General features: G+C 64.1%; 90 protein-coding genes and 2 pseudogenes. 73 read left to right on the forward strand and 19 right to left on the reverse strand.

Annotated features, from left to right (window positions below; all coding sequences use genetic code 11):
• Window positions 1-94 precede the first annotated feature (94 nt).
• A protein-coding gene (locus tag UP06_RS39735; protein WP_156162900.1) for an IS630 family transposase occupies window positions 95-1,043 on the forward strand; the annotation gives its coding sequence in 2 pieces (ribosomal slippage) (window positions 95-430 and window positions 432-1,043; 948 coding nt in all).
• 6 nt (window positions 1,044-1,049) lie between these two features.
• Here UP06_RS39735 and UP06_RS11240 read toward each other — a convergent pair.
• Window positions 1,050-1,946 (reverse strand): LysR family transcriptional regulator, encoded by an 897-nt coding sequence (locus UP06_RS11240; RefSeq protein WP_045002636.1) that lies wholly within the window; start codon window positions 1,944-1,946, stop codon window positions 1,050-1,052.
• A gap of 268 nt (window positions 1,947-2,214) precedes the next feature.
• Here UP06_RS11240 and UP06_RS11245 point away from each other — a divergent pair, with 268 nt between their 5' ends.
• Together UP06_RS11245 and UP06_RS11250 are read left to right on the forward strand one after the other, a co-directional pair.
• A complete protein-coding gene (locus UP06_RS11245; RefSeq protein WP_045002637.1) occupies window positions 2,215-2,949 on the forward strand; it encodes an SDR family NAD(P)-dependent oxidoreductase in 735 nt (244 codons plus the stop codon).
• Between the two features lie 41 nt (window positions 2,950-2,990).
• Complete coding sequence (locus UP06_RS11250) at window positions 2,991-3,584, forward strand: NADPH-dependent F420 reductase (protein ID WP_045002638.1); 594 nt, start codon at window positions 2,991-2,993, stop codon at window positions 3,582-3,584.
• A gap of 225 nt (window positions 3,585-3,809) precedes the next feature.
• Here UP06_RS11250 and UP06_RS11255 read toward each other — a convergent pair whose 3' ends face one another.
• Together UP06_RS11255 and UP06_RS11260 are read right to left on the reverse strand one after the other, a co-directional pair.
• On the reverse strand, window positions 3,810-5,234 hold the full coding sequence (locus UP06_RS11255) for a methyl-accepting chemotaxis protein (RefSeq protein ID WP_045002640.1): 1,425 nt from the start codon (window positions 5,232-5,234) through the stop codon (window positions 3,810-3,812).
• Between the two features lie 106 nt (window positions 5,235-5,340).
• Window positions 5,341-7,086, reverse strand: a complete 1,746-nt coding sequence (locus UP06_RS11260; RefSeq protein ID WP_045002641.1) for a methyl-accepting chemotaxis protein — start codon at window positions 7,084-7,086, stop codon at window positions 5,341-5,343.
• 203 nt (window positions 7,087-7,289) lie between these two features.
• On the opposite strand from UP06_RS11260, the gene UP06_RS11265 reads away from it, so the two are divergent.
• The 8 genes from UP06_RS11265 (at window position 7,290) to UP06_RS11295 (ending at window position 12,611) form a co-directional block, all read left to right on the forward strand.
• Window positions 7,290-8,036 (forward strand): YebC/PmpR family DNA-binding transcriptional regulator, encoded by a 747-nt coding sequence (locus UP06_RS11265; protein WP_045002642.1) that lies wholly within the window; start codon window positions 7,290-7,292, stop codon window positions 8,034-8,036.
• Window positions 8,037-8,107: 71 nt separating this feature from the next.
• Window positions 8,108-8,635, forward strand: coding sequence for a crossover junction endodeoxyribonuclease RuvC (gene ruvC / locus UP06_RS11270; protein WP_045002643.1), 528 nt, complete (start codon window positions 8,108-8,110; stop codon window positions 8,633-8,635).
• Window positions 8,632-9,249, forward strand: coding sequence for a Holliday junction branch migration protein RuvA (ruvA, locus tag UP06_RS11275; protein WP_045002644.1), 618 nt, complete (start codon window positions 8,632-8,634; stop codon window positions 9,247-9,249). The genes ruvC and ruvA overlap by 4 nt, the downstream gene beginning before the upstream one ends.
• The gene (gene ruvB, locus UP06_RS11280) at window positions 9,246-10,304 is read left to right on the forward strand and encodes a Holliday junction branch migration DNA helicase RuvB (RefSeq protein ID WP_045002645.1); all 1,059 of its coding nucleotides are present in this window, start codon (window positions 9,246-9,248) and stop codon (window positions 10,302-10,304) included. Before ruvA ends, ruvB begins: the two co-directional genes overlap by 4 nt.
• Before the next feature lie 130 nt (window positions 10,305-10,434).
• Entirely contained in the window at window positions 10,435-11,352 is a 918-nt protein-coding gene (locus UP06_RS11285) for a metallophosphoesterase (RefSeq protein ID WP_045002646.1), read from the forward strand.
• Window positions 11,353-11,408: 56 nt separating this feature from the next.
• Entirely contained in the window at window positions 11,409-11,597 is a 189-nt protein-coding gene (locus tag UP06_RS39740) for a type II toxin-antitoxin system VapB family antitoxin (RefSeq protein ID WP_082081348.1), read from the forward strand.
• A 63-nt stretch (window positions 11,598-11,660) separates the two neighbouring features.
• Window positions 11,661-12,065: a tol-pal system-associated acyl-CoA thioesterase gene (gene ybgC / locus UP06_RS11290; RefSeq protein WP_045002800.1), complete on the forward strand. Its 405-nt coding sequence runs from the start codon at window positions 11,661-11,663 to the stop codon at window positions 12,063-12,065.
• 78 nt (window positions 12,066-12,143) lie between these two features.
• Window positions 12,144-12,611 carry a nuclear transport factor 2 family protein gene (locus UP06_RS11295; RefSeq protein ID WP_045002647.1) on the forward strand — a complete coding sequence of 156 codons (468 nt, stop codon included), beginning with the start codon at window positions 12,144-12,146 and terminating at the stop codon, window positions 12,609-12,611.
• A 294-nt stretch (window positions 12,612-12,905) separates the two neighbouring features.
• Here UP06_RS11295 and UP06_RS11300 read toward each other — a convergent pair whose 3' ends face one another.
• On the reverse strand, window positions 12,906-13,619 hold the full coding sequence (locus tag UP06_RS11300) for a type 1 glutamine amidotransferase (protein WP_045002648.1): 714 nt from the start codon (window positions 13,617-13,619) through the stop codon (window positions 12,906-12,908).
• A gap of 10 nt (window positions 13,620-13,629) precedes the next feature.
• Window positions 13,630-14,553 (reverse strand): LysR family transcriptional regulator, encoded by a 924-nt coding sequence (locus tag UP06_RS11305; RefSeq protein ID WP_045002649.1) that lies wholly within the window; start codon window positions 14,551-14,553, stop codon window positions 13,630-13,632.
• Between the two features lie 151 nt (window positions 14,554-14,704).
• Here UP06_RS11305 and UP06_RS11310 point away from each other — a divergent pair, with 151 nt between their 5' ends.
• Genes UP06_RS11310 through UP06_RS11350 form a run of 9 tightly spaced genes read left to right on the forward strand, consistent with a single transcriptional unit; the run spans window position 14,705 to window position 23,490 of the window.
• Window positions 14,705-15,661, forward strand: a complete 957-nt coding sequence (locus UP06_RS11310) for an N-carbamoyl-D-amino-acid hydrolase (RefSeq protein ID WP_082081372.1) — start codon at window positions 14,705-14,707, stop codon at window positions 15,659-15,661.
• A 48-nt stretch (window positions 15,662-15,709) separates the two neighbouring features.
• On the forward strand, window positions 15,710-16,537 hold the full coding sequence (locus UP06_RS11315; protein ID WP_045002651.1) for an ABC transporter substrate-binding protein: 828 nt from the start codon (window positions 15,710-15,712) through the stop codon (window positions 16,535-16,537).
• Window positions 16,534-17,391, forward strand: a complete 858-nt coding sequence (locus tag UP06_RS11320) for an amino acid ABC transporter permease (protein WP_045002652.1) — start codon at window positions 16,534-16,536, stop codon at window positions 17,389-17,391. The genes UP06_RS11315 and UP06_RS11320 overlap by 4 nt, the downstream gene beginning before the upstream one ends.
• Complete coding sequence (locus tag UP06_RS11325) at window positions 17,388-18,152, forward strand: amino acid ABC transporter ATP-binding protein (RefSeq protein WP_045002653.1); 765 nt, start codon at window positions 17,388-17,390, stop codon at window positions 18,150-18,152. Before UP06_RS11320 ends, UP06_RS11325 begins: the two co-directional genes overlap by 4 nt.
• 15 nt (window positions 18,153-18,167) lie before the next feature.
• Window positions 18,168-18,983, forward strand: a complete 816-nt coding sequence (locus UP06_RS11330; RefSeq protein WP_045002654.1) for an ABC transporter substrate-binding protein — start codon at window positions 18,168-18,170, stop codon at window positions 18,981-18,983.
• A complete protein-coding gene (locus tag UP06_RS11335) occupies window positions 18,970-19,854 on the forward strand; it encodes a polysaccharide deacetylase family protein (RefSeq protein ID WP_045002655.1) in 885 nt (294 codons plus the stop codon). The genes UP06_RS11330 and UP06_RS11335 overlap by 14 nt, the downstream gene beginning before the upstream one ends.
• Before the next feature lie 8 nt (window positions 19,855-19,862).
• Window positions 19,863-20,513: an aspartate/glutamate racemase family protein gene (locus tag UP06_RS11340; RefSeq protein WP_045002656.1), complete on the forward strand. Its 651-nt coding sequence runs from the start codon at window positions 19,863-19,865 to the stop codon at window positions 20,511-20,513.
• 23 nt (window positions 20,514-20,536) lie between these two features.
• Window positions 20,537-22,120, forward strand: a complete 1,584-nt coding sequence (locus tag UP06_RS11345; protein WP_045002657.1) for an ABC transporter substrate-binding protein — start codon at window positions 20,537-20,539, stop codon at window positions 22,118-22,120.
• Window positions 22,117-23,490, forward strand: coding sequence for an amidohydrolase family protein (locus UP06_RS11350; RefSeq protein ID WP_045002658.1), 1,374 nt, complete (start codon window positions 22,117-22,119; stop codon window positions 23,488-23,490). The genes UP06_RS11345 and UP06_RS11350 overlap by 4 nt, the downstream gene beginning before the upstream one ends.
• Here UP06_RS11350 and UP06_RS40725 read toward each other — a convergent pair.
• Window positions 23,480-23,644: pseudogene (locus UP06_RS40725) on the reverse strand (transcriptional regulator); the annotation flags it as partial. The gene UP06_RS11350 and the pseudogene UP06_RS40725 overlap by 11 nt on opposite strands.
• A gap of 136 nt (window positions 23,645-23,780) precedes the next feature.
• Between UP06_RS40725 and UP06_RS11355 the strand changes: the two are divergent.
• The 4 genes from UP06_RS11355 (at window position 23,781) to UP06_RS11370 (ending at window position 27,219) form a co-directional block, all read left to right on the forward strand.
• The gene (locus UP06_RS11355) at window positions 23,781-24,260 is read left to right on the forward strand and encodes a MarR family winged helix-turn-helix transcriptional regulator (protein ID WP_045002659.1); all 480 of its coding nucleotides are present in this window, start codon (window positions 23,781-23,783) and stop codon (window positions 24,258-24,260) included.
• 390 nt (window positions 24,261-24,650) lie between these two features.
• Window positions 24,651-25,679, forward strand: coding sequence for an ABC transporter substrate-binding protein (locus tag UP06_RS11360; protein ID WP_050031601.1), 1,029 nt, complete (start codon window positions 24,651-24,653; stop codon window positions 25,677-25,679).
• Window positions 25,676-26,458 (forward strand): ABC transporter ATP-binding protein, encoded by a 783-nt coding sequence (locus tag UP06_RS11365; RefSeq protein WP_045002660.1) that lies wholly within the window; start codon window positions 25,676-25,678, stop codon window positions 26,456-26,458. The genes UP06_RS11360 and UP06_RS11365 overlap by 4 nt, the downstream gene beginning before the upstream one ends.
• Window positions 26,455-27,219 (forward strand): ABC transporter permease, encoded by a 765-nt coding sequence (locus UP06_RS11370; RefSeq protein ID WP_045002661.1) that lies wholly within the window; start codon window positions 26,455-26,457, stop codon window positions 27,217-27,219. Before UP06_RS11365 ends, UP06_RS11370 begins: the two co-directional genes overlap by 4 nt.
• A 92-nt stretch (window positions 27,220-27,311) precedes the next feature.
• Here the strand turns inward: UP06_RS11370 and UP06_RS11375 are convergent, their stop codons facing one another.
• Entirely contained in the window at window positions 27,312-28,229 is a 918-nt protein-coding gene (locus UP06_RS11375) for a LysR substrate-binding domain-containing protein (protein WP_045002662.1), read from the reverse strand.
• A gap of 273 nt (window positions 28,230-28,502) precedes the next feature.
• Here UP06_RS11375 and UP06_RS11380 point away from each other — a divergent pair, with 273 nt between their 5' ends.
• The 9 genes from UP06_RS11380 to UP06_RS11420 are packed head-to-tail and all read left to right on the forward strand — an operon-like array spanning window position 28,503 to window position 36,648.
• Window positions 28,503-29,537, forward strand: coding sequence for an ABC transporter substrate-binding protein (locus UP06_RS11380; protein WP_045002663.1), 1,035 nt, complete (start codon window positions 28,503-28,505; stop codon window positions 29,535-29,537).
• Between the two features lie 28 nt (window positions 29,538-29,565).
• Window positions 29,566-30,603 (forward strand): ABC transporter ATP-binding protein, encoded by a 1,038-nt coding sequence (locus tag UP06_RS11385; protein WP_045002664.1) that lies wholly within the window; start codon window positions 29,566-29,568, stop codon window positions 30,601-30,603.
• Entirely contained in the window at window positions 30,600-31,475 is an 876-nt protein-coding gene (locus tag UP06_RS11390) for an ABC transporter permease (RefSeq protein ID WP_045002665.1), read from the forward strand. Before UP06_RS11385 ends, UP06_RS11390 begins: the two co-directional genes overlap by 4 nt.
• Window positions 31,472-32,278, forward strand: coding sequence for an ABC transporter permease (locus UP06_RS11395; protein ID WP_045002666.1), 807 nt, complete (start codon window positions 31,472-31,474; stop codon window positions 32,276-32,278). Before UP06_RS11390 ends, UP06_RS11395 begins: the two co-directional genes overlap by 4 nt.
• Before the next feature lie 8 nt (window positions 32,279-32,286).
• A complete protein-coding gene (locus UP06_RS11400; RefSeq protein ID WP_045002667.1) occupies window positions 32,287-33,423 on the forward strand; it encodes an NAD(P)/FAD-dependent oxidoreductase in 1,137 nt (378 codons plus the stop codon).
• Between the two features lie 32 nt (window positions 33,424-33,455).
• Window positions 33,456-33,752, forward strand: a complete 297-nt coding sequence (locus tag UP06_RS11405; protein ID WP_045002668.1) for a (2Fe-2S)-binding protein — start codon at window positions 33,456-33,458, stop codon at window positions 33,750-33,752.
• Entirely contained in the window at window positions 33,749-35,167 is a 1,419-nt protein-coding gene (locus tag UP06_RS11410) for an FAD/NAD(P)-dependent oxidoreductase (protein WP_045002669.1), read from the forward strand. The genes UP06_RS11405 and UP06_RS11410 overlap by 4 nt, the downstream gene beginning before the upstream one ends.
• On the forward strand, window positions 35,164-36,285 hold the full coding sequence (locus tag UP06_RS11415; protein WP_045002670.1) for an NAD(P)/FAD-dependent oxidoreductase: 1,122 nt from the start codon (window positions 35,164-35,166) through the stop codon (window positions 36,283-36,285). Before UP06_RS11410 ends, UP06_RS11415 begins: the two co-directional genes overlap by 4 nt.
• Window positions 36,286-36,300: 15 nt before the next feature.
• Complete coding sequence (locus tag UP06_RS11420; protein ID WP_045002671.1) at window positions 36,301-36,648, forward strand: RidA family protein; 348 nt, start codon at window positions 36,301-36,303, stop codon at window positions 36,646-36,648.
• A gap of 5 nt (window positions 36,649-36,653) precedes the next feature.
• Here UP06_RS11420 and UP06_RS11425 read toward each other — a convergent pair whose 3' ends face one another.
• Window positions 36,654-37,577 carry a LysR family transcriptional regulator gene (locus tag UP06_RS11425; protein ID WP_045002672.1) on the reverse strand — a complete coding sequence of 308 codons (924 nt, stop codon included), beginning with the start codon at window positions 37,575-37,577 and terminating at the stop codon, window positions 36,654-36,656.
• Between the two features lie 119 nt (window positions 37,578-37,696).
• Between UP06_RS11425 and UP06_RS11430 the strand changes: the two genes are divergently transcribed.
• The 4 genes from UP06_RS11430 (at window position 37,697) to UP06_RS11445 (ending at window position 41,654) form a co-directional block, all read left to right on the forward strand.
• Window positions 37,697-39,055 carry an MFS transporter gene (locus UP06_RS11430; protein WP_045002673.1) on the forward strand — a complete coding sequence of 453 codons (1,359 nt, stop codon included), beginning with the start codon at window positions 37,697-37,699 and terminating at the stop codon, window positions 39,053-39,055.
• Entirely contained in the window at window positions 39,052-39,555 is a 504-nt protein-coding gene (locus UP06_RS11435; protein WP_045002674.1) for a GAF domain-containing protein, read from the forward strand. The genes UP06_RS11430 and UP06_RS11435 overlap by 4 nt, the downstream gene beginning before the upstream one ends.
• 12 nt (window positions 39,556-39,567) lie before the next feature.
• Window positions 39,568-40,815, forward strand: a complete 1,248-nt coding sequence (locus tag UP06_RS11440) for a metal-dependent hydrolase family protein (protein WP_045002675.1) — start codon at window positions 39,568-39,570, stop codon at window positions 40,813-40,815.
• Window positions 40,816-40,934: 119 nt separating this feature from the next.
• Window positions 40,935-41,654, forward strand: coding sequence for a hypothetical protein (locus UP06_RS11445; protein ID WP_045002677.1), 720 nt, complete (start codon window positions 40,935-40,937; stop codon window positions 41,652-41,654).
• Here the strand turns inward: UP06_RS11445 and UP06_RS11450 are convergent.
• Window positions 41,644-42,486: a tetratricopeptide repeat protein gene (locus tag UP06_RS11450; RefSeq protein ID WP_245305453.1), complete on the reverse strand. Its 843-nt coding sequence runs from the start codon at window positions 42,484-42,486 to the stop codon at window positions 41,644-41,646. The genes UP06_RS11445 and UP06_RS11450 overlap by 11 nt on opposite strands.
• A gap of 221 nt (window positions 42,487-42,707) precedes the next feature.
• On the opposite strand from UP06_RS11450, the gene UP06_RS11455 reads away from it, so the two are divergent.
• A complete protein-coding gene (locus tag UP06_RS11455) occupies window positions 42,708-44,321 on the forward strand; it encodes an ABC-F family ATP-binding cassette domain-containing protein (RefSeq protein WP_045002678.1) in 1,614 nt (537 codons plus the stop codon).
• 91 nt (window positions 44,322-44,412) lie between these two features.
• Window positions 44,413-45,153: an SDR family oxidoreductase gene (locus UP06_RS11460; protein WP_045002679.1), complete on the forward strand. Its 741-nt coding sequence runs from the start codon at window positions 44,413-44,415 to the stop codon at window positions 45,151-45,153.
• Window positions 45,154-45,348: 195 nt separating this feature from the next.
• Here UP06_RS11460 and UP06_RS11465 read toward each other — a convergent pair whose 3' ends face one another.
• Complete coding sequence (locus UP06_RS11465) at window positions 45,349-46,680, reverse strand: dicarboxylate/amino acid:cation symporter (RefSeq protein WP_045002680.1); 1,332 nt, start codon at window positions 46,678-46,680, stop codon at window positions 45,349-45,351.
• A gap of 140 nt (window positions 46,681-46,820) precedes the next feature.
• Between UP06_RS11465 and UP06_RS11470 the strand changes: the two genes are divergently transcribed.
• A complete protein-coding gene (locus UP06_RS11470) occupies window positions 46,821-48,173 on the forward strand; it encodes a solute carrier family 23 protein (RefSeq protein ID WP_045002681.1) in 1,353 nt (450 codons plus the stop codon).
• Between the two features lie 54 nt (window positions 48,174-48,227).
• Entirely contained in the window at window positions 48,228-49,064 is an 837-nt protein-coding gene (locus UP06_RS11475) for an SDR family oxidoreductase (RefSeq protein ID WP_045002682.1), read from the forward strand.
• Window positions 49,065-49,112: 48 nt separating this feature from the next.
• Here the strand turns inward: UP06_RS11475 and UP06_RS11480 are convergent, their stop codons facing one another.
• Window positions 49,113-49,373 (reverse strand): DUF1488 family protein, encoded by a 261-nt coding sequence (locus UP06_RS11480; RefSeq protein WP_045002683.1) that lies wholly within the window; start codon window positions 49,371-49,373, stop codon window positions 49,113-49,115.
• 402 nt (window positions 49,374-49,775) lie between these two features.
• Here UP06_RS11480 and UP06_RS11485 point away from each other — a divergent pair, with 402 nt between their 5' ends.
• From UP06_RS11485 to UP06_RS11525, 9 genes are all read left to right on the forward strand, one after another.
• Entirely contained in the window at window positions 49,776-50,111 is a 336-nt protein-coding gene (locus tag UP06_RS11485) for a hypothetical protein (RefSeq protein WP_156162914.1), read from the forward strand.
• Window positions 50,112-50,122: 11 nt separating this feature from the next.
• A complete protein-coding gene (locus tag UP06_RS11490; protein WP_045002685.1) occupies window positions 50,123-50,902 on the forward strand; it encodes a sensor histidine kinase in 780 nt (259 codons plus the stop codon).
• Window positions 50,903-50,952: 50 nt separating this feature from the next.
• Window positions 50,953-51,357, forward strand: coding sequence for a hypothetical protein (locus UP06_RS11495; RefSeq protein ID WP_045002686.1), 405 nt, complete (start codon window positions 50,953-50,955; stop codon window positions 51,355-51,357).
• A 216-nt stretch (window positions 51,358-51,573) separates the two neighbouring features.
• The gene (locus UP06_RS11500; RefSeq protein ID WP_045002687.1) at window positions 51,574-52,188 is read left to right on the forward strand and encodes a hypothetical protein; all 615 of its coding nucleotides are present in this window, start codon (window positions 51,574-51,576) and stop codon (window positions 52,186-52,188) included.
• Complete coding sequence (locus UP06_RS11505) at window positions 52,185-52,988, forward strand: YadA-like family protein (protein ID WP_156162915.1); 804 nt, start codon at window positions 52,185-52,187, stop codon at window positions 52,986-52,988. The genes UP06_RS11500 and UP06_RS11505 overlap by 4 nt, the downstream gene beginning before the upstream one ends.
• 16 nt (window positions 52,989-53,004) lie before the next feature.
• On the forward strand, window positions 53,005-53,580 hold the full coding sequence (locus UP06_RS11510; protein ID WP_045002689.1) for a hypothetical protein: 576 nt from the start codon (window positions 53,005-53,007) through the stop codon (window positions 53,578-53,580).
• A gap of 138 nt (window positions 53,581-53,718) precedes the next feature.
• Window positions 53,719-54,540 (forward strand): NAD-dependent protein deacetylase, encoded by an 822-nt coding sequence (locus UP06_RS11515; RefSeq protein WP_045002690.1) that lies wholly within the window; start codon window positions 53,719-53,721, stop codon window positions 54,538-54,540.
• 122 nt (window positions 54,541-54,662) lie between these two features.
• Window positions 54,663-56,747: a hydantoinase/oxoprolinase family protein gene (locus UP06_RS11520; protein WP_045002691.1), complete on the forward strand. Its 2,085-nt coding sequence runs from the start codon at window positions 54,663-54,665 to the stop codon at window positions 56,745-56,747.
• 2 nt (window positions 56,748-56,749) lie between these two features.
• On the forward strand, window positions 56,750-58,408 hold the full coding sequence (locus UP06_RS11525) for a hydantoinase B/oxoprolinase family protein (protein ID WP_045002692.1): 1,659 nt from the start codon (window positions 56,750-56,752) through the stop codon (window positions 58,406-58,408).
• A 62-nt stretch (window positions 58,409-58,470) separates the two neighbouring features.
• On the opposite strand, the gene UP06_RS11530 is transcribed toward UP06_RS11525, so the two are convergent.
• On the reverse strand, window positions 58,471-59,115 hold the full coding sequence (locus tag UP06_RS11530; protein WP_045002693.1) for a glutathione binding-like protein: 645 nt from the start codon (window positions 59,113-59,115) through the stop codon (window positions 58,471-58,473).
• Between the two features lie 113 nt (window positions 59,116-59,228).
• Here UP06_RS11530 and UP06_RS11535 point away from each other — a divergent pair, with 113 nt between their 5' ends.
• Window positions 59,229-59,921 (forward strand): TetR/AcrR family transcriptional regulator, encoded by a 693-nt coding sequence (locus UP06_RS11535; protein WP_045002694.1) that lies wholly within the window; start codon window positions 59,229-59,231, stop codon window positions 59,919-59,921.
• Window positions 59,922-60,038: 117 nt separating this feature from the next.
• Here UP06_RS11535 and UP06_RS11540 read toward each other — a convergent pair whose 3' ends face one another.
• Both UP06_RS11540 and UP06_RS11545 read right to left on the reverse strand, forming a co-directional pair.
• The gene (locus UP06_RS11540) at window positions 60,039-62,006 is read right to left on the reverse strand and encodes a methyl-accepting chemotaxis protein (RefSeq protein WP_045002695.1); all 1,968 of its coding nucleotides are present in this window, start codon (window positions 62,004-62,006) and stop codon (window positions 60,039-60,041) included.
• Between the two features lie 279 nt (window positions 62,007-62,285).
• Window positions 62,286-63,251: a 2-hydroxyacid dehydrogenase gene (locus tag UP06_RS11545; protein ID WP_045002696.1), complete on the reverse strand. Its 966-nt coding sequence runs from the start codon at window positions 63,249-63,251 to the stop codon at window positions 62,286-62,288.
• A gap of 144 nt (window positions 63,252-63,395) precedes the next feature.
• Between UP06_RS11545 and UP06_RS11550 the strand changes: the two genes are divergently transcribed.
• The 4 genes from UP06_RS11550 (at window position 63,396) to UP06_RS11565 (ending at window position 66,159) form a co-directional block, all read left to right on the forward strand.
• Window positions 63,396-63,764 (forward strand): YciI family protein, encoded by a 369-nt coding sequence (locus tag UP06_RS11550; RefSeq protein WP_045002697.1) that lies wholly within the window; start codon window positions 63,396-63,398, stop codon window positions 63,762-63,764.
• On the forward strand, window positions 63,761-65,062 hold the full coding sequence (locus UP06_RS11555) for an RNA polymerase sigma factor (protein ID WP_045002698.1): 1,302 nt from the start codon (window positions 63,761-63,763) through the stop codon (window positions 65,060-65,062). Before UP06_RS11550 ends, UP06_RS11555 begins: the two co-directional genes overlap by 4 nt.
• 106 nt (window positions 65,063-65,168) lie before the next feature.
• The gene (locus UP06_RS11560; RefSeq protein WP_045002699.1) at window positions 65,169-65,705 is read left to right on the forward strand and encodes an SRPBCC family protein; all 537 of its coding nucleotides are present in this window, start codon (window positions 65,169-65,171) and stop codon (window positions 65,703-65,705) included.
• Between the two features lie 40 nt (window positions 65,706-65,745).
• Window positions 65,746-66,159: a VOC family protein gene (locus tag UP06_RS11565; protein ID WP_045002700.1), complete on the forward strand. Its 414-nt coding sequence runs from the start codon at window positions 65,746-65,748 to the stop codon at window positions 66,157-66,159.
• A 377-nt stretch (window positions 66,160-66,536) separates the two neighbouring features.
• Here UP06_RS11565 and UP06_RS11570 read toward each other — a convergent pair whose 3' ends face one another.
• From UP06_RS11570 to UP06_RS11585, 4 genes are all read right to left on the reverse strand, one after another.
• Window positions 66,537-66,716 carry a hypothetical protein gene (locus tag UP06_RS11570; RefSeq protein WP_156162916.1) on the reverse strand — a complete coding sequence of 60 codons (180 nt, stop codon included), beginning with the start codon at window positions 66,714-66,716 and terminating at the stop codon, window positions 66,537-66,539.
• A gap of 116 nt (window positions 66,717-66,832) precedes the next feature.
• Window positions 66,833-67,216 carry a hypothetical protein gene (locus UP06_RS11575; protein ID WP_045002702.1) on the reverse strand — a complete coding sequence of 128 codons (384 nt, stop codon included), beginning with the start codon at window positions 67,214-67,216 and terminating at the stop codon, window positions 66,833-66,835.
• A 218-nt stretch (window positions 67,217-67,434) separates the two neighbouring features.
• Window positions 67,435-67,866 (reverse strand): hypothetical protein, encoded by a 432-nt coding sequence (locus UP06_RS11580; protein WP_045002703.1) that lies wholly within the window; start codon window positions 67,864-67,866, stop codon window positions 67,435-67,437.
• Between the two features lie 127 nt (window positions 67,867-67,993).
• A complete protein-coding gene (locus UP06_RS11585) occupies window positions 67,994-68,782 on the reverse strand; it encodes an SDR family NAD(P)-dependent oxidoreductase (RefSeq protein ID WP_045002704.1) in 789 nt (262 codons plus the stop codon).
• A 93-nt stretch (window positions 68,783-68,875) separates the two neighbouring features.
• On the opposite strand from UP06_RS11585, the gene UP06_RS11590 reads away from it, so the two are divergent.
• Window positions 68,876-69,253 (forward strand): cupin domain-containing protein, encoded by a 378-nt coding sequence (locus UP06_RS11590; RefSeq protein WP_045002705.1) that lies wholly within the window; start codon window positions 68,876-68,878, stop codon window positions 69,251-69,253.
• A 181-nt stretch (window positions 69,254-69,434) separates the two neighbouring features.
• On the opposite strand, the gene UP06_RS11595 is transcribed toward UP06_RS11590, so the two are convergent.
• Window positions 69,435-71,102, reverse strand: coding sequence for a methyl-accepting chemotaxis protein (locus tag UP06_RS11595; protein ID WP_045002706.1), 1,668 nt, complete (start codon window positions 71,100-71,102; stop codon window positions 69,435-69,437).
• A 348-nt stretch (window positions 71,103-71,450) separates the two neighbouring features.
• Here UP06_RS11595 and UP06_RS11600 point away from each other — a divergent pair, with 348 nt between their 5' ends.
• From UP06_RS11600 to UP06_RS42000, 17 genes and pseudogenes are all read left to right on the forward strand, one after another.
• Entirely contained in the window at window positions 71,451-71,816 is a 366-nt protein-coding gene (locus tag UP06_RS11600; protein WP_045002707.1) for a nuclear transport factor 2 family protein, read from the forward strand.
• Between the two features lie 113 nt (window positions 71,817-71,929).
• Window positions 71,930-72,337 (forward strand): YciI family protein, encoded by a 408-nt coding sequence (locus tag UP06_RS11605; RefSeq protein WP_045002708.1) that lies wholly within the window; start codon window positions 71,930-71,932, stop codon window positions 72,335-72,337.
• 57 nt (window positions 72,338-72,394) lie between these two features.
• Entirely contained in the window at window positions 72,395-72,757 is a 363-nt protein-coding gene (locus UP06_RS11610; protein ID WP_045002709.1) for a YciI family protein, read from the forward strand.
• 97 nt (window positions 72,758-72,854) lie between these two features.
• Entirely contained in the window at window positions 72,855-73,595 is a 741-nt protein-coding gene (locus tag UP06_RS11615; RefSeq protein ID WP_045002710.1) for a TetR/AcrR family transcriptional regulator, read from the forward strand.
• A gap of 120 nt (window positions 73,596-73,715) precedes the next feature.
• Complete coding sequence (locus UP06_RS11620) at window positions 73,716-74,201, forward strand: DUF2852 domain-containing protein (RefSeq protein WP_045002711.1); 486 nt, start codon at window positions 73,716-73,718, stop codon at window positions 74,199-74,201.
• Between the two features lie 237 nt (window positions 74,202-74,438).
• Window positions 74,439-75,203 carry a serine acetyltransferase domain-containing protein gene (locus UP06_RS11625; protein WP_045002712.1) on the forward strand — a complete coding sequence of 255 codons (765 nt, stop codon included), beginning with the start codon at window positions 74,439-74,441 and terminating at the stop codon, window positions 75,201-75,203.
• A 43-nt stretch (window positions 75,204-75,246) separates the two neighbouring features.
• Complete coding sequence (locus UP06_RS11630; protein ID WP_045002713.1) at window positions 75,247-75,957, forward strand: SDR family NAD(P)-dependent oxidoreductase; 711 nt, start codon at window positions 75,247-75,249, stop codon at window positions 75,955-75,957.
• Window positions 75,958-76,048: 91 nt separating this feature from the next.
• On the forward strand, window positions 76,049-76,300 hold the full coding sequence (locus UP06_RS11635; RefSeq protein WP_045002714.1) for a type II toxin-antitoxin system ParD family antitoxin: 252 nt from the start codon (window positions 76,049-76,051) through the stop codon (window positions 76,298-76,300).
• A gap of 1 nt (window position 76,301) precedes the next feature.
• Window positions 76,302-76,604: a type II toxin-antitoxin system RelE/ParE family toxin gene (locus UP06_RS11640; protein ID WP_045002715.1), complete on the forward strand. Its 303-nt coding sequence runs from the start codon at window positions 76,302-76,304 to the stop codon at window positions 76,602-76,604.
• A gap of 400 nt (window positions 76,605-77,004) precedes the next feature.
• On the forward strand, window positions 77,005-77,721 hold the full coding sequence (gene tolQ / locus UP06_RS11645; protein WP_045002716.1) for a protein TolQ: 717 nt from the start codon (window positions 77,005-77,007) through the stop codon (window positions 77,719-77,721).
• A gap of 43 nt (window positions 77,722-77,764) precedes the next feature.
• Window positions 77,765-78,217 carry a protein TolR gene (gene tolR, locus UP06_RS11650; RefSeq protein ID WP_045002717.1) on the forward strand — a complete coding sequence of 151 codons (453 nt, stop codon included), beginning with the start codon at window positions 77,765-77,767 and terminating at the stop codon, window positions 78,215-78,217.
• 4 nt (window positions 78,218-78,221) lie between these two features.
• Entirely contained in the window at window positions 78,222-79,178 is a 957-nt protein-coding gene (gene tolA, locus UP06_RS11655; RefSeq protein WP_045002719.1) for a cell envelope integrity protein TolA, read from the forward strand.
• Between the two features lie 41 nt (window positions 79,179-79,219).
• Window positions 79,220-80,569, forward strand: a complete 1,350-nt coding sequence (gene tolB / locus UP06_RS11660) for a Tol-Pal system beta propeller repeat protein TolB (RefSeq protein WP_045002804.1) — start codon at window positions 79,220-79,222, stop codon at window positions 80,567-80,569.
• A 240-nt stretch (window positions 80,570-80,809) separates the two neighbouring features.
• Window positions 80,810-83,140, forward strand: a complete 2,331-nt coding sequence (locus tag UP06_RS11665; RefSeq protein WP_045002720.1) for a putative bifunctional diguanylate cyclase/phosphodiesterase — start codon at window positions 80,810-80,812, stop codon at window positions 83,138-83,140.
• 182 nt (window positions 83,141-83,322) lie between these two features.
• Window positions 83,323-84,048: an N-acyl amino acid synthase FeeM domain-containing protein gene (locus UP06_RS11670; protein WP_045002721.1), complete on the forward strand. Its 726-nt coding sequence runs from the start codon at window positions 83,323-83,325 to the stop codon at window positions 84,046-84,048.
• Between the two features lie 295 nt (window positions 84,049-84,343).
• Window positions 84,344-84,832, forward strand: a complete 489-nt coding sequence (gene pal, locus UP06_RS11675; RefSeq protein WP_045002722.1) for a peptidoglycan-associated lipoprotein Pal — start codon at window positions 84,344-84,346, stop codon at window positions 84,830-84,832.
• A gap of 187 nt (window positions 84,833-85,019) precedes the next feature.
• Window positions 85,020-85,514 (forward strand): annotated as a pseudogene (locus UP06_RS42000) (tol-pal system protein YbgF); the annotation flags it as partial.

Consider the following 85,514-nt stretch of genomic DNA (forward strand, 5'->3'; position numbering starts at 1 on the left):
TTAGAGCGTTTCCTTGATTAATTGAATCGAGAGGGATTCCTTCAGAGGTCGGTTTATGATTCAAGATGCTGGCTGGATTGGAGGCCAGCATCAGATGGTCCGACCTCTTTCGAATGATCTTCGGGTCAGGGCGGTGGCGGCAGTCGAGGCCGGAGATAGCTGCCGGGCGGTGGCGAGCCGTTTTGGGGTTGCGGTGTCGTCGGTCGTGAAGTGGTGCCAGCGCCAGCGCGCGACCGGCTCAGTGGCACCGGGCAAGATGGGCGGTCATCGCAAGCCGGTTTTGGAGCCGCATCGGGCATTCATCGTCGAGCGGCTCAAGCAGACGCCGCATCTGACGCTGCACCAGTTGAAGGACGAACTCGTCGCGCAAGGCATCAAGGTCTCGCACAACGCGGTGTGGATGTTTCTGCGGCGCGAAGGCCTGCGGTTTAAAAAAAACACTGTTCGCCCTTGAGCAGGGCCGAACTGACGTGGCGCGCCGGCGGCAGCGCTGGCATGGCTTCCAGGCTCGCCTTGACCCGCAGCGGCTGGTGTTCATCGACGAGACCTGGATCAAGACCAACATGGCTCCGCTGCGTGGCTGGGGGCCAAAAGGCGAGCGGTTGCGGGGCTTCGCGCCGCACGGCCATTGGCGCACCATGACCTTCCTGGGTGCGTTACGCTGCGATCGGCTCGCCGCCCCTTGCGTGTTCGACGGTCCGATCAACGGCGACAGCTTCCGCGCCTATGTCGAGCATCAGCTCGTCCCGGTGCTGAAGCGAGGCGACATCGTCGTCATGGACAATCTGGGAAGCCACAAATCCGCAGCGGTGCGCCGCCTCATTGCCGACGCCGGCGCAAGGCTCTGGTATCTGCCGCCATACTCGCCCGACCTCAACCCGATCGAGCAGGCGTTCGCCAAGATCAAGCACTGCATGCGTGTCGCACAAAAACGCACCGTCGAAGAGACATGGCGTCATATCGGCCATCTCGTCGGCACCTTCAATCCCCGCGAATGCAGCAACTACTTCGCTAATGCAGGATACGCTTCAATCAAAATGTGAAACGCTCTAGTCGCGCGATACGGACAGCCCCGCGAGAAGCGGCGCGTACGCGGCGAGCCTGCGGGATACGAACTCCGTGAAGAGCCGCACGCGCTTTGTCTTGCGTGTCTCGCCCTGTGTGAGAAGCCAGAGCGTTCCGTACATGTGCAGGTCGGTGCCCGGCACCCTCACCAGCAGGGGGTCGGCATCGCCGACGAAGCACGGCAGTGTCGTGATCCCGAGCCCTTGCCGTACAGCGACGATCTGTGCCCCGGCGTCCGTGGTCCTGAATGGAACCCCCGTGATGCGAACCTCACCCTCGCTCGCCCAATCCGGAATCCCATGAATGCTGATGACGATCCACCGGATGGGATCAGGCGCGCCTGCACGCCACGCGGCTAGTCGATCCCTGGACATGTAGACGCCGCCGAACAGCTCCGGCCCCTTCAGGCCGTGAAGATTGAGCGGCAGGGTCTTGCGGTCGTAGACGACGCGGATCGCGACGTCGGCCTCCCGGTTGGTCAGATTTGCCAGCTCGCCGAACGACAGGATGTCCATCTCGATGTCCGGATGCAGACGCGCGAAATCGGCGAAGTCCGGCATGAGCAGGTGTGTCGCAAGCGGCGGTGCTAGCGTCACCCGCAGACGCCCGCGCACGCTCTGATCACGCCCGAAGACGCGTGTCTCCAGCAGGTGCGACGACGCTTCCATCTGGTCCGCGAACTCGAGGACCTCCTCGCCCGCAGCCGTCAGGCGATAGCCCGACGGCAGCTTTTCGAACATGTGGACCCCGAGGCGTTCCTCAAGCTGGGCGATGCGTCGCAGCACGGTCGCGTGGTTCACACCGAGGCGCTCGGCGGCAGCCCGCACCGAGCCCCCGCGCGCGACGGCAAGAAAATAGCGAACGTCATCCCAGTCGATCATGGTGCAATCCTGCACCGTGCGGTGCGCCTTCCAAAGCCCGCATCTAGCACATCGAACAGCAGTACCGGCGGTCATCATAGCCTATGCCGACAAGCGCGGCCCAATTCCGAACGGCGGACACCGATCATCGCGGCTGGCGTCAGTCACCCATCCGGTTCGATTTCGCACCACCGATGTGCGCGCTTCCGCACTCAACGCCTGACGCCGGCAGACCCATCTCGAGGCTCTCGGGGGCAGATGCTGTCCCGACACCACGAAAGGAGAAGTCATGGGAAAGCTTGAAGGTAAGGTTGCTGTCGTCACGGGTGGATCGAGCGGCATGGCGCTGGCGAGCGCCAAGCGGTTCGTAGAAAAAGGCGCCTATGTCTTCATCACGGGCCGGAGGCAGGAGGCGCTCGACGAGGCCGTCAAGCTGATTGGCCGGAACGTGACCGGCGTGCGCGGTGACGCGGCCAATCTCGACGACCTCGACCGCCTGTTCGATACGGTCAAGCGGGTAAAGGGCAGGATCGACGTCCTGTACGCGAGCGCCGGCATGGGCGAAGCCGTCCCACTGGGCGAGATTACCGAGCAGCATTTCGATGCGACCTTCGGCCTGAATACGCGCGGCACGCTGTTCACGGTTCAGAAGGCGTTGCCGCTGTTTGGCGATGGCGGATCGATCTTCATGACCGGGTCGGTCGCTTCGGTGAAGGGTTTTCCTGGTTACGGCGTGTACGCGGCGAGCAAGGCGGCGTTGCGCTCATTCGCACGCACGTGGCTCAACGAACTGAAGGGCCGGAATATCCGGGTGAACGTGCTGAGCCCGGGGCCGATCGCCACGCCGATGCAGGACCAGGTTCTCACCGAGGAGGCGAAGCGGATGTTCGAATCCCTGATCCCGCGGGGAACGATGGGTCGTCCTGAGGAAATTGCGGCGGTCGCGCTGTTTCTTGCGTCAGACGATTCCAGCTTCGTGAATGGGGTGGAGTTGTCTGTCGACGGCGGCTTCTCGGCCATCTGAACGGCCGGAAAATCAATATCAACACGGATCGGAGAAATATCATGAGCTACGCAATTGTAGGATTCGGCAAGATAGGCCAGGCCCTCGCCCACGCCTTCGCCCGTAAGAACATCGGCGTGACCGTCGCGAGCCGCCGGCCGCCCGAGGTATTGGCGCCACAGGCTCGGGCGATTGGACCCACGGTCGTCGCCAGGTCGCTGCGGGATGCACTTGAGGCCGACACGATCATCCTCGCGGTCCCGTTCGGGGAACATCGCGAGGTTGCGAAGTCCCTGTCGAGTTGGAGAGGCAAGACGATCATCGACGCGACCAACGGGTTCGGAGAAGAGCTGGACGGTCTTCTGTCCTCCGCCGTCGTCGCGAAGGCGTTCACCGGTGCCAAGCTCGTGAAGGGTTTCAATCACCTGGGTGCGGCCAAACTGGCTGCCGATCCGATCGTCGAGGGCGGCCACCGCGTCGTCTTCCTGTCGAGCGACGACGACGACGCGACCGCTCCCGTGGCGGCCTTGGCCAAGCAACTCGGGTTCGCACCCGTCAAGCTCGGAAAGCTCAACGAGGGTGGCGCGCTGGTGCACGCACGCGGCCGCACTTGGGGCCAGCTGATCTTCCAGGACCTGTTCAAGAAGGAGCAGTAATGGATTTACTGCCTACTGTCAGAGGTGCTGCTTGCCCGGGCCCGTCCATGAGAATCCACGCGGGCTGAGTCATAACGCCTCCGTGGGGGCGCTAAGCGAGTCTCATCCCATCAGGTGCTAAGCTATTGATTCCGCACGCGCCGGCTACTGTGCATGGGGTTGTTTCTACGTTTTTTGATTCAGGGAGGCCAGAGCCCCGTCGCCTGATCCGCGTCGCTGCGGTCGTCAGCCCTGCCGGAACCCCATCCGGAAGGCGCCCCAGTGCTTGCCGCGGACCAGGATCGGCGACGACAAATCCTTCATCAGCACGAATTGCCCGCCGCCCATGTCGCGGCGATAGGTTTGCAGCAGGAAGGGCTTTGTGTTCGCCGCGACCTTCTGCACCGTGCGATCGGTGAACAGGCGGCGGTTGCGGCAGTTGGCGTTATTCCAGACCGGGTCCTTGCCCTGCGGCAGGCGATAGTTCGGATTGTGCGTCGGCAGATAGCCGCCCTTGGCCCAGGCGACGCAGAACACGATACGGGGATCGGATTTCTGAATCGGGTCCTGGATCGCGGGCAGCACGCGGTCAGTGAATTCGACGTAGCTAGTGAGGTATTGCTTGGGATCGGTGCCCGCGATCTCCCGATAGGTCTCGTCCATGAGCTGATTGAGTGTGATCTCGCCGCGGTCGACCGCAGCCTCGAACTCGGCAGAGATCCGCTTTGCGGTATCGACGACTACGCGGATCAGCGGTGCGTCCGAGGTCTCCACGCCGCTGTCGGCGATCAGCGCGATCAGGCCTTCGGAGGTGTCGAGCAGTTTTGTCACCCGCTGATCGGCGTTCTTGAGATCGCGCGAGGAGAGGTCGACGCCCTTGGCGAGCTCGTTGAGCTCAGAGATGACCGTGTCGCAATGGCCGAGATTGGAGGTCGCGGCGCGCGTGACGCTGTCGATCTCGGCTTCCACCGAGGCAAAGCCCTGCTGCACGCGCGAGATGATGCCGGAGATCTGCTGGGCGCCTTCGCCGGCGGTCTTCGCGCGCTGTGAGGCGTCGCTGCTCTCGCCGATCAGGCCTTCGATCTGGCCGTCGAGATCGCGCACCGTGTCGGAGATCTGGTGTGTGGCCTGGCGGGTGGCTTCCGCGAGGTTTTTGACCTCGCTTGCGACCACCGCAAAACCGCGGCCGGCATTGCCGGCGCGGGCCGCTTCGATGGTGGCGTTGAGCGCGAGCAGGTTGGTTTGCTTGGCGATCGCCTCGATCGAGCCGGACACCTTTGCGACCTGGGCCAGCGCTGAGCCGACCGCGCTGAGTCGCGCTTCGATCCGCTCCACCGCTGCGACGAGCTCGGCGATGTGGTTGACCGCCGCGTCGACTGCGTTGCGTGACTGGGCGATCTCGCCGACGGCGGCCGACGTGGTCGACTGCACTGCCTGCGAGGCATTGGCGATGTCGTGGTTGGCGGAGACCATGGTCTCCGCCGTCTCCTGAAGGTGATGGAACCGCTCCGACTGGCTCACGACGCGGTTTGCGACCTCCTGGACGTTGCCGGCGATGTCGGCAAGCTCGACGCCGAGACCGCCGATGCGGTCGGCGAGCTGGTCGATCAGGCGTTCGGCCAGCGTCCGGTTCGATCCGGTGTCCATGACTGCAAGCTGCGCGAGGGACATGCTTGGGCTTTCTCCAGTCAGAGCCGTTCGCCGGCTCTCCGCGGCATTCCCATTCCAATTCCAACGTTGAAGGTGATTCGCGCCCGGCGTCTTGCCTGAGCGTGCACTACAGCTTGTAAGCCGTGCGGAATCCGCCCCAGTGCCGGCCCTGCACGCGGATCGGGATGTCGATCTCGCGCATCATCACCGTATTGCCGTTGCCCATGTCGCGCGCATAGCTCTGGATGAGATACGAGCGCAGGTTGCGCGCGGCGGCCAACCCCGCCGGATCGTTGAAGATGCGGCGATTGCGGCAGTTCGCCGTGTTCCAGGCAGCGTCGCCCGGCCGCTGCGGATGCGAATAGATCTTGTTGTGCACCGGCAGGAAGCCGTTGCGGTCGACCATGGCGCAGAACGCCAGGCGCGGCTCCTTGACGAGAAAGGCTTCCTGGAAGGGCGACAATGTGCGGTCTGCCCAGTCCAGATATTTGGTGCGGTATTGCTGCGGATTGGTGCCGGCGATTTCCGCGTAGTCGGTGTCGAAGAGGTCGTCGATCCGGACCTCGCCGCGCGCAACCGCCTGCTCGAAGAGCTTGGTGAGTGCGTTGCCCGCCTCCATGGCGCGGGTGACGAGCTCGGTGTTCTCTTCGTGGATCGACCAGAGCTTGTCTTCGACCTTCTCGCGTAGCTCGGCGTTGGGGCTGACGAATTGCGTGCGGGCGCCGGTCTTGGACTGCTCGATCACGCGCAGGCGGCAGGCGCCGACGCCTTCGAGGGTGCCGTCGATGATCGTCTGCGGCGCGAGCCGGCCAGCGTCCGCGCCGCCGATCAGCACGCCGTCCATCGCGATCTCGTAGACGGGTAACACGCCGCGCGTGGTTTCGAGCTTGAGATGGCAGGGCAGCCGCTCAGTCTTGCGGCGATCGTCGTGCTCGCTCTGCTTGAGCAGCACCGCGCAGCGCGATTTCAGCTTCTGCGCGAAAGTCGTCACCGCCTTGCCGGCGCTGGCGACGTCCTCGCCATGGGTTTCGGCGGCCTTGGTCGCGGCGTCGATCTCGGCGGCGCTCTCGCCGACCGAGATGATGAATTGCGATGCGCTCGCCGCGTTGCCGGAGACCTCGCTGGTGGTGGCGTTCTGTTCGGCCACCGCGCCGTTGACCGTGTCGAACACCGGGCGGATCGCCTCGATCGCCTGCGAGATGCGGTGCACGGCATCGGCTGAGCCTGCGGCATCGCGCTGGAGCGCGTCGATCTTTCTGGATATCTCTTCCGTCGCGCCCTGGGTCTGCACCGCGAGCGCCTTGACCTCCGTGGCAACCACCGCAAAGCCCCTGCCGGCGGCACCCGCGCGCGCGGCTTCGATGGTGGAGTTGAGCGCGAGCAGCGTGGTCTGCCGCGCGATCTGGGCGATCAGATTGACGACATTGCCGATCGCGGCCGAGGACTCGCGGAGGCGGTCGACATTGGCGCGGGCTTCCTGCGCCGCGGCGCTGGCCTCATCGGCGAGCTTGCCGGCCTCGCGAACCTGCGCGCCGATCCCTTGCGCCGATTGGGTGAACTTGTCGGCGGCATAGGCAAAGGTCGAAGCGTTCGACTGTGCCGCATTGGTCCGCCCGGTCAGCGCGTCGGTGCGGTTGCGAATGTCCGCAAGCGTCGCCGCGGTCGCTTCGGCGCCACCGGCCACCGAATTGGCGGCGCGCTCGAGCTGGCGGATCATGGCGCCGAGCTCGAGTTCCAGCAGTTCCAGGATTTCCCGGGCCGAATCGCCATCAGTGGCCGCGGCGGGCTCGGAATTGGCCGCCGGCGCAGCCAGCGGGGCCGGCGCAGGTGCAGCCATATCCGGCTGACGCTTCCGAAATAATGCGAACGCCATCAGGTCACTCTTGTCGGGAGACGGGTGGACGCTATTTTCGCAGGCCGGAATGAAATCAGGGTTAACGATGCCTGACTTCTGGGCACGGGCCACTACGGTATTACCTTAAAGTCGTAGAGCCTCTTTCATTCCGGTGGCTTGGCGGCCTATAAGGCCGCGCTTCCCACTCTCACCTTGGCTGACGATTCCTTAACGAGACCCGCATGGCCGGACATTCCCAATTCAAGAACATCATGCACCGCAAGGGGCGGCAGGATGCCCAGAAGTCGAAGCTGTTCGGCAAGCTGGCGCGGGAAATCACTGTCGCCGCCAAGCTCGGCACGCCCGATCCCAACATGAACCCGCGCCTGCGCGCGGCCATCATCGCGGCGCGCCAGGAGAATATGCCGAAGGACAATATCGAGCGCGCGGTCAAGAAGGCGCTCGGCAGTGATGGTGAGAACTATGACGAGATCCGCTACGAGGGCTATGGCCCGGGCGGCGTCGCCGTCATCGTCGAGGCCCTGACCGACAACCGAAACCGCGCCGCCTCCGACATCCGCTCCTTCTTCACCAAGTCGGGCGGCAATCTCGGCGAAACCGGCTCGGTCTCCTTCATGTTCGACCGCACCGGCATCGTCGAATACGACCGCAGCGTCGCCTCCGACGATGCGATGCTTGATGCCGGCATCGAAGCAGGCGCGGATGACGTCATCTCTGGCGAAGGCGGCCACGAGATCTACGCCTCGACCGAGAGCTATCGCGACGTCGCCAGGGCGCTGGAGGCCAAATTCGGCGAGCCGCGCAAGGCCGCGCTGATCTGGAAGCCGCAGAACACGGTCGCGGTCGACGACGAGACCGGCGAGAAGCTGCTCAAGCTGATGGACCTGCTCAACGAGCACGACGACGTCCAGCACGTCTACGCCAATTTCGAGGTGTCGGACGCGCTGATGGCGAAGATGGGCGGGTAGGGGCCCACTTCCCCTGTTACTTCCGTTCTGTTTCTGTTTCCCCCGCCACAGTCAGCCGCTATCACTGGCCCATGACTGCGCTTCCGATTCGTGGCCCCGTTCGCATCATCGGCATCGACCCCGGCTTGCGCCGCACTGGCTGGGGCGTGATCGAGTCCGACGGCAACCGTTTGATCTACGTCGCCTGCGGTTCGGTGGAACCGCCGGACGACCTGCCGCTTGCAAGCCGGCTGCTCGCTATCCATGAAGGGCTCGCGGCCATCTTGTCCGACCACAAGCCGATGGAAGCCGCGGTCGAGCAGACCTTCGTCAACAAGGATGGCGTAGCGACGCTGAAGCTCGGCCAGGCCCGCGGCGTCGCCATGTTGGCGCCTGCGATGTTCGGCATCACGGTCGCTGAATACGCGCCGAACCAGGTCAAGAAGACGGTGGTCGGCGCCGGCCACGCCGACAAGCAACAGATCGCCATGATGCTGAAAATCCTGCTGCCCAAGGCCGATCCCCCGTCAGCCGACGCCGCCGACGCACTCGCTATCGCCATTACCCATGCCCATCACCGCCAGAGCACCGCGCTGCGGCTGAAGGTGGTCGGCATATGATCGGCAAGCTCAAGGGCCTGATCGATTCCTACGGCGAGGATTACGTCCTGCTCGACGTCGGCGGGGTCGGCTATCAGGTGCATTGCTCGGCGCGTACGCTCCAGCATCTGCCGGCGCCCGGCGAGGCCGCTGTGCTGTCGATCGAGACTTACGTCCGCGAGGATCAAATAAAACTGTTCGGCTTCCGCTCCGACCAGGAGCGCGAATGGTTTCGCCTGCTCCAGACCGTGCAGGGCGTCGGCGCCAAGGTCGCGCTGGCAGTGCTCGGCACGCTGGCGCCGACCGATCTCGCCAATGCCATCGCGCTGCGCGACAAGAACGCGGTGGCGCGCACGCCCGGCGTCGGCCCGAAGGTTGCCGAGCGCATCGTCACCGAATTGAAGGACAAGGCGCCGGCCTTTGCCAATGTGGACCCCGCCGCCGTGCATCTCGCCGGCGCCGTCGACGACCAGCGCGCGCCGCGCCCCGTCGCGGACGCGATCTCCGCGCTGGTCAATCTCGGCTACGGCCAGCCGCAAGCGGCCGCCGCCATCGCATCGGCATCGCGCAGTGCCGGTGAGAACGCCGAAACCGCGCAGCTCATTCGCCTCGGCCTGAAGGAGCTCGCGAAGTGAGTGACCCCAAGGCCAATCGCATGGTCACGCCCGAGCGCCGCAGCGACGATGTCGGCGACACCGCGCTGCGGCCGCAATCGCTGTCCGATTTCGTCGGGCAGCAACAGGCGCGCAAGAACCTTTCGATCTTCATCGAGGCGGCGCGTAAGCGCGGCGAGGCGCTGGATCACGTGCTGTTCGTCGGCCCGCCCGGCCTCGGCAAAACCACGCTGGCGCAGATCGTGGCCAAGGAGCTCGGCGTCGGTTTTCGCGCGACATCAGGTCCGGTGATCGCCAAGGCCGGCGATCTTGCCGCGCTGTTGACCAATCTCGAAGAGCGCGACGTGCTCTTCATCGACGAGATCCATCGCCTCAGCCCGGCGGTTGAAGAGGTGCTCTATCCCGCGATGGAGGATTTTCAGCTCGACCTTATCATCGGCGAGGGCCCGGCGGCGCGCTCGGTGAAAATCGAGCTGTCGAAATTCACCCTCGTTGGCGCGACTACGCGCGCCGGCCTGCTGACCAATCCCTTGCGCGATCGCTTCGGCATTCCGATCCGGCTCAACTTCTATACAATTGAGGAGCTGGAGAGCATCGTCACCCGCGGTGCGCGCGTGCTCAATGTCGGCATGAGCGCAGATGGCGCCAACGAAATTGCGCGCCGCGCCCGCGGCACGCCGCGCATCGCCGGCCGCCTTCTGCGCCGCGTGCGCGATTTTGCCTCCGCCGCCGACGCCACATCGATCGACCGCAAGATCGCCGATCATGCGCTGAGTGCGCTTGAGGTCGACGCCGCCGGCCTCGACGCCATGGATCGCCGCTATCTCACGACCATTGCGATGAACTATGGCGGTGGCCCGGTCGGCGTCGAGACGATGGCCGCCGCGCTGTCCGAGCCGCGCGATGCGATCGAGGACATCATCGAGCCGTATCTGATCCAGTGCGGTTATCTCCAGCGCACCCCGCGCGGCCGCCTGCTCACCTCGCACGCCTTCCGCCATCTCGGTATCGCGGAGCCCTCACGCGATGCGGCGTCACAGTTCGGCCTGTTCGGGACGGACGAGAGCGACGACTGATCTGCGCGACTGCAGAGCATGCCGATTGTCATGAACTTCCGGTAACCTCCATGCAGGCGGTCTGCACAAGCGCACCCCAATTCCGCTCCAATCCGGCCGCATCAAGGAAGCGCATCACGATCGGACTTCCATGATCAATCGACGTCATCTCATCCGTTCCATCGGTGGTCTCTCCGCCCTCGGCGTCTCGACCGCGGCTTACGGCGTCGGCGTCGAGCCGGTGCTGCGGCTTCGCGTCACCCGCTATCATCCGACGCCGCGGCAATGGCCGGCGGATTTTCCGCTGAAGATCGCCGTGGTCGCCGACATTCATGCCTGCGATCCCTGGATGTCGCTGGAGCGGATCGAGGCCATCGTCGACCGCACCAATGCGCTCAACGCCGATCTCATCGTGCTGCTCGGCGACTATGTCGCCGGTCATCACCATGTCACGCGCATCATCCCGGCCGATGAATGGGCAAGGGTGTTGGCTGGCCTCAAAGCGCCACTCGGCGTCCACGCCGTCATGGGCAATCATGATTATTGGGACGACAAAGTCGTGCAGCGCGCCGGGCACGGGCCGACGGTTGCGCATCGCGCGCTGGAGGCGGCCGGGATTCCCGTCTACGAGAACGACGCCGTGCGCCTCACCAAAGATGGCCGCTCCTTCTGGCTCGCCGGCCTCGGCGATCAGCTCGCCTATATGCCGGCGCAACGCTACGGTCGCGCGTTGCGCTTCGGTGCCGACGATCTCAACGCGACGCTCGCAAAAATCACCGACGATGCGCCGATCATCCTGCTCGCGCATGAACCCAACATCGCGCCGCGCGTCCCCGCGCGCGTCGCGCTGCAATTGTCCGGCCATACCCATGGCGGTCAGGTCCGTCTGCTCGGCTGGTCCCCGGCCGTCCCACCGCAGCACGGGATCCGGCTCGCTTATGGTCATGTCCGGCTGAAATGCGACGTCATCATCTCCGGCGGCCTCGGTTGCAGCATCGTCCCGGTCCGCGTCGGCGTGCCGCCCGAGATCGTCGAGGTGACGTTGGGGCGGAGGCCGGTGGTGTCCTGATGACGGGGCGTGAAAACTACATCAGATGATGCTACATCTGATGTAGAGGAGCGCTCATGATAGCTACGATTTCAATTGACGATGAGCTTTTCGCAAAGGCACGACAGTTTGTCGGCGGTGTAGAGACATCTGCCGTTGTCGAGCAGGCATTGAGGGCGTTCGTTCAGATGGAGGTCGCACGTCGTCTTGCTCGTGCAGGAGGGACCCAGTCTGATGCTCATGCGTCGCCACGACGCCGTCCCTGATGTTCTGTGGGTAGTAGCTTGATGTCCCATCTCGACGGCGAGATCCGCGACGGCCGCCATCACATGCAGGTCCGCGTCTACTACGAGGACACGGATTTTTCCGGTATCGTCTATCACGCCAATTATCTGCGCTTCATGGAGCGCGGGCGGACCAATCATTTGCGGCTGATGGGCGCCGAGCAGCAGGCGTTGTTCGAGCAGCCGGCGACGGAAGACACTGGGTTCGCCTTCGTGGTGCGCTCGATGCACCTGGACTTCCTCAAGCCTGCGCGGATGGACGACGTGCTCGATGTCGTGACCTGGCCGATCGCGGTGAAGGGCGCTTCCATCATGCTGGCGCAGGAGGTGCGGCGTAGCGAGGACGTGCTGGTGAAGGCCGAGGTGCGTGTCGCCTTCATCAGCGGCGGTCGCGCCCAGCCGATCCCGAAGTCGATCCGTACGCTGATGAAGGCTGATCTGATTTCGTGATCGCCCGATAGGCGGTAGCCTATCGACTCCGCCGCTCGCGGCGATAGATTTGCGGCCCCGCCAACCGATGAGGCCACCATGTCGCGCCCGCCGCTTCCGCCCTTCACCCGAGAGACCGCCGCGCAAAAGGCCCGCATGGCCGAGGATGCCTGGAACTCGCGCGATCCGGTGCGCGTCTCGCTCGCCTATACCGAGGACAGCCGCTGGCGCAACCGCTCGGAAGTTTTTCAGGGCCGCGAAGCCATCGTCGCATTCCTCACCCGCAAATGGGCGAAGGAGCAGGAGTACCGGCTGATCAAGGACCTCTGGGGCTTCGACGGCAACCGCATCGCGGTGCGCTTCCAGTACGAGTGGCACGATGCGTCTGGCCAGTGGTATCGCTCCTACGGCAACGAGCAGTGGGAGTTCGACGAGCACGGCTTGATGAAGCGGAGAGAGGCGTCGATCAACGATATTGCGATCGCGGAGAAGGATCGCCGGTTTCACTGGCCGGCACCGGGACCGCGTCCGGCGGATGTGGTGGGGTTGGGAAGCGAGCCGTTCTGATTACCTAATCGCCCCCATTGCTCTTGCCTTTTTCTTTTGGGAAGTCCTCCCAAAACCACATGCCGCCTAACGCCGTCACGAAGCCTGCAGCCATTAGCATCCAGCCCTTCCATCGAAGTGCGAAGAATAGAAGATAGACTAGAGCTCCCAGCCCTACGATAGTTAGGGCGAGTGCAAACATCAGGCTTATCGCGCGACGAATTGGGCTCATTCTCCATCCAGCCTAAAGCGCCCAGAGGGGTATTTATGCCCTTTGTCTTCTCCCTCTAGGATAGAAGACAAAGTAGTGCGCGACTAAAGTACCCTGCGCCTTGCGAGAAATCTTGTAATCGCTCCACCCAGCTTCGCGTTGTCCAGCGGCTGCGCCAGCGAATCCCTTGCCGTTGCCACGACATCATCCGGCGCCTTGCCGTCGCGCAGCTCGCAGCATACCTGCGCAAACTCCACATCGAACTCCGGATGCGGCTGCACCGACAGCGTGGTGCCGTTGGCGTAGAGCAGGCCGGCATGCGGGGTGAAGTCGGACGAGAGGATCGTCTGCGCGTCGCGCGGGGCTTCGATCACCTGGTCCTGATGCGAGCAGGCGATGGCGACCGCTTCGCCGTCGAGGACTCCGTTCTCCTCCGCCACGCGATAGACGTGGCGGCCGATGCCCCAGCCCTTCTCCGACTTGCGCACGGTGCCGCCCAGCGCCTGTGCGATTAGTTGATGGCCGAAGCAGACGCCGACCATCGGCGTGCTGTTCGCGTGTGCCGTGCGGACGAAATCTTCCAGCGGCGCGATCCAGTCGAGCCCGTCATAGACGCCGGCGGCCGCGCCGGTGATCAGGATGGCTTCGACCTTGTCCGGATCGGGAAGTGCATCGCCATTCGGGATGCTGACGATCTCGACTTCGGCTGACGGATCCTCGGCGTGGACCATGCGTTCAAACATGTCCGGGAACGAGCCGTGTCGCTCGCGATATTTTTGCGGGACTTTTCCCGTCTCGATGATGGTGATGCGTGCCATGTGCGCCAGCTCAGTCGCTGCCTGCCCTGTGTTCGTGTGGTGCTGCGCGCTCCAGCAGCGCGCTCTCCTTGCGCACCTCGCTGAGAAAGGCCTTTGCCAGGCGCGACAACGGTTCGGCTTCCGACCATAGCATGTAGGCGACTGCGCGCGTCGTCGGCGCGAATGGCCGGACGACAAGGCCGTGGCCGCCGTTCTGGCGCGGCGAGTAGGGATCGACGACCGCCGCGCCGACGCCTGCCGACGCGAGCACGCAGGCCGTGTTGCAGTAGCGCACCTCGACGGTCGGCTGGAACGGCGCGCCGGCGCGGGCAAAACTGTCGCGCACGGCCTCGCCGAGCCGCGTACCGCGCTCGAGCCCGATGAAGGGCATGCCGGACAAGTCCGCGGCCGAGATCACCGGTCTGTCGGCGAGCGGATGCTGCGGCGGCAGCACGCAGACCATCTCGCCAGTGTGCACCACCTCATGCGCGATGCCGGGATGATGCGTCAGCCCGAGCGCGAAGCCAAGCTCGGCAACGTGGCTGAGCACGCCCTCGATGATGCCCTCATAGCGCCGCACGTCGAAGAACACCCGCGTCTCCGGCCGGCGGCGCAGGAAGCTGGACAGCGCGGCAGGAATGATGCTGTAGGCGAGCGGCGGCGTCGCCACGATCGCGAGATGCCCGGAGCGGTTCTCGCGCAGATCGCGCACACGGTTCTCGAGTTTGGCGTGCAGCGCGAAGATCGCCTCGCTCTCCTTGTAGAGCGCCATGGCTTCCGCAGTCGGAAACAGCCGGTTGTTGACGCGCTCGAACAGCGCAAAACCCGCCTGAGCCTCCATCGTCTTCAGGGCGTTGCTGACCGCGGGCTGCGACAGCGCCAGTTCGTCCGCCGCCGCCACCGTGGTGCGATGGCGGATGACGGCACGCAGGATCTCGAGCTGGCGCAGGTTCATATCACTGCCGATTATACTCTAGGCCAAAACATCATAGCACGATGAATTGCTTTTGCAGCCCTGCTTGCGCCTAATGCTTTCGGATTTGCACGCTGGATCAAAGGGTTCGATCGCCCATTGAGGCGGCAGCGCGCACATATTGGAGGCAATCTTGGTTCGTGTCCTTCGCGCCGCCGCAGCCCAGATGGGGCCGACGCAAAAAGCCGATACGCGCGCGCATACGCTGAAACGGATGCTCGACATGCTTGAGGAAGCGGCCGGCCGCGGCGCCAGCCTCGTGGTGTTTCCCGAGCTCGCCTTCACCACTTTCTTTCCGCGCTGGCTGCTCGAAGGCGACGCGCTGGACGAGTATTTCGAGCACGGCATGCCCAATCCGGCGGTGGCCAAGTTGTTCGATCGCGCGCGGGCGCTGCGCGTCGGCTTCTATGTCGGCTATGCCGAGCAAACCGCGGATGGCCGCCGCTACAATTGCGCGATCCTGGTCGATCGCGACGGCGAGATCCTCGGCCGTTATCGCAAGGTGCATCTGCCGGGCTCGGTGGAGCCGCGCATCGGTGCGCGCTACCAGCAGCTCGAGAAGCGCTACTTCGAATATGGTGATCTCGGCTTCCCTGCCTTCCGCGCCGGCTCGGCCTGGGCCCACGCGATCATGGGCATGATGATCTGCAACGATCGCCGCTGGCCGGAATCCTGGCGCGTGCTCGGCCTGCAAGGCGTCGAGCTCGTCTGCATCGGCTACAATTCCGCGGCTTACGATCCCAACGGCGGCGTCACGGAAGACGCCTCCTTGCGCACCTTCCATTCGACGCTGGTGACGCAGGCCAACGCCTACATGAACGCGACCTGGGCGATTTCGGTGGCCAAGGCCGGCGACGAGGATGGCTCCGGGCTGATCGGCGGCTCCTGTATCGTCGATCCGAATGGCTGTATCGTTGCGCAAGCTGCGACGCTGACCGACGAGGTGATCGTCGCCGACATCGATCTCGACCTCTGCCGCCAGGGCAAGGACAAGATGTTCAACTTCGCCGCCCATCGGCGGCCCGAGCAATACAGGGTGATCACCGAGCGCGCCGGCGTCATCGAGCCGGCCGTTCTCGACGCGGACTGAGTAAATGGCACGGCGCTGGCAAGGATCGGTAAAGGCAAAGGAGCTGACATGACACGCCTCTCGCTTTCTCTCGGTCTTGCCGCGCTGGCGGCGATCGCCTCCGCGCGAGCCGCCGAACTCCCGGCCGAGATCAAACAGGCCGGCACGCTGCGGCTCACGGTCAATGCGACCTACGCGCCGATGGAATATCGCGATCCCGCGACCAGCGAACTGGTCGGGCTCGACATTGACCTCGCAAACGAGCTCGCCAAGCGGCTCGGTGGCCTCAAGATCGTCTGGAGCGAGACGCCGTTTGCCGAGCTGATCCCCTCGCTCCAGACCAAGCGCGCCGATTTCATCCTCTCCGGCATTTCCGATCGCGCGTCGCGGCGTGAGACCGCTGATTTCGTCGACTATCTGACCACGGGCCCGCAGTTCTTCGTGATGGCCGAGAGCGAGGCGAAAGCCGCCACCGATATCTGCGGCAAAAAGGTCGGCACCACGCGCAGCACCAGTTTCCCGGTCGAGATCGAGAAGTGGAGCAAGCAAAATTGCGAGGCGGCCGGCAAGCCGGCGATCCAGTACGTGCCGGGGGAGAACTCGATCGACGTTCGCAACCAGCTCAAGCAGGGCCGCATCGACGCCGCCGTGCAAGGCAGCGAGACCCTGCCCTATGCGCAAACGCAGGAGCCCGGCAAATACCGCGTCGTCGGCGAGTCCTTCGCCAAAGGCTATCAGGGCATCATGTTCCGCAAGGATGATGCGGCGCTCCGCGAGGTCGTCACGGAGAAGCTCACCGCCATGATCGCCGATGGCTCCTACAAGGCCGTTCTCGACAAATGGGGTCTCGGCGCGAATGCGGTCGCGCAACCCATGCTGAACGCAGCGCCGCAATGAAGCCAGCGCCGGCGCTCGCTGAGGGTTTTCCCGATCTGTCGAGGATGCGGATCGCGCGCGAGCCGCACTGGTTTCGTTGGCTCAGCGCGGCCCTGATCGTGCTCGTGCTGGCGGCGATCGGTCGCGCATTTGCGGGCGGTCAGATCGAATGGTCCTATGTCAGCCGCTTCCTGACCGCAAAGGTGATCATCGAGGGCATCGTCAACACTATGGTGATGGCGGTGCTGGCGATGGCGTTCGGCATCTTCCTCGGCGTCGTCGTTGCGATCATGCGGCTGTCGCCCAATCCGGTGCTGAAGACGGTCGCCGCCGGCTACACTTGGCTGTTTCGCGGCACGCCGCTGATCCTGCAATTGCTGTTGTGGTTCAACCTCGCGCTGGTGTTTCCGACCATTGGCATTCCCGGCCTGTGGAGCGCGCGCGCCGTTGACGTCATGACGCCATTCCTGGCTGCGCTGCTCGGGCTCGGCATCAACCAGGGTGCCTACACGTCGGAAGTGGTGCGCGCCGGCATGCTGTCGGTCGACATGGGACAATATGAGGCGGCGCAGGCGATCGGCATGGGACGGCTGCGCGCGCTGCGCCGGATCATCCTGCCGCAGGCGATGCGCGTAGTGATCCCGCCGCTCGGCAACGAGTTCATCGGCATGGTCAAGGCGACTTCGCTCGCGAGCGTCATCCAGTATCCGGAAGTGCTGCACAACGCCGAAAACATCTATTACGCTAACTCCCGCGTGATCGAGCTGCTGATTGTTGCCGGGCTCTGGTACCTGCTCGTCGTCTCGATCCTGACCCCACTCCAGATGCTGCTCGAACGCCGCTTCGCGCGTGGTACATTGCAGTTCGCCCGATGACAAAACCCCTCGTCGCGATCCGCTCCGTCAGCAAAAATTTTGGAGAGTTCCAGGCTCTCAAAAGTGTCTCGCTCGACGTCTGGCCCGGCGAGGTGATGTGTCTGATCGGCGCCTCCGGTTCGGGCAAGACCACTCTGCTCCGCTGCATCAACCAGCTCACCGCGATCGATGCGGGCGGCATCTGGCTTGACGGCGAGCTTCTGGGCGTGCGCGAGCAGGGTGGGCGGCTCTATCGCCTCAGCGAGCGGGAGATCGGGCGGCAGCGGCTGAAGACGGGCATGGTGTTCCAGCGCTTCAACCTGTTTCCGCACAAGACCGCGCTGGAGAATATCACCGAAGGTCCGCTTCAGGTGCAGGGCCGCAAGTCCGACGAAGTACGCGCCGAGGCCGTTGAGCTGCTTCGTCGCGTCGGGCTGTCGGCGAAGGCCGACTCGTATCCCGCGCAGCTGTCTGGCGGCCAGCAGCAGCGCGTGGCGATTGCCCGCGCGCTCGCAATGAAACCGATGCTGATGCTGTTCGACGAGCCGACCAGCGCGCTCGATCCGGAACTCGTCGGCGAGGTGCTTGCCGTGATGAAGGAGCTGGCAAAGAGCGGTATGACTATGATGGTGGTGACGCACGAGCTCGGCTTTGCGCGGGAGGTCGCGGACCGCGTCGTTTACATGGACCAGGGCGCGATCGTCGAGCAGGGCCGCGCCACGGACGTGTTGGGCGCCCCGCGCGAGGAGCGCACCAAGGCATTTCTTTCGGCTGTGATCTGATATGGGGGCGTGTTGATGAAGAGAGTTTTGGTTGCGGCGGCGGTGTTCGGCGCTATGACCGTTTCGGCTGTAGCGATCGAGCTGCCGCCGGAGATCGCCAAGCGCGGCAGCATCAAGATCGCGCTGGTGCCGAACTATCCGCCGATGGAGTTCCGCGACCCCGCCACCAATGCGCTGTCCGGCTTCGACATCGATCTCGGCGAGGCGATCGGCCGCAAGCTCGGCGTCAAGATCGAATGGCAGGAGACCAGCTTCGACCAGTTCATGCCGTCGATCTCGACCGGCCGTGTCGATGCGATCCTGTCGGGCTTTACGGACTACGCGAGCCGGCATGACACGGCGAGCTTTGTCGACTATCTCAAAAGCGGTCCGAACTTCTTCGTGCAGCAGTCGCGCGCGGCCGAGTTCAAGGACCTGGCCGCGCTCTGCGGCAAGAAGGTCGGCGCCAGCCGCCGCACCAAGTTTCCGGCCGAGATCGCGACCTGGAGCGAGAAGAACTGCGGCAGCGCTCCGATCGTCTTCGTCGGCACCGACGGCTCGGCCGATGCCCGCACCCAGCTCAAGCAGGGCCGCATCGACGCCGCCGTGCAGGGCAACGAGACGCTGCCTTACATCATGGATCTCGAACCCGGCGCCTATGCGCCGGTCGGCACGCCGATCTCGCAGCAATTCACCGGCATCGCGCTGCCGGTCAAGGAAAAGGCGCTTGCGCAGGCCATGCTCGAAGCTGTCGACGCGCTGATTGCCGACGGCAGTTATCGGACCCTGCTCGCCAAGTGGAAACTGAGCGACAACTCAATAGAGAAGGCAACCATCAATGCTGGACAGTAAGGCACTCCAGAGCATTCCGCTCGTTCCGGCCAACACTGCGGATCCTGCGCCGGAATACCCGTGGCCGAAGCCGTACAATTCCGCGATGTTCCTCTCCTTCGATGTCGACGCGGAGAGCGCCTGGACCAGTAAGGACGCCGTGCATGCGCAGCGGCTGATCACCATGAGCTATGGCGGCTATGAGGCGCGCGTCGGCACGCCGAAGCTTTTGGAGCTGCTCGACCAGCTCGATCTCAAGGCGACGTTCTTCGTCACGGGATGGTCGGTCGACGCGCATCCGGCTATGGCCGAATCCATCCTCAAGGCCGGCCACGAGATCGGCCATCACGGCTATCACCATCTCCTGCCCGATCCCGACGACCCCTGGATCGAGGAGGAGCTGGAGCGCGGTTTCGAGGCGCTGAAGCGCCGGCTCGGTGTCAGGCCGACAGGCTACCGCGCGCCCTACGGCGAGTTCACCGAGGAGCTGCGTGTAGCACTCGTGCGTCACGGCATCGTTTACACCTCTTCGTTCCGCGACGATGTGCGGCCCTATCGCCATCGCCTCGCCGACGGCAAGCCCGGTACGATCGAGCTGCCGGTGACGGCGAGCTATGACGACTGGATGCACGGGCTCTCGGCGCGCTTCAGCCCGCGCTCGATCTTCCCCAAGGAGCATGTGCTGTCGATCTGGAAGGACGAGCTCGACGAAACCCGGGACTGGGGTGCGATGGTGACGACGGTGCTGCATCCGCAATGCAGCGGCCGTCCGATGCGGCTGCGTCTGCTGCGCGAGTTCCTGACCTACGCAAAGTCGTGCCCGGATGTGTGGATCACGACCGGCGAGAAGATCGCGGCCAACTTCCTGCGCCACGAGGCCGGTAACCGCTAGGCAACGCCATGACCCGCATCCTCGTCATCAATCCCAACTCTTCGGCCTCTGTGACGGCGGCGATCGACGACGCGGTCGCGCCACTGCGGATCGCCGGCGGCCCGGAGATCGAGGTGGTCGGTCTGGCCGAAGGCCCGCCCGGCATCAGCTCGCAGCGTGATGCCGACAGCGTGGTCATGCCGCTGGTCAACCGCGTGTCGCGCGACAATGCGGATGCGTTCGTGCTGGCCTGTTTCAGCGATCCTGGTCTACATGCGGTGCGCGAGGCGGCTGGCGGGCGTCCGGTGCTGGGCATCGCCGAATGCGGCATCTTTCGCGCGCTGATGCTCGGCGAACGGTTCGGTGTCATCGCGCTGTCGCCGTCGAGCATCCGCCGCCAGCAGCGCATGGCGCGGGTGATGGGCGTCGACAGCCGCTACGCCGGAAGCTGGTCGGTTGGCGCGAGCGCGGCGGAGACGGCAGGAGCCGACATTCGTGGCCGGTTGATCGAAGCCGGCCGCGCGCTGGTCACACAATGCCGCGCCGATGTCGTGGTGATGGGCTGCGCCGGTATGGCGTCGCATCGCGCGGCGATCGCGGAGGCGATCGGCGTCCCCGTGGTCGAGCCGGCGCAGCAGGCGGTGGCGGCTGCGATCGGTGCCGTCTTGTTGAACACGTAAGATACCTTCAGGAGCCTCTTGTAATGCCTATCTCCCGCCGCTCGCTCCTCAAGGCTGCCGCCGCGGTGCCGGCGCTTTCGCTGCCGGGCATCGTACGCGCTGAGTCTCAATCCACACTGCGATTCATCCCCGTCATCGATCTCGCCTTCGTCGATCCGATCTATTCGACCGCGCAGGTGTCGCGAAACCATGGCTTCATGGTCTACGACACGCTCTACGGCATGAGCTCCTCGCTCCAGGTCTCGCCGCAGATGCTGTCGGGCCACGTCATCTCCGGTGACGGCCTTCAATGGGACCTCAGCCTGCGCGATGGCCTGTTCTGGCACGACGGCGAGCGCGTACTCGCGCGGGACTGCGTTGCCAGCATCCGCCGCTGGGCGGCGCGCGACGGCTTTGGCGGCGAGCTGATGGAGGCGACCGACGAGCTCTCGGCGGCCGACGACCGCACCATCCGTTTCCGTCTCAAGCGTCCGTTCCCGCTGCTGCCGCAGGCGCTCGGCAAAGCGGCGATCAATGCCTGCTTCATGATGCCGGAGCGGCTGGCGAGCCAGGATCCGTTCAAGCCGCTGACCGAAGTGATCGGCAGCGGCCCGTTTCGCTATCTCGCCGACGAGCGCGTGCAGGGCGCGCGCAACGCCTATGCCAAGTTTGAGCGCTATCAGCCGCGCAGCGACGGCAAGCCGGATTGGACGGCCGGGCCGAAGATCGTGCATTACGACCGCGTGGTCTGGACCACCACGCCCGATGCCGGCACCGGCGTCGCCGCGCTCCAGACCGGCGAACAGGACTGGCAGGAGACCACGCCGCACGATCTGCTTCCCGTCATCAAGGCCGCTGGCGACATCGAGACGCGCATCCTCGATCCCCGAGGTTACGCCTGCATGCTGCGCCTCAATCACCTTCAGCCGCCGTTCGACAATCCCGCCATGCGTCGCGCGCTGTTGGGTGCGATCGACCAGTCTTCGTTCATGACGGCGGTTGCCGGCACCGATCCGGCGTTCCAGGTGTCGCCGATCGGATTCTTTGCACCGGGAACGCCGATGGCGAGCGAGGTCGGCCTCGACGTGTTCCGTGGGCCGCGCGACTACGCCAAGGTGAAGGCTGACCTGAAGGCCGCCGGATACAATGGCGAGAAGATCGTGGTGCTCGTCCCGACCAACTCGCTGGCGCAAAAGCCGCTCGGCGAGATCGCGGTCGACTCCTTGCGCAAAGCCGGCATGAACGTCGAATATGCCGGGCTCGATTTCGCCGTGGTGTTGCAGCGCCAGCTCAAGAAAGATCCGATCGGGCAGGGCGGCTGGAACGCGGCCGTCGGCAATTGGCAGGGCATCGACTGGCTCAATCCCGCCGGCAACACCAACATCCGCGGCGAAGGCAAGGTCGCCGGCTGGTATACGAGCGAGAAGATGGGCGGCCTGCGCAGCCAGTGGCTGGCTGCCTCCGAGCTTGCCGAGCAGCAGCGCATCTGCCGCGAGATCCAGGCCCTGGCGTTCGAGGAAATCCCCTATATTCCGATCGGCCTGTACAAGCAGCCGACCGCCTATCGCAAAGCCATCACCGGCATTCTCGACGGCACCGCCGTCTTCTGGAACGTACGCCCCGCATGAGCACCACAGCAATTTTCGGCAGCTATGTGCTGTCACGAAAGGACGGCGCGCAGGATGTGTTGCGCGACCATTGGGTCCTGGTCGAAGGCAAGAAGATCGCCGCGGTCACGCGCAGCAAGCCAAGTGCGGACCAGGTGTACGATCGCCCCGGCCGCTTCGTCCTCCCGGGCCTGCTGAACCTGCACAATCATTGCTTCTCTGAGGCGGTCGCGCGCAGCCACAGCGAGGACGGCAACGGCCGCAAGAACAACCAGAGCATCGTCTACACGGTGCTGCTGCCGCTGACCAAGCGCGGCGCTGACATCTTGTCGGCGGAGGAGCGCATGGCGGTCGCGCGTCTCGGCGTCCTCCAGCTACTCAAGGGCGGCGCCACCACGGTGATGGAACCGTTCCGCAATTCGATTCCGGAGATGTTCGACGCGGCGGAAGAGATGGGCATCCGGTTCTACGGCGCGCCCTATCTGTTCTCGACGTCGGATGCCAAGGCCGGCGCCGACGGCGTTGTGCAGTATTCCGGCGATGATGGTACCGCCGACATGGCGACGTGGGACGCGCTTTACCAGCGCTGGAACAATCGCGGCGACGGCCGCATCGGCCTCGCAATGAGCCCGCACGCCACCGACACCTGCGGCCCAGATCTGCTGAAGGCCTGCGCCACGCGGGCGCGCGAGCTTGGCGTGCCCATCACGACGCATATGGCGCAGAGCCGGGCCGAGGTCGAGACCATCGGCAAGCGCTATGGCGGCCGTACCCCGGCGCAATATCTGGACTGGCTCGGCCTGCTTGCGCCGGACCTGATGGCGGCGCACTGCATGTTCAGCAGTGACGACGATCTCAAGCTGATGGCCGCGCGCGGCATGACCGTGCTGAACTGCCCGCGCGTCTTCGCGCGCGCCGGCGTTACCGCGGCCTTCAGCCGGTTTGCGGAGCACGGCGTGCGCACCGTGGTCGGCACCGATGGCTACAACATGGATTTGCTCGGCGAGCTCAATGCGGCCTCGCTGATCTCCAAGGTCACCTCAGCGCGCGCCGATGTTGCGAACTCGCCAGAGCTGATCGAGGCGAACACGGCGGTCGCCGCCGACGTCATCAAGCGGCCGGACCTCGGCCGCATCGAGCCGGGCGCGACCGCCGATCTCACCGTCGTCGACCTCACCCATCCGCATCTCCAGCCGCTGTTCGACCCGCGCCGCGCGCTGATCGCGCTCGCCAATCGCGCCAATATCGATCAGGTCATGGTCGACGGCCGCGTGCTGGTCGATGCCGGCCGCTATCTCGGCGCGGATGAGACGGCGATCACGGCAGCAGGCGCCGCCGCGATCGGCAAGATCTGGGATCTGCCGGAGGCGCAGGCGGCGTTCAACGGCTAAGAGACGGCAGATCGTCGAACTCGGCGAGCGACTTGCGCATGGTCTCCACCAGATCCAGCGCCACCGGCGAGGGACTACGCTGTGCCGGAAAGACCGCGGAGAATTCGAAGTCGATGCGCGGCAGGAAGCGGCGCACAACGACGCTCCGCGTCGATTGTTTGGATGTGACAGCATGTCCTGATGTGCCGTATACCGTACCGAACAAGGGCATCCGCCGATTGGAGCGGGCTCTTCGTCGGCCGGTCATTGAAATCGATGTGAGTATGACGCAACGGACCAAATCCACCCCAATGAGCGCAAGAGTCAGGTCGGGTAGGTCGTCCGTAGAAGATGACCGGCCATACAACTTCAAGGAGCAGGTGGGCCATCTGCTTCGAAGAAATTACCAGAGGCACCTCGCCATATTTCAGGCCGCCGCCGCCGATAGGCAACTGACGTCGGTACAATTCGTGACACTTTGCGCGATTTCGGACTATGGGCCGAGTTCCCAAGCCCAGTTGGTGAACTCCACTGCTATCGATCAGGCCACGATCAGGGGCATCATCAGCAGATTGGTCGAGCGTAAGCTGATCAAGCTTTCCGCAGACCCTTCAGACAAGCGCAAGGTCGTCGCATCCCTGACTGGTCACGGCAGGCAGCTCCTCCAGGAAATGATCCCGAGCGCTCGAGAGATTACGGTTGAAACCGTCGCTCCGCTAAATCCCGCCGAGCGCGAGGCTCTCATGTTTCTCTTGAGAAAATTGATCGAGGGCGAGGACGGCGGCAACTGATCAGCTCCATCTGCGGGAACGTTCCCACGAGAAGATTCGGTCACCCGCTTACGATCGGATAGGGCGCCGACCGGGAGGCTCACCTGGATGCTGGAGGTTCACGCGCTGAATTTCCCGCTTCGGAGCCACGGCCATCTTCTAGCCGCTCACCTCACAGTTAGATATACAGTGCATACGCTGTAAATGATCTTGATGTGGGAGAGAAATCAACGGACATACATTCGCTACCTCCGAATTTTTGTGTTGTGATCATTATATGGTCAGTCGACGCACATAACTTGACCTTGCTACAATAGCGTACACACTTGAAAATCCGTCTGTCAGACTGACGGCTCTTTGTTGTTCAATTCGTATCGTGATCGTTCTGAAACAATCGGCAGGGGGTACGGCATGGCCAGGATCGATATCTCAAGGCGGGCATTTTCCGCCGGCGTGCTCTCTGCAGGAGTTTTGCAGGCTGTTCCCGCCTTCGCGCAAGCTGAGACACTCAAGGTTAGGCTGGATTGGACTCCCTGGGGCGTTCACGGAGCCATCCATCTCGCCCAGGCAAAGGGCTGGTTGGCCGGTGCCGGACTGAACGTCGATGTGCAGGACGGCAATGGCTCTGCCGCAACAGTTCAATTCGTCGGCGGCAGCAGCGAGTTCGACCTCGGGCATGCGTCGCTTGCCACCATGATGGTGGCGCGAAGCAAGGGGCTTTCCGTGAGGGCTGCTGCGGTGTTTGCCCGACAGGGCGATATCGGTTGCTTCGTTCCGAAGACCAGCGGCATCGCGGGTCCGGCGGACCTCAAAGGCAAGAAGATCATCTATACAGCGGGTGCGCTCGAGGCACCGTTCATCGATACATTCCTGGCGGCGGGTGGGCTCAAGAAGGGCGACGTCGAACTTGTCGCGGTGAGCGCGGCCAGCAAGGCGTCGACCTACGCGTCCGGTCAGGCCGACGCGGCGCTGTCCACAATTCCGTTCTTTCTGGCGGCGGTGGCCGATGCCCGCCCGTCCAATGCGATACGGTTCGCCGACTACAAGCTGGAAATGCCCGGCTACGGCCTTTTGGCGCAGGAGTCGACACTGACGGGCCCCAAGCGCGATGCGGTCTCCAAATATTGCAGCATTGTCGCGGCGACCTGGAAATACATCTATGACGGGCATCAGGAAGAGGCGGTCGAGGCCATCATCTCTCAGCGCCCGCAAGCACGGCTGGATCGGAAGGTCCTCCGCGGGCAGATTGACTCGCTTCAGGGCTTCCTGGATACGGCGGCCGGGAAGACCCTCCCCTTCGGCGTCATAACGGTTGTCGATTGGGACATCGCGGTGCGAACCCTGTCCGCCGCAGGCCTCGTCGCACCGGAAAGCAAAGGCTCGGATTACGTCGAACTCGGCCTGGTGAAACCCATCGAACTGCAGGCGGCGCGTCTGTGACCGCAGTCAGCGCCCGCGCTCTGCACAAGATCTACGAAGGACAACGCGGCGTTCTGGCGCTGGACAATGTGTCGCTGGAGATTCCCGAGGGACAGTTCACCAGCATCCTGGGGCCGAGCGGGTGCGGCAAGAGCACGTTCCTGAGGTGCATTGCAGGGCTGGAGGAGATCAGCGACGGCTCGTTGCACGTTCGGGGCAAGGAGGTAAACGGGCCACCGGACAATATCGGCATGGTCTTCCAACGAGATGCCTTGCTCGATTGGAGGACGATCGAGCGCAATATCATGCTGCCGATCGAGTTCGCAAAGAAGTCCACGCAGGCTGCGGCGCCTTCGATGGCAAAATTGTTGAAACTGACGGGTCTTGCCGATTTCGGCGATCGCTATCCAAGGGAGTTGTCGGGAGGAATGCGCCAACGTGCGGCTATTTGCCGGGCGTTGATCGACTCGCCGGCTCTCCTCTTGATGGACGAACCATTTGGCGCACTTGACGCGTTGACGCGCGATCAGATGAACGTCGAGTTGCAGAGGATATGGCTCGAGATCCGCAATACCGTGATTTTCGTTACCCACGGCATTTCAGAGTCGGTGTTTCTCGCAGATAAAGTGGCGGTATTCTCACCCCGGCCGGGACGCATTTTGGAAGTCATCGATATCGATCTGCCGCGCCCTCGCAAGCTCGCGATTCGCGAATCGGCTGAGTTCGGGGCCTATACCCAGCACATCCGTCGATTGTTCGAGGGCATGGGTCTCATCGACGAAAGCGCAGAAGTGGAATGACGAGGAACAGCCACGCCCTTCGTTCCCTTGTCATGGGCCTAATTTCGTTCGGCGTACTGCTGCTGCTATGGGAGGCTGCCGTAAAGGGCTTCAACGTACGCCCGATCATCATGCCGGCCCCGTCGAGCATTTTCCGGGAACTCTGGGGAGATCTGCCGTGGTATCTGGCCAATGCCGGGTACACGCTTTTGACCACCTTGGTCGGCTTCGTTCTATCGGTGGTGATCGGAGTTCTGATTGCCGTGCTGCTTGTGAGCGTTCCATGGTTCGAAAGCACGATCTATCCGTTGATCATTTCATTCAACAGCGTGCCGAAAGTCGCGATCGCGCCGCTTTTCGTGGTTTGGCTCGGCACTGGCGCCGAACCTCAGATTGCCATTGCCTTCCTGATCGCCGTTTTCGCCATTATTGTCGATGCGGTGCACGGGCTCCGATCAGTGCCGGCGGATGTGATGGATTTGGGCCGAGTTCTCAAGGGTTCGCGCGCGGACTTTTTCTTCAAGGTGAGATTGCCCGGCGCCTTGCCATCAATTCTGTCCGGCATGAAAGTGTCCATATCGCTCGCCCTGGTGGGCGCAATCGTAGGAGAGTTCGTGGCTTCGCAGCGGGGCCTCGGATATATCATACTTTCCGCGCAGGGCTCGTTCGACACCCCGCGCGTTTTCGCGGCTCTATTTCTTCTGGCGGCGATGGGTATGCTGCTCTTTTCGACTGTCGGGCTGCTTGAGCGGCGTCTGACGCATTGGCGGCATATTTCATGAGCCATCTCGACTGCGACCACGGATTGACCGCCGAAGCCCCGCAAATTTTTCAGTGTTACTTACGTTCGGGATGCGGGAGTCGCAGGCGGCGTTCAACGGATGAGGGCCGGTTGATCGTCGAACTCCGCAAGCGACTTGCGCATGGTCTCGACCAGATCCAGCGCCACCGGTGAGGGGCTGCGCTGGGCCGGAAAGACCGCAGAGAATTCGAAGTCGATGCGCGGCAGGAAGCGGCGCACCACGACGCCGCGGGTGGAAAATTCCTGCGCGGTGAAGGGGTCGCAGATTGCGACGCCAAGCCCCGACGAAACCATGCCGCACATGATCTCCGACAGCGTGGTCTCGACCCGCAGCACGCGGCGGACATCGTGGCGGTGGAAGACCTGATCGACGAGGTGCCGGCTCGCCGATGCCGCCGACAGCGAGATGAAGGTCTCGCCCTCGAAGTCGCGCGGCTCCAAGACTTCCTTTTCTGCGAGGCGATGACCGGTCGGCAGCACGGCGACGCGCGCCGGCGCCGGCAGCTTCTGGCTCGGCAGGCCGGAATGCGCGATCGGCACCTCTGCAAAGCCGACGTCGCACTGATTGTTCAGCACCCAATCGACCACGATCGGCGAGATCACGCCGAAGAAGGCGAGGTTGAGATTGGGCCGCTCCTTCAGGAAGTGACCGGTGAGCCGTGGCAAATAGCCGTTCGACAGCGCCGGCAGTGCTGCGATCCGCAGCGAGCCAGTGCGGCGGCCACGGATTTCTTCGGCCGCCGCGGTGATGCGTTCGAGGCCGACGAAGGAACGCTCCACTTCCGTATAGAGCGCCATCGCCGCAGCGGTTGGCACCAGACCGGTGCCGCGCCGCTCGAACAGCTCCATCTTCAACAGAGCCTGGAGATCACGCAGCAACCGGCTCACGGCCGGCTGCGTCACGGTCATCAGCGCTGCCGCCTCGGTCACGCTGCCCGTGAGCATTGTCGCGCGGAAGGCCTCCACCTGCCGCGAATTGATCCGCGCCATCCCGAATTCCATTCATAACATTTAAGCATGCAGAGGGTGCCATTATTCATTGGACGATGGAAGCTCAGGTTTGCGATCTTTTTCATCAGAGCTGGAGACAGCCCGCTTTTTCGGCAGATTGGAGGGGTTCAAACCTCCGGATCGCGCCAAACCTCCCGAGCAGGGGCCGGAGCCCCGGTCGGAGAGGGATTTGCGCGGAAGAAAATGCGGAAGTCGCTTCGGCCGGAGATTTGTCGGCACGTCACCTCATTCCGGTATTGGAGATCGGACCACATGAAGACTTTTCGCCTTCTGACAGCGGTCAGCCTCGCGGCGCTCGTCGCCGGCATTTCGGCCGCCTCGGCCCAGCAAAAGACGCTCTATGTCGCCGGCTATGGCGGCTCTTTCGAGAAGACCATCCGCGACGAGGTGATCCCGACCTTCGAGAAGGAAAACGGCGTCAAGGTCGAGTACGTCGCCGGCAACTCCACCGACACGCTGGCAAAACTCCAGGCGCAGAAGGGCAACCAGCAGATCGACGTCGCCATCGTCGACGACGGTCCGATGTACCAGGCGATCCAGCTCGGCTTCTGCGGCAAGCTCGACAGCCTGCCGGCCGATCTCTACGACACCGCCCGCTTCAAGGATGATCGCGCGGTCGCAATCGGCATCGTCGCCACCGGGTTGATGTACAACACCAAGGTGTTTGCGGAGAAAGGCTGGGCGCCGCCGACCTCGTGGAACGACCTGAAGGACACGAAATACGCCAAGCAGCTCGTCGTCCCGCCGATCAACAACACCTATGGTCTCGAAGCGCTGGTGATGTTGTCGAAGATGAACGGCGGCGGCGAGGCCAACGTCGATTCCGGCTTCAAGATCTTCAAGGAAGAGATCAATCCGAACGTGCTGGCCTATGAGCCGTCGCCGGGCAAGATGACCGAGCTGTTCCAGTCCGGCCAGGCCGTGATCGCGGTGTGGGGCACCGGCCGCGTGCAGAGCTTTGCCAACACCGGCTTCCCTGTCGACTTCGTCTATCCGAAGGAAGGCGCCGCGACGCTGCTGACGACGGCGTGTCCGATCACCAAGCCGAACGCCTCGCCGCTCGCGGGCAACTTCATCAAGATGCTGCTCGATTCGAAAATCCAGCTCGTGATGCTTAGGGATTACGGCTACGGCCCGGTGCTGAAATCGATGGTGGTGCCGCCGGAGCTCGGCAAGATGGCCCCGATCGGCGAGCGCGCGGCCAAGCTCTATAATCCGGACTGGACCGTCATCAACGACAAGCGCGAGGAGTGGACCAAGCGCTGGAACCGCGAGGTCGAGCGTTGATCTGATCGTTCGCAGCGGAGACAGAGCCATGGCCTATCTCGAGCTCGATCGGGTCGCCAAGCAATTCGGGGCGCAGACTGTCGTCGACGACTTCAGTCTGGCGGTCGGGAAGGGAGAGTTCATCTCCTTCCTCGGCCCCTCCGGCTGCGGCAAGACCACGACCCTCCAGATGATCGCGGGCTTCCTCGATCCTACGCGCGGCGCGATCCGGCTGGAGGACAAGGACCTGACCGCGATCCATCCGGCCAAGCGCGGGCTCGGCATCGTGTTCCAGAGCTACGCGCTGTTTCCGCACATGACCGCGGCGGAGAACGTCGCCTTTGGTCTGGAGATGCGCAAGGTGACGCGCAGCGAGCGGACCGAGCGCGTCCGCGCTGCGCTGGCGATGGTCGGACTTGCCGGCTTTGAGGACCGTCATCCACGCCGCATGTCCGGCGGCCAGCAGCAGCGCGTGGCGCTGGCGCGGGCGCTGGTGATCAAGCCGAGCGTGCTGCTGCTCGATGAGCCGCTGTCGAACCTTGACGCAAAGCTGCGCGAGGAGATGCAGATCGAGTTGCGCCAGATCCAGCGCACCATCGGCACCACCACGATTCTCGTCACCCACGACCAGAACGAGGCGATGTCGCTGTCCGACCGCATCGTGGTGATGAGCCAGGGCAAGATCGAGCAGATCGGCACGCCGCAGGAAACCTATGAGAAGCCGGCCTCGGCCTTCGTCTCGCAATTCCTCGGCAAGACCAACGATTTTGCCGGGACGATCGATCGGACCGCGACGCCCGCGCGGCTTGTGGCGGGCTCCTGGAGCGCACCGGCGCCGGCGGGACTCAGCGGTGGTACCGTCACCGTCAGCATTCGCCCCGAGCGGATCGGGTTTGGCGATGCGGGTCTCAACGCCAAAATCGTCACGCGCATCTTCCAAGGCAATCATTGGCTGTTCCAGTGCGACAGCGAATGCGGGCCGGCGATCGTGATCCACCAGAATAATGGCGAGAGGCAGCCGGCCGAAGGCGAGGCCGTTCGCCTCACGTGGCGACCGCAGGACATGAGCGTGAGGGGCGTCGCATGAGCGCGGCCGCCGAAGAGCGCAACGCGCGTGCGCCGTGGGCGCTGACGGCGCCCGCCTTGATGCTGTTCGTCGGCGTGCTGCTGATTCCGCTGGCGATGACCGTGATGCTGTCGTTCCACGATTGGGGCCAGTACAAGGGCATCGAGCCGGTCTTCATCCTCAAGAACTGGCGGGAGATCGCGACCGATCCCTATTACGCAGAGATGTTCTGGCGGACGTTTCGCATTGCGATCCTGACCACAGTGCTCACCGCCGTGCTGGGCGCGCCTGAAGCCTACATCCTCAATCGCATGAGCGGCCGCTGGAGGAGCATTTTCCTGCTGGTGATCCTTGGGCCCCTGCTGATTTCCGTGGTGGCCCGCACGCTGGGCTGGGCGCTGCTGTTCGGTGGCAACAACGGCCTCGTCAACAAGCTCTTGATGTCGGCCGGGCTGATCCGATCGCCCATTCCCTTCATGTTCACCGAAACAGGCATGGTGGTCGCGCTCGCGCATGTGATGATGCCGTTCATGGTGCTGTCGGTGTGGGCGGCGCTGCAACGGCTCGATCCGCAGATCGAGAATGCGGCACTGTCGCTCGGCGCAGGCCCGATCACGATTATCCGCCGCATCATCATGCCGCAGATCATGCCGGGCGTGCTGTCGGGCGCAATCATCGTGTTCTCGCTGTCGGCCAGCGCGTTTGCGACGCCCGCGATCATCGGCGGCCGCCGGCTCAAGGTCGCGGCAACGCTCGCCTATGATGAATTCCTCAATACGCTGAACTGGCCGCTCGGTGCGGCGGTCGCGACGCTGCTGCTGGTCGCGCTGGTGCTGATCGTGGTCGGCAGCAATGCGCTGATCGAGCGGCGCTATGCGGAGGTGTTCCGATGAGACGGAACGGCCCGCTCGCGCTGATCTTCCACACCATCTTCGTCATCGTGATGGTGGCACCGATCCTCGTCGTGTGCCTTGTCGCCTTCACGCCCGAGGGTTTCCTGTCGCTGCCGACCAATGGCTTCTCGCTGCGCTGGTTCAGGGCGATCGCCAACTATCCCGAATTCATCCACGCCTTCTGGGTCAGCCTCGGGCTCGGCGCGCTGTCGTCCTTCGTCGCGCTGCTGTTCGCGGTGCCGGCGGCGCTGGCGATCGCGCGCTATCGTTTCCGAGGTCGCGATGCACTTGCGGCGCTGTTCCTGTCGCCGCTGATGATTCCGCATGTCGTGCTCGGCATCGCCTTCCTGCGCTTCTTCACCTCGGCTGGATTGAGCGGCAGCTTTGCGGCGCTGATCATCGCGCATGTCATCATCGTGTTTCCGTTCGCACTGCGACTGACCCTTGCGGCGGCGACAGGCATGGACCTCTCGGTCGAGATGGCGGCGGTCTCGCTCGGTGCCGGCGGCTGGACGCTGTTCCGTCGCGTGACCTTGCCGCTGATCCTGCCGGGCGTCATCAGCGGCTGGGCGCTCGCCTTCATCCAGTCCTTCGACGATCTGACCATGACCGTCTTCCTCGCGGCACCCGGCACCGAGACGTTGCCGGTGCGCATGTTCCTCTACATCCAGGACAACATCGATCCGCTGGTGACGTCGGTCTCGGCCTGCGTGATAGCGATCACCATGACCGCCCTCATTCTGCTCGATCGCTTCTACGGGCTCGACCGCGTGCTCGCCGGCAAGGGCGATACGGGACGATAGGAGAACTTATGTCAGGAGAATACGACGTCGCCGTGGTCGGCGGCGGATTGCTCGGCTCTGCGATTGCCTGGGGGCTCGGCCGGCTCGGCAAGCGCGTCGCCGTGCTCGACGAGGGCGACATCACCAAGCGCGCCTCGCGCGCGAATTTCGCGCTGGTCTGGGTCCAGAGCAAGGGGCTGGGTATGCCGGCCTACACGGTGTGGACCGTGCAGGCGTCGCAGGCGTGGGGCCGTCTCGCGTCGGAGCTGAGGCAGCAGACCGACCTCGACGTCTCGCTTCAGCAGAACGGCGGCTTCCATCTCACGCTCGGCGAGGACGAATTCGGCCAACGCACCGAGCTGGTCAAGCGCATGCACAACCAGACCGGTGCTGCCGACTACAAGATGGAGATGCTGCCGGCCTCCGAAGTGAAGAAGGCGCTGCCGCTGATCGGGCCGGAAGTCTCCGGCGGCAGCTTTTGTCCGCTTGACGGTCACGTCAATTCGCTGCGCACGTTCCGTGCGTTCCACACCGGCTTCAAGGCGTTCGGCATCGACTATTTTCCGGAGCGCCCGGTCTCGGCAATCACAAAGAGCGGCGGCGAATTCCGCCTGACCACGCCGAAGGGCGAGCTCCGCGCCACCAAGATCGTGCTCGCGGCCGGCAACGCCAACCAGACGCTTGCGCCGATGGTCGGTCTGTATGCCCCGATGGGTCCGACCCGTGGCCAGGTCGTGGTGACCGAACGCACCATGCCATTCCTGCCGCATCCGCTGACCACGATCCGCCAGACCGACGAGGGCACGGTGATGATCGGCGATAGCAAGGAGGAAGAGCTCGACGATCGCGCGCTGAAGCATTCGATCAGCGGCGTGATGGCCGATCGTGCGCAAAAGATGTTTCCGCATCTGGCGCGGCTCAACGTGGTCAGGAGCTGGGCCGGCATCCGCGTCATGCCGCAGGACGGCTTTCCGATCTACGACCAGTCTGAGACGCATCCCGGCGCCTTCGTCGCCTGCTGCCATTCCGGCGTGACGCTCGCGTCCAACCATGCCTTCGAGATCGCGCGCATGGTTGCGCAAGGCGCGCTCGAGCCGGAGCTGGTCGGCGCGTTCTCGGCCAGCCGCTTCGGCGGAGCGGGCACAGCGAACAACAGCGGCTATTAGAGATTTTCAGGAAGGAGCCAAGAGGCATCCCCATGTTTAGACGATCCGAACAGGACAAGCGCCCACACGTGCAAATCTTTGTCGACAGCGTTGCCGTGGCGGCGCGCCAGGGCGACACCGTCTCCGCCGCGCTGCTCGCATCGAGCTGCGACGTGCGCCGCTCGACTGCGGTGAGCGGCGCGCCGCGGCTGCCCTATTGCATGATGGGCGTGTGCTTCGACTGCCTCGTCACCATCGACGGCGTCGGCAATCGCCAGGGCTGTCTCGTGCCTGTTGTCGAGGGCATGCAGATCGAGATCCAGAAGGGCAAGCGGGAGATCGGAAAATGACCATGGCTCCCAAGCGCGAAGCCTACGACGTCGTGGTGATCGGGGCCGGACCCGCAGGCCTTGCTGCCGCCGCGACATCCGCCGAGGCCGGCCTCTCGACGCTGCTGCTCGATGAGAATATCGGCCCGGGTGGCCAGGTGTTTCGTGCCATCTCGTCGACGCCGGTGACTGAGCGCAACCAGCTCGGCGCCGACTATTGGGTCGGTGCCGATCTCGTGCAGGCGCTGCGCGCGAGCAACGCCGAAATCGTCCAGCGTGCCACGGTCTGGAGCCTCGACCGCAACCTCGACATTGCCGTCTCCGTCGGCGGCGCCTCGGCCTTCGTCAAGGCGAAGCGCGTGATCCTCGCGACCGGCGCACTGGAGCGGCCGTTTCCGATTCCCGGCTGGACGCTGCCGGGCGTGATGACCGCGGGCGCCGCGCAGACGATGTTGAAGTCGTCGGCTCTTGTTCCGGACGGGCGCACGGTGATCGCGGGGCAGGGGCCGCTGCTCTGGCTGCTCGCCGCGCAGATCTTGCGGCTCGGCGGCCGGATCGACCGCATCCTCGACACCACCGAGCGCGGCAATTATTTCGCCGCGCTGCCGCACGCCTTTGCGTTCCTGACCTCGCCCTATTTCGCCAAGGGCCTGTCGATGATGCGCGAGGTGAAGGCGAAGGTGCAGGTCGTCTCCGGTGTCACCGAGCTCGCCGCTTCTGGCGACGGCCAGCTCGCGAGCGTGAGCTATGTGGCCGGCGGCAAGCGTGAGACCATTCCCGTCGATCTCCTGCTCCTGCATCAGGGTGTCGTGCCCAACGTCAATCTGGCGATGTCGGCTGGCATCGAGCATCGCTGGGACGATCTGCAACTGTGCTGGTCGCCGGTGCTCGACGCGAGCGGCAATTCGTCGGTCGCTGGCATTGCGATCGCCGGCGATGGCGCTGGCATTGGCGGCGCCAATGCGGCTGTGGTGCGCGGACGCATCGCGGCGCGCGCGGCAGTGGAGGCGCTGGCGCCTGCGGCCGGCGCGAAGCTTCCGTCGATGGCGGCATTGCGTGCCGATCTCACCAAGGCCGAACGCGGCCGCGTCTTTCTCGATACGCTGTTCCGCCCGTCGCCGCAGTTCCGCATTCCCTCAGGCGATACCATCGTCTGTCGTTGCGAAGAGGTGACGGCAAAGGACGTTCTCGACGCGGTCGCGATCGGCGCGACCGGGCCGAACCAGCTCAAGGCCTATCGCCGCACCGGCATGGGACCGTGCCAGGGCCGGCTCTGCGGCCTCACCGTCACCGAGCTGATGGCGCAGGCGCGTAGCAAGACCCCGCAGGAGATCGGCTATTACCGGCTGCGCGCGCCGGTGAAGCCGATCACGCTGGCCGAGCTCGCCGCCGTGCCCAAGAGCGAGGACGACATCAAGGCCGTGGTGCGCGGATGACCCGGAATGTGGATGCGATCGTCGTCGGCGGCGGCATCCACGGATGCTCGACCGCGCTGCATCTGTGCCTCGCCGGCCTGAAGCCGGTGCTGATCGAGAAGGATTATGCCGGCCGGCACGCCTCCGGCGTCAACGCCGGCGGCGTGCGCCAACTGGCACGGCACATTCCCGAGATCCCGCTCTCGATCCGCTCGATGGGGATATGGGAGAAGATTTCAGAGCTCGTCGATGACGATTGCAGTTTTGAAAGCTACGGCCAGGTTCTGGTCGCGGAAAACGAAGAAGAACTCGCCGTCTGCCGCGCACGCGTCGCCGAGCTGAACGCGCTCGGCTTCACCCATGAGGAATTGATCGACGGGACCGAGCTGCAGCGGCTGGTGCCTGCTGTCTCCGAGACCTGTCCCGGCGGCGTGGTCTCGCGCCGCGACGGCGCCGCCAATCCGGCGCAGGCGACGACCGCGTTCCGCCGCAAGGCCGAGCAGCTCGGCGCCACCGTGCGCGAGGGCGTGGCCGCCAGCAACATCCGCTACAGCGATGGCCTCTGGCATGTCGATGTCGGCATCGAGACCTTTGCCGCGCCGGTGCTGGTCAATGCCGCCGGCGCCTGGGCCGGCAAGATCGCGGCGGCGCTGGGTGAGCCGGTGCCGGTCGAGACCGTGGCGCCGATGCTGATGATCACCTCGCGTGTGCCGCACTTCATCGATCCCGTCGTGATCCTGCGCGGCCGAAAGCTCTCCTTCAAGCAGTTCAAGAACGGCACCGTGCTGATCGGCGGCGGTCATCTGGCAACGCCTTTCCAGGACCGCAACGAGACGGTGCTGGACTGGAAGAGCCTCGCGATCAGCGCCCGCACCGTGTTCGAGTTGTTTCCCGTGATGCGCGATGCGACGATCATGCGGGCCTGGGCCGGCATCGAGGCCAAGATGAAGGACGACATTCCCGTGTTTGGCCCGAGTTCGCGCCACAAGGGCCTCTATCACCAGTTCGGCTTCTCGCTGCACGGCTTTCAGCTCGGCCCCGGCGCCGGCGCCGTCATGGCGGAGCTGATCGTCAACGGCGGCACCCAGACCCGCGTCAGCGATCTCGGCATCGACCGCTTCCACCCTTCCACGCTTTAGCAACACGAGGACATCATGAGCATCACCCGCAGCATCCGCACGCCCATCATGCACCGCGCTGTCGAAGCCAACGGCTTCGTCTTCGTCGGCGGCACCATCGCCGACGACACGTCCGTGTCCATGGGCGACCAGACCCGCAACATTCTCGGCAAGATCGCCGGCTATCTGAAGGAAGCGGGGACCGACAAGACCCGAATCGTCAGTGCGTCGATCTTCGTCACGGATCTTTCCAAGAAGAAGGAGATGGACGCGGCCTGGACCGAGTTCTTCGGCGACGATCTGCCGACCCGCGCCACCGTCGGTGTCGCCGATCTCGGCGGCAGCGCGTTGATCGAAGTGGTCGTCACCGCGCTGAAGGGCTGACCCGCTCAGTCCGATCTGGCGAACATCCCGACCAGGGTCTCGCGCAGCCAGCGCTGCGCGGGCACGGTGTCGTTGCGCTGGTGCCAGAATAGGCTGACGATACGCGCCGGCGCCTGGAGCGGAAGCGGCATCGCTTGCAGGAACGGCGCATGGCGCGACTGCGAGCGGAGATCGCTCGGCAGCACGGCGATGAGATCGGACTGCCGCACGATCTCGTAGGCGGCGCTGTAGTGATTGACGGTCGCGACCAGATTGCGCGCGAGCCCGCGCGAGGCGAGAAACAGGTCGTAGGACGGCATGCGCTTCCCGGCCAAAGTCACGTCAACATGCCTGGCGTTGAGGAATGTGCGCGTGCTCAGCCGCTTCTTTGTCGCGAGCGGGTGGCCGCGCCGCATGAAGCAGGCATAGTCGACCGTCCAGAGCGAGCGTGAGCGAATGGCAGTCGGTTGCTGCGCCTCGTTGACGTAGACGCTCAGCACGCAATCGACCAGATTATCCTCAAGCTGATCGGCGATCTCCAGGATGGTGTTGGGGACGGTTTGGACGCGCGCCTTGGGTGCGATCTCGCCGAGATGGTTCATGAGGTTCGGCATGACCAGCGAGGCCACGTAGTCCGACATCGACAGGGTGAATTCGGTCTGGGCGCGGCCGGCATCGAACACCTGCTCGTCGAGCGCGCCGCGCACGCTTTCCAGGGCTTCACCAATCGGCTCCCACAGCACCACGGCGCGCTGGGTGGGACGAATCCCGGTGCCCGATCGCACGAACAGGGGATCGCCGAGCGCGTCACGCAACCGCGCCAGCGCATTGCTGACGGCGGGCTGCGTCATCGTCAGCGCGCTTGCGGCGCGCGTGACGCTGCCCTCGGTCATCAGCGCCTCGAACACTTTCAGGAGGTTGAGGTCGAGCGAGCGGAACGACACCCACATTCACCATGGTGATATATTAGATCATGATTATAAATTATGACGATAATGTCACTTTGTCTATGGTTCCCTCCCGAACGACACGCGGCGCGCCGGGGCCGTGAGAATCGAGGGGGACTTTCATGTCTATGATATCGGCGCGCATCGAGCGCCTTCCGTTCGCGCGTTTCCACACGCACCTGCTGCTGATGGGCGGGCTCGGCTACACGTTCGACGCGATGGACGCGGCGGTGCTCGCCTTCATCCTGCCGGTGCTGCGCACGGCCTGGAATCTGTCGAGTGTCCAGATCGGCGTGCTCGGCAGCAGCACCTATATCGGCTTCCTGTTCGGCGCGCTGCTTGCGGGCACGCTGGGCGATTTGATCGGCCGCCGCGCGGTGATGATGTCGGCACTGGCGCTCTATTGCGCGGCATCCATCGTCAGCGCGATGGTGGATACCTGGTCGTCCTTCTTCGTTGCCCGCATCATCGCCGGCATGGGCACCGGCGCGGAGAGCGCGATCATCGCGCCCTATCTGGCGGAGTTCGTGGCGCGGCGTTACCGCGGCAGCTTCACGGGCTCTCTCGCCGGCTTCTTCTCCTTCGGCTTCGTCGCAGCCGCCTTGCTCGGCTATTTCATCGTTCCCTCTTACGATAACGGCTGGCGTATCGTGCTGGTCATCACCGCGGTGCCGGTCGTCATGCTGCTGTGGTGGCGCCGGGCGCTGCCGGAATCGCCGCGCTGGCTGGAAAGCCGCGGGCGGGAGAAGGAGGCGGAAGCCGTTCTGGACCGGATCGAGGCCGGCTTCGTACGCGGCGGCCATGTCCTGCCGCAACCGGTCCCCGAAGTGACCGCCATGCCAGCAAAGACCGGAAACCTGCTGGCCAATTTCTCGGCGCTGTTGGCCGGCCGGCAGGCGCGCATCACCATCATGACCTGGATCATGTGGCTGTCGATCACGTTCAGCTATTATTCGTTCTTCGTCTGGATTCCCGGCCTTCTGGTCCAGAACGGCATGAGCATCACCAGGAGCTTCGCCTACTCGATCGCGATCTATTGCGCGCAGATTCCCGGCTATTTCAGCGCCGCGTATTTCAATGAGCGCATCGGCCGGCAAGCGACGATTGCGACCTACATGGTGCTCGGCGGCGTCAGCGCGCTCGGGCTCGCGTTCGCGCAGAACGACCAGCACATCATGATGGCGGGAATCTTGCTGTCCTTCTTCATGAACGGAACCTATGCCGGCGTCTACGCCTATACCGCCGAGGTGTTTCCGACGGCGGTCAGAACCACCGGCGCCGGGCTCGCCTCCGCGATCGGGCGGATCGGCGCGATCGTCTCACCGATCCTGGTCGGCTACCTCTATCCCAATTTCGGCTTTGCCGGTGTGTTCGGCCTCACCACCAGCGTGCTGCTGCTTGGCGCGCTCACCGTCGTGCTGATGGGTGTGCCGACGCGCGGCCGCTCGCTGGAAGAGATTGCGGCGGGTGAAGTTGCGTGACTCGGACCAAGCGTCATACTGATCCCTTGCTCTGCGCCGTCGCGGCTGCGCAGGGGAGGGCGGATCAGCCGGATGCGCTGTTCGCGGCGCTCGACGATGCCTTGAAGTCGGCGATCGGGCACAAGCTGTTCACGGTCCTGACCTATGACGATGGCACCGGCGAAGCCGCGCGGGTCTATTCCAATCTTCCCGCATCCTATCCCGTGGGTGGGCGCAAGCGCCTGGCGACGGGCCCGTGGACTGAGGCCGTGCTCGACCGAGGCGAGGCCTATATCGGCCGGACGCAGGATGATCTGCGCAACGTGTTCTCCGATCACGAGCTGATCGCCTCGCTCGGCTGCGCGAGCGTGCTCAATATGCCCGTGCGCTGGTGCGGACGGACGCTCGGCTCGCTCAATCTGCTTCACGAAGCGTGCTGGTACGGCGAGGACGATGTTGCCGCATGTCTGCCTTTCGCCCAGCTCGCATTGCCGGCGCTTCTTGCGCCGGCCCAGTCCTGACAGGAGACCGCCATGCCCAGCATCCTCTTCAAGAATGCCGCTCTGCTCGACCCGCTCCAGCCGGAATTGCTGGCGGGCCATGACGTGCTGGTCGAGAACAATCTGATCAAGGAGGTCTCGGACCGGCCATTGCAAGCGTCCGCTGACCGGACGATCGATCTGAAGGGCAAGACGCTGATGCCTGGCCTGATCGACCTGCACGTGCATGCCATCGCCATCGAGCTCAATTTGGCGCAGCAGGCGCGCATGCCGAACGTGCTGGTGACGTTGCGCTCGACGCTGCTTCTGAAAGGCATGCTGCGGCGCGGCTTTACGACAGTGCGCGATGCCGGTGGTGCCGGCCATGCTCTGAAGGAGGCGATCGACACCGGCCTGACCGAGGGGCCGCGCCTGTTCGTCTCCGGTCGTGCCCTTAGCCAGACCGGCGGGCATGGCGACGGTCGGGCTCGCTCGGACTATCTGGCCAGCGATTCTGTCTGTCCGTGCTGCGTGCGCGTCGGTGCGCTGGCGCGGGTTGCCGACGGTGTCGACGGCGTGCGCAAGGCGGTGCGCGAGGAGCTCCAGATGGGCGCCGACCAGATCAAGATCATGGCCTCCGGCGGCGTCGCCTCGCCGACCGATCCGGTCGGCGCCTTCGGCTACTCCGAGGACGAGATCCGCGCCATCGTCGAGGAAGCGCAGGGGCGCCAGACCTATGTGCTCGCCCATGCCTACACTGCCGCAGCCATTGCGCGCGCGGTCCGCTGCGGCGTGCGTACCATCGAGCACGGCAACCTCGTCGACGAGCCGACCGCGCGCCTAATGGCCGAGAAGGGCGCCTATGTGGTGCCGACGCTCGTCACCTATGAGGCGCTCGCCAATGAGGGTGCGCAATATGGCCTGCCGCCGGAGAGCGTGGCCAAGATCGCCGACGTGCGCGACGCCGGCCTGCGCTCGCTCGAGATCTATCGCAAGGCCGGGGTGAAGATGGGGTATGGCAGCGATCTGCTCGGGCCGTCCCAGCGCCTCCAGAGCGACGAATTCCGCATCCGCGCCGAAATTCAGGGAGCGCGCGAGGTCATCGCCAGTGCGACGGTGATCGGGGCCGAGGTGCTCGGCATGAAGGGCAAGCTCGGCCGGATCGCGCCTGAGGCTCTTGCGGATTTGCTGGTGGTCGACGGCAACCCGTTGCGTGACGTGAGTTGCCTGCTCGGGCAGGGCGAACACATTCCGCTGGTGATGAAGGCGGGGAAAGTCCAGTTCGACAGGCTGGCTGCGTAGCTGCGCTGCGCCGCAGTGCTGCTCCCAACATGACGAAGATGTAATGGTCCGGAGCTGCTGCGACGCTTTGACGCGCGGCAGTTTCCGTTTATCAGGAGAGGACTTGGCCGGAATGCCTAATGTCCTCGCAGACCAATAACAACAAGCTCGCGATCAGATTTCGCTGCCCCAAAGAGCTGGAAGGACTGCTGCCGCAGCCGGTCCCGGCAAACCTCGGCGTTCCCGACTGGCTCAAGGCGATGCCGACGACGGCCTTCAGCGCCCTCAACCAGCAGGACGACGCGACCATCAAGCGATGCCCGCCCTTCATCGATGCGATGACATGCGGCTTTCTGATCCCGCTGATTTGTGATCTCCGGGTCGAGGATGGCGAGATCATCTGGGACAACGACATTCCATCGGGTGGCGAGATCGATTTTCCGCGCTCGCCGATCAGTTTTCACGACCATGGCCAGCTCACCGGCTCGCCGCTGTTCGAGGCCGACCGCTTCGTCATCAAGTTCCACAACCTCTGGACCATCGAAGCGCCGGAAGGCTACGCGCTGTTCTTCACGCATCCCGTCAACCGCTTTGATCTGCCCTTCACCACGCTGAGTGGCCTGGTCGATTGCGATCGCTATCGCGACACCTGGATCCACTTTCCGGCGCACTGGCACAACACGAGCTTTCGCGGCGTGCTACCCAAGGGCACGCCGATCGCGCAGTGCATTCCGGTCAAGCGCGAGGACTGGACCCGGCAGACCTCCGCCTTCACGGAGGAAGACACGCAGCAGGTCCATGCATTGCGCGCCGCGCTGAAGCGCGAGCCGGGCTTGTACCGCCGTAAATTCAGGGCTTAGCTGCGCGCTCGCGGTCCAGAAATTTCGCGGCTGCGCTCGGCCGGAAGAAGAAGCGGCCGTGCGACGAGGCGGCGAGCGCAAAGGCGGCACGGCCGAGCATGTGAGGCCGTCCGCGAAACACCGAACGCAGCGCGGCCTCGCCGCCGTCGCGCTCGCCCATCTCCATGAGACAGATCGCGAGATTGGCGCGCGACAGCGCGTCGTCCGGGCGAAGCCCGAGCGCGTGACGGTAGGTGTCGGCGGCATCCGCATAGGCGCCGTCCAGAAGCTGGGCCCAGGCGAGCTCGGTCAGGATGTCGGTGCGCCCCGGCGCTGCGTTGCGCACAGCAGACAGAACGCGGCGGGCCTCTGTGCGATTGTTGTTCCGCACATGCATGCGGCCAAGGTCGAGTTGCAGGTCGATGCTGGCGGGGGCGAGTGCGAGAGCGTCCGCGATGATCCCGATTGCATCGCCGACCCCTCCGCCGTTCGCGAGCTGGCCGGCCAGCTCCTGAAAGGCGGGCAGATAAGGCGGGCGCCGGCCCGCGGTGCGGCGCAGTTGCGCGATGCCATCCACGCTGCGCCGCGAATTGCAGAGCGCGTGGCCGAGCAGCGTCTCGATTTCCGGATCGCTATTACGCCGCGCAGCCTTTTCGAGCGGCACGACCGCCTCGTCCGCACGGCCCAGTCCAATGAGCGCATGCGCCAGGATCAGCACCGCGTTCCGGTCTGAGCGATTTGATTTGAGGGCTTCGGTTGCAAGCTGCCTTGCAACGTCGAACTGCTTGGCGCGTAGCGCCATGAAGGCTTGTTGCAGCAGTTGGGCGAGGGCGTTGTTTGGCCGGCCGGTCACGCGTTGGCCTCTTTATGGAGACACGGGGTTTTGTTGGCCTCTATCGCGCCCCCATCGAGGCGTCCATCAACGAGTTCGTGAGGCATCGCGAGCGAGTCATTGAGGATGCGCCTTGATCTCGCGCCCCGGCAGGATTATGAGCGGGTTATCAATCAGGAATTCGAAAGCCATGGATTTTACCCCGACCGCAAAGCCGACCTGCCTTGCTCACGGGGAATATCATGCCTGCTTCGATCATCCTGTCGCGCCTGTCGCTATCCACGCCTGACGGCCGCTCCCTCCTCTCCGACATCGACCTGACATTCGGCGCCGAGCGGACCGGCCTCGTCGGCCGCAATGGCATCGGGAAAACGACGCTGCTCGCGTCGATTTCGAGAGAACACATTCCTCCGTCCGGCCGCGTTGTGGTCAACGGGACCGTCGGGCTCCTGCGTCAGGACGCCCAGCTCCTTGCAGGCGCGACAGTCGTTGATCTCTTCGGCGCGCGCCGCGCCCTGAAGCTGCTTCGCCGGGCGGAGCGGGGCGATGCCTCGGCCGAGGAGGTCGCCGACGTCGATTGGACCCTCGAGACGCGGCTCGCAGCCGTCCTTGACCGTGTCGGGTTCGATGTCGCTCCCGACACGGAGCTCGACAGTTTGTCGGGCGGGCAGGTCACGCGCGTTCGTCTTGCCGCGCTGCTCTTCGCCGAGCCGGATTTCCTGCTTCTGGACGAGCCCACCAACAATCTCGATCGGGACGGGCGCAATGCGGTGATCGATCTCCTGGCGGCCTGGCGCGGCGGCGCGATCGTCGTCAGCCATGATCGGGGCCTGCTCGAGACCATGGACGCCATCGTCGAGCTGACCTCGCTCGGAGCAACGCGATACGGCGGCAACTGGAGCGCTTACCGAGACCAGAAAGCCATCGAGCTCGCTGCTGTCAGACACGATCTCGCCCATGCCGAGAAACATCTGTTCGAGATCGACGGCAGGGCCCAGGGGGTCGCCGAACGGAAGGCGCGCAAGGACAGCGGCGGGAAGAAGAAACGCGCCAAGGGCGACATCCCGCGCATCCTGGCGGGTGCGCGCAAGGATCGCAGCGAAGACAGCGGCGGAAAGAACGCGCAGATTACCGAACGGCGGCGCGCGGAGGCACTCGATGCGGTCAACACGGCGTGCCGGCGCATCGAGATCCTTCAACCGCTGTCCGTGAAACTGCCCTCGACGCATCTGCCGGCGGGGCGGGAGCTGGTTTGGCTCGATCGGGTCAGTGCCGGCTATCAGCCGGAGCGGCCGGTCTTGCGCGACCTATCGCTCACCATCGTCGGGCCGGAGCGCGTTGCACTTGTCGGGCCGAACGGCTCCGGCAAGACAACCCTGCTGAAACTCATCGCGGGCGAGATGCGTCCTTTGTCAGGCACCGTGCGGGTGAGGCCCGACTTCGCGATGTTCGACCAGAAGGTCAGCCTGCTCGATCCCGCAATCTCCATCCTGGACAATTTTGAGCGTCTCAATCCAAAGGCGGGCGCGAATGAGTGCCACGCCGCCCTGGCTCGCTTCATGTTTCGTGCCGATGCGGCCTTGCAGATCGTCGGAAGCCTGAGCGGCGGACAGCTGTTTCGCGCGGGCCTGGCTTGCGTGCTGGGTGGGTCGATGCCGCCGTCACTTCTGATCCTGGACGAGCCGACCAATCATCTGGACCTCGAATCCATTGAAACCATCGAAGCCGGCTTGAGGGCTTATGACGGCGCGCTGCTCGTCGTCAGCCATGATGAGCCGTTCTTGCAGGCGATAGGGGTCACGCGCCGGCTCGATCTCGCTATTCCAGGCGGATTGTTCGACCCAACGGAACAATGATACCGGCCGGTGGCTGATTATCTCTCGCCCCAAAAGGGGCAAATCCTCCCGTGTCAGCCGCAGGCAGCGGCCCGGAACCACGGAGAAGGCAATGTCCAACGCAAGCAAAAAGGTCGCTGTTGTTACCGGTGGCTCGCGCGGCATCGGCGCCGCGATCGCCGAACGGCTCGCCGGCGACGGTTTTGCGGTCGTCATCAACTATGCCGGCGGTGCGGCTGAAGCGGAGGCGTTGGCCGGCAAGATCGCGCAGGCCGGCGGCCGGGCCATCACCGCGCAGGCCGACGTCAGCGATCCGGCCGCTGTGGCGCGCATGTTCGACGCAGCGGAGTTGGCGTTTGGCGGGGTCGATGTGCTCGTCAACAATGCCGGAATCATGCGGCTGGCGGCGCTTGTGGACGCCGACGATGCTGTCTTCGACAGCCAGATTGCGATCAACCTGAAGGGCACCTTCAACACGCTACGCGTGGCCGCGCGCCGGCTGCGCAATGGTGGTCGCATCGTCAATTTGTCGTCGAGCCAGGCCGGGATTCTGTCTCCGACCTACGGCGTCTATGCCGCCACCAAGGCGGCGGTCGAAGCCTTGACGCATGTGCTCGCCAAGGAGCTGCGTGGCCGCAACATCACCGTGAACGCTGTGGCGCCGGGACCGACCGCAACAAAGCTGTTCCTCGATGGCAAGTCGGAGGAGTTGATCGATCGCCTTGCCAAGCTCGCGCCGCTGGAGCGGCTTGGCCAGCCTTCGGACGTCGCTGCCGCGGTCGCGTTCCTCGCCGGTCCCGACGGCGGCTGGATCAACGGCCAGGTGCTGCGTCCCAATGGCGGGATCATCTGATCCCATCTCTCGGAGATAGTTCAAAAACCCGACGCTCTGCCCCCAGCGCGTCGGGTGGAATGAATGAGTATCAATCGGTGATCCCAACGCCGTCTTTGTGACGCGGGCTGCACGGTTTTTCCATTCCGGGAAACTACCGCAACGGAACCGGTCACACTGTCTCGCTCCCTCTCCACGCTCAAGGGCGGCGAGAGGTTAAGACGCACTGCCGCCCGGTTCGAGCGACTCGCCGATCTCCAGCGGATGCGCCATGGTCTCGTGCAGCGCGTCGCGGTCGAGCTCGCCTTCGGAAATGCTGATGACGACGCAGGCGACGCCGTTGCCGATCAGATTGGTCAGCGCGCGGCACTCGCTCATGAACTTGTCGATGCCGACCAGGATCGCGATCGACTGGATCGGAATATCAGGCACGATCGAGAGCGTCGCGGCGAGGGTGATGAAGCCGGCGCCGGTCACGCCCGAGGCGCCCTTCGAGGTGATCATGGCGATGCCCAGAATGCCGAGCTCCTGCCAGATCGTCAGATGGGTGTTGGTCGCCTGCGCCAGGAACAGCGTCGCCAGCGTCATGTAGATGTTGGTGCCGTCGAGGTTGAAGCTATAGCCGGTCGGGATGACGAGCCCGACCACCGAGCGCGAGGCGCCGAGATGCTCCATCTTCTGGATCATCTGCGGCAGCACCGTTTCCGACGACGAGGTGCCGAGCACGATCAGGAGCTCGTCCTTGATGTAGGCGATGAAGCGCAGGATCGAGAAGCCGGCGAGCCGTGCGATCGAACCCAGCACGATCAGCACGAACAGGACGCTGGTGAGGTAGAACGTACCGATCAGCGCGACAAGGTTGAGCAACGAGCCGAGGCCATAGGCGCCGACTGTGAATGCCATCGCACCGAAGGCGCCGATCGGGGCCACGCGCACGATGAGCTTGATAATGCCGAAGAACATTTTTGCGGCCTTGTCGACGGCGTCCGCGATCGGCTCGCCGGTCTTGCCGAGCAGCGCAATGGCAAAACCGGAAAGGATCGAGATCAGCAGCACCTGGAGCAGGTCGCCACGCGCGATCGCGCCCACATAGCTGTCGGGGATGATCGCCATCAGGTGAGCGACAATGCCTTGCTCCTTGGCCTGGGTGACATAGGTCGCCACCGACTTCGGATCGATCGTGGCGGGATCGATGTTGAAGCCGTTGCCGGGCTGGAGTATTTCGCCGACCAACAGGCCCATCGCGAGCGCGACGGTCGAGACCATCTCGAAATAGATCAGCGACTTCAGCCCGACCCGGCCGACGCGCTTGAGGTCGCCCATCGAGGAGATGCCGTGCACGACAGTGCAGAAGATCACCGGCGCGATCATCATCTTGATCAACGCGATGAAGCCGTCGCCGAGCGGCTTCAGTTCCTTGCCGAGATCGGGATAGAGGTAGCCGATGAGCACACCGAGTGCGATCGCGATCAGGACCTGGATATAGAGGACCTTGTACCAGGGCTGGTGCCGGCGGTGGACGGCTGGCTGGATCGCAACTTGTGTCATAGTGTATGCCCCGGAACGCATTGATTTTGCAGAATTTGGATCTCACATGATTTGCATCATGTGATGGTCGCTGCAGAAGCGACAATCACATTTTTGTCTGTTTGCACGAAGATTGATCGCTGCACTGCAACGGGGGGAACATGTCGACAGCAACCGGCTCCGAAGAGCGGGCGCAAGACCGTTCTTCAAAAGGTTATTTTCCACGTTGGAAACTGAAGACCTCCGGCGTGATCATGCCGGAGGAGCGGCTGTCATGGGGCCAGACCATCGTCTCCGGTCTCCAGCATTGCGTCGCAATGTCGGGTTCGACGATCATCGCGCCGCTGCTGATGGGGTTCGATCCCAATGTTGCGGTCCTGTTCTCCGGCGTCGGCACGCTGATCTTCTTCGTCATCGTCGCGGGGCGGGTGCCGAGCTATCTCGGCTCGAGCTTCGCGTTCATCGCGGTCGTCATCGCCGCCACCGGCTATGCCGGGCATGGGCCGAACCCGAACCTGTCAGTTGCGCTCGGCGGCATCGTCGGAGCCGGCGTGCTGTACGGCGTGATTGCGCTGATTGTGATGTGGTCCGGCGTGGGCTGGGTCGAGAGGCTGCTGCCGCCGGCCGTTACCGGCGCTGTGGTCGCCGCGATCGGTCTCAACCTCGCACCCGTCGCGGTCAAGGCGGTGAGCGCCGGTGCGTTCGACACCTGGATCGGGCTTGCGACGGTTCTGATCATCGGCATGGTTGCCGTTGCCGCTCCCGGTCTGTGGCGCCGGCTGCCGATCATTCTCGGCGCGATCGGCGGATATCTTTTGGTCTTGCTGTTCGCGAACGGCCTCGGCTTCGGCACGCCGATTGACTTTACGCAACTCTCGGCCGCGCCGTGGCTCGGCCTGCCGAACTTCACTGCGCCGAGCTTCCATGTCGATGCAATTGTCCTGATCGCGCCGGTCGCGATCATTCTCGTCGCCGAGAACCTCGGTCATATCAAGGCCGTTGGTGCCATGACGGGCCGGAGCCTTGATGGCTATCTCGGCCGCGCCCTGCTCGCCGACAGTCTTGCGACGATCGTGGCGGCCTGCGGCGGCGGCACCGGTGTCACTACCTATGCCGAGAACATCGGCGTCATGGCGGCGACCAAGGTCTATTCGACTTTGCTGTTTGCCGTCGCGGCCATTGTGTCGATCCTGCTCGGCTTCTCGCCGAAATTCGGCGCGCTGATCTTGTCGATCCCCGGTCCCGTCATTGGAGGCCTCTCGATCGTGCTGTTCGGGTTGATCGCGGCGATGGCCGGCCGGATCTGGGTCGAGAACAAGGTCGACTTCGCAAATCCGGCGAACCTGATCACCGTCGCCGTGGCGCTCACCGCGGGTGCCGGCGATCTCACGCTCAAATTCGGCGCGTTCACGATCGGCGGCATCGGCACCGCAACCTTTGGCGCCATCATCCTGTATCAGATCCTGACCTCGCCGCTCGCGAGTCGCGCCGAGGGAATCCCAGGGATGCGATAAGGGATGGAACAAAACGCGCCTTCCGCCGATGATGAGGCACTCCGGAGAAAACCCATGCCGCAGACCGATCGTTCGACCCTGTTTCCCTCGCGCCTGGTTGGCCAATACGCGCTGGTGACCGGCGCCTCGCAAGGCATCGGGCGCGCCGTTGCCATCCGGCTCGCCCAGGAAGGCGCGACCGTTGCCATCAATTATTTCGGCCATCCCGAGAAGGCCGAGGAGACGCTCGCGCTCGCTCGCACCGCATCGAGCGACCGTGGCCACGGCAAGCTCGATCATGTCATCGTCAAGGCCGATGTCGGGGTCGAAACCGAGATCGCCGCGATGTTCGACACGATCCTGGCGCGCTGGAAGCGCCTCGACTGCCTGGTCAACAATGCCGGCTTCCAGCGGGAATCGCCGAGCGATGCGCTCGACGTCGAAACCTATCGCCGCATCATCGACGTCAATCTCAACGGCGCCGTGATCTGCGCGCAGAAGGCGCTGGCGCATTTCGTCGCGCGCGGCGGAGGCGGCAGCATCATCAACTGCTCGAGCGTCCACCAGATCATTCCGAAGCCCGGCTATCTCGCCTATGCGATCAGCAAGGGCGGCATGGCCAATCTGACGCGCACGCTGGCGCTGGAATTCGCCGGCCGCGGCATCCGCGTCAACGCGGTAGGTCCCGGCGCAATCGACACGCCGATCAATGCGGCCTGGACCGGCGACGCCGACAAGCGCGGCGTCGTCACCAGTCACATTCCGCTCGGTCGCGTCGGAACGCCGGAAGAGATCGCCGCCGTGTTCGCCTTTCTTGCCTCGGACGATGCGAGCTACATCACCGGCCAGACCATCTATGCCTGCGGCGGCCTGACGCTGTTTCCCGAGTTCCGGGAGAACTGGGCGAGCTAGGGCGTGAACTTAATGGTGGATTGCTCACGCTACGCCCGAGCGGATCGCTCAAAAATCTCCCGCGACCAAATTGTAAGAGCCCCTGCTGCCGCGGACATACGCCTTGGCAGCGGCGGCACATATCAGGTCGCGATGGGAATCAAACGCGTTCAGAAAGCCCAATTCGTTGGAAGCACCATCCGGCTGGAGTCGCTTCAAGGCACCTTCCTCTATGAAAAATGAGGCCTCGATGGCGCTGTCGTGTCCCCAAAACCGCACGGCGCGTCGTGTTCGATCATAGGAGCGGCTGTGATTTGGAAAATCAATCATGGTTCAGACCGATCAATTTGCAGGTGCCACGCGCCGGCTTTACGCCGTTTGAACCAGGGCACGTTGGGTGGCGAAACTCGGCTTGCGTAGGTCAAGACCACAGACGCTTCGTCGAGACGCCGACAAAATCTGGCGCCGGAAAGCCCTTCGGCGAAGGAAGAGACGGTGGAATGAAGCGGTTGCGCTTGCTTCAAATGATGATTTGGCAACCGGGTTATAACCCGGTTCGATGCTTATCGTGACAAATAGTTTCTACCGGGCCTCGCTATTCGGCGGAAGGTGACCATATCGAGGGCATCACCGCGCGCCCCTCGGCTGTTATCGGTGACTGTGAGCATTGCGCTCCCGCCGCGACCAAGAGGCGGCCTTTATGTCGGATTCCCCTGGATTCAATCTTCGCGGGTGGCTCGTACCTCCGGTATTGCTGCCCGCCTTCTTTGTGCTGTTGGTCGTCGCTTCATTGCTGATCCAATGGTAGTCGGTTTCGGCGCGCCGTCGCCGTCGGATCAGGCAAGCACCTCATTGGACCCAGTCCAGTCGTCTTTGGCTTGCGAGCTCAATTCCAAGGCGATCGACGCCCTCGGTAGAGCTCGCGAGATGCCGTCAGGAGACAAGCGCGCGGCGGCCATGCGCAGCGCCGCGATCCTTGGAAACGCCGCCGAAATTCTCGCGTATTTCTCGGCGACGAAGCAACGCAAGCAAAATGACGATGCCGCTGACCGGCAGCAACTCAGGTGATATAGTCGCCAATGCTCGAAATCGATCTCCGTACGGGCCAGCACCCCGGCGGCACAGAATCGTACGAGGACGCTCTGGCGGCAGAGAATGTAAGCTTGCGGCTTCTCCTCGCCCAGGCCGAAATCAATACGAGTGATCTGCTTGCCAGGGCGGGCATCGACGCCAGAGAGCGAGAGACGTCCGACAAGCTGCAGAAATTGGTGCTTGAGGAGCTGCACCACCGCGTCAAGAATACACTTGCGACCGTTTCCGCCATCGTCTCGCAGAGCCTGCGTAGCGTGCAGGGCGCAGACCACGCGCAGCAGGCCATCGAGGGCCGGCTATTGGCACTCGGCCGGGCACACGATCTCCTCTTGCAGACAAGATGGGCCAACGCGGATCTCGGTGCGGTCGTCCGCAGCGCCATCGAAGCTTTCGATGATCGCAATGAGCCGAAGTTCTCGATTTCAGGACCCGATATCCGGATCAATTCGGGTGCGGTGATCGCCGTCGCGATGACGCTCAACGAGCTTTGCACCAACGCCACGAAATATGGCGCCTTTTCGGTCCCAAAGGGGCGTGTCGATCTCCACTGGACGGTCGATCAGCAGACGCAGCGTTTGCACCTGACCTGGACCGAGAAGGATGGTCCGTTGATCCAGCCACCCGCAAAGCGCAGCTTCGGAACGAAATTGATCGAGACGCTTGGCCGTCAACTCCAGGGCAACGTGCAATTGACCTATGCGGAGCGGGGCTTCGCGTACAGGTTCGACGTTCCACAGGTTTCTCTGAGCGTCCCGACGCCGGCATAGTCTGCAAGTGGCAGGTTGGGTACGCGGAGAGTTTCAACGAAGGAGGCCGCATGTTTAAGTTCTTACAGTATCGTGCAAAAGCGGCCGCGTACGGCGAACTGGCCAGGAGTTCGTCCGGCAAGGACGATACCCGCAAATTTGAGAAACTACAGGACAGCCTCGTATCGCGCGCGGACAACGAGCAGGTCCTCGCGGAGAACTACGTGGATGCAGTCAACGCCGGGGAGGCGGAGCGTTCGCGCGGTGCAGCCCTGGTCGCGGAAGAAGAGCATGTCTTGCGGTGTCTCGGCGCGGCCATCATCATGCAATGGAATTCCTTGCCGACGACGCTTCAGCGGGAGATTTTCGACACCGCCGGGTCGGTGGGAACGTTGCTCGAGACAGCGGCGCTCCGCGGGCAGCTCGCCCGGTTTCTTCACAAGCACAAGCATGACGTCGGTCCCCACAAGGTTTGATGGAAGCATCGCGATGCAATCCAGCAACAGTCGGAAAAAACCGGGCCGTCGCCGTTGCACGCACAGGCGAACTCAACCGAACGGTTGATGTCCCGTCTGTGGTCGTGTCCCAGAGTTGCGGCAGCTTGGACCAGTGAAGAGAGCGACAAGATGCCAATCAGTTGTGCGGAACCGGGAGCGGCTGATGGGGACAGCGGGCGCTTCTCGTCAGACCGCATGGGCGGCCACGTTTCTGGCACGATCGCGACCCTGGTCAACCTGGCGGCTCTCGCGGCCATGGCTATGTTCCTCGGAATGTCTCCGGCCGCCGCCCAGTGCTATTCCAATGGAAACTTTTTCGTGGGCACCTGCTCGGCCCAAGGGACTCCCGGCTCCAACGGGATCGCAGTCGGCGATAATACCCGGGCCGACCAGGCCTCCACCGCCTTCGGCGACCACGCAATTGCGCTTTTCAACAGTGCGACCGCGGTGGGCCATGATGCGGTGGCTAACGACCTCAGCGTGTCAGTGGGCACAAATGCCGGTCTATCGACGGTTAACCAGGGCATCACCAGCATCGGTACCAACTCCAATAGCACGGCGGCCGGCGCCGGCAGGTGGAGTACGGCAATTGGCTCGGGTAGCACCGGCAGCGGTCCCAGTTCGCTCGGAAACTACAGCGTCGCGATCGGGGGCGGCGACGGTAGTTTTCTCGGAACGGGCGCAACGTCGGGCGGATTTGGGTCGGTTGCGATCGGCCTCAGCAGTTCCTCGGGGGCTCTTCATCAACAGCCATCGGGAACGCCGCCAACGCCAGCAACGCTAGCTCAACCGCGGTGGGCAATGCTGTGACGGCAAGTGGCGCCAATTCGTTCGCTGCGGGGACCAACTCCAAGGCAACAGGCGAGAGCGGAATCGCGATCGGCAATGACGCGACCGCGGGCACCGGTGCGAACGCCATCGCCATCGGAACTGGTGCAGTCTCGACCGGATCGATCGCAGTCGGCGCAGATTCGGCCGCGGCGTTCGGCAACACAGCCGTGGGCGACGGCGCGAAGGCAAGTGCGGCCGCCGGCAGTTCTGCCTTCGGCAACGGCGCGACCGCGTCCGCGCTCAATGCGACCGCGATCGGTGTGGGAGCCTCGGCTGGTTTTACCAACTCCACCGCGGTCGGCGCCGGCGCAACGGCGACCGCCGCCAACCAAGTCGCAATCGGCACGGCGAGCAACACCTATCGCATGGCCGGCGTCGCGTCGGCGGCGAGTCTGGCGGCGCAGAGCGGGCCTGTCTCGTTCGTCACCACCGATGCGGCCGGCAATCTGGCGACGTCGAGCTTCAACCCGGCGAGCATTACCACGTTGCAGTCGCAGGTGACCTCGTTGCAGTCGCAAGTGATGGACAACCGGCTCGAAGCGCGCAGCGGCACGGCCGTCGCACTTGCGGCCGGTTCGATGCCGGCACTGCAGGCGGGCCGCAAATTCGCGCTCTCGGCCGGCTACGGCAATTTCGAGGGCGCCAACGCCTTTGCGATTGGTGCAACCGCGCTGCTCTATGACGGCAAGAGCTATGCGGTCATCGCCAATGCCGGCGGCGGCATCGGGCTTGAACGCAACGTAGCAGGCGGGCGCGGTGCCGTTTCCATCCAGTGGTAGGAACAACGCGTTCGCCATGACATTGCGTTGGTTGAGTGCGGCCCTCGGCCTGCTGATTCTCGGAGCTGTGACGACCTCGGCGCAGCAGACGCCGCCGCAGCAGGCGGCACCAAAGCCCGCCAACATTGACCGCAACGGCGTGCTGATGCTGATACGGTCGACGCTGCTCGCGCTCGACCAGGCCAACAAGACCGGCAACTATACCGTGCTGCGCGATCTCGGTGCCCCCGGCTTTCAGGTCAACAACGCCGCGCGGCTTGCTGAAATTTTCGCCAAGCAGCGCGGCGACAAGCTCGACCTCTCCGGCGTTACCGTCATCGATCCGCAATTGTCACTGCTGCCGCAGATCGAGCCGAACGGTCTGTTGCATATGGCCGGATTTTTTCCATCGGTGCCGTCGCAGGTGAATTTCGAACTGTTGTTTGCGCCGGTCGAAGGACAATGGCGCGTGTTCGGCGTGTCGCTGTCGGTCGGCCAATCCGCCCCGGTGGCACCTGCCGCGCCCGAGTCTCCTCAAGGGAAGGCGGTGGTCTCGCAGAAGCAGGCTGCGCCGCCGAAACCGGGCGTGCCTTCCAAACAGCCAACGCAATGATCGGAATGCAAGGGTGATGCGGGTGTCTCAAAGAGACGGTCGATCCCGATCCCCACTTCGCGAATCTGATCGCCGGCTTCGAACCGCCTGAGCGCGCCTGATCTGGCAAAAGTGGCCGGCACAGACTACATCTGCGCCATGACTGATGCTTCGCTGGCAAACCACCCGCTCCAGGATTTCGTCGACCGGCACGAGCGTCTGTTCGTGCTGACAGGCGCCGGTTGCAGCACCAATTCGGGCATTCCCGACTATCGCGACAGCCACGGCAACTGGAAGCGAACCCAGCCGGTCAACTTCCAGGCCTTCATGTCGGAAGAACATACGAGGCAACGCTATTGGGCGCGCAGCCTGATCGGTTGGCGGCGGTTCGGCCAGGCCCGGCCGAACGATGCGCATCATGCGCTCGCTCGTCTCGAGGCCAACGGTCGCTGCGAGATGCTGCTGACCCAGAACGTCGACCGGCTGCATCAATCCGCCGGCCACCGGCAGGTGATTGATCTGCACGGCCGGCTCGATCTTGTCCGCTGCATGGGATGCGGCCGCAAGACGCCGCGCAACGAATTTCAGGAGACGCTTGGCAGCGCCAATGCCGAATGGCTGACGCTCGATGCCGCGGATGCGCCGGATGGCGACGCCGATCTGGAGCATGCGGATTTCTCGTCCTTCAATGTGCCGGCCTGCGAGTCCTGCGGCGGCATCCTCAAGCCCGACGTCGTGTTCTTCGGCGAGAACGTGCCGCGCGACATCGTCGCCACCGCGCAGGATCATCTGGCGCAGGCCGATGCCATGCTGATCGTCGGCTCATCGCTGATGGTCTATTCCGGATTCCGCTTCGTGCAGGCTGCCGCGCAGCGGCAGATCCCGATCGCGGCGGTCAATCTCGGGCGCACCCGTGCGGACGATCTTCTGACGCTCAAGGTCGAAGAGCGCTGCGAAGCGGCGCTGGCATTCCTGCTCTGAGCGCGGCGAACTGCACTCCCTCTACCGCATAGGTGCCACGCGCTTCACCATCGGCGCTGTCGCTGGTATGAAAATTGCTGCGGTTTTTGCGCAATTTGACGATCAGCACGGAGAGTTTTGGAATGCTTGAGGGAGCCGAGGTACGGCTTGCCGTCGATATCGGCGGCACGTTCACGGATATCGTGCTGGACATGGGTGAGGTGCGCAAGACGCGCAAGCTGCTGACGACGCCGGCGCGGCCCGAAGAAGCGGTGCTGGATGGGATGCGTCTCATCCTCGCCGATGTGCGCGCCCATATCAGCGACATCGACGTCTTCATTCACGGCACCACGCTCGCGACCAACGCCATCATCGAGCGGCGCGGCGCGAAAACGGCGCTGATTGCGACCGACGGATTCCGCGATGTGCTCGATATCGGTACCGAGAGCCGCTACGACCAATACGACCTCACCATCGACAAGCCGAGGCCGCTGGCGCCGCGCAATCTGCGCTTCACCGTGCCCGAGCGCATCGACGCGCACGGCGCCGTCCGCCTCGCGCTCGACGAAGCCGCGGTGCGCGCACTCGCGCCGAAATTGCATGCGCTGAAGGTCGAGAGCGTCGCGATCGCCTTCCTGCATTCCTACGCCAATCCCGAGCATGAGCGGCGCGCGGCCGCGATCATCAGTGAGGAGATGCCCGGCATCTCCGTGACGGTGTCCTCGGCCGTGTGTCCTGAGATCCGCGAATATGAGCGCACGTCGACCGCAGTCGCCAACGCCTATGTGCAGCCGCTGATCGACGGCTATCTCGCCCGCATGGCCGATGCCTTGCAGGTCGAGCAGTATCGCGGCGCGATCTATCTCGTCACCTCCGGCGGCGGCGTCACCTCGATCGAGACCGCGCGGCGCTTTCCGGTGCGCCTCGTCGAATCCGGTCCGGCTGGCGGCGCCATTTTCGCAGCGCAGATCGCGGCGCGTCTCGGCGAGAGCAAGGTTCTTTCGTTCGACATGGGCGGCACCACGGCCAAGATCTGCCTGATCGAAAAATATCAGCCCGAGACCTCGCGCGTGTTCGAGGTCGATCGCGCGGCGCGCTTCCTGAAAGGCTCCGGCCTGCCGGTCCGCATTCCCGTGATCGAGATGGTCGAGATCGGCGCCGGCGGCGGTTCGATCGCGCATGTCGATGCGATGAAGCGCGTTACCGTCGGCCCCGAGAGTGCTTCGTCCGAGCCGGGTCCTGCCTGCTATGGCCGCGGCGGCCTGCGGCCAGCCGTGACCGATGCTGACGTTGCCCTCGGCATGATCGATCCCGATGACTTTGCGGGTGGTACGATCAAGCTCGACCCGGAGCTTTCAAAACAAGCGCTGCTGCGTGCCGTCGGCGAGCCGCTGGGCCTGTCGGCAGAAACCGCGGCCTATGCCGTGCATGAGGTCGTCTGCGAGAACATGGCGAGTGCCGCGCGCGTGCATGCGGTCGAGCGCGGTGCCGTGGTCGGCCAGCATACGCTGATCGCGTTCGGTGGCGCGGCACCGCTGCATGCGGCGCGTGTTGCCGAGAAGATCGGCGTCTCTCGGGTGATCGTGCCGTCGAATGCCGGTGTCGGCTCGGCCGTGGGATTCCTCGCGGCTCCCATCGCCTATGAGCTGGTGCGCAGCCGTCACGTCCGGCTCGACGATTTCGATACCGATGCCGTCTCCGACCTGCTTCAGGAGATGGCGACCGAGGCCCGTGCGCTGGTCGAGCCCGGTGCCGCCGGTGCACCGGTGCGCGAGCGTCGCGCCGCCTTCATGCGCTATGTCGGCCAGGGCCATGAGATCTCAATCGAGCTGCCGAACCGGCGGCTGACGACGGCTGATCTCGCCGGCCTGCGCCAGCAGTTCGAGGCGGACTACTCCGCGATGTTCGAGCGCGCCATTCCGGGCGCTGCAGTCGAAGTCCTGAGTTGGTCGGTGCTCGCCACGACGGACGCGCGCAATCCGTCTGTCGTCGCGGCCGTCACGCGCAAGCCTGCGGCCAAGGCATCCGGCAGCCGAAAGTTTTTCGACGGCCGCGCGGGCGAGGTGATCGAGATCCCGCTCTATCGCCGCGAGGACATGGCGCCGGGCGCGACCATCGCCGGCCCCGCCGTGATCGCCGAGGACGAGACGTCTACTTTCGTCTCCAACAGTTTTGATGCCCATATCGACGGTGCCGGCAGCATCGTCATGGAACGGAAGGCGGCCTGATCATGAGCAAGGCAAGCGGCGCGAGCCTGATCGACCTCCAGATCATGTGGCACCGGCTGATCGCCGTGGTCGAGGAGCAGGCGCAGGTGCTGTTGCGCACCGCCTTCAGCCCGATTGTGCGCGAATGCGGCGACCTCTCCGCCGGCGTGTTCGACCTCAAGGGCCGGATGCTGGCGCAGGCGGTGACGGGCACGCCCGGCCACGTCAACTCGATGGCGGAATCGGTCAAGCTCTTCATCGCGCATTTTCCGATCGAGACGATGAAGGAGGGCGATGCCTACATCACCAACGATCCCTGGATGGGTACCGGCCATCTCAACGATTTCGTCGTCACCACGCCCTGCTTCAAGGACGGCAAGCCGGTCGCGCTGTTCTCCTGCACCAGCCATCTGATGGACATCGGCGGCATCGGCTTCGGGCCTGATGCCACCGACGTGTTCATGGAGGGGCTCTACATCCCCATGCTGAAGCTGATCGACCAGGGCGTCGTCAACGAGACGCTGATGGCAATGATCCGCACCAACACCCGGCTGCCGATCGACACCGAGGGCGACACCTATTCGCTCGCCGGCTGCAATGACGTCGGCTGCGAGCGCCTGGTCGAGATGATGACCGAGTTCGAGATCGACACGCTCGATACGCTCGGCGATTACATCTGTGACCGCTCGCGCGAGGCGGTGCTGGCCGAGATCGCAAAGCTGCCGAAGGGAAGCTGGCGCAACTCCATGGTCGTCGATGGCTATGATGCGCCGGTGACGCTGGCCGCGACGCTGACGATTTCGGATACGGGCATTCACGTCGACTTCGACGGCACCTCGGCCGCCTCGAAGTTCGGCATCAACGTGCCCTTGTCCTACACCACGGCCTACACCGTGTTCGGCCTCGGCTGTGTCGTTGCTTCGCAGATCCCGAACAATGCCGGCTCGCTGTCGCCGCTGACGGTGTCGGCCCCTTCGGGCGCGATCCTCAATGCGCCGAAGCCGGCGCCGGTGGCGTCGCGTCACATCGTCGGCCAGATGCTGCCCGACGTCGTGTTCGGCTGCCTGCGCCAGATCATTCCGGAGCGTGTGCCGGCGGAAGGCACGTCCTGCCTGTGGAATCTCAACGTGCGCGGCCAGACGCGCTCGGGCGCCGGTGGCAATTACGGGTTCTCGATGGCGGTGACCTCCAATGGCGGCACCGGCGCGCGCTTTGCGAAGGATGGGCTGTCGGCGACCGCCTATCCCAGCGGCGTGCGCGGCACGCCGGTCGAGATCGCGGAAACGCAGACGCCGCTGATCTTCTGGCGTAAGGAGCTGCGTCCGGATTCCGGCGGAGCAGGGCGCACCCGCGGCGGTCTCGGCCAGATCATCGAGGTCGGCAGCGGCGTCGATGCGCCGTTCGACATTTTGGCGGCGTTCGACCGCATCGATCATCCGCCGCGCGGACGCGACGGCGGCCGGAACGGCGAGGCCGGCTATGTCGGCCTGAAGTCCGGAAAGAAGCTGCGCGGCAAAGGCTTTCAACAGGTGCCGCCGGACGACCGTCTGGTGGTGATGACGCCCGGCGGCGCCGGTATCGGCGATCCCAGGGAACGTGACCGCGCGGCTGTCAACGACGACGTGGAGAGTGGGCTGGTGTCTTCAGACAATGCGGCCGCGATGTACGGACGTGCGCGCTGACCAACCGCCAGAATGTCGCCCTGGCTTCGTGAGCCGGGACGACATCTTGACCGTGTAATGGCTTACGCCGCCGCCTTCTTCCGCGCCTGCTCGGCCTTGTACAGCTCGAACTCTTCTGCGATCGCCTTGGCCACCGAGGGCCGTTGGCGCAGCCGCTCGTAATAGGCCTTCAGATTCGGCCATTTCGCGAGCTCGATCGGCGGTGTTGCCATGGTCCAGTTGATGACCGTGACGAGATAGGCATCGGCAACGCTGAAATGGTCGAGCAGGAAGTCGCGGCCCTTGAGATAGTTGTCGAGATAGTCGAGCCGCGACAGGTTCTTCTCCAGCACGTAGGCCTTGACCTCCTGCGGCGCCTTGCGGTCGAGCACGGGCACGAACAGGCCCTTGTGCAGCTCGGTGCCGATGAAGCAGAGCCATTGATGTAAGCGCGTGCGATCGATGCCCGCTGCCGCGCCGAGCCCGGATTGCGGAAAGCGGTCGGCGACATATTGCAGGATCGCCGCATTCTCGGTCAGCACCACGCCCTCGTCGGTGCGCAGCGTCGGCACCAGGCCGATCGGGTTGACGGCGCGGAAGTCAGAGCCGTCGTTGAGCACTTTCTTGGTCGGCGGATCGACTTCGAGATAATTCGCCTCGGCACCGGCTTCATACAGCGCGACGCGCGTCGCCATCGAACAGGCGAGCGGTGAGAAATAAAGATCCATGTTTGGCCTCCTTGGGCAATTCCTCTGGGTGTCCTGAGTGTCGCTCAACCTGGCCAGATTGATTTTTGTACCATCTTGCATAGTATGCGGGTGGTCAAGGATTAATTTGCGAAATGGTACAAAAATTGAAACCGCCAGCTGCTGCCAACCAGCCGAAGCGCCGCGGCCGTCCGCGCGCCTATGAGCCCGACGTCGCACTCGGCAAGGCGCTCGATCTGTTTCGCAAGCAGGGTTTTGCCGCGACCTCGCTCGACGATCTCAGCGAAGCCACCGGCATGAACCGGCCGAGCCTCTATGGCGCCTTCGGCGACAAGCGCGAGCTCTACATCAAGAGCTATCAGCGCTACCGCGAAGATGCGCGCGCCTCGATGGTTGCAATCTTCCGCGAGGAGATGCCGGTGCGCGAGCGGCTCGCGCGCATCTATGCTTGCGCGCTGAACATCTACCTCTCCGGCGAAACCGGCCCGCGCGGCTGCTTCACGGTCGTCACCGCGGCGTCCGAAGCGGTCGGCGATCCCGACATTCGTGCGATGGTGCTCGAAGGTCTCTCAGAGCTCGACAAGGCTTTTGCCAGCTGCTTCCGCCGCGCCAAGGAGAAGGGCGAGCTGCCGGAGAGCGCCGATCCCGCAGTGCTGGCGCAACTCGCCTCCGCCACCATCCACACCATCGCGATCCGCTCCCGCGCGCGTGTGCCGCGCAAGGAGCTGGAGGCGATCGTGAAGGGGGCGATCGATGTGATGGTGGGGGCGAAGGGTAACCCCGCTGTCGTCCCGGCGAAGGCCGGGATCCATAACCACAGGGAGTAGTTTGGCGAAGATTCTCAGTTAAGCGTTCGGCTTGACTTGCACCGCGCGCCATCGATGGATCACGCGGTATGGGCCTGCGCCGGGACGACACCGAGAATGAGGCGCTAGCCTCGCTACCTATGCCGCGCGAATATGCGCGAGGAAACGGTCCACCTCATCGCGCAGCCGCTGCGACTGCTTGGACAGCTCGACCGCAGAACCCAGCACTTCTTCCGCCGCCGTGCCCGTAGCCGCAATGCCCGCGGTGACGCCGGAGATGTTTTGCGAGACTTCGCCCGTACGCGCGGCCGCCTGCTGGACGTTCTGCGCGATCTCCTGCGTGGCCGTGCCCTGCTGGCCGACGGCCGCCGCGATCGCGGCCGAGATTTCGTCGACTTGCTGGATCGTTGCGCAGATCGACTGGATGCCTTCGACTGCGCCGGTCGTCTCGCCTTGCACCGCCGTCACCTGCGCGCCGATTTCCTCCGTCGCCTTCGCGGTCTGCGTCGCCAGCGCCTTCACCTCTGAGGCCACCACAGCAAAGCCGCGGCCGGCCTCGCCGGCGCGGGCCGCCTCGATCGTCGCATTCAGCGCCAGCAGATTGGTCTGCCCCGCGATGCCGTTGATGAAGGAGACGACGTCGCCGATTTTTTGCGCTGCGTCGGCCAGGCTCTGCACGCGTGCATTCGACTGCCGCCCGTCGCTCGCGGCCTTGCCCACCACCTCGGTCGCATGCGCGAGCCTTCGGCTGATCTCGGTCATCGAGGACGACAGCTCCTCGGCCGCGGCTGCCACCGTCTGCACGTTTTCCGAAGCCAGCGCCGAGGCCGATGACACTGTGCGCGTCTGCTGCCGCGACTGCTCGACGATGGCTGACATCGAGCGCGCGGTGTGCTCCATCTCGACTGCGGCGGACGACACCGTGGTGACGACGTCGCGGATGCTCGCTTCGAAATTGTCGGCGAGTGCCGCAAAGGCGCGCCGCTTCTCCGCTTCGGACTGCGCCTTGGCCTCCAGCTGCTCGGCCTGGAGCTTGCTGAAGTTTTGCGCATTGTCGCGGAACACCGCGACCGCCTTCACCATCGCGCCGACCTCGTCATTCGCTTGGCTCACGGGAACGGCGACGTCGAGGTTGCCGTCCGCGAGTTCGCGCATGACGGATGTAAGGGACAAGATCGGGCGCGAGATGCTGCGAGCGATGAGATAGCCGACGATTGCCGCCATGATCAGCCCGAGCGCGGCGATCCCGATCGAAAGCCACCAGGCGCGGTCGGCGGACGCCTCATAGTCGGCATTGTCCATCACCAGCTCGACCGCGCCGAGCGGCTTGCCGGAAAAGTCCTTGATCGGCCCGAGCAGCGCGGCGACCGGCGCGCCGTCGAGCCTGGCCTGCTTCACCGTGAAGCTGCCCTCGGCGGCGCGGCCGTAATCGGCCTCATCGAAGAAGCTCTTGCCCTTCAGCGTGCCGCCGAACAGCTTGAAGCCACTGCCGTCGAAAAGCTGGAAGGCAATGTCGACATGACGGCTGGCCTTGAAGTCGTCGAGGAAGGGCTGGCCGAAGGTCAGGCCGAACTCGACGCTGCCGAGATGCTTGTCGCCTTGCGCGATCGGCGCCACACCGCGGATACCGAGCCCGGCCAACCCGCCTTCGAGGCCGACCACGACCTTGCGCTCCTGGTTGGCGACCACGACGGTCTTGCGAAAGCTCGAGAGGTCGTCGCCGAATTTCGCCGCCTGGTGCACGCGCAAGAAGGACGTCGCCGGCGGGATGTGGAACTGGAACTGGTCGACACCGTACTCCGACTTGGTGGCGGCAAACACGGGCCCGAACAGGCGCATCAGCGCCTCGCGATCCTGCTTCGCCATCGCCTCCTGCGCCGCCGGCATGGCCGCGACCACGGCGCTCATTGCGGCGGCGCGGCGGGATTCCTCGGCGATGCGTGATTGCAGGGCGTCGTAATGGCTGCGCAGCTCGCGCTGGTCGGCGCGGTCGATGATCCCCGCGATGATCCACATCGCGCCCAGCACGGCAATCAGCGCGGTCGCGGCCGCCGTCACCGCCAGCGCAACCGTGATTCGCATCCTGAGGCCGAGCGTCGCGCGCATCTCCGACTCGTTCTTTGAGCGTTGGTTAACAACGCCTATCAACTTCTCGCTAAGAGAGGGTGAACGGGGCGGGATCTGGGGGGTGATTGGCGGTTGTGCGGCTCGAACTATTGGCCAAAACAAAGGTGTCGTCCCGGCGAAGGCCGGGACCCATACCGCGGAATTTATCGATGGTGATCGCTCGCAGTACCGAACTGCGATCCTCCGCCAAACTACACCCTGTGGTTATGGGTCCCGGCCTTCGCCGGGACGACACGGAGTGTGTAGAGCTAGCGAGGTCTAATACCCCCGCGTCCGGTCCACCACGTTGTCCAGCGTGCCGCCCGCCTCGAACCGGGCGATCTGCTCGGCCACATAAGCCGAGATCGCATCCGCGTCGGTGTCGGCGGCGTTGTGCGGGGTCAGCAGCACCTTGGGATGGGTCCAGAACCGGCTGTCCTTTGGCTGCGGCTCCTGCACGAAGACGTCGAGCGAGACGGCGCCGAGCGTGCCGTCGTCGAGGCAGGCCAGGATATCGGCCTCGTTCTGGAGGCCGCCGCGGCCGGCATTGATCAGCACGGGCGCGCCGAACGGGCCCTTGCGGTTGAGCTTTGTGAAGACGCCGCGGTTGAGGATGCCGTGCGTGTCCGGCGTCAGCGGCAACAGGCTGACGAGGATGTCGGTCGCGCGGAGGAAGGCGTCCATCCCGGCGGCGCCATGGAAGCATTCGACGCCGTCGATCGTGCGCGGGCTGCGGCTCCAGCCAACGACGCGGAAGCCGAGGCGACGCAGCACATCGGCCGCATCCGCGCCGAGCGTTCCAAGCCCCATCATGCCGACCGTGACTGCACTCGCCGGCCACTGATATGTCGGCTCCCAGCGCTTCTCGCGCTGCGACTGCCGCAGATAGAATTCCTGGCGGTGGTGCATCAAGACGTGCAGCACGACATATTCGGTCATGCGGTTGGTCAGATCGGGCACGGCGACGCGCACCAGCGGTACGTCGGGCAGGCTGTTGTCCGCCATCAGCGCATCGACGCCAGCGCCGAGATTGAAGATCGCGCGCAGGTTCGGGAATACCTTGAGGTCACCGGGCACCGGCTTCCACACCGCGGCATAGTGCACCTCCGTCGGATCGAGCCCGGCATTGGGGAGCAGTACCACGCGGCGGCCGCCGCAGACCGCGTCGAACCGGGCCTTCCAGCGCTCCGGCAGCCAGTTCTGCTGCGTGCTGTTGATCAGGACGGCCAGTGTGCCTTTGCTCATTCGAAGTGCCTCGTCGGGTTCCGCTATTGGAGGCCCTCCTTGGCACGATCTGCCGGATTTTTCTTGCAATTTTTTTCCGCAGTCCTGTCGGGGCGGGGCATATTGGATCGTCTTCAAAACAAGAGGTCAGGGAAGGTGCTGCCCATGCTTTATGCGATCCTTTGCTATCACGATGAGGACTTCGTCGGCTCCTGGAGCAAGGACCAGGACGAGGCCGTGATGAAGAAGCTCGCCGTGGTGCAGGAGAAGCTCACACAGCAGGGCCGGCTCGGCCCGGTGGCGCGGCTGTTGCCGACCACGGCGGCGGCGACGCTGCGCAAGGAAGACCCGCCGCTGGTGCTCGACGGCCCCTATGCTGAGACCAAGGAGCAGTTGCTCGGCTTCTACATCGTGGACTGCAAGAATCTCGACGAAGCCCTCGACGTCGCGCGCGACCTCGGCGCGGCCAATCCCGGCGGTGCCTATGAGGTGCGCCCGGTGGGCGTGTTCAGGCCCGGAGGGAATCTGACGTGAGCGAAGCCGATACCGGCTGGATCGAGACCGCGCTGACTTCGGCGCGACCTCAGGCGGTCGGCGCGCTGCTTCGCTATTTCCGCGATCTCGATACCGCCGAGGAGGCGTTCCAGAACGCGTCCTTGCGTGCGCTCAAAACCTGGCCGCAGAACGGGCCGCCGCGCGATCCCGCGGCGTGGCTGATCATGGTCGGCCGCAACGTCGCCATCGACGAGGTGCGCCGCACCCGCAAGCAGCAGCCGCTGCCGGAGGACGACCAGGCGATCTCCGATCTCGACGATGCCGAGGGCGCGCTCGCCGAGCGGCTCGACGGCTCGCACTATCGCGACGACATTTTGCGGCTGATGTTCATCTGCTGCCATCCGCAATTGCCGGCGACACAGCAGATCGCACTCGCCCTGCGCATCGTCTCCGGCCTGACGGTGAAGCAGATCGCGCGTGCCTTCCTGGTCTCGGACGCGGCAATGGAGCAGCGCATCACCCGCGCCAAGGCGAAGGTCGCGGACGCCGGTGTGCCGTTCGAGACGCCCGGCGCGGTCGAGCGTTCCGAGCGGCTCGCCGGCGTCGCCGCGATGATCTATTTGATCTTCAACGAGGGCTATTCGGCCAGCGGCGACACCGCCGAGTTGCGCAAGCCGTTGTGCGAGGAGGCGATCCGGCTGGCGCGGCTGTTGCTGCGGCTGTTCCAGAGCGAGCCCGAGATCATGGGGCTGGCAGCGCTGCTGCTGTTGCAGCATGCGCGCAGCGCGGCGCGCTTCGCCGAGGACGGCTCGCTCATCCTGCTGGATGACCAGAACCGCTCGCTGTGGAACGGCAACATGATCGCGGAGGGTCTGGCGCTGATCGACAAGGCGATGCGTCATCACCGCAGCGGGCCTTACCAGATCCAGGCTGCGATCGCCGCGCTGCATGCGCGCGCGGCGACGCCGGCAGAAACCGACTGGGCGCAGATCGATCTGCTCTATGGCGCACTCGAACTGGTGCAGCCTTCGCCGGTGGTGACGCTCAATCGCGCGGTCGCGGTGTCCAAGGTGCGCGGGCCGCAAGCCGCGCTCGACCTGATCGAGCCGCTGGCGCCAAAACTTGCCAACTACTTTCATTTCTACGGCGTGCGCGGCGCCTTCCTGATGCAGCTCGGCCGCAACGACGAAGCCCGGGTCGCCTTCGACCGTGCCATCGCGCTCGCCAATACCTCGGCGGAAGCGGCCCACATCCGCATGCACATTGATCGCCTGATCCGCGACAGCCAGCCGAAGGCGACGAATGGCGGCGCGAAGCAGGGCGCCAAGGCGAAATAGAGCTCCACACCATCCCCGCCGCATGGCCCGACGACGAAATTATTCATCCTGAATTGTCGGCTCCCGTCCTTCCGCTTCGTCCTAGGCCCATATCCAGGGAGCCATCATGCTGAAAGCCATTGCCATCATCGCTATCGTGCTCGCGGTCGGGATCGCGGGTATCCTGGCCTTCGCCCTCACCAAGCCCGACACCTTCCGCGTCGAGCGCTCGCTCGCGGTGAAAGCGCCGGCCGATGCGATCTATCCTGTGGTTGCCGATTTCCACTTCTGGACCAGTTGGTCGCCCTATGAGGGCCGCGACCCCGCCATGAAGCGAACTTTTGGCGGAACCGCGCAAGGCAAGGGCGCGACCTATGCCTGGGACGGCAACAACAATGTCGGCGCCGGCCATATGGAGATCCTCGAGGCGAGCACGCCGTCGAAGCTGCGCATCAAGCTCGATTTCGAGCGGCCGTTCGAAGGTCACAACACCGCCGAGTTCACCTTTGTGCCGCAAGGCGATGCCACACTGGTCACATGGGCGATGTATGGTCCGGCTCCGTTCATGTCCAAGCTGATGCAGGTCTTCATGAACATGGACAGCATGATCGGCAAGGATTTTGAGGCCGGCCTTACCAGCCTGAAGAAGCTCACCGAGAAGTAACGAGCCTCACTGCCCCAAGGAAACAAGAAGGAGAGAAACGATGCTCAATCCCTATCTGTTCTATCAGGACACTTGCGAAGCGGCGTTCAACTTCTACGCCAAGGTTCTCGGCGGCAAGATCGAGATGATGCTGCGTGCCTCCGAGGGGCCGCCGGACATGCAGCCCTCGCCAGGCCGCGAGAAGATGATCATGCATGCGCGGATGTCGCTGCCCGGCGGCAGCGTGCTGATGGCCTCTGACGCGCCGCCCGATCACTTCAACAAGCCGCAGGGCTTCTCGATCTCGCTGACGGTTGCGGACCCTGCGGAGGGCGAACGCAAGTTCAACGCGCTCGCCGACGGCGGCACTGTCAACATGCCCTTCGGCAAGACCTTCTGGGCCAAGGGCTTTGGCATGTGCGTCGACAAGTTCGGCATTCCCTGGATGGTGAACTGCCCGGCAGAAGGAATGTAACAGCGGGTCTAAAGTGTTGAGTCGCGACGCCCTCTCGCCTCATTTCGGAGAGAGCGCGTCGCGAAACACCGTGATCACGTCGCCACTGCACGCGTTGATGGAACCGCTTCGTCGGTGATTGAATGCGGGCTTGCTGTATACAACGGCGCAACTATGCCTTGTGGAGCAGATCGCGTCGCACAACAATTGGCGAAATATTAGGCTGTAAAATTTGCCACAGAATCGCTAATTGTATTTCACAAAAGCTACAAACTAGGGTGGACGTGACTTGGAAGGGAGCGACCGATGGCGGCGGCGCTACAAATCAATTTTGCTCTTTGGGGAATGCTCATCTGCGCGAGCATGAAGCTCGCGCCGGTGATCCAAACCCTCTTCTCTTAGAAGAATAGCCAACTCGTGACGGTGACGGCTCCCTGGCCGAGCACGTAGAGCCAGCCGACAGTTGCGACTGCGCTCGCGACCAGGAACGTCAGGGTGAAGGCCTGTTCGCTCGCTCTCCGGAAGAGCGACGATTGGACTTGTGAATCAGCGTGTCCGTCGGTGCTGATGATGGTCATGAATACCTCCGCGGACATCGGTGTCGCTTGATGCAAGGGTATGCCAGTCTACCTTGGCTTTAGTGTGACGCGCTTCACAGATGCCGTGGCATTTTTTCGGCGCAGCGTCTTATTTGTTAGCTGATCAGCATTGCAATCAGCATGAAGCTCACGCTCATCACGATGACCATGGGAACAACATAGGCGTGCTGTCGTGATGACCGCAGCGGGAGCTTTTGCGATTGCAGCGGCTCACTCTCCTCATAGACAGGTTCCCAGGGCTCGTACGCAGGTTCTAACGGATCGTCAGCAGGTTCTAACGGCGCGAGCGGAACCTCCGTGCAGGATTTGCCATATTTCACATAGAGCTCGAGCAGCCGAAGCTCGGACGGCAGATCGATCAGGCCCTCGCGGTCGCGCCGGGACAGCACTTCGAATTCGAGAGTCTCTTCGGAACTGAGCGAGCCGAGAACGATGCGCCCCTGATCCGACAGGCGGTAGCGAAAATCGATGGGCTGCATGGCGTGCGACCCGTTTTGATAATGATTGATCTCAAAAAAGCAGGACCATCATAGATGGTCGGGAAGAGTTGGAAACCGCGTAAATTGGGCGGGGCTTGCGAAGCAGATAAGCGGATTTGTCGACTGCGAGCGGCACTTTGCCCAATCTTCGGACAAAGGCCGCGTCCATTCAGGTCTGGACGTGCGGCGGACGGTGGCGCGTCCCGCGAATCGCTGCATCATCGGCAACGGGGATAGATCGCTGCGAGTTCCCGCCCTTTGAGCAGCAGCAACCGCGTGGTCAGGCCGCCGCGGCGGCTGATCCAGTCGCGCACCGGGCCGGGATAGGCTTGCAGCACGGCTTCGGATGCCTCGGGTTCGGCATAGAAACGTCCGCGCCGATCGACCGAACGCGCGGCATGAAATCCGAGCACGGCGCGCCTGGTGACGCAGATGCGCTCGCCCGGCACGATGCTCAGCACCAGCGTGCAGGCGGACAGGCAGGGACCGTCGATCACCACGCGCTCGCCGCTCTCGCGCACCTTCTCGAACAGATCGAGGAACGGTCCGACCTGGCCACCGGGGCTCTGGATGATGCGGATCTCGGCGGAAGCGGGTGCGGAGGCGAGCAGGGCCGCTGCGAGGGCCCAGACAAAAGCAACGCGTTGCATCGGACTCTCCGCACATTCGACGTCGTAGGGTGGGCAAAGCGTAGCGTGCCCACCAATGGGACCGCAAATCGGGAGAATGTGGTGGGCACGGCGCTTCGCGCCTTTGCCCACCCTACAAATCCTGTGCCTACCCGTTCCGCCGTTGCCCGCGCAGCGTCGGCAGACCGATACCCGCCGCATCGAAGCCGCCATCGACGGCCAAAATTTGACCGGTGATGTAGCTCGCGCTTCCTGAGCACAGGAAGTAGATCGCTTCGGCGAGTTCCTCTTCGAGGCCGTAGCGGTTCAGCGGGATGGCGTCGTGATAATCGGCGCGGATCTCCGGCGTGTGCACTTGCTTCGCCATGGCGGTGTCGACCGGCCCCGGCGCCACCGCGTTGACGCGGATGTTGAGAGAGGCAAGCTCGACCGCCAGCTGCTTGGTGAGATGCGCTAAGCCCGCCTTGCTGGTGCCGTAGGCCGAGCGGAGCGTCGAGGCCCGCACGGCCGAGATCGAGGTGATGTTGACGATGGCGCCGCCATTGCCATCGCGCATCAACGGCACCGCCGCCCTGGTGCAGAGGAACGGACCCGTGAGGTTGACCTCGAGCACGCGGCGCCAGTCGGCCTCCGATGTCTCCATCAGCGGCGCGAACACGGCAATGCCGGCATTGTTGACCAGCGCATCGAGCCGGCCGAACCGCCGCTCGATCGCCGCCATCGCCGCGCCGACCGCGGTGCTGTCCGAGACGTCGCAGGTCAGCGCCAGCGTCGCATCATCCTGGCCGATCTCGGCGCGCGCGCGGCCGAGCAGCTCGCCCTCGATGTCGAGCAGCGCCACGCGCCAGCCTTCGGCCAGGAATTTTTTCGCGGTCGCAAGCCCGATGCCGCGAGCGGCACCGGTGACGAGGGCGACTTTTTGCGTGGCCTGCGGCATTTGCTAATCTGTCCTGTGTGCGAAAGGTCGGTCGCGCGCGAGCGCCGGCCCCTTTTACTTCGCTTTCGTCCCGGCAAGAAAGGGCCTCTGGCCATGCCCATCGATCCCAGTGCGATCCCGCTCGAGGAATGGCGGCCGGGTGTGACGGCCCGGATGCTGACATCCGCGCGCAACGGCGCCACCGCGCTCTGCATCTTCGAGCAATGGGTCGCGCCCGGCGCCGGGGCGCCGACGCACAGTCATCCGGTCGAGGAGGTGCTGACCGTGCGCGCGGGCGAGGCCGAGATGTGGATCGAGGCCGAGCGCATCACAGTGACGGCCGGCCAGTCCCTGCTGGTTCCCGCCGGCCGCAAGCACGGTTTTCGTAATTCGGGCACGACCACGCTGCACGTCCATGCCGTGCTGGCCTCGCCGGTCTTTGAGGCGTTGCCGGAGGGAGCGAGTGAGGCGACGCGGCGATGGGAGCGGTAGGGACGGGCAGCAATATCGAGAACCGTCACCCTGAGGTGCGAGTTCTGCGGCGCAAAGCGACGCGGGGCGAGCCTCGAAGGGCGACGGCCCGGCTGCATCTCGGCCGATTCATCCTTCGAGGCCCACACTGCTTTGCAGTGTGAGCGCCTCAGGATGACGGGGATAGTCGTCGTTCGTGAGTCTAGGAGAGCTCCGCCGAAGCCCGCTGCATGTTGGCGGACATGTCCGCCGTCACGATGCTCTGTTCCTCGACCGCGGCGGCGGTGGAGGCGATGAACTCGTTGACGCCGGCGATTGCTGCCTTGATCGCGGTGAGTGAGCCGACGACGTCACCGGCGACGGTGTTGAGCGCGTTGATTTCCGACGAGATCGTGTCGGTCGCATGCTTGGCCTGACTGGCGAGGTTCTTCACCTCGGAGGCGACCACCGCAAAGCCGCGGCCGGCTTCGCCCGCGCGCGCCGATTCGATCGTGGCGTTCAGCGCCAGGAGGTTGATCTGTCCGGTGATGCCCGCGATCATCTCGACGATGCCGCTCATGGCCTGTGCGGCCGCATTCAGTTTCTGCGCCTGGCCGTCGGCGGCCTCGACCCTGGAGGTCGCGACCTTGGAGTTCTCGCGCGACTTCGCCATGGTCTCGGAGATCTCGCGGATTGACGCGCTCATCTCCTCACTGCCGGCCGCGACCGCCTCGATCAGCCCGCGCGCGTTCTCGGCCTTCTTGCGTCCGATCGCCTGCGCGGTGATGTCGGTGGCATATTTCACCACCTTGTAGGGCTTGCCGTTGAGGTCGAGGATCGGGTTGTAGGAGGCCTGGATCCAGATCTCGCGGCCGCCCTTGGCGATCCGCTTGTATTCGGCGGCCTGGTATTCGCCGCGATTGAGGGTGTCCCAGAACTGCCGGTAGGCGGGCGAATTCTTCTCGCTCGGCTCGACGAACGTGCTGTGGTGCTGGCCCTTGATCTCGGCCAACGTATAGCCCATCGCGTTCAGGAAATTTGGGTTGGCGATGCGGATCGTGCCGTCCATGTTGAACTCGATCACGGCCTGCGACTTCTGGATCGCGGCGAGCTGGCCGTCATTGTCGGCCGCCTTCAGCTTCTGCGCGGTGACGTCGGTCGCGAACTTCACCACCTTGAACGGCTTGCCGACCTCGTCGAGGATCGGGTTGTAGGTCGCCAGAATCCAGATTTCCCTGGCTCCCTTGCCGAGCCGCTTGTATTCGGCGGCCTCGAACTCGCCGCGGTTGAGCCGCGCCCAGAATTCTGCATAGGCTGCGCTGGCGCGGTCCTCCGGGGTCACGAACATGCTGTGGTGCTTGCCCTTGATCTCGTCGAGCGAATAGCCCATCGCCTTCAGGAAATTCTCGTTGGCGGTGACGATGGTGCCGTCCATGTTGAATTCGATCACGGCCTGCGCGCGGCTGATCGCAGCGATCTTGCCGGAATCCTCCATGTTGCTGATCTTCTGCGCGGTGATGTCGGTGGCGAACTTGATGACACCGGCGACCTTGCCGCTCCCGTCGCGCAGGGGATTGTAGGACGCCTGGATCCAGATCTCCTTGCCGCCCTTGCCGTAGCGCTTGTATTGCGCGGCCTGATATTCGCCGCGGTTGAGGCGCGCCCAGAAGTCGCGATAGCCGGCGCTCTGGCGCTCTTCGGCAGCGACGAACATGCTGTGATGCTTGCCCCGGATCTCATCGAGCGAATAGCCGATCGCTGCGAGGAAGTTCGCATTGGCATCGACGATGGTGCCGTCGAGATTGAATTCGATCACCGCCTGCGAGCGATCGATCGCCGCGACTTCCGCGAGCGCGTGTTGGATCTTTGTCTTGCTGCTGAAATTGAACACGTGGAGCCCCGCGCAGTATGACCGAGAGAATCGAGAGCGAAACGGAGAATCGTTCCGTCTCGCGCCTTCCTGAAAAAAATTGCATAGGCTCGTTGAGCAACTGTAAACCCTTGCACGAAGGCGCGTATTTTCCGCGGCGCAACGTGCCGCGGCCGATGTTGTTCAATTCAAAAGCCTTCTGGCCCCATAAGCATGGCGGCAGTCACAGGGAGACACCGATGCGCTCCGTAATTCTACGGCCGGCGTTTCGAAATATTTTCGTGTTCCACGACTGATCACTGCGACAAATTGTCGGCGCGATCATGCATGCATCGTCTTCCACTGGAGTGATGTGCAGGGAAACACGCGATGTCCGATGACCACGAGTGCGTTATTCGAAACCTCTTCGCCGCCTATCTCGCCAACGACCGGCAGCAGGTCAGCGACGCGCTGGCCGACGAGTTCCGCTTCACCAGCCCGTTCGACGACGACCTCGACAAGGCGACCTATTTCGAACGCTGCTGGAGGGACACCGGCTGGATCGCGCGCCACGACATCGAGCGCATCTTTGTCGCCGGTGACGAGGCCTTCGTGACCTATCGTTGCCTGGCAAGAGATGGCAGGAGCTTTCGCAACACCGAGTTATTCACCTTCACCGCCGGCAAGGTTCGCCGCATCGAGGTCTATTTCGGCGCCGCCTTCCAGGACGGCCAGTTCGTGCCGCAGCCGCGCTAGCGGCCGGCGCAATAACCTCCAGAATAATTTTCATGCCCATGTCGGTTCTGTAAAAGGCCGTTCGTCTTATAGGCGAGCAAAGATCCAGACCTTCATAGCAACAAGAGACTCCCATGCGATTCATGATGCTGATGATCCCGCTCGGTTACGAGACCGCGCCGGCGGATGTGCAACTCGACCCCGAACGCGTCGCCGCGATGATGCGCTACAACGAGGCGCTGAAGGACGCCGGCGTGCTGATCACGCTGGACGGTCTGCATCCGCCGTCAACGGGCGCGCGCGTTTCGTTCGCGACCGGTGCGCCTGTTGTGACCGACGGCCCTTTCGCTGAATCCAAGGAAGTCCTGGGCGGCTATTGGATGATCGAGGTCGCCTCGCGTGCGGAGGCGATCGCCTGGGCCAAGAAGTGCCCGGGTTCGCCCAATGAATTGATCGAGATCCGCCAGGTGCAGGAAATGGCCGACTTTTCGCCGGAGGTGCAGGCGGCTGCCGCCGGCTTTGGTGACCTGAAGAAGAAATAGCAAACGCGGCCGCGGCCTCGCGGCTTTCGTCAATCCGTCAACACAGGGAGAGAACCGATGAGCACCGACACCTATCTCGCCGTTTTCCTCGGCAGCAAGACGAGCCCGAAGATGGCCGCGTGGAATGCGATGTCCGAGGCCGAGCGCAAGGCCAAGGAACTGGAGGGCATCGCCGCCTGGAAGGCCTGGGTCGAGAAGCACCAAAGCGCGCTCCAGGCCATGGGCGGCCCGCTCGGCAAGACCAAGAAGGTCGACGGGAACGGCGTCACCGACATCGCCAATGAGATGGGCGCCTTCACCGTGGTCCGCGCCGCGTCCCACGAGGCCGCCGCGAAGATGTTCGAGAACCACCCGCACTTCGCGATCTTCCCCGGCGAACGCGTCGAGATCATGCCGGTGCTGCCGATCCCGGGCGGCTAGGGCTTCAGCCGCCGCTCCGGCCTGCGGGAAATACGGATTCATCAAATCCGCCCCGTGCTAGTGACCTTCACGCCCGGCTCATGTAAAAGCCGTTCACATGAGCTGGCGCAAGGAAGAGCGCCGCGCCGAGCGCGGCTATCACCACGGCAATCTGAAGGAAGCCCTGTTGCAGGCCGCCCTCGGGCTGATCGCCGAGAAGGGCGCGGCCGGCTTTACCTTTGCCGATGCCGCGCGCATGGCCGGCGTCAGCGCGGCGGCGCCGTATCGGCATTTTCGCGATCGCGACGAGCTGCTGTCCTCGATCGCGCAGCGCGGTTTCGAGCAGTTCGAGGCGCGGCTGACCGCGGCCTGGGACGATGGGCGCCCCGACACCGTCACGGCGTTCGAGCGCGTCGGCCGGGCCTATCTCGCCTTCGCCCGCGAGGAGCCCGCTTTCTATAACGCGATGTTCGAGTCGGGCCTCCCGGTCGATGCCAATCCCGCGCTCCAGGCCGCCAGCGAACGCGCCTTCAACATCATTCGCGCAGCCGCCGAGCGGCTTGCGGCGCTCGCTCCGCCCGGCGCGCCGCGGCCGCCGGCGATGATGATGGCGCTGCACATCTGGTCGATGGCACATGGCGTGGCCTCGCTGTTCTCGCGCGGCGATGCTGCGCGGCGAAAGCTGCCGATGTCACCGGATGAGCTGCTCGAAGCCGAGGTGCTGATCTATCTGCGCGGGCTCGGCTTCCCGACCGATCGCCGGCCGCCGGCGAAAAGTGCCGAGCCGCCGCCGGTGCCGCCGGAGGCTCCCTCCGGTTCCGGCGTGCCTCCCGGTGGCCCCTGGGGCAAACCGAAATAAAATTGCGCAAATAATTCCGCGACCCTGTCAGGCGGTCGGCTTGACAAAATCGCGGGATGGTCTAGCTATGTAAATGTTATTTACATTCACAACGGCGCTGATGCCGTCATGGAGAGGGAAATGGCCTACACCGCTGATGTCAATCGCTGGCGCGGCCCTTCGGACCAAAACTACGAGCGCCCCCACATGCTCGATACGCCGTGGCATCCCGGCTGGATCGCCGTGACCATCCTCGGCTTCATCATCTGGTGGCCGATCGGACTTGCCCTTCTCTTTTTCACACTCGGGAGCAGAAAAATGGGTTGCTGGAGTCACCAGGATCGCTGGCAGAACAAGATGGAGCGGATGCAGTACAAGATGGACCGCATGCGCGGCCGCATGGAGCGCCGCGGCTTCGGCTTTGGCTTCGGCCCGCCGACCTCCGGCAACCGCGCCTTCGACGAGTACCGCACTGAGACGTTGCAGCGGCTCGAGGAGGAGCAGGTCGAGTTCAAGAACTTCCTCGACCGTCTGCGTCACGCCAAGGACAAGGAAGAGTTCGACCAGTTCATGGCACAGCACAAGACGCGTCCGACCCCGCCGCCGACCGACCAGCCGCAAAGCTGATCTGGACACCTCTCAAAGCCTTCAGGTACATGCCCCCAAAGCCCTGATGGCCCCGAGCCGCCCGCTTGCGCACCCCGCAAGCGGGCGGTTCGGTTTTTGGAGCTCGTCTTTCTTATTCGCTCCACGCAAACGACAGATCGTCATGCCCGGGCTTGGACCTGTGCCGGTGGCCGACTGGCGCCTTGATGGGGACCGCCTATATCTCCTGGTGCAGACGCGAACGGATCGGGGGCGGCGATGGCGGAAGCTGCGATCATGGCGAGCGATGGCCTCTGGCAGGCGATCCGCGACGAGGCGCAGCGCGCGGCGGACGCAGATCCCGTGTTCGGCAAGGCCGTTGCCGGCGCCATTCTGGCCCATGACGGTTTTGCCGCTGCACTGGCCGACCTGATCGGGCGACGGCTCGGCGGCAGCGCGGTCGGGCAAGAGCGCTTCGCAGCCTTTTCTCGCGATGCCTTTCGCAGCCAGCCGGATTTGATCGAAGCGGCTGGCAGCGATTTGCGGTCTATAGGGCTGCGCGATCCCGCCATCACCGCCTTGTTGCCGCCGCTGCTGCATTACAAGGGCTATGTCGCGCTGCAAGCCTGGCGCGTCTCGAACTGGCTCTGGCATAGCGATCATCGCGATGCGGCGCTGCTGTTTCAGAACGAATCGTCGAATGCGTTGCAAGTCAGCATTCATCCCGCCGCACACATCGGATCGTCGGTCTATCTCGATCACGCCACCGGCATCGTGATCGGCGCCAATGTGGTGATCGGCGACGAGGTCACCATCCTCCAGAATGTCAGCATCGGCCGGAACGGTGAGCTGCCGACGCGCTCGCCGCGCATCGGCCGCGGCGTCTACATCGGCGCCGGTGCGACCATTCTCGGTGATATTACGGTCGGTGACTTTGCCAAGATCGGCGCAGGCACGGTCGTGACATCAGACGTGCCCGGCGGCTGCACCGCAGTCGGCAATCCCGCGCGACTGACCAATTGCCCCGAGCCTGCCTCGGCCTGAGCCATCCATCAGATCGTCAGCTTTCAATCTTCGGAGACGTGCAATGAAGACGGCAATCGTGATCGGCGTCGGCCCGGAGCGCGGGCTCGGGGCCCAGCTCTGCAAACGCTTTGCGGGCGAGAGGCTCAAGGTGATCGTCGCGGGCCGGACGCTGTCCGCCCTAAAGACGGTTGTGGATGACATCAAGAAAGCGGGTGGTGTTGCTGTTCCCTTCGTCGCCGACGCGACAAAGGAGAGCGACATCGCTGCTCTGTTCGACGCCGCGGGCGAAACCCTCGATCTCGCCGTCTACAACGCCGGCAACAACACGCCGGGAAAAATCATCGAGATGGAGGCCGACTATTTCGAGACCGCCTGGCGCGTGGTCTGCTTCGGCGGCTTCCTGTTCGGCCGCGAGGCGGTGCGTCGCATGGTGCCGAAGAAGGCCGGCACGCTTCTTTTCACCGGCGCCAGCGCCTCGCTGCGCGGCCGCTCCGGCTACGGCGCGTTCAACTCGTCTAAAGCCGGCCTGCGCACGCTGGCGCAGGCGATGGCCAAGGAATACGCGCCCGACGGCATCCACGTCGCCCATGTCGTGGTCGACGGCGCCATCGCCGGCGACAAGATCTTTTCGCGCTTTCCCGATGCAGCCGGCCGCGAGGACAGCCTGATCAGCATCGAAGGCATCGTCGATGCCTTCGCCTTCCTCTACCGCCAGCCCGAACGTGCCTGGTCGTTCGAGCTCGACGTGCGGACGTCGAAGGAGAAGTGGTGAGGCAGGGCGCCTACCGCGTCATGCGTCCGGCCCGGCAGAGATTGCCAAAGTTTGTTGCCACTTCCATAATGTCTCAGGAAAGGCGCCGACCATGAACATGAACGTCTCGCTGACCGACGAACTGCATGAGTTCGTCAAGGCAAAGGTTGAAAGCGGCCGCTACACCTCGGCGAGCGAGGTCGTGCGCGAAGCTTTGCGGATCATGGAACAGACCGACGAAGCTCGCCTTGCCTATCTGCGCAGGGCTTGGGCCGAGGGCGAAGCCGGCGGTGACGCAGGCCCCGCGGACTTCGCCAGCATCAAAGCCAAGGGGCGCGAGCTTCTAAAGGCATTGGATAAGTAAGTTGGGAGAGGTTCGGCTTTCCAAGATCGCTGAACGCGACCTCCTCGAAATCTGGTTCCACATCGCCGCCGACAAGGGGGCAGAGACAGCCGACTACTGGATCGATCGCATTGAGGCGCGTCTCGGCCAGCTGTCTATGTTCCCGCAATCCGGGCCGGCTCGGCCAGATATCGCCCCAGAAGCGCGAATGCTGGTCATCGCCCGCTGGCTGGTGCTCTATCGTATCATCCTTGACGGGGTGCAGGTTAATCGGGTTGTCGATGCCGCACGCGACTTGGGCGAAGTGGATCTGGCCGACGAGTGATGCTGGGGCCCTAGCCCGGATGAGCGACTATATCCGCCATAGCGGAGGCGGTGTACGGAACTGCCGCCGTCTCCGGGGCGCCCGGCACTTGGCGAGTCCCATCTCGCTGCGCTACCACCCTTTCCCGCAGCCAAATGCAGCCCCGGTAACCCAGCATTAACCATCGCCGGGCTCTGGTACGGGTGGACAATCGCGCCCAGAGCCTGGGTCGAGGCCCTTAGTTTTGACATCTTGGCAGGGAATGCAGGCGGCCGGCTTTGGACCAGCCCTGCACCCAAAAAAGACCAGGCTTTGAGCGGGCTTGCCGGCCGCGCCGGTTCTAGCGCGGCTGTTGGGGAACCGGCAGCCATTTGGCTAGCTGGAGACATTAGGTAACGATCGCCTTGAGAGGATACTGCTGATGAATCTGGCCGATGTGGCTCAATCCGCCCTTCCGGTTGCCGCCTCCGCCGACGTGTCGCTGATCGCGCTGTTCTGGCAGGCTCACTGGATCGTGAAAGCGGTGATGCTGGGACTTCTGTCCTGCTCGGTCTGGGTCTGGGCGATCGCCATCGACAAGATCTTCCTGTTTGCCCGCACACGCCGCTCGATGGATCGCTTCGAGCAGGCGTTCTGGTCCGGCGAGTCGATCGAGGACCTCTATCGCACGCTCTCGGCCAAGCCGACGCATTCCATGGCGGCCTGCTTCGTGGCGGCAATGCGCGAGTGGAAGCGCTCCTTCGAGAGCCAGGCCCGTTCGATGGCGGGCCTGCAAATGCGCATCGACAAGGTGATGAACGTTTCGATCTCGCGCGAGGTCGAGCGGCTGGAACGCCGGCTGCTGGTGCTCGCGACCGTCGGCTCCGCCGGCCCCTTTGTCGGCCTGTTCGGCACGGTCTGGGGCATCATGTCGAGCTTTCAGTCGATCGCGGCGTCGAAAAATACCTCCCTGGCAGTCGTGGCGCCGGGCATCGCGGAAGCGCTGTTTGCGACCGCTGTCGGCCTTATCGCCGCCATTCCTGCCACTATTTTCTATAATAAGTTCACTTCCGAGGTGAACCGGCAGGCCCAGCGGCTCGAAGGCTTTGCCGATGAATTTTCAGCCATCCTGTCGCGTCAGATCGACGAGCGGGGCTGACGGACGGCATGTATAGTGTGACGGTACATTTGGGCACCAGACCATGGGCATGAACGCAGCCAGTTCGTCCGGAGGCGGCGGCCGTCGCAGCCGGCGCAAGCCGGTCATGGCCGAGATCAACGTCACGCCGATGGTCGACGTGATGCTGGTGCTGCTCATCATCTTCATGGTGTCGGCGCCGCTGCTCACGGTCGGGGTGCCGCTCGACCTGCCGCAGACCCAGGCCAAGAGCCTTGAGACGAACGACCAGAAGCCGATCCAGATGTCGGTCGACATCAAGGGCAAGGTGTTCATCAACGACACCGAGATCGCGATCAACGAACTGATCCCGAAGCTGAAGGCGATCACGGATGCGCGCGGCGGGCTCGAGGAGCGCATCTATCTGCGTGCCGACAAGAAGGCGGATTACGGCACGGTGGCCAAGGTAATGGGCCTCCTGTCGGGTGCAGGATTCAAGAAGCTGGCGCTCGTCACGGAAGCGGATCAGGGGTCCTAGACCGGTGAAGGTGAACGTCGACAAGACACTCGTTGCGTCGATTATCCTCCACGTCCTCGTGCTTGGATGGGGGCTGTTCACCTTTAGCAGCAGGGCCTTCGTACCGGCGGAGGAGTCGCTTCCGATCGACATCATCTCCTCTGATCAACTCGCGAAGATGATGGCGGGGCAGAAGACCGGCAAAAAGGAAGAGCCGAAGCCCAAGGTCGAGAAGATCGCCGAGGCCAAGCCCGAGGAAGACGCCGTCGGCAAGGTCACCGAGAAGAAAGAGCTGATCAAGACGACATCGACGCCCGAGCCGCCGCCAAAACCCGTCGAGAAGCCGGTCGAGAAAAAGCCCGATCCGCCCAAGCCGGTCGCCGAGGCCAAGCCGAAGGATGAGCCGAAGCCGCAGGAAAAGAAGCCTGACCCGGCCAAGGAAGATCCGATCGCCGAGCTTCAGAAGAAGCTGGAGACCAAGAAGCCGCCGCCGAAGCCGATGGAGCCCAAGGTCGCGGCGGTGCCGCAGCAGCAGCCGAAGCCCAAGGAACGCACCTTCGATCCCGCGCAGATTGCCCGCGACCTCGACAAGCGCGATCCGACGCGGCACGAGCTCACTGGTACGGCGCTGAACGCGTCCGCCTCGCTCGGATCGAATACCGGGACGGCCGCCAACAACGTCGCGACCTGGCGCGGTGCATTCCAGGGCGCGGTGAAGCGCTGCTTCACGCCCACCTATAACGGGCAGGACGCCGATCAATACGAGGCCGACATCGACATTCCCATGAAGATCGATGGATCGCTGGCGTCCGAGCCCATCGTCGTTGCGGTGAGAGGGCCGTCGCGGTCGATCGCGGTGGCGGTCGCGGAGAGCGCCAAGCGCGCCATCGTGCAGTGCCAGGTCTATTCCTTCATGCCAAAGCAGCAATACGAAAGCTGGAAGACCATTCCGATGACTTTCGGTCTGAAAGATATGTTGTGACATCCGAACAAAAGAATTTTCCGATGAATGACGTTCGATCGATGAACCGCCGCCGCTTCATGACCCTGACCGGGGCCGGGCTCGCGATGCTCGGGGGCGGACGTGCCTTCGCCCAGGCTCAGCAGGGGCGCCTCCGCATCGATCCGACCGAATTCCAGCCGGTCCCGATCGCGATCACCAACTTCGTGGCTGGCTCGCCGGCCGACGCCGATGTCGGCAACGGTGTCACGCAGGTCATCACCAACAATCTGAAGCGCTCGGGTCTGTTTGCGCCGATCGACCAGGCGGCCTTCATCGAGCGCATCAGCAACATCGACGTCGCGCCGCAATTCCAGAACTGGAAGACCATCAACGCGCAGGCGCTGGTGACCGGCCGCATGACGCGGCAGCCGGACGGACGGCTCAAGGCCGAATTCCGCCTGTGGGACGTCGTCTCGGGCCAGCAGCTCACCGGCCAGCAATATTTCACCTCGCCGGAATATTGGCGCCGCATCGCCCACATCATCTCCGACCAGATCTATGAGCGGATGACGGGCGAAAAGGGCTATTTCGACAGCCGCGTGGTGTTCGTGGACGAGACCGGGCCGAAGGAGCGCCGGGTCAAGCGGCTGGCGATGATGGACCAGGACGGCGCCAATGTGCGCTATCTGACCCGTGGCGCCGACCTCGTGCTGACGCCGCGCTTCTCGCCGAATTCGCAAGAGATCACCTACATGGAGTTCGGCCAGGGCGATCCGAAAGTCTATCTCTTCAACATCGAGACCGGGCAGCGCGAGATCGTCGGCAATTTCCCGGGCATGACCTTTGCGCCGCGCTTCTCGCCGGACGGTCAGCGCGTCATCATGAGCCTGCAGCAGGGTGGTAATTCGAACCTGTTCGTGATGGATCTGCGCTCGCGCTCGACCACGCGCCTCACCGACACGCCGGCGATCGACACGTCTCCGTCTTACTCACCGGACGGCACCCGCATCTGCTTCGAGTCCGATCGCGGCGGCAGGTCGCAGATCTACGTGATGTCGGCGGGCGGCGGACAGGCGCAGCGCATCTCCTTCTCCAAGGACGACAACAACGCCACCTATTCGACGCCGGTCTGGTCGCCGCGTGGCGACTACATCGCCTTCACCAGGCAAGGCGGCGGGCAGTTCTCGATCGGCGTCATGAAGCCCGATGGCTCCGGCGAGCGGCTGCTCACCTCCGGCTACCACAATGAAGGCCCGACCTTCTCGCCGAACGGCCGCGTGCTGATGTTCTTCCGCGATCCCGGCGGCGCCGGCGGACCGTCGTTGTTCTCCGTCGACATCTCCGGTCGTAACGAGCTGAAGGTGCCGACGCCGGGCTTCGCCTCCGACCCGGCATGGTCGCCGCTGTTGTCCTCGACAGCGGGCCAATGAACAGATCGCGCGTTTCGACGCGCGATGTTTTCGAAAAAAATCGGCGATTTTTTCGGTTTCCGCGCGGGTGGCAAGCTTTCCTTCACCTTGTGCCCGGCAAGGCTTGCCTAGTTGCTTGATATATCAGCAGAAATAGCTTCGCTATTGCCGAAAAACAACTCGACTTTAACGATGTTCCCTCAGAAAGGCTTCATCTGGCTTGGGTAAAAGTACGCGCCAAACAGGACGCGTAACAAGCCAATGCAGCTGGCCGACCAGAAGCAGAGCGATCGAGACGAGCTGGAGCCGATACTCTACGCCGCTCTCATCAACTCTATGGTGCAGAATTTCTGGGCGATCTTCCTCGGCTCGGCCTGTACGGCCGTGGCCGCGGTCATGACTGCACTGAAGACCGGCGACGTCCTGCTGTGGCCGATCGCGTTTCTGATTATTGCCATTGGCACCGCCCGCGCGTTTCAGATGCGGCGCTACGAAAACCGGATACCGGGTCTGACGTTCGAAGAGGCGAGGCACCTGGAGCCGCGCTATTGGTTCGGCGCGCTGGTTTATGCCGCGGTGATCGGCTTGTGGTGCTTCGTCGTCATCTTCAACAACGACGACGCGGTTGCGAACATGCTCTGCGTCTCCGTCGCCGTCGGTTACACGGCCGGTGGCGCTGCTCGCAATTACGGCCAGCCCAGGGTGATCCAGTGGCACGTCGCGCTGGCCTGCGGCCCGATGTCGCTCGGTCTGCTGCTGCATGGTGGATTCTACTACATCGGGCTCGCGGTGCTGCTCGTGCTGTTCTTCATCGGGATGAAGAACATCAACCTCAGCCTGCATGCGATCTTCGTCAAGGCGCTGACCTCGAGCTTCCGCGAATCCGCGCTGGCGAACCAGTTCGATACCGCGCTCAACAACATGCCGCACGGTCTCTGCATGTTCCGCGCCGACGGGCGCCTTGCGGTGATGAATCATCGCTTCGTCAATTTGATGGGGCTGCCCGACGATTTGGTCAAACGTGGCGCCAGCGCCGCCAACATCGTCTCGGCCTGTGTTGCCGCGGGATCGATCTCGGCCGACAGCGGCAATCTGGTCCTGTCCGAGATCGAGGGCGCAAGGATCAGCGAGATCGTCACGGCCGATCCCGACCCGGCGCGCGGCCGCACGCTGGCCTGGACGTTCCAGCCGATGTCCGGGGGCGGCACCGTGCTGCTGCTGGAAGACGCCACCGAACGCACCAATGCGGAAGCCCGGATCACCCATCTCGCCCGCTATGATGAGCTGACGGCGCTGCCCAACCGGGTCAGCTTCCGCGACGAGATCGAGCGCCTGCTCGCGATCTCCCACAATTCCGAGCGCCTCTCGGCGCTGTTGTTCATCGACCTCGACCAGTTCAAGCAGGTCAACGACACGCTCGGTCATCCCTGCGGCGACCAGCTCCTGTGCGCGGTCGCCAACCGCCTGCGCGAGATGCTGCGGCCGGAGGATTTCGTCGCCCGCTTCGGTGGCGACGAGTTCGTCGTGTTCCAGCAGAACATCAACTCGCCCGAAGATGCAGCAAGCCTCGCCCGCCGCATCGTCGAACGGCTAAGCGAGCGCTACCGCATCGACAATCATCTGGTCGAGATCGGCGCCAGCGTCGGCATTGCGCTGACCTCGCCGGACGGCGTCAGCGCCGACACGCTGCTCAAGAACGCCGACATGGCGCTCTACCGCGCCAAGGCCGACGGCCGCGGCACCTTCTGCTTCTTCCGCGACGAGATGGCGGCGACCGTCGAGGCCCGCCGTATCCTCGAGCTCGACCTGCGCAAGGCGCTCGCCAACGAGGAGTTCGAGCTGTTCTACCAGCCGCTGGTCAATCTGAAGACCGGCAAGATCACCACCTGCGAGGCGCTGTTGCGCTGGAATCATCCGGTGCGCGGCACGGTCTCGCCGGTCGACATCATCCCGGTCGCCGAGGACATGGGCCTGATCGTCGATCTCGGCCGCTGGATCCTGCGCCGCGCCTGCATGGAATGCATGAAGTGGCCCGAAGGCGTCAGCGTCGCCGTCAACTTCTCGCCGCAGCAATTCCACCAGCGCGACGTGCTGAGCGAGATCCGCTACGCGCTCGAGGTCTCGGGCCTGCCGGCGCATCGCCTCGAGATCGAGATCACCGAATCCTCGCTACTGCGCAACACCCAGCTCACCCACGACATCCTGTCGCAGCTGCATGCGCTCGGCGTGCGCATCTCGCTGGACGATTTCGGCACCGGCTATTCGAGCCTCAGCTATCTGCACAATTTCCCGATGCAGAAGGTCAAGATCGACCGCTCCTTCCTCGAGGGCATCGACACCGACCGTCCGCTGACGCTGCTGCGCGGCGTGGCGCGGCTGTCCGCCGACCTCGGCATGTCGGTCGTGGTCGAGGGCATCGAGACCAACGAGCAGCTCGAGCTGATCAGCGCCGACGGCACCGTCTCCGAGGCGCAGGGCTATTTGTTCAGCCGTCCGGTGCCCGCCGTGCGGATGCGCCAGCTCCTCAATGCCTCGCATGGACGGCGCGGTGAGAACCTGCTCCAGGTCGTCGGCGCGCGCTCCATCGCCTAAGCTCCGCTTCCCAAAATTTCCTGTCGTTTCAATCTGTTGCACGACACCGTAGTCCTACGGGGGGGTTAACCCTAACCCTTCGATTGCTTTGCGTCATTGTTAAGAAGCTGTTAATAATTGGTCACGCGCGTGGAAGTTGTCTTGCGTGTTGTGTGATGAGCGGTGGTGGGTAAGGAGTTGGAATGCAGTCCTCAGCCAGAGCGATCATTTCGGCTGTTGGACGGGGTGCTGAGCTCCTGACAGACGTCGACTATCATCTTGCCGATGCGGTCGAGGAGAGGGAGGCGATCTACAACCTCCGTTACCGCGCCTATCTGCGCGAAGGTGCCGTCAAGGAATCTCCCGACGCGCGTGTCACCGACCAGTACGACGATCTGCCGAACGCGTGGACCTTCGGTGTTTACCTCCGGGGCGAGCTCTGCAGCTCCGTGCGCATCAGCGTGCTGACCTCGGAATGGCGCTCATCGACTTCGGCCGATGTCTTTCCCGACGTCGTGTTGCCACGGCTTGACCGCGGCGAGGTCATGATCGATCCGACGCGCTTTGTCGCCGATCCCGACATGGCGAAGCGGGTTCCGGAATTGCCCTATCTGACGACGCGCCTCGCCTATATGGCGTGCGAGCATTTCAACGCCGATCTCGGCCTTGCGATCGTACGTCCCGAACATCAGGCGTTCTACCGCCGGGTGTTCCTGCACGCGCCCCTCGCCGAGCCCCGGCTGGTCCCCGGCCTCACCAAGGCGTTCGGCCTGATGGCGGCGGATTTCCCGACCTTCCGCAAGAAGGTGTTCGACCGTTATCCGATCATGCGCTCCACCGCCTTCGAGCGGCGCATGCTGTTCGGACGCGGCGACCTGCACCAGGTTCCGCAGCGGCCGGTGCTCGTGGCGGATGCCGCCCAAGCCTGAGTTCAAGCCTGGTTCACGCCTGCTTCTGCGGGCGCGGCGGCGCCGGTGGCGCTCCGGGATTCCCCGCCCCTCAGGCCCAAAATTCAAGCAAGACAAGCGTTTTTGCCGGGTAACGCGGCTTGCCTTCACCCTCGCGCCACATTTACAACCCATTAACCATCGCTTGTGCTTTTCGCTGGTCGGGGGGATTTGACCGGCTCTGGCAACGTCCCATCAAGGTTGACGGAACGTTCGCTTAACCAACCCCCTGTAGACCGGAAAGCAGTGGACGAAACGTGAGCGTGGAGGCTCCGGAATGAAACATCCTATGCGTATCCTCCAGGGATTGAAGCTGGCCGCGGTGCTTGCCGTCGCGTTGTCGATGGGCGCCTGCGCCAACAAGAACCTGGGTGCTGATGCGATGGCCAGCGCGGCGACGCCTGGCAGCCAGCAGGATTTCGTGGTGAACGTGGGCGACCGCGTGTTCTTCGAAAGCGACCAGACCGATCTGACCCCGCAGGCGATCGTGACCCTGGAGAAGCAGGCGCAGTGGCTCCAGAGCTATCCGCGCTACTCCTTCACCATCGAAGGTCACGCCGACGAGCGCGGCACCCGCGAATACAACATCGCGCTCGGCGCCCGCAGAGCCCAGTCGGTGCGTTCGTTCCTCGCCTCGCGCGGCATCGATGCGAACCGCATGCGCACGATCTCCTACGGCAAGGAACGGCCCGTGGCCGTCTGTAACGACATCTCCTGCTGGTCGCAGAACCGTCGTGCCGTCACCGTGCTGAACGCGAGCTCCTAAAGCTCACGCGCCGTTAGCCACGTGTAAGCAAATTCATCTGCCGGCGCCCTCTCGGGCGCCGGTTTCGTTTCAGCGATCTGTGACAGAAACCCCGTGGTGCCAGTCACATTTTTGGCGTACTCCCCTTCAATGTGTGGCGCGTCGAATGTTCCGTCGCAGGCCATTTCGCTTTCGTCGTCAGGGCAAGATGTCATCCAGATTTAAGGCCATTACCGGCATCGCGGCGATCGCCGCGCTGTTCTCATTTTGCTCGCCCGTCCTCGCGCAGTCGGACGACGACCCGGAGATGCGGATCGAGCGGCTGGAAAACCAGCTGCGCCAGCTCACCGGCCAGAATGAAGAGCTGCAATATCGCAATCGCCAGCTCGAAGATCGCGTCCGGCAGCTCGAGGGCGGCGCGCCCGGCCAGGCGCCGGCGCAGCCCAACGCGGCCGCCGTGCCGCCCGCTCAGGTCGCGCCGGCGTATCGCCAGCAGCAGCAGGCCGCCCAGCCGAATTACGAACAGCCGCAGATCGCTGCGCCCGCGCCGATCGTTCAGGAGCAGCCGGCGCCCGGTGCCCCCGGCACGCGCCGCCGCGGCGATGCGTTCGACCCGGGCCAGAATCCGAGTGCACCCGGTGCGCCGCGCGCGCTGGGCGGCGGCCAGCAGCCGATGTCGGCGGGAGCGCAGGCCGGCGCGCCC

The organism is Bradyrhizobium sp. LTSP857, assembly GCF_000938285.1.
Taxonomy (GTDB): Bacteria; Pseudomonadota; Alphaproteobacteria; order Rhizobiales; family Xanthobacteraceae; genus Bradyrhizobium.

Coding starts and splice junctions, on each gene's coding strand:
- UP06_RS11240 (WP_045002636.1), bottom strand. CDS start 1,946: ATGATCGACTGGGATGACGTTCGCTATTTTCTTGCCGTCGCGCGCGGG.
- UP06_RS11245 (WP_045002637.1), top strand. CDS start 2,215: ATGGGAAAGCTTGAAGGTAAGGTTGCTGTCGTCACGGGTGGATCGAGC.
- UP06_RS11250 (WP_045002638.1), top strand. CDS start 2,991: ATGAGCTACGCAATTGTAGGATTCGGCAAGATAGGCCAGGCCCTCGCC.
- UP06_RS11255 (WP_045002640.1), bottom strand. CDS start 5,234: ATGTCCCTCGCGCAGCTTGCAGTCATGGACACCGGATCGAACCGGACG.
- UP06_RS11260 (WP_045002641.1), bottom strand. CDS start 7,086: ATGGCGTTCGCATTATTTCGGAAGCGTCAGCCGGATATGGCTGCACCT.
- UP06_RS11265 (WP_045002642.1), top strand. CDS start 7,290: ATGGCCGGACATTCCCAATTCAAGAACATCATGCACCGCAAGGGGCGG.
- ruvC (WP_045002643.1), top strand. CDS start 8,108: ATGACTGCGCTTCCGATTCGTGGCCCCGTTCGCATCATCGGCATCGAC.
- ruvA (WP_045002644.1), top strand. CDS start 8,632: ATGATCGGCAAGCTCAAGGGCCTGATCGATTCCTACGGCGAGGATTAC.
- UP06_RS11285 (WP_045002646.1), top strand. CDS start 10,435: ATGATCAATCGACGTCATCTCATCCGTTCCATCGGTGGTCTCTCCGCC.
- UP06_RS39740 (WP_082081348.1), top strand. CDS start 11,409: ATGATAGCTACGATTTCAATTGACGATGAGCTTTTCGCAAAGGCACGA.
- ybgC (WP_045002800.1), top strand. CDS start 11,661: ATGCAGGTCCGCGTCTACTACGAGGACACGGATTTTTCCGGTATCGTC.
- UP06_RS11295 (WP_045002647.1), top strand. CDS start 12,144: ATGTCGCGCCCGCCGCTTCCGCCCTTCACCCGAGAGACCGCCGCGCAA.
- UP06_RS11300 (WP_045002648.1), bottom strand. CDS start 13,619: ATGGCACGCATCACCATCATCGAGACGGGAAAAGTCCCGCAAAAATAT.
- UP06_RS11305 (WP_045002649.1), bottom strand. CDS start 14,553: ATGAACCTGCGCCAGCTCGAGATCCTGCGTGCCGTCATCCGCCATCGC.
- UP06_RS11315 (WP_045002651.1), top strand. CDS start 15,710: ATGACACGCCTCTCGCTTTCTCTCGGTCTTGCCGCGCTGGCGGCGATC.
- UP06_RS11320 (WP_045002652.1), top strand. CDS start 16,534: ATGAAGCCAGCGCCGGCGCTCGCTGAGGGTTTTCCCGATCTGTCGAGG.
- UP06_RS11325 (WP_045002653.1), top strand. CDS start 17,388: ATGACAAAACCCCTCGTCGCGATCCGCTCCGTCAGCAAAAATTTTGGA.
- UP06_RS11330 (WP_045002654.1), top strand. CDS start 18,168: ATGAAGAGAGTTTTGGTTGCGGCGGCGGTGTTCGGCGCTATGACCGTT.
- UP06_RS11335 (WP_045002655.1), top strand. CDS start 18,970: ATGCTGGACAGTAAGGCACTCCAGAGCATTCCGCTCGTTCCGGCCAAC.
- UP06_RS11340 (WP_045002656.1), top strand. CDS start 19,863: ATGACCCGCATCCTCGTCATCAATCCCAACTCTTCGGCCTCTGTGACG.
- UP06_RS11345 (WP_045002657.1), top strand. CDS start 20,537: ATGCCTATCTCCCGCCGCTCGCTCCTCAAGGCTGCCGCCGCGGTGCCG.
- UP06_RS11350 (WP_045002658.1), top strand. CDS start 22,117: ATGAGCACCACAGCAATTTTCGGCAGCTATGTGCTGTCACGAAAGGAC.
- UP06_RS11355 (WP_045002659.1), top strand. CDS start 23,781: ATGAGCGCAAGAGTCAGGTCGGGTAGGTCGTCCGTAGAAGATGACCGG.
- UP06_RS11360 (WP_050031601.1), top strand. CDS start 24,651: ATGGCCAGGATCGATATCTCAAGGCGGGCATTTTCCGCCGGCGTGCTC.
- UP06_RS11370 (WP_045002661.1), top strand. CDS start 26,455: ATGACGAGGAACAGCCACGCCCTTCGTTCCCTTGTCATGGGCCTAATT.
- UP06_RS11375 (WP_045002662.1), bottom strand. CDS start 28,229: ATGGCGCGGATCAATTCGCGGCAGGTGGAGGCCTTCCGCGCGACAATG.
- UP06_RS11380 (WP_045002663.1), top strand. CDS start 28,503: ATGAAGACTTTTCGCCTTCTGACAGCGGTCAGCCTCGCGGCGCTCGTC.
- UP06_RS11385 (WP_045002664.1), top strand. CDS start 29,566: ATGGCCTATCTCGAGCTCGATCGGGTCGCCAAGCAATTCGGGGCGCAG.
- UP06_RS11390 (WP_045002665.1), top strand. CDS start 30,600: ATGAGCGCGGCCGCCGAAGAGCGCAACGCGCGTGCGCCGTGGGCGCTG.
- UP06_RS11395 (WP_045002666.1), top strand. CDS start 31,472: ATGAGACGGAACGGCCCGCTCGCGCTGATCTTCCACACCATCTTCGTC.
- UP06_RS11400 (WP_045002667.1), top strand. CDS start 32,287: ATGTCAGGAGAATACGACGTCGCCGTGGTCGGCGGCGGATTGCTCGGC.
- UP06_RS11405 (WP_045002668.1), top strand. CDS start 33,456: ATGTTTAGACGATCCGAACAGGACAAGCGCCCACACGTGCAAATCTTT.
- UP06_RS11410 (WP_045002669.1), top strand. CDS start 33,749: ATGACCATGGCTCCCAAGCGCGAAGCCTACGACGTCGTGGTGATCGGG.
- UP06_RS11415 (WP_045002670.1), top strand. CDS start 35,164: ATGACCCGGAATGTGGATGCGATCGTCGTCGGCGGCGGCATCCACGGA.
- UP06_RS11420 (WP_045002671.1), top strand. CDS start 36,301: ATGAGCATCACCCGCAGCATCCGCACGCCCATCATGCACCGCGCTGTC.
- UP06_RS11425 (WP_045002672.1), bottom strand. CDS start 37,577: ATGTGGGTGTCGTTCCGCTCGCTCGACCTCAACCTCCTGAAAGTGTTC.
- UP06_RS11430 (WP_045002673.1), top strand. CDS start 37,697: ATGTCTATGATATCGGCGCGCATCGAGCGCCTTCCGTTCGCGCGTTTC.
- UP06_RS11440 (WP_045002675.1), top strand. CDS start 39,568: ATGCCCAGCATCCTCTTCAAGAATGCCGCTCTGCTCGACCCGCTCCAG.
- UP06_RS11445 (WP_045002677.1), top strand. CDS start 40,935: ATGTCCTCGCAGACCAATAACAACAAGCTCGCGATCAGATTTCGCTGC.
- UP06_RS11455 (WP_045002678.1), top strand. CDS start 42,708: ATGCCTGCTTCGATCATCCTGTCGCGCCTGTCGCTATCCACGCCTGAC.
- UP06_RS11460 (WP_045002679.1), top strand. CDS start 44,413: ATGTCCAACGCAAGCAAAAAGGTCGCTGTTGTTACCGGTGGCTCGCGC.
- UP06_RS11465 (WP_045002680.1), bottom strand. CDS start 46,680: ATGACACAAGTTGCGATCCAGCCAGCCGTCCACCGCCGGCACCAGCCC.
- UP06_RS11470 (WP_045002681.1), top strand. CDS start 46,821: ATGTCGACAGCAACCGGCTCCGAAGAGCGGGCGCAAGACCGTTCTTCA.
- UP06_RS11475 (WP_045002682.1), top strand. CDS start 48,228: ATGCCGCAGACCGATCGTTCGACCCTGTTTCCCTCGCGCCTGGTTGGC.
- UP06_RS11480 (WP_045002683.1), bottom strand. CDS start 49,373: ATGATTGATTTTCCAAATCACAGCCGCTCCTATGATCGAACACGACGC.
- UP06_RS11490 (WP_045002685.1), top strand. CDS start 50,123: ATGCTCGAAATCGATCTCCGTACGGGCCAGCACCCCGGCGGCACAGAA.
- UP06_RS11495 (WP_045002686.1), top strand. CDS start 50,953: ATGTTTAAGTTCTTACAGTATCGTGCAAAAGCGGCCGCGTACGGCGAA.
- UP06_RS11500 (WP_045002687.1), top strand. CDS start 51,574: ATGGGCGGCCACGTTTCTGGCACGATCGCGACCCTGGTCAACCTGGCG.
- UP06_RS11510 (WP_045002689.1), top strand. CDS start 53,005: ATGACATTGCGTTGGTTGAGTGCGGCCCTCGGCCTGCTGATTCTCGGA.
- UP06_RS11515 (WP_045002690.1), top strand. CDS start 53,719: ATGACTGATGCTTCGCTGGCAAACCACCCGCTCCAGGATTTCGTCGAC.
- UP06_RS11520 (WP_045002691.1), top strand. CDS start 54,663: ATGCTTGAGGGAGCCGAGGTACGGCTTGCCGTCGATATCGGCGGCACG.
- UP06_RS11525 (WP_045002692.1), top strand. CDS start 56,750: ATGAGCAAGGCAAGCGGCGCGAGCCTGATCGACCTCCAGATCATGTGG.
- UP06_RS11530 (WP_045002693.1), bottom strand. CDS start 59,115: ATGGATCTTTATTTCTCACCGCTCGCCTGTTCGATGGCGACGCGCGTC.
- UP06_RS11535 (WP_045002694.1), top strand. CDS start 59,229: ATGGTACAAAAATTGAAACCGCCAGCTGCTGCCAACCAGCCGAAGCGC.
- UP06_RS11540 (WP_045002695.1), bottom strand. CDS start 62,006: ATGCGCGCGACGCTCGGCCTCAGGATGCGAATCACGGTTGCGCTGGCG.
- UP06_RS11545 (WP_045002696.1), bottom strand. CDS start 63,251: ATGAGCAAAGGCACACTGGCCGTCCTGATCAACAGCACGCAGCAGAAC.
- UP06_RS11550 (WP_045002697.1), top strand. CDS start 63,396: ATGCTTTATGCGATCCTTTGCTATCACGATGAGGACTTCGTCGGCTCC.
- UP06_RS11560 (WP_045002699.1), top strand. CDS start 65,169: ATGCTGAAAGCCATTGCCATCATCGCTATCGTGCTCGCGGTCGGGATC.
- UP06_RS11565 (WP_045002700.1), top strand. CDS start 65,746: ATGCTCAATCCCTATCTGTTCTATCAGGACACTTGCGAAGCGGCGTTC.
- UP06_RS11570 (WP_156162916.1), bottom strand. CDS start 66,716: ATGACCATCATCAGCACCGACGGACACGCTGATTCACAAGTCCAATCG.
- UP06_RS11575 (WP_045002702.1), bottom strand. CDS start 67,216: ATGCAGCCCATCGATTTTCGCTACCGCCTGTCGGATCAGGGGCGCATC.
- UP06_RS11580 (WP_045002703.1), bottom strand. CDS start 67,866: ATGCAACGCGTTGCTTTTGTCTGGGCCCTCGCAGCGGCCCTGCTCGCC.
- UP06_RS11585 (WP_045002704.1), bottom strand. CDS start 68,782: ATGCCGCAGGCCACGCAAAAAGTCGCCCTCGTCACCGGTGCCGCTCGC.
- UP06_RS11590 (WP_045002705.1), top strand. CDS start 68,876: ATGCCCATCGATCCCAGTGCGATCCCGCTCGAGGAATGGCGGCCGGGT.
- UP06_RS11600 (WP_045002707.1), top strand. CDS start 71,451: ATGTCCGATGACCACGAGTGCGTTATTCGAAACCTCTTCGCCGCCTAT.
- UP06_RS11605 (WP_045002708.1), top strand. CDS start 71,930: ATGCGATTCATGATGCTGATGATCCCGCTCGGTTACGAGACCGCGCCG.
- UP06_RS11610 (WP_045002709.1), top strand. CDS start 72,395: ATGAGCACCGACACCTATCTCGCCGTTTTCCTCGGCAGCAAGACGAGC.
- UP06_RS11615 (WP_045002710.1), top strand. CDS start 72,855: ATGAGCTGGCGCAAGGAAGAGCGCCGCGCCGAGCGCGGCTATCACCAC.
- UP06_RS11620 (WP_045002711.1), top strand. CDS start 73,716: ATGGCCTACACCGCTGATGTCAATCGCTGGCGCGGCCCTTCGGACCAA.
- UP06_RS11625 (WP_045002712.1), top strand. CDS start 74,439: ATGGCGGAAGCTGCGATCATGGCGAGCGATGGCCTCTGGCAGGCGATC.
- UP06_RS11630 (WP_045002713.1), top strand. CDS start 75,247: ATGAAGACGGCAATCGTGATCGGCGTCGGCCCGGAGCGCGGGCTCGGG.
- UP06_RS11635 (WP_045002714.1), top strand. CDS start 76,049: ATGAACATGAACGTCTCGCTGACCGACGAACTGCATGAGTTCGTCAAG.
- tolQ (WP_045002716.1), top strand. CDS start 77,005: ATGAATCTGGCCGATGTGGCTCAATCCGCCCTTCCGGTTGCCGCCTCC.
- tolR (WP_045002717.1), top strand. CDS start 77,765: ATGGGCATGAACGCAGCCAGTTCGTCCGGAGGCGGCGGCCGTCGCAGC.
- tolB (WP_045002804.1), top strand. CDS start 79,220: ATGAACCGCCGCCGCTTCATGACCCTGACCGGGGCCGGGCTCGCGATG.
- UP06_RS11665 (WP_045002720.1), top strand. CDS start 80,810: ATGCAGCTGGCCGACCAGAAGCAGAGCGATCGAGACGAGCTGGAGCCG.
- UP06_RS11670 (WP_045002721.1), top strand. CDS start 83,323: ATGCAGTCCTCAGCCAGAGCGATCATTTCGGCTGTTGGACGGGGTGCT.
- pal (WP_045002722.1), top strand. CDS start 84,344: ATGAAACATCCTATGCGTATCCTCCAGGGATTGAAGCTGGCCGCGGTG.